The 114138-nt window shown below is 34.3% G+C and carries 111 protein-coding genes, 2 rRNA genes and 1 other annotated feature; of the genes, 87 read left to right on the top strand and 26 right to left on the bottom strand.

Going from position 1 to position 114138, the window contains the following annotated elements; genetic code table 11:
* Positions 1-124: ribosomal RNA gene (locus tag ER639_RS09315) — 23S ribosomal RNA — on the top strand; the annotation flags it as partial.
* 200 nt (positions 125-324) lie between these two features.
* A 5S ribosomal RNA gene (gene rrf / locus ER639_RS09310) occupies positions 325-439 on the top strand.
* A gap of 110 nt (positions 440-549) precedes the next feature.
* On the opposite strand, the gene pdxR is transcribed toward rrf, so the two are convergent.
* Positions 550-1884 (bottom strand): MocR-like pyridoxine biosynthesis transcription factor PdxR, encoded by a 1335-nt coding sequence (pdxR, locus tag ER639_RS09305; RefSeq protein WP_129065519.1) that lies wholly within the window; start codon positions 1882-1884, stop codon positions 550-552.
* Positions 1885-1993: 109 nt separating this feature from the next.
* Here pdxR and pdxS point away from each other — a divergent pair, with 109 nt between their 5' ends.
* Positions 1994-2881 (top strand): pyridoxal 5'-phosphate synthase lyase subunit PdxS, encoded by an 888-nt coding sequence (gene pdxS, locus ER639_RS09300; RefSeq protein ID WP_129065518.1) that lies wholly within the window; start codon positions 1994-1996, stop codon positions 2879-2881.
* Between the two features lies 1 nt (position 2882).
* Entirely contained in the window at positions 2883-3449 is a 567-nt protein-coding gene (gene pdxT, locus ER639_RS09295) for a pyridoxal 5'-phosphate synthase glutaminase subunit PdxT (protein ID WP_129065517.1), read from the top strand.
* A gap of 46 nt (positions 3450-3495) precedes the next feature.
* Here the strand turns inward: pdxT and ER639_RS09290 are convergent, their stop codons facing one another.
* Complete coding sequence (locus ER639_RS09290) at positions 3496-4704, bottom strand: NupC/NupG family nucleoside CNT transporter (RefSeq protein ID WP_129065516.1); 1209 nt, start codon at positions 4702-4704, stop codon at positions 3496-3498.
* Between the two features lie 197 nt (positions 4705-4901).
* Between ER639_RS09290 and ER639_RS09285 the strand changes: the two genes are divergently transcribed.
* The 32 genes from ER639_RS09285 to tuf all read left to right on the top strand — a co-directional run bounded on the left by ER639_RS09285 (position 4902) and on the right by tuf (position 40187).
* Complete coding sequence (locus ER639_RS09285; RefSeq protein ID WP_129065515.1) at positions 4902-5363, top strand: CtsR family transcriptional regulator; 462 nt, start codon at positions 4902-4904, stop codon at positions 5361-5363.
* Positions 5364-5381: 18 nt separating this feature from the next.
* Positions 5382-5765 (top strand): UvrB/UvrC motif-containing protein, encoded by a 384-nt coding sequence (locus ER639_RS09280; RefSeq protein WP_129065514.1) that lies wholly within the window; start codon positions 5382-5384, stop codon positions 5763-5765.
* Positions 5766-6773: a protein arginine kinase gene (locus ER639_RS09275; protein WP_129065513.1), complete on the top strand. Its 1008-nt coding sequence runs from the start codon at positions 5766-5768 to the stop codon at positions 6771-6773.
* A gap of 7 nt (positions 6774-6780) precedes the next feature.
* Positions 6781-9225, top strand: a complete 2445-nt coding sequence (locus ER639_RS09270; RefSeq protein WP_129065523.1) for an ATP-dependent Clp protease ATP-binding subunit — start codon at positions 6781-6783, stop codon at positions 9223-9225.
* A gap of 114 nt (positions 9226-9339) precedes the next feature.
* Positions 9340-10701 carry a DNA repair protein RadA gene (radA, locus tag ER639_RS09265; RefSeq protein ID WP_129065512.1) on the top strand — a complete coding sequence of 454 codons (1362 nt, stop codon included), beginning with the start codon at positions 9340-9342 and terminating at the stop codon, positions 10699-10701.
* Positions 10702-10723: 22 nt separating this feature from the next.
* Complete coding sequence (locus tag ER639_RS09260) at positions 10724-11779, top strand: PIN/TRAM domain-containing protein (RefSeq protein ID WP_129065511.1); 1056 nt, start codon at positions 10724-10726, stop codon at positions 11777-11779.
* Positions 11772-12458: a 2-C-methyl-D-erythritol 4-phosphate cytidylyltransferase gene (gene ispD, locus ER639_RS09255; protein WP_129065510.1), complete on the top strand. Its 687-nt coding sequence runs from the start codon at positions 11772-11774 to the stop codon at positions 12456-12458. The genes ER639_RS09260 and ispD overlap by 8 nt, the downstream gene beginning before the upstream one ends.
* The gene (ispF, locus tag ER639_RS09250; protein ID WP_129065509.1) at positions 12446-12925 is read left to right on the top strand and encodes a 2-C-methyl-D-erythritol 2,4-cyclodiphosphate synthase; all 480 of its coding nucleotides are present in this window, start codon (positions 12446-12448) and stop codon (positions 12923-12925) included. Before ispD ends, ispF begins: the two co-directional genes overlap by 13 nt.
* 53 nt (positions 12926-12978) lie before the next feature.
* Entirely contained in the window at positions 12979-14430 is a 1452-nt protein-coding gene (gene gltX, locus ER639_RS09245) for a glutamate--tRNA ligase (RefSeq protein ID WP_129065508.1), read from the top strand.
* 285 nt (positions 14431-14715) lie between these two features.
* Positions 14716-15357 carry a serine O-acetyltransferase gene (gene cysE / locus ER639_RS09240; protein WP_129065507.1) on the top strand — a complete coding sequence of 214 codons (642 nt, stop codon included), beginning with the start codon at positions 14716-14718 and terminating at the stop codon, positions 15355-15357.
* Positions 15341-16735 carry a cysteine--tRNA ligase gene (gene cysS / locus ER639_RS09235; protein ID WP_129065506.1) on the top strand — a complete coding sequence of 465 codons (1395 nt, stop codon included), beginning with the start codon at positions 15341-15343 and terminating at the stop codon, positions 16733-16735. The genes cysE and cysS overlap by 17 nt, the downstream gene beginning before the upstream one ends.
* Positions 16728-17120 (top strand): Mini-ribonuclease 3, encoded by a 393-nt coding sequence (locus ER639_RS09230; RefSeq protein ID WP_129065505.1) that lies wholly within the window; start codon positions 16728-16730, stop codon positions 17118-17120. The genes cysS and ER639_RS09230 overlap by 8 nt, the downstream gene beginning before the upstream one ends.
* Complete coding sequence (rlmB, locus tag ER639_RS09225; RefSeq protein ID WP_129065504.1) at positions 17121-17858, top strand: 23S rRNA (guanosine(2251)-2'-O)-methyltransferase RlmB; 738 nt, start codon at positions 17121-17123, stop codon at positions 17856-17858. It abuts the gene before it with no gap.
* Positions 17855-18376: an NYN domain-containing protein gene (locus tag ER639_RS09220; protein WP_129065503.1), complete on the top strand. Its 522-nt coding sequence runs from the start codon at positions 17855-17857 to the stop codon at positions 18374-18376. The genes rlmB and ER639_RS09220 overlap by 4 nt, the downstream gene beginning before the upstream one ends.
* A gap of 87 nt (positions 18377-18463) precedes the next feature.
* Positions 18464-19081 (top strand): RNA polymerase sigma factor, encoded by a 618-nt coding sequence (locus ER639_RS09215; protein ID WP_129065502.1) that lies wholly within the window; start codon positions 18464-18466, stop codon positions 19079-19081.
* Between the two features lie 122 nt (positions 19082-19203).
* The gene (gene secE, locus ER639_RS09210; protein WP_129065501.1) at positions 19204-19383 is read left to right on the top strand and encodes a preprotein translocase subunit SecE; all 180 of its coding nucleotides are present in this window, start codon (positions 19204-19206) and stop codon (positions 19381-19383) included.
* A 9-nt stretch (positions 19384-19392) separates the two neighbouring features.
* Complete coding sequence (nusG, locus tag ER639_RS09205) at positions 19393-19938, top strand: transcription termination/antitermination protein NusG (protein WP_129065500.1); 546 nt, start codon at positions 19393-19395, stop codon at positions 19936-19938.
* A gap of 171 nt (positions 19939-20109) precedes the next feature.
* Positions 20110-20532 carry a 50S ribosomal protein L11 gene (gene rplK, locus ER639_RS09200; RefSeq protein WP_129065499.1) on the top strand — a complete coding sequence of 141 codons (423 nt, stop codon included), beginning with the start codon at positions 20110-20112 and terminating at the stop codon, positions 20530-20532.
* A gap of 110 nt (positions 20533-20642) precedes the next feature.
* Positions 20643-21338, top strand: coding sequence for a 50S ribosomal protein L1 (gene rplA, locus ER639_RS09195; protein WP_129065498.1), 696 nt, complete (start codon positions 20643-20645; stop codon positions 21336-21338).
* A 40-nt stretch (positions 21339-21378) separates the two neighbouring features.
* Positions 21379-21503: a sequence feature (ribosomal protein L10 leader region), on the top strand.
* 35 nt (positions 21504-21538) lie between these two features.
* Positions 21539-22057 (top strand): 50S ribosomal protein L10, encoded by a 519-nt coding sequence (gene rplJ, locus ER639_RS09190; protein WP_129065497.1) that lies wholly within the window; start codon positions 21539-21541, stop codon positions 22055-22057.
* 54 nt (positions 22058-22111) lie between these two features.
* Positions 22112-22477 carry a 50S ribosomal protein L7/L12 gene (gene rplL / locus ER639_RS09185; protein WP_483306239.1) on the top strand — a complete coding sequence of 122 codons (366 nt, stop codon included), beginning with the start codon at positions 22112-22114 and terminating at the stop codon, positions 22475-22477.
* Positions 22478-22580: 103 nt separating this feature from the next.
* Positions 22581-23180 carry a class I SAM-dependent methyltransferase gene (locus ER639_RS09180; RefSeq protein WP_129065495.1) on the top strand — a complete coding sequence of 200 codons (600 nt, stop codon included), beginning with the start codon at positions 22581-22583 and terminating at the stop codon, positions 23178-23180.
* A gap of 203 nt (positions 23181-23383) precedes the next feature.
* Complete coding sequence (rpoB, locus tag ER639_RS09175) at positions 23384-26938, top strand: DNA-directed RNA polymerase subunit beta (RefSeq protein ID WP_129065494.1); 3555 nt, start codon at positions 23384-23386, stop codon at positions 26936-26938.
* A gap of 98 nt (positions 26939-27036) precedes the next feature.
* Complete coding sequence (gene rpoC / locus ER639_RS09170) at positions 27037-30654, top strand: DNA-directed RNA polymerase subunit beta' (protein WP_129065493.1); 3618 nt, start codon at positions 27037-27039, stop codon at positions 30652-30654.
* A 243-nt stretch (positions 30655-30897) separates the two neighbouring features.
* On the top strand, positions 30898-32004 hold the full coding sequence (locus tag ER639_RS09165) for a YSIRK-type signal peptide-containing protein (RefSeq protein ID WP_129065492.1): 1107 nt from the start codon (positions 30898-30900) through the stop codon (positions 32002-32004).
* 46 nt (positions 32005-32050) lie between these two features.
* Positions 32051-33604: an ABC transporter substrate-binding protein gene (locus ER639_RS09160; protein WP_129065491.1), complete on the top strand. Its 1554-nt coding sequence runs from the start codon at positions 32051-32053 to the stop codon at positions 33602-33604.
* Positions 33597-35228, top strand: a complete 1632-nt coding sequence (locus ER639_RS09155; protein WP_129065490.1) for an ABC transporter substrate-binding protein — start codon at positions 33597-33599, stop codon at positions 35226-35228. The genes ER639_RS09160 and ER639_RS09155 overlap by 8 nt, the downstream gene beginning before the upstream one ends.
* 99 nt (positions 35229-35327) lie before the next feature.
* Positions 35328-35585 carry a ribosomal L7Ae/L30e/S12e/Gadd45 family protein gene (locus ER639_RS09150; protein ID WP_129065489.1) on the top strand — a complete coding sequence of 86 codons (258 nt, stop codon included), beginning with the start codon at positions 35328-35330 and terminating at the stop codon, positions 35583-35585.
* Between the two features lie 86 nt (positions 35586-35671).
* A complete protein-coding gene (gene rpsL, locus ER639_RS09145; protein ID WP_129065488.1) occupies positions 35672-36091 on the top strand; it encodes a 30S ribosomal protein S12 in 420 nt (139 codons plus the stop codon).
* A 107-nt stretch (positions 36092-36198) separates the two neighbouring features.
* Positions 36199-36669, top strand: coding sequence for a 30S ribosomal protein S7 (rpsG, locus tag ER639_RS09140; RefSeq protein ID WP_129065487.1), 471 nt, complete (start codon positions 36199-36201; stop codon positions 36667-36669).
* Between the two features lie 103 nt (positions 36670-36772).
* A complete protein-coding gene (gene fusA, locus ER639_RS09135; RefSeq protein ID WP_129065486.1) occupies positions 36773-38854 on the top strand; it encodes an elongation factor G in 2082 nt (693 codons plus the stop codon).
* 145 nt (positions 38855-38999) lie between these two features.
* Positions 39000-40187 carry an elongation factor Tu gene (tuf, locus tag ER639_RS09130; RefSeq protein WP_129065485.1) on the top strand — a complete coding sequence of 396 codons (1188 nt, stop codon included), beginning with the start codon at positions 39000-39002 and terminating at the stop codon, positions 40185-40187.
* A gap of 52 nt (positions 40188-40239) precedes the next feature.
* On the opposite strand, the gene ER639_RS09125 is transcribed toward tuf, so the two are convergent.
* The 3 genes from ER639_RS09125 to ER639_RS09115 are packed head-to-tail and all read right to left on the bottom strand — an operon-like array spanning position 40240 to position 43744.
* The gene (locus tag ER639_RS09125; RefSeq protein ID WP_129065484.1) at positions 40240-41406 is read right to left on the bottom strand and encodes a M20 metallopeptidase family protein; all 1167 of its coding nucleotides are present in this window, start codon (positions 41404-41406) and stop codon (positions 40240-40242) included.
* Complete coding sequence (locus ER639_RS09120; RefSeq protein ID WP_129065483.1) at positions 41407-42594, bottom strand: amidohydrolase; 1188 nt, start codon at positions 42592-42594, stop codon at positions 41407-41409.
* Positions 42581-43744 carry an amidohydrolase gene (locus ER639_RS09115; RefSeq protein ID WP_129065482.1) on the bottom strand — a complete coding sequence of 388 codons (1164 nt, stop codon included), beginning with the start codon at positions 43742-43744 and terminating at the stop codon, positions 42581-42583. The genes ER639_RS09120 and ER639_RS09115 overlap by 14 nt, the downstream gene beginning before the upstream one ends.
* 171 nt (positions 43745-43915) lie before the next feature.
* Between ER639_RS09115 and ER639_RS09110 the strand changes: the two genes are divergently transcribed.
* From ER639_RS09110 to ER639_RS09090, 5 genes are all read left to right on the top strand, one after another.
* Positions 43916-45106, top strand: coding sequence for a glycine C-acetyltransferase (locus ER639_RS09110; RefSeq protein ID WP_129065481.1), 1191 nt, complete (start codon positions 43916-43918; stop codon positions 45104-45106).
* A gap of 169 nt (positions 45107-45275) precedes the next feature.
* Positions 45276-46229 (top strand): L-threonine 3-dehydrogenase, encoded by a 954-nt coding sequence (locus tag ER639_RS09105; RefSeq protein WP_129065480.1) that lies wholly within the window; start codon positions 45276-45278, stop codon positions 46227-46229.
* Between the two features lie 189 nt (positions 46230-46418).
* Positions 46419-47483 (top strand): branched-chain amino acid aminotransferase, encoded by a 1065-nt coding sequence (locus tag ER639_RS09100; protein WP_129065479.1) that lies wholly within the window; start codon positions 46419-46421, stop codon positions 47481-47483.
* A 10-nt stretch (positions 47484-47493) separates the two neighbouring features.
* Positions 47494-48525 carry a PTS sugar transporter subunit IIC gene (locus ER639_RS09095; RefSeq protein ID WP_129065478.1) on the top strand — a complete coding sequence of 344 codons (1032 nt, stop codon included), beginning with the start codon at positions 47494-47496 and terminating at the stop codon, positions 48523-48525.
* A gap of 90 nt (positions 48526-48615) precedes the next feature.
* The gene (locus ER639_RS09090) at positions 48616-49317 is read left to right on the top strand and encodes an HAD family hydrolase (protein ID WP_129065477.1); all 702 of its coding nucleotides are present in this window, start codon (positions 48616-48618) and stop codon (positions 49315-49317) included.
* A gap of 27 nt (positions 49318-49344) precedes the next feature.
* On the opposite strand, the gene ER639_RS09085 is transcribed toward ER639_RS09090, so the two are convergent.
* Together ER639_RS09085 and ER639_RS09080 are read right to left on the bottom strand one after the other, a co-directional pair.
* On the bottom strand, positions 49345-50004 hold the full coding sequence (locus ER639_RS09085) for a deoxynucleoside kinase (protein ID WP_129065476.1): 660 nt from the start codon (positions 50002-50004) through the stop codon (positions 49345-49347).
* Position 50005: 1 nt separating this feature from the next.
* A complete protein-coding gene (locus ER639_RS09080) occupies positions 50006-50605 on the bottom strand; it encodes a deoxynucleoside kinase (protein WP_129065475.1) in 600 nt (199 codons plus the stop codon).
* Positions 50606-50675: 70 nt separating this feature from the next.
* Here ER639_RS09080 and tadA point away from each other — a divergent pair, with 70 nt between their 5' ends.
* Both tadA and ER639_RS09070 read left to right on the top strand, forming a co-directional pair.
* The gene (gene tadA / locus ER639_RS09075) at positions 50676-51176 is read left to right on the top strand and encodes a tRNA adenosine(34) deaminase TadA (RefSeq protein WP_129065474.1); all 501 of its coding nucleotides are present in this window, start codon (positions 50676-50678) and stop codon (positions 51174-51176) included.
* A 48-nt stretch (positions 51177-51224) separates the two neighbouring features.
* A complete protein-coding gene (locus ER639_RS09070) occupies positions 51225-52094 on the top strand; it encodes an HAD family hydrolase (RefSeq protein ID WP_129065473.1) in 870 nt (289 codons plus the stop codon).
* Positions 52095-52144: 50 nt separating this feature from the next.
* Here ER639_RS09070 and ER639_RS09065 read toward each other — a convergent pair whose 3' ends face one another.
* The 5 genes from ER639_RS09065 to thiD all read right to left on the bottom strand — a co-directional run bounded on the left by ER639_RS09065 (position 52145) and on the right by thiD (position 55581).
* Positions 52145-52699 (bottom strand): sugar O-acetyltransferase, encoded by a 555-nt coding sequence (locus ER639_RS09065; RefSeq protein WP_129065472.1) that lies wholly within the window; start codon positions 52697-52699, stop codon positions 52145-52147.
* Position 52700: 1 nt separating this feature from the next.
* Positions 52701-53579 (bottom strand): GTP cyclohydrolase FolE2, encoded by an 879-nt coding sequence (gene folE2 / locus ER639_RS09060; protein ID WP_129065471.1) that lies wholly within the window; start codon positions 53577-53579, stop codon positions 52701-52703.
* 18 nt (positions 53580-53597) lie between these two features.
* Positions 53598-54266: a bacillithiol biosynthesis deacetylase BshB2 gene (gene bshB2 / locus ER639_RS09055; protein ID WP_129065470.1), complete on the bottom strand. Its 669-nt coding sequence runs from the start codon at positions 54264-54266 to the stop codon at positions 53598-53600.
* Between the two features lie 8 nt (positions 54267-54274).
* Positions 54275-54631 (bottom strand): YojF family protein, encoded by a 357-nt coding sequence (locus ER639_RS09050; RefSeq protein WP_129065469.1) that lies wholly within the window; start codon positions 54629-54631, stop codon positions 54275-54277.
* 119 nt (positions 54632-54750) lie between these two features.
* A complete protein-coding gene (gene thiD, locus ER639_RS09045; RefSeq protein WP_129065468.1) occupies positions 54751-55581 on the bottom strand; it encodes a bifunctional hydroxymethylpyrimidine kinase/phosphomethylpyrimidine kinase in 831 nt (276 codons plus the stop codon).
* Between the two features lie 165 nt (positions 55582-55746).
* Between thiD and ER639_RS09040 the strand changes: the two genes are divergently transcribed.
* Genes ER639_RS09040 through ER639_RS09030 form a run of 3 tightly spaced genes read left to right on the top strand, consistent with a single transcriptional unit; the run spans position 55747 to position 57074 of the window.
* Entirely contained in the window at positions 55747-56406 is a 660-nt protein-coding gene (locus ER639_RS09040; RefSeq protein WP_129065522.1) for a uracil-DNA glycosylase, read from the top strand.
* Entirely contained in the window at positions 56403-56702 is a 300-nt protein-coding gene (locus ER639_RS09035) for a DUF5327 family protein (protein ID WP_129065467.1), read from the top strand. Before ER639_RS09040 ends, ER639_RS09035 begins: the two co-directional genes overlap by 4 nt.
* A 6-nt stretch (positions 56703-56708) precedes the next feature.
* A complete protein-coding gene (locus tag ER639_RS09030; protein ID WP_129065466.1) occupies positions 56709-57074 on the top strand; it encodes a DUF423 domain-containing protein in 366 nt (121 codons plus the stop codon).
* A gap of 252 nt (positions 57075-57326) precedes the next feature.
* On the opposite strand, the gene ER639_RS09025 is transcribed toward ER639_RS09030, so the two are convergent.
* On the bottom strand, positions 57327-58673 hold the full coding sequence (locus tag ER639_RS09025) for an APC family permease (protein WP_129065465.1): 1347 nt from the start codon (positions 58671-58673) through the stop codon (positions 57327-57329).
* 246 nt (positions 58674-58919) lie between these two features.
* Between ER639_RS09025 and ER639_RS09020 the strand changes: the two genes are divergently transcribed.
* The 4 genes from ER639_RS09020 (at position 58920) to ER639_RS09005 (ending at position 62712) form a co-directional block, all read left to right on the top strand.
* On the top strand, positions 58920-59942 hold the full coding sequence (locus tag ER639_RS09020; protein ID WP_129065464.1) for a ferrated catecholamine ABC transporter substrate-binding lipoprotein SstD: 1023 nt from the start codon (positions 58920-58922) through the stop codon (positions 59940-59942).
* A gap of 74 nt (positions 59943-60016) precedes the next feature.
* A complete protein-coding gene (locus ER639_RS09015; protein WP_129065463.1) occupies positions 60017-60970 on the top strand; it encodes an ABC transporter permease in 954 nt (317 codons plus the stop codon).
* A complete protein-coding gene (locus ER639_RS09010; protein WP_129065462.1) occupies positions 60963-61910 on the top strand; it encodes an iron chelate uptake ABC transporter family permease subunit in 948 nt (315 codons plus the stop codon). Before ER639_RS09015 ends, ER639_RS09010 begins: the two co-directional genes overlap by 8 nt.
* Entirely contained in the window at positions 61903-62712 is an 810-nt protein-coding gene (locus ER639_RS09005; protein ID WP_129065461.1) for an iron ABC transporter ATP-binding protein, read from the top strand. Before ER639_RS09010 ends, ER639_RS09005 begins: the two co-directional genes overlap by 8 nt.
* 212 nt (positions 62713-62924) lie before the next feature.
* Here ER639_RS09005 and hemQ read toward each other — a convergent pair whose 3' ends face one another.
* A complete protein-coding gene (gene hemQ / locus ER639_RS09000; protein WP_129065460.1) occupies positions 62925-63674 on the bottom strand; it encodes a hydrogen peroxide-dependent heme synthase in 750 nt (249 codons plus the stop codon).
* A gap of 141 nt (positions 63675-63815) precedes the next feature.
* On the opposite strand from hemQ, the gene pta reads away from it, so the two are divergent.
* The 20 genes from pta to ER639_RS08900 all read left to right on the top strand — a co-directional run bounded on the left by pta (position 63816) and on the right by ER639_RS08900 (position 81003).
* Positions 63816-64805: a phosphate acetyltransferase gene (gene pta / locus ER639_RS08995; protein WP_129065459.1), complete on the top strand. Its 990-nt coding sequence runs from the start codon at positions 63816-63818 to the stop codon at positions 64803-64805.
* A gap of 1 nt (position 64806) precedes the next feature.
* Positions 64807-65640 carry a lipoate--protein ligase family protein gene (locus tag ER639_RS08990; protein ID WP_129065458.1) on the top strand — a complete coding sequence of 278 codons (834 nt, stop codon included), beginning with the start codon at positions 64807-64809 and terminating at the stop codon, positions 65638-65640.
* The gene (locus ER639_RS08985; protein WP_129065457.1) at positions 65633-65962 is read left to right on the top strand and encodes a YuzB family protein; all 330 of its coding nucleotides are present in this window, start codon (positions 65633-65635) and stop codon (positions 65960-65962) included. The genes ER639_RS08990 and ER639_RS08985 overlap by 8 nt, the downstream gene beginning before the upstream one ends.
* 293 nt (positions 65963-66255) lie before the next feature.
* Positions 66256-67383, top strand: coding sequence for an ATP-grasp domain-containing protein (locus ER639_RS08980; RefSeq protein ID WP_129065456.1), 1128 nt, complete (start codon positions 66256-66258; stop codon positions 67381-67383).
* On the top strand, positions 67380-68489 hold the full coding sequence (locus ER639_RS08975; RefSeq protein ID WP_129065455.1) for a hypothetical protein: 1110 nt from the start codon (positions 67380-67382) through the stop codon (positions 68487-68489). The genes ER639_RS08980 and ER639_RS08975 overlap by 4 nt, the downstream gene beginning before the upstream one ends.
* Positions 68490-68573: 84 nt before the next feature.
* The gene (locus tag ER639_RS08970; RefSeq protein WP_129065454.1) at positions 68574-69086 is read left to right on the top strand and encodes a GNAT family N-acetyltransferase; all 513 of its coding nucleotides are present in this window, start codon (positions 68574-68576) and stop codon (positions 69084-69086) included.
* Positions 69076-69549 (top strand): GNAT family N-acetyltransferase, encoded by a 474-nt coding sequence (locus ER639_RS08965; protein ID WP_129065453.1) that lies wholly within the window; start codon positions 69076-69078, stop codon positions 69547-69549. The genes ER639_RS08970 and ER639_RS08965 overlap by 11 nt, the downstream gene beginning before the upstream one ends.
* 208 nt (positions 69550-69757) lie before the next feature.
* Positions 69758-70804, top strand: a complete 1047-nt coding sequence (gene argF / locus ER639_RS08960) for an ornithine carbamoyltransferase (RefSeq protein ID WP_129065452.1) — start codon at positions 69758-69760, stop codon at positions 70802-70804.
* A 17-nt stretch (positions 70805-70821) separates the two neighbouring features.
* Positions 70822-71034, top strand: a complete 213-nt coding sequence (locus ER639_RS08955; RefSeq protein WP_129065451.1) for a DUF2164 family protein — start codon at positions 70822-70824, stop codon at positions 71032-71034.
* Between the two features lie 155 nt (positions 71035-71189).
* Positions 71190-72485, top strand: coding sequence for an HD domain-containing protein (locus ER639_RS08950; RefSeq protein WP_129065450.1), 1296 nt, complete (start codon positions 71190-71192; stop codon positions 72483-72485).
* A gap of 11 nt (positions 72486-72496) precedes the next feature.
* The gene (locus ER639_RS08945) at positions 72497-72994 is read left to right on the top strand and encodes a YwhD family protein (protein ID WP_129065449.1); all 498 of its coding nucleotides are present in this window, start codon (positions 72497-72499) and stop codon (positions 72992-72994) included.
* Positions 72995-73187: 193 nt separating this feature from the next.
* Positions 73188-73595, top strand: coding sequence for a YwiB family protein (locus ER639_RS08940; RefSeq protein ID WP_129065448.1), 408 nt, complete (start codon positions 73188-73190; stop codon positions 73593-73595).
* Entirely contained in the window at positions 73592-75256 is a 1665-nt protein-coding gene (argS, locus tag ER639_RS08935; protein ID WP_129065447.1) for an arginine--tRNA ligase, read from the top strand. Before ER639_RS08940 ends, argS begins: the two co-directional genes overlap by 4 nt.
* Before the next feature lie 256 nt (positions 75257-75512).
* Complete coding sequence (locus ER639_RS08930) at positions 75513-76355, top strand: heme/hemin ABC transporter substrate-binding protein (RefSeq protein WP_129065446.1); 843 nt, start codon at positions 75513-75515, stop codon at positions 76353-76355.
* Positions 76330-77286, top strand: a complete 957-nt coding sequence (locus ER639_RS08925; protein ID WP_129065445.1) for a FecCD family ABC transporter permease — start codon at positions 76330-76332, stop codon at positions 77284-77286. Before ER639_RS08930 ends, ER639_RS08925 begins: the two co-directional genes overlap by 26 nt.
* Before the next feature lie 68 nt (positions 77287-77354).
* Positions 77355-78074, top strand: coding sequence for a hypothetical protein (locus ER639_RS08920; RefSeq protein WP_129065444.1), 720 nt, complete (start codon positions 77355-77357; stop codon positions 78072-78074).
* Positions 78075-78209: 135 nt separating this feature from the next.
* A complete protein-coding gene (locus tag ER639_RS08915) occupies positions 78210-78887 on the top strand; it encodes a hypothetical protein (protein WP_129065443.1) in 678 nt (225 codons plus the stop codon).
* Between the two features lie 91 nt (positions 78888-78978).
* On the top strand, positions 78979-79713 hold the full coding sequence (locus ER639_RS08910) for a class I SAM-dependent methyltransferase (protein ID WP_129065442.1): 735 nt from the start codon (positions 78979-78981) through the stop codon (positions 79711-79713).
* A 79-nt stretch (positions 79714-79792) separates the two neighbouring features.
* On the top strand, positions 79793-80452 hold the full coding sequence (locus ER639_RS08905; RefSeq protein WP_129065441.1) for a nitroreductase family protein: 660 nt from the start codon (positions 79793-79795) through the stop codon (positions 80450-80452).
* Positions 80452-81003 (top strand): hypothetical protein, encoded by a 552-nt coding sequence (locus tag ER639_RS08900; RefSeq protein WP_129065440.1) that lies wholly within the window; start codon positions 80452-80454, stop codon positions 81001-81003. The genes ER639_RS08905 and ER639_RS08900 overlap by 1 nt, the downstream gene beginning before the upstream one ends.
* 512 nt (positions 81004-81515) lie before the next feature.
* Here the strand turns inward: ER639_RS08900 and nrdG are convergent.
* Positions 81516-82004 carry an anaerobic ribonucleoside-triphosphate reductase activating protein gene (gene nrdG, locus ER639_RS08895; RefSeq protein ID WP_129065439.1) on the bottom strand — a complete coding sequence of 163 codons (489 nt, stop codon included), beginning with the start codon at positions 82002-82004 and terminating at the stop codon, positions 81516-81518.
* Entirely contained in the window at positions 81997-83838 is a 1842-nt protein-coding gene (nrdD, locus tag ER639_RS08890; protein ID WP_205757708.1) for an anaerobic ribonucleoside-triphosphate reductase, read from the bottom strand. Before nrdD ends, nrdG begins: the two co-directional genes overlap by 8 nt.
* 167 nt (positions 83839-84005) lie before the next feature.
* Between nrdD and ER639_RS08885 the strand changes: the two genes are divergently transcribed.
* From ER639_RS08885 to ER639_RS08835, 11 genes are all read left to right on the top strand, one after another.
* Positions 84006-84488 (top strand): hypothetical protein, encoded by a 483-nt coding sequence (locus tag ER639_RS08885; RefSeq protein WP_129065437.1) that lies wholly within the window; start codon positions 84006-84008, stop codon positions 84486-84488.
* A 119-nt stretch (positions 84489-84607) separates the two neighbouring features.
* Positions 84608-85579 carry a Rho termination factor N-terminal domain-containing protein gene (locus ER639_RS08880; protein ID WP_129065436.1) on the top strand — a complete coding sequence of 324 codons (972 nt, stop codon included), beginning with the start codon at positions 84608-84610 and terminating at the stop codon, positions 85577-85579.
* A gap of 69 nt (positions 85580-85648) precedes the next feature.
* A complete protein-coding gene (locus ER639_RS08875; protein WP_129065435.1) occupies positions 85649-85894 on the top strand; it encodes a hypothetical protein in 246 nt (81 codons plus the stop codon).
* Positions 85895-85960: 66 nt separating this feature from the next.
* Positions 85961-86899 carry a nucleoside hydrolase gene (locus ER639_RS08870; RefSeq protein WP_129065434.1) on the top strand — a complete coding sequence of 313 codons (939 nt, stop codon included), beginning with the start codon at positions 85961-85963 and terminating at the stop codon, positions 86897-86899.
* A gap of 438 nt (positions 86900-87337) precedes the next feature.
* On the top strand, positions 87338-88009 hold the full coding sequence (locus ER639_RS08865) for a response regulator transcription factor (RefSeq protein ID WP_129065433.1): 672 nt from the start codon (positions 87338-87340) through the stop codon (positions 88007-88009).
* Positions 88002-89210: a sensor histidine kinase gene (locus tag ER639_RS08860; RefSeq protein ID WP_129065432.1), complete on the top strand. Its 1209-nt coding sequence runs from the start codon at positions 88002-88004 to the stop codon at positions 89208-89210. Before ER639_RS08865 ends, ER639_RS08860 begins: the two co-directional genes overlap by 8 nt.
* 63 nt (positions 89211-89273) lie before the next feature.
* A complete protein-coding gene (locus ER639_RS08855; protein ID WP_129065431.1) occupies positions 89274-89699 on the top strand; it encodes a DUF2231 domain-containing protein in 426 nt (141 codons plus the stop codon).
* A gap of 13 nt (positions 89700-89712) precedes the next feature.
* Entirely contained in the window at positions 89713-90666 is a 954-nt protein-coding gene (locus ER639_RS08850) for a cation diffusion facilitator family transporter (protein WP_129065430.1), read from the top strand.
* Between the two features lie 130 nt (positions 90667-90796).
* Positions 90797-91039, top strand: a complete 243-nt coding sequence (locus ER639_RS08845) for a hypothetical protein (protein ID WP_129065429.1) — start codon at positions 90797-90799, stop codon at positions 91037-91039.
* An 85-nt stretch (positions 91040-91124) separates the two neighbouring features.
* Positions 91125-91607 (top strand): hypothetical protein, encoded by a 483-nt coding sequence (locus ER639_RS08840; protein ID WP_129065428.1) that lies wholly within the window; start codon positions 91125-91127, stop codon positions 91605-91607.
* 154 nt (positions 91608-91761) lie between these two features.
* The gene (locus ER639_RS08835) at positions 91762-92781 is read left to right on the top strand and encodes a TcaA NTF2-like domain-containing protein (RefSeq protein WP_129065427.1); all 1020 of its coding nucleotides are present in this window, start codon (positions 91762-91764) and stop codon (positions 92779-92781) included.
* Between the two features lie 43 nt (positions 92782-92824).
* Here the strand turns inward: ER639_RS08835 and trhA are convergent, their stop codons facing one another.
* Positions 92825-93493 (bottom strand): PAQR family membrane homeostasis protein TrhA, encoded by a 669-nt coding sequence (trhA, locus tag ER639_RS08830; RefSeq protein ID WP_129065426.1) that lies wholly within the window; start codon positions 93491-93493, stop codon positions 92825-92827.
* A 461-nt stretch (positions 93494-93954) separates the two neighbouring features.
* Between trhA and ER639_RS08825 the strand changes: the two genes are divergently transcribed.
* Positions 93955-95187 (top strand): LysM peptidoglycan-binding domain-containing protein, encoded by a 1233-nt coding sequence (locus tag ER639_RS08825; protein WP_129065425.1) that lies wholly within the window; start codon positions 93955-93957, stop codon positions 95185-95187.
* 167 nt (positions 95188-95354) lie between these two features.
* Here ER639_RS08825 and ER639_RS08820 read toward each other — a convergent pair whose 3' ends face one another.
* The 3 genes from ER639_RS08820 to ER639_RS08810 form a co-directional block, all read right to left on the bottom strand.
* Complete coding sequence (locus ER639_RS08820) at positions 95355-96161, bottom strand: thermonuclease family protein (RefSeq protein ID WP_164993415.1); 807 nt, start codon at positions 96159-96161, stop codon at positions 95355-95357.
* Positions 96162-96245: 84 nt separating this feature from the next.
* Positions 96246-96854 carry a thermonuclease family protein gene (locus ER639_RS08815; protein WP_164993414.1) on the bottom strand — a complete coding sequence of 203 codons (609 nt, stop codon included), beginning with the start codon at positions 96852-96854 and terminating at the stop codon, positions 96246-96248.
* Positions 96855-96929: 75 nt separating this feature from the next.
* Entirely contained in the window at positions 96930-97115 is a 186-nt protein-coding gene (locus ER639_RS08810; protein WP_129065422.1) for a hypothetical protein, read from the bottom strand.
* Between the two features lie 174 nt (positions 97116-97289).
* Between ER639_RS08810 and ER639_RS08805 the strand changes: the two genes are divergently transcribed.
* The 3 genes from ER639_RS08805 to gtfB all read left to right on the top strand — a co-directional run bounded on the left by ER639_RS08805 (position 97290) and on the right by gtfB (position 101263).
* Entirely contained in the window at positions 97290-98255 is a 966-nt protein-coding gene (locus ER639_RS08805; protein ID WP_129065421.1) for a YeiH family protein, read from the top strand.
* 202 nt (positions 98256-98457) lie between these two features.
* Entirely contained in the window at positions 98458-99957 is a 1500-nt protein-coding gene (gene gtfA / locus ER639_RS08800) for an accessory Sec system glycosyltransferase GtfA (RefSeq protein ID WP_129065420.1), read from the top strand.
* Positions 99950-101263, top strand: a complete 1314-nt coding sequence (gtfB, locus tag ER639_RS08795) for an accessory Sec system glycosylation chaperone GtfB (protein ID WP_129065419.1) — start codon at positions 99950-99952, stop codon at positions 101261-101263. Before gtfA ends, gtfB begins: the two co-directional genes overlap by 8 nt.
* Before the next feature lie 158 nt (positions 101264-101421).
* Here the strand turns inward: gtfB and asp1 are convergent, their stop codons facing one another.
* From asp1 to ER639_RS08775, 5 genes are all read right to left on the bottom strand, one after another.
* Positions 101422-102906 carry an accessory Sec system glycosyltransferase Asp1 gene (gene asp1, locus ER639_RS08790; RefSeq protein WP_129065418.1) on the bottom strand — a complete coding sequence of 495 codons (1485 nt, stop codon included), beginning with the start codon at positions 102904-102906 and terminating at the stop codon, positions 101422-101424.
* Between the two features lie 74 nt (positions 102907-102980).
* A complete protein-coding gene (locus ER639_RS08785) occupies positions 102981-103322 on the bottom strand; it encodes a hypothetical protein (RefSeq protein ID WP_129065417.1) in 342 nt (113 codons plus the stop codon).
* 17 nt (positions 103323-103339) lie between these two features.
* The gene (locus tag ER639_RS08780) at positions 103340-104176 is read right to left on the bottom strand and encodes a CatB-related O-acetyltransferase (RefSeq protein ID WP_164993413.1); all 837 of its coding nucleotides are present in this window, start codon (positions 104174-104176) and stop codon (positions 103340-103342) included.
* A 165-nt stretch (positions 104177-104341) separates the two neighbouring features.
* Positions 104342-104497 (bottom strand): hypothetical protein, encoded by a 156-nt coding sequence (locus ER639_RS12310; protein ID WP_164993412.1) that lies wholly within the window; start codon positions 104495-104497, stop codon positions 104342-104344.
* Between the two features lie 104 nt (positions 104498-104601).
* The gene (locus tag ER639_RS08775; protein ID WP_129065416.1) at positions 104602-106092 is read right to left on the bottom strand and encodes a glycosyltransferase; all 1491 of its coding nucleotides are present in this window, start codon (positions 106090-106092) and stop codon (positions 104602-104604) included.
* 142 nt (positions 106093-106234) lie between these two features.
* Between ER639_RS08775 and ER639_RS08770 the strand changes: the two genes are divergently transcribed.
* Positions 106235-107713 carry an EVE domain-containing protein gene (locus ER639_RS08770; RefSeq protein ID WP_129065415.1) on the top strand — a complete coding sequence of 493 codons (1479 nt, stop codon included), beginning with the start codon at positions 106235-106237 and terminating at the stop codon, positions 107711-107713.
* A gap of 33 nt (positions 107714-107746) precedes the next feature.
* Here ER639_RS08770 and ER639_RS12530 read toward each other — a convergent pair whose 3' ends face one another.
* On the bottom strand, positions 107747-108577 hold the full coding sequence (locus tag ER639_RS12530; protein WP_305036094.1) for a CatB-related O-acetyltransferase: 831 nt from the start codon (positions 108575-108577) through the stop codon (positions 107747-107749).
* Between the two features lie 943 nt (positions 108578-109520).
* On the opposite strand from ER639_RS12530, the gene ER639_RS08760 reads away from it, so the two are divergent.
* On the top strand, positions 109521-114138 hold a 4618-nt coding region (locus ER639_RS08760; RefSeq protein ID WP_164993411.1), incomplete at its 3' end, for an SdrD B-like domain-containing protein.

Below are 114138 nucleotides of genomic sequence, written 5' to 3'. Positions count from 1 at the left end.
TCAAGATGAGATTTCCCAACTTCGGTTATAAGATCCCTCAAAGATGATGAGGTTAATAGGTTCGAGGTGGAAGTGCAGTAATGTATGGAGCTGACGAATACTAATCGATCGAAGACTTAATCAATTTAAAAGATTTTTTACACGGTAATGTTTGGTTACCTAATTTTCTTACTTATCTAGTTTTGAAAGTATAATATTTAAAAGTGGAAACGAGCGTTATGGCTTGAATCATTTTTGATAAACTGACTGACAGCGCAAGCTGGAATGGAAGTTTAGAAAATGATGAAAGACAGCGAGTTGAAACTGGATATATATTTTCATTTGTCTGGTGACGATGGCAAAGAGGTCACACCTGTTCCCATACCGAACACAGAAGTTAAGCTCTTTAGCGCCGATGGTAGTTGGTCTTACGGCCCGTGAGAGTAGGACGTTGCCGGGCAATATAAAAGAGATCCGAAAGGGTCTCTTTTTTTGTTTATTTATTTGTTTAATTTATTACTGAGTGGGCTGTAAATGTTTATAATAGCCCACTCAGTATTTTATTTTTCACTAAGGTCTTAATTTTGAAATTACTTCATGTATTTGTTCATCTTCAATCCCACCAAATCCAATAATATATTGTTTATTGTATTTTGGATTCTCTCCTTTATAATAATCATTTATCGTATTCATCACTATTGAAGCTGTATTCACTTTTTCATTTGTCTCTAGTACAAAATGCATGCCTGCATCGTTTCCTGTGATTTTGTAGTCATTAAATGTTTTCTGAACTTCTGTTAATACACGTTCTAATTTCTTTTTGTACTCTTTTCTCATACGATTGATATTTCTTTCAAATTCACCATCTTTCATAAATGATGCAATGATATATTGTATATGTCTTGGCACGGTATTATTAGGTTTACTCATTTGTTGATATACTTTTATCAATGATTCAGGGAGTACAAGATACGCACAGCGTATGCTTGGGAATATGGATTTTGAGAAGGTACTCATATATATTACTTTATCGTTACTCATGCCTTGTAAAGCAGATAATGGTCTACCTTTGTATCTAAATTCACTGTCATAATCATCTTCTATAATATAACGTGATGGTGATAATTTTGCCCATTTGATGAGTTCTGTACGTCGTTTAGCACTTAATACGACACCAGTAGGGAATTGATGGCTCGGTGTTACATGAACGATATCTCCATTATCAGGTAAGTTTTGGGCATTAATGCCTTCATGATCAATGTCGATATATTGATATTGTTTATTGTTTTCTAAGAGTACTTTTTGGATTAACGGATATCCCGGGTTTTCTAATATGTAACTGCAATCGCCTAATATTTTTGTGAGTAATGAAAATAATTGTTCAGTTGAACTGCCTATTACAATTTGATGGTTCTCACATTTTACGCCGCGTGAATGATACAAATATCTTCTGATTTCGTTTCTTAATTCAATTTCTCCTTGGACATCTCCTCTTTCAAGTAATTGATGTTGTTCAATTTCGAATGCATCTCTTGCATACTTTCTAAATTTATGGAAAGGAAAAGATTTAATATGGCTATCTTCAATTTTTAGGGATACTTGATTTTGTGATTCTGTTTCTAAATGATGTTCAACTTTGCTTTCAGGTATAATGTTTATCGTTTGAATATCCTCTACAAAGTAACCAACTTTAGGTACAGAATAGATATATCCTTCGTCTTGAAGCTGTTGATATGCAATTTCTATAGTAGTACCACTTAAGTTTAAGTGGGTGCTGAGTTTTCTTTTTGAAGGCAATTTTTCTTGATGTTGTAATTTACCTGTTAATATATCGTGTTTAATGTATTGATAGAGTTGTGTATAGAGATAATCTGATTCGTTAAATTTATATGTGAGCATTTCCATTATTATCTGACCCCTTAAAAATAATAAAAACTGATACTTTTATAATACCAGAATTTATTATACATTGATGTATGTAAATAAAAAATTCAGATTATTTAGAGGTGTATTGATGAGTAAAATTATTGGATCAGATAAAGTAAAACGTGGTATGGCAGAAATGCAAAAAGGCGGCGTTATTATGGACGTTGTTAATGCTGAACAAGCACGTGTTGCAGAAGCTGCTGGTGCTGTTGCAGTTATGGCATTAGAGCGTGTACCAAGTGATATTCGTGCTGCTGGTGGGGTTGCACGTATGGCTGACCCACGTATTGTTGAAGAAGTTATGAATGCTGTTTCAATTCCAGTTATGGCTAAAGGTCGTATCGGTCATATTACTGAAGCTCGTGTATTAGAAGCAATGGGTGTTGACTATATCGATGAGTCAGAAGTATTAACACCAGCAGATGAAGAGTTCCATTTAAAGAAAGATGAATTTACTGTTCCATTCGTATGTGGTTGCCGTGATTTAGGTGAAGCAGCGCGTCGTATTGGTGAAGGTGCTGCAATGTTACGTACTAAAGGTGAACCAGGTACAGGAAATATTGTTGAAGCGGTTCGTCACTTACGTAAAGTGAATGCACAAGTGCGTAAATTATCTGTTATGAGTGATGATGAAATCATGACTGAAGCGAAACTTTTAGGTGCGCCATATGAAGTATTGAAAGAGATTAAAACATTAGGTAAATTACCTGTTGTAAACTTTGCTGCAGGTGGCGTTGCAACACCAGCAGATGCTGCGTTAATGATGGAATTAGGAGCAGACGGTGTATTTGTAGGTTCTGGTATCTTCAAATCAGAAAATCCAGAAAAATTTGCTAAAGCAATCGTTCAAGCAACTACACATTATCAAGATTATAAATTGATTGCTGAATTATCTAAAGAATTAGGTACAGCAATGAAAGGTTTAGATATTAATAAACTTTCTTTAGAAGAAAGAATGCAAGAGCGTGGTTGGTAAGATGAAGATTGGTGTTTTAGCACTTCAAGGAGCGGTTCGCGAACATGCAAGACATATTGAATTATGCGGACATACACCTGTAATTATTAAGCGTATTGAAGAATTAGAGTACATAGATGGCTTAGTGTTACCTGGTGGTGAATCAACAACAATGCGCAGATTGATGGACCTTTATGGTTTTACCGAAGTGTTACGTAAAAGTGACCTACCAATGTATGGTACATGTGCAGGCTTAATTTTACTTGCTGAAAATATCGTCGGTTATGATGAGGGGCATCTTAAGAAAATGAATATTACTGTAGAGCGTAATTCATTTGGCCGACAAGTGGATAGTTTTGAAGCAGATCTAGATGTTTCAGGTATCGAAGACCATGTGAACGCGGTATTCATTCGTGCACCACACATTGTTTCAGTGGCAGATAATGTTGAAGTGTTAAGTAAAGTAGAAGGTAAAATAGTCGCAGTGAAACAAGATAAATATCTTGGCATCTCATTCCACCCTGAGTTAACGGATGATATTAAGATTATGAAATATTTTATTGAAGCAATTGTTCAAGAAAATAAATAATATACAAAAAGGGGTAGAGACATCAAATGATGTCTCTACCTCTTTTTTAGATAAAGAATCCAGCAATTGTTGCTGAAATAAATGAAACTAAAGTTGCACCATATAATAATTTAAGTCCAAAACGTGCAACCACGTCACCTTGTTCATCGCTTAATGATTTAATTGCACCAGCAATGATTCCAATTGATGAGAAGTTTGCAAATGATACTAAGAAAATTGATACGACACCAATTGTATGTTCTGATAATACTTTAGTTGCAGCTATCGTTTTTAAATTCCCCATCGCAACAAATTCGTTAGATACAAGTTTAGTTGCCATTACTGAACCTGCTTTTACTGCTTCATCCCATGGAATACCTACTAAAAATGCTAACGGTGCAAATACATATCCTAATAAATCTTGGAAGTTCATTTTTCCAGGTGTAATACCATCAACCATACCGTTTAACATTGCGATTAATGCAATATAACCAATTAACATTGCGCCAACGATAATCGCTACTTTAAATCCATCTAAAATATATTCCCCAAGCATTTCAAAGAATGATTGCTTTTGTCCTGATTCAATGACAATTTCATCTTCTTCTTCAGTTAATTTATATGGATTAATAATAGAAGCAATAATAAATCCACCAAATAAGTTTAATACAATCGCAGTTACAACATATTTTGGTTCTAATATTGTGAAATAAGAACCGACGATTGAAAATGATACCGTACTCATCGCTGAAGCTGTTAATGTGTATAGACGATGTTTTGGGATATGTGGTAATTGTTTTTTAATAGAAATAAACACTTCTGATTGACCTAAAATTGCTGAAGCGACAGCATTGTAAGATTCTAATTTACCCATACCGTTTACTTTTGATAATGCTAAACCTAAATATTTAATGATGAAAGGTAAAACTTTAATGTACTGTAGAATACCAATTAAAGCTGAAATAAAAGTGATTGGTAATAATACATTTAAGAAGAATGTAAATCCTGCTACACCTTTTGCATCTGTATTCGCAAGACCACCAAATACAAAGTTTACACCCTCTGCAGCATATTTTAATAAATGATCAAATACTTTGGCCATAGCACCTACGACCATAACCCCACCAGTCGTTTTTAATAATAAAAATGCAAATAAAAATTGAATGGCAAACAAGATTCCTATGTACTGCCATCTAATGCCTTTTTTATCTGAACTTACTAGCCATGCGAGCATTATAAAGACGACTAAACCAATAATTCCGATAATAAAATTCATGATATTCTCTCCTTTTATATGTTTTTAAATCTGTAAGCCTTTTCACATTATTTATTTTAATACATATTGTGAAAAAATGATACATTTAATTTTGAAAATATGTTCAATATGTTTGATGAGAGATTCGAACATATTATTTGCACTTCTATATCTCCTTCAATATAATATAGTCAAAGAAGGTCAAAAGAGGTGAAGTTATGCACAATATGTCGGATATTATTGAACAATATTTGAAAGAACTGTTAGAGCAAGCAAGTGGTGATGTGGTTGAAATTAAACGTGCTCATATTGCCGAGAAGTTTGATTGTGTACCTTCTCAGCTGAATTACGTTATTAAGACACGTTTTACGAATGAACACGGCTATCAAATTGAAAGTAAACGAGGCGGTGGAGGTTATATTCGTATCACTAAGATTGAATCAAATGATCAATCTGCATTTATAGAACATTTAAAGGAACTTACAGGACAACAAGTTTCTCAACAAAATGCTGAACGTATTGTAGAAGGATTGTTCCAAAATCAATTAATTACAGAACGTGAAAGAAAGTTAATATTGGTTACATTGCATCGTGATACATTGCGTGTGGATTTACCGTACCGCGACTATATTCGTGCAAACATACTTAAGCAAGTTCTAACGATTATCCAATATGGGTAAAGAATAAAGAGGTGACTTATGAATCAAGAAGAAGAATTCTCAATGCACCAAATTTTAAAGCAATTATTAAATAATGGTGAAATACAAATTACAAACGCACCTGTCAAATGCCCACAATGTGAACTGACGCTTAGAGAAGTGATGCATATTGGTAAGTTTGGTTGTCATCAATGTTATGACACTTTTAAAGAACATGTACCACAAATTGTTTCACGTGTACAAGCTGGAAATGTAACCCACGTTGGGAAACAACCTAAAAAATCACAAGCAAAGATTCTAAAAAAACGTGAAATTGAACGATTAGAACAAGAGTTACAAATACTTGTCGAGCAACAAGCGTTTGAAAAAGCAGTGGTCATAAGAGATCAAATCAAGGCTTTAAAGGAAAGTGAGGCGAATTAAATGTTAGATAAACATCTAGAATCGGTTTTAAGTGACTGGATGCAAACAGAAAATGAAAAACCGGTTATATTAAGTTCAAGAATTCGTCTTGCAAGAAATTTAGAAGGCTTTGTACACCCTTTAATGAGTGATGATCAATCAAGTCTTCAAGTGAGAGAGGCTGTCACTAAAGTGCTAGCGCCTCATTATGAAGGGTTTGTATTAGAAGATTTAAAGGAAACTGAAAAGTATATGCTTGTTGCAAAGCATTTAATGAGTAAAGAATTGTTAAAATCAAATCATGGTGGTTTATTTATAAATGAAGATGAATCTGTAAGTATTATGGTGAATGAGGAAGATCATATCCGAATTCAAGTATTAGGTAAGGATTTATCATTAAATGAACTTTATGAAAAAGCAAGTGAAATTGATGATTTGATAGATGATGCGTTGACGGTTTCGTTTGATGAAAATCTTGGTTACTTGACGACATGTCCAACGAACATTGGAACGGGAATGCGTGCAAGTGTGATGCTACATTTACCTGGATTGTCGATAATGAATCGTATGACGCGAATCGCACAAACGATTAACCGTTTTGGTTACACGATTCGTGGTATTTATGGTGAAGGTACACAAAGTTTAGGACATATCTATCAAGTAAGTAATCAATTGACGCAAGGAAAAACAGAAAAGGTCATTATTGAAGATTTAACGCAAATTGTAGAACAAATCATTGAAGAAGAATTACAAATTAGAAAACGCATGTATAACTATGAACATAGCGAAACGGTTGATCGTATTTATCGAAGTTTAGGGATATTAAAGTATTGTCGAAAAATTTCAGTTGAAGAAGCAAGTTTAAGGCTAAGTGAGTTAAAACTGGGTATTGATATGGGTATTATTGAAGGCATACCATTTCGTTTTAATGAATTGATGGTAGCCATTCAAGCACCGTTTATTATGACTATGCAAGATAAAATGACAATAGATGAAACGAGAGCGCAAATGTTACGCGCTCATATATAGGAGGCATATTATGTTTGGAAGATTAACAGAACGAGCACAACGTGTGTTGGCTCATGCACAAGAAGAAGCTATTCGTTTGAAGCATACAAATATCGGTACAGAACATTTATTACTAGGTTTAGTGAAAGAACCAGAAGGTATCGCTGCAAAAGTATTACAAGCTTTAGATATTACGGAAGAAAAAGTAGTTTATGAAGTAGAACAATTGATTGGTCAAGGTATGGAAATGGGCGGAACAATTCAATATACGCCACGTGCAAAGAAAGTAATTGAACTATCTTTAGATGAAGCGCGTAAATTAAACCATAACTTTGTAGGTACAGAACACATTTTGTTAGGTTTAATTCGTGAAAATGAAGGTGTCGCTGCACGCGTATTAGCAAACTTAGATTTAAATATTACAAAAGCACGTGCACAGGTGGTGAAGCTGTTAGGGACACCTGAAATGGCGAGTAAAAACCCTCAAACTCAAAAAGCACAAGGGACACCAACATTAGATGGATTAGCACGCGATTTAACTGTCATCGCAAAAGATGGCACGTTAGATCCGGTCATCGGTCGAGAAAAGGAAGTCACGCGTATCATTGAAGTGTTAAGCCGTCGTACAAAAAATAATCCGGTACTTATCGGTGAACCTGGTGTAGGTAAAACAGCAATAGTTGAAGGCTTAGCTCAAGCGATTGTGAACAATGAAGTACCAGAAACGTTAAAAGATAAACGTGTGATGAGCTTAGATATGGGAACAGTCGTTGCTGGTACAAAATATCGTGGTGAATTTGAAGAACGTTTGAAAAAAGTAATGGAAGAAATTCATCAAGCAGGGAATATTATTTTATTTATAGATGAATTGCATACATTAATTGGTGCCGGTGGTGCAGAAGGTGCGATTGATGCATCTAATATTTTAAAACCTGCATTAGCACGTGGAGAAATTCAATGTATTGGTGCAACAACTTTAGAAGAATATCGTAAATATATTGAAAAAGATGCGGCATTAGAGCGTCGTTTCCAACCAGTTACAGTTGATGAACCAAATGTTGAAGATGCCATTGAAATCTTAAAAGGCTTACGTGACAGATATGAAGCGCATCATCGTATTAAAATTTCAGACGAGGCATTAGTTGCAGCAGTAAAAATGAGTGATAGATATATTGCTGACCGTTTCTTACCAGATAAAGCAATTGACTTGATTGATGAAGCGGCATCAAAAGTACGTTTACGTAACTATACAACACCACCTAGTTTAAAAGAATTAGAAACAGAAATTGAAAAAGTACGTAACGAAAAAGATGCGGCAGTACATTCTCAAGAATTCGAACAAGCTGCAAGTTTACGTGATAAACAAAAGAAATTAGAACAGCAATTAGAAGAAACACGTAAAGAATGGCAAAAAACACAAGGGCAATCGACAACAAGCGTGACCGCAGATGACATTGCCATTGTTGTGGCCAACTGGACAGGGATTCCAATTAATAAAATTGCTGAAACAGAGTCTCAAAAACTATTAAATTTAGAAAGTATATTACACAATCGTGTTATTGGACAACATGATGCTGTTGAATCGATTTCTAAAGCGGTGAGACGTGCACGTGCAGGATTGAAAGATCCAAAACGTCCAATTGGTAGCTTTATTTTCTTAGGACCTACGGGTGTCGGTAAAACTGAGCTTGCAAGGGCATTGGCTGAAGCGATGTTTGGTGAAGAAGATGCGATGATTCGTGTAGACATGAGTGAATTTATGGAGAAACATAGTGTATCTCGTTTGGTAGGTTCTCCTCCAGGATATGTAGGACATGAAGAGGGCGGACAGTTAACTGAAAAAGTACGTCGCAAACCATATTCAGTCATTTTATTCGACGAAATTGAAAAAGCACATCCAGATGTATTCAATATGTTATTACAAGTTTTAGACGATGGTCGTTTAACGGATTCTAAAGGTAGAACTGTAGACTTTAGAAATACAGTGATTATTATGACAAGTAACGTCGGTGCACAAGAATTAAAAGACAACAAATTTGTTGGATTTGGTGGCAATAGTCAAGCACAAGATTACGAAACAATTCGTAAAACAATGATGGATGAGTTGAAGAAACAATTCCGTCCAGAATTCTTAAACCGTATTGATGATATTATTGTGTTCCACAAGTTAGAAAAAGAACACCTTAAAGAAATTGTAACGTTAATGGTGGAAGGATTATCTAAACGTTTAAAAGAACAAGATATTCATATTGAATTAACTGAAGCGGCAAAAGAAAAAATCGCAGACGAAGGTTATGACCCAGAATATGGTGCAAGACCTTTAACACGTGCAATTCAAAAGCACATCGAAGATAAATTATCAGAAGAATTATTAAAGGGTGAAACATTAGTTGGTCATCAAGTTGAGATTGATTACCAAAATGCTGAATTTATCATTAATAAATCAAAAGAGCGTAATGATACGATAAATTAAATAATATATATGCTACAAAAAGTCTGAGACACTTGTCTCGGACTTTTTATTTAAGTCAAAATTGTGCATGTACATAAAAGAGTATAAAATATATCTATATGAGGAGGGGTTATTGTGGCTAAGGCGAAGAGTACATTTGAATGTATGGCTTGTGGATATCAATCACCTAAATGGATGGGACGTTGTCCGAATTGTGGTGCATGGAACCAGATGGAAGAGGTCATTGAACATAAACAAAAAGGTCCAAAAAATGCGATTGTTTCTAATGAAACGACAACAAAAGTAGAGAAGTTAAAGGATATTACGAAAGAAAGTATTCCTCGTGTACAGACTCATTTGAAAGAATTGGATCGTGTATTAGGTGGCGGTATTGTTCCTGGATCATTAGTGTTAATAGGCGGAGATCCGGGTATAGGTAAGTCTACTTTACTCTTACAAACTTGCGCATTACTCTCTCAGCAGCATAGTGTGTTGTATATTTCAGGAGAGGAATCTGTAAGTCAAACGAAATTAAGAGCGGATCGATTAAGTGAAGATGCAGGTGAGTTGAGTGTCTATGCAGAAACAAACTTACAAGTTATTCATGAAACGGTTAAGAAAATACAACCTAAATTTTTAGTCATCGATTCTATTCAAACGATATTTCATCCAGAAGTAACGAGCGCGCCCGGCAGTGTATCACAAGTGCGTGAATGTACGGGTGAAATCATGCGTATGGCAAAGTCTATGAATATCGCTACATTTATTGTTGGACATGTGACGAAAGAAGGCCAAATAGCAGGTCCAAGACTACTAGAACATATGGTGGATACGGTACTTTATTTTGAAGGAGATACTCATCATAGTTATCGTATTTTACGTGCAGTCAAAAACCGTTTTGGCTCTACAAATGAAATGGGTATCTTTGAGATGCGTAACACAGGTCTTGTAGAAGTGTTGAATCCTTCAGAAATGTTTTTAGAAGAACGAACGAAAAATGTTGCAGGATCAACAATTGTAGCTACGATGGAAGGAACGCGTCCTTTGTTAGTTGAAGTACAAGCATTAGTTACCCCGACATCGTTTCATAATCCGAGACGCATGGCGACTGGGATTGACCATAATCGATTAACGTTACTTATGGCCGTATTAGAGAAAAAGCAAGGTTACTTGTTACAGCAACAAGATGCCTATATAAAAGTTGCTGGTGGTGTAAAATTAATTGAACCAGCCGTGGATTTAAGTGTTATCATTAGTGTTGCATCAAGTTTTAATAATAAGCCTACACGAGGTGATGATTGCTTTATCGGTGAAGTTGGATTGACCGGAGAAGTAAGACGTGTTGCAAGAATTGAGCAACGTGTTTATGAAGCTCAAAAATTAGGTTTCAAACGTGTCATTATCCCTAAAAATAATTTAGGTGGTTGGGAATATCCAGAAGGTATCGAAGTAATCGGTGTGAGTTCTATTCATGAAGCTTTAAAATTAGCATTTTAATAAAGATAAGAAAGGAGCATTTATGCTTAAACGGTTAATCACCTTAGTATTTATTGTATGTGGCGCTTCACTTGGGATATTTTTTATTCCAGAAATTTTTAAAGTATTTAACTTAAATGCCCACCCCCTACTTTTAAATCCATATGTAGATGGATTAATTGGTGTTATTGTCTTTTTTCTATTATTTTATTGGTTAATTGATCGCGTAGTAGGATGGATCATTTTAGGCGAGAAAAAATTATTAAGTAAGAATTTTATGGAATTGATTTTTGCAACATTTGGGATGTTAATTGGATTAATTATCGCGTCACTTATCAGTGTTATCTTTAGTTTAATGGGATTTACATTGTTAAAAAATATCGTCCCAGCAGTGCTTGCTGTCGTATTTGGATATTTAGGGTTCCAAGTTGGTTATAAAAAGAAAGATGAAATCGTGAGTTTCTTGCCAGAGCGTTTTTCAAATCAAAAGAAAAAGGTATCGACGACATACAAATTATTAGATACGTCGGCAATTATTGATGGTAGAATACTATCTGTTGTACAATGCGGCTTTATTGATGGTGCAATACTAGTACCACAAGCCGTTATTGATGAGTTGCAATTGATTGCTGATTCTACTGATGGTTTCAAGCGAGATAAAGGGCAACGTGGTTTAGATATATTGAGTGATTTGCAGAATGCGAGTGAAAGTGTTCAAATTCATCCAGGTATTAAAGGGATGAAGGCAGTCGATCAATTACTTGTTAAAATGGCACTTGAAATGGATGCTAAAGTAATTACGACGGATTATAACTTAAATAAAGTTTGCCAAGTTCAAGGTATCGAAGTCTTAAATGTGAATGATTTATCTGAAGCAATTAAACCGGTCGTTACACAAGGTGATCAATTTGATTTAGTTGTTACAAAGTCAGGTAAAGAAGAAAATCAAGGTGTAGGTTATTTAGAAGATGGCACAATGGTTGTTGTCGATCAAGGTAAACAATACATTAACCAAGAAATCCAAGTAGAAGTTGAATCTGTATTACAAACGTCTTCAGGACGTATTATATTTACAAAGCGAGTGAAAAAACATGTTTGATTGCGTAATTCCAGCAGCTGGCCAAGGTAAACGCATGGAATGTGCGGGTAATAAAATTTTATTAGAAATTAATGAAAAACCAATATTAGAATACACAATTGAAGTGTTTGAAGAAAATAAATTGTGTAGAAATATTTATATTGCTGCACATAAAGATGATATTGAAGAAATTACAGAAATGACAAAAAAATATACAAAAGTAAGACCTATCATTGAAGGTGGTAGTGAGCGTCAATACAGTATTTATAATGCATTGAAGCAGATAAAGCATTGCAATATTGTGATGGTACATGATGCGGCAAGACCATTTATCACACAAGATACAATTAATCGATTATATGAAGCGGCGATGAAAGAACATGCAGCAATCGCTGCTGTAAAGGTGAAAGATACGATTAAAGCAGTTGAAGGTGATATTGTATTAGGTACCATGAAGCGTGAAAGTTTATACGCTGTGCAAACACCACAAGCATTTAAGTACAGTTTATTGATGGAAGCTTATGAATCAGCAATGAATGAAAAATTTTTAGGAACAGATGATGCATCTTTAGTTGAACGTATTAATAAACATGTCCATATTGTGTTAAGTGATTACGATAATATTAAGCTGACAACCCCAGAAGATATGTACTTTGCTGAAGCCATCTTAAAGAAAAGAGGGATTATATGTTTAGGATAGGATATGGATATGACGTGCATCAATTGGTTGAAGGCAGACCTTTAATCATTGGTGGTATCGAACTTGAACATGACAAAGGATTACTAGGACATAGCGATGCGGATGTGTTGTTACATGCGATTACAGATGCAATATTAGGTGCCGTTGCACTTGGAGATATCGGTAAATTCTTTCCTGACGATGACCCTAAATATAAAGGTGCGGATTCAAAAGTATTGTTAAAGGAAAGTTACGATCACGTCATCAAAATGGGATACAAAATCGGAAATATTGATGCGACAATCATTGCTGAAAAACCGAAATTTAGACCGCATATCGATGCAATGCGTGAAGCAATTGCGAATGTTTTAAATATAGAAGTGAACCAAGTTAATGTAAAAGCAACGACGAATGAGAAAATGGGTTATTTAGGTCGTCAAGAAGGTATTTGTGCACAAGCTGTTGTATTGTTAATGAATGAAAAGTAAAGATTTGTGCTATAATTTGAATCATATGAAATTAATTAAATGGAGTGAAAAAAATGAGTAAAGTTAGAGTGCGTTATGCACCGAGTCCAACTGGATTTTTACATATTGGGAATGCCCGTACAGCATTATTTAACTATTTATTTGCTAGACATCATGGTGGAGACTTTATCATTCGTATTGAAGATACAGATACTGCCCGCAATGTTGAAGGTGGAGAAGAAAGTCAATTACGTTTCTTAAAATGGTTAGGTATGGATTGGGATGAATCAATTGATAAAGATGGCGGTTTTGGACCTTATCGTCAATCTGAGCGTCAAGCAATCTATCAACCATTAGTTGATAAGTTATTAGCAGAAGATAAAGCTTATCGTTGTTACATGACTTCTGAAGAATTAGAAGCAGAACGCGAAGCACAACTTGCACGTGGTGAAATGCCACGTTATGGTGGTAAACATGCACATTTAACAAAAGAAGAAGAAGAAGCATTTATCGCTGAAGGACGTCAGCCTTCTATTCGTATTCGTGTTCCTAAAGGAAAAACATATACATTTAACGATATGGTAAAAGGTGAAGTATCATTTGAGTCAGACGGCATCGGTGACTGGGTAATCGTGAAGAAAGACGGTATCCCAACTTACAACTTTGCAGTTGCAATTGATGATCACTTCATGGAAATCACACATGTTATTCGTGGTGATGATCATATTTCAAATACACCAAAACAAATGATGGTCTATGAAGCGTTAGGCTTTGAAGTGCCTACTTTTGGACATATGACATTAATCGTTAACGAAGAGCGTAAAAAATTATCTAAACGTGATGGTTCAATCATTCAATTTATTGAACAATACCATGACTTAGGTTATTTACCAGAAGCATTATTTAACTTTATTGGTTTATTAGGTTGGTCACCAGTTGGAGAAGAAGAAATTTTCTCTAAAGAACAATTTATTGAAATGTTTGATGAGAAACGCTTAAGTAAATCACCAGCATTTTTCGATAAAACAAAATTAGAGTGGATCAACAACCAATACATGAAACAAAAAGATTTAGATGAAGTCTTTGAAATGGCATTACCACATATGAAACAAGCAGGTCTTGTATCTGAAAGTGCCAATGAATCAGAATTAGCTTGGGCGAAACAATTGGTAGCACTTTATAAAGACCAAATGAGCTATGCATCTGAAATTGTAGCGTTAAGTGAATTATTCTTTAAAGACACGTTAGAATTAAATGAAGAAGCAAGTGCTGTCGTTGCTGGCGAGCAAGTACCTGAATTGGTTGAGAACTTTACAAAACAATTAGAAGCGTTAGAATCATTTGATGCGGCTAGTATTAAAGCAGCAATTAAAGCGGTTCAAAAAGAGACGGGTATTAAAGGTAAAAACTTATTTATGCCGATTCGTGTAATGGTTTCAGGACAAACACACGGTCCAGAATTACCAAATACAATCGAGTTATTAGGCAAAGAAAAAGTAATTGAGCGTCTTGCTCAATACAAATAGAATATCAACAGAAAGATATTATTCAGTATTTTTCATTTGATATTTCATAAAAATCTTTTATAATCGTTGTAAGAGACTAAGTAAATAAACATGTTCTTTGTTAGAGAGTATCTGGTTGGTGAAAAGATACAAAGCATGGTTATTGAATGCACCTCTTGAATATTTAAATAAATATTTAAAGTGAGTAAACATTGTTTACTAATCAGAGTGGAACCGTGCTAACGCACCTCTAAGTTTATTAGAGGTGCGTTTTATTTTTTAGATGAAGTATAAGGAGGTAATGATTTGTTCCAGCGTATTAAAGATGATATTGAAATGGTGTTTGAACAGGATCCTGCAGCAAGAAGTAGCGTTGAAGTCTTCTTAACGTATTCTGGTTTACATGCAGTATGGTGGCATATCATTGCACATTGGTTTTTTAAACATAAGATGTATTTTATAGCTAGAAGCATCAGTCAACTATCAAGATTCTTTTCTGGTATTGAAATTCATCCCGGTGCCACGATTGGAAAAAGATTATTTATTGACCATGGTATGGGCATTGTTATCGGGGAAACATGTACGATTGGTGATAATGTGACGATTTATCAAGGGGTTACATTGGGCGGTACTGGTAAAGAACGCGGTAAACGACATCCTGATATTGGTGATAATGTATTGATTGCAGCAGGTGCAAAAGTACTTGGTAACATTCAAATTGGTAATAATGTGAATATTGGTGCAAATTCAGTCGTGTTAAAAGATGTACCTGATTACTCAACGGTAGTTGGGATACCAGGTAAAATCGTTCGACAAAATGGTATTAAAGTCGGTAAAAGTTTTGACCATACACAATTACCGGATCCAATTTATGAAAAGTTAAAAGAACTAGAAAAACATTTAGAACAAACGAAGAATGGAGAGATTCAAGATGATTACGTTATATAATACATTAACAAGAAAAAAAGAAACTTTTAAACCTTTAGAAGAAGGTAAAGTGAAAATGTATGTATGTGGGCCGACAGTTTACAACTACATTCATATTGGTAATGCACGCCCTGCAATTAGCTTTGATGTTGTACGCCGTTATTTTGAATATCGTGGCTATGAAGTCAATTATGTTTCTAACTTTACTGATGTAGATGACAAATTAATCAAAGCAGCAAACGAGTTAGGTTCGACAGTACCAGAAGTAGCTGATCGATTCATTAAAGCTTATTTTGAAGATACAGGGGCATTGAATTGTAAATGTGCAACACATCATCCACGTGTAATGGATCATATGGATGATATCATTCAATTCATTGATAATCTAGTTAAAAAAGATTTTGCATATGAAAGTGGCGGAGATGTTTACTTTAGAACGCGTAAGTTTGATGGCTATGGGAAATTGAGTCATCAATCGATTGATGAGTTAAAAGTTGGTGCGCGTATTGCTCAAGGAGAATTGAAAGATGATGCATTAGATTTTGCTTTATGGAAATCAGCGAAGCCAGGAGAAATCAGTTGGGATTCACCATGGGGTAAAGGTCGTCCAGGTTGGCACATCGAATGTTCTGTGATGGCAAAAGCGCATTTAGGGGACACAATTGATATTCATGCAGGTGGTAGTGACCTTGCATTCCCTCATCACGAAAATGAGATTGCACAATCAGAAGCACATAACGACACAACATTTGCAAACTATTGGATGCATAATGGCTTTATCAATATTGATAATGAAAAGATGAGTAAGTCTTTAGGTAACTTTATTTTAGTTCATGACATTATAAAAGAAGTGAATCCAAATGTCCTTCGTTTCTTCATGATTAGCGTACATTATAGAAACCCAATCAACTACAATATGGAACTTGTAGCAAGCGCTAAAGCGGGATTAGAACGTATTCAAAACGCTTATCAAGCTTTAAAAGAGCGTTTAGAGATTTCTGTAGATGTCGTAGAACATGCTGAAGAATTAGAAAAAATTGAAACAATCTTAAAACAGTTTGAAACAGCAATGGATGATGATTTTAACACTGCAAATGCAGTAACAGCTTGGTATGAATTAGCAAAACAAGCGAATATTTATAATCAAAATCAATCTACAGATAAAAAAGTGTTAGCGCGTTACATTGAAGTTTTTGAAATCTTTAGTGAAGTATTAGGCGTGAAATTAGAAGTTGCTGAAGAAATGCTAGATGAAGAAATTGAAGCATTGATTGAAGAGCGTCAACAAGCACGTAAAAATAAAGACTTTAAACGCGCAGATGAAATCCGTGATTTATTAAAAGAGAAAAATATTATTCTTGAAGATACTGCACAAGGTGTGAGATTCAAACGTGGATAAACCGAGTTTATACAATCCGTTGACGTTAGCATATTTAGGAGATGCGGTTTTAGATTTATATGTGCGTGATTATATTGTTAGGCAGAAGAATAAAAAACCGAATGAATTGCACCGACTATCTACCCAATATGTGAGTGCAAAGAGCCAAGGGCAAACGTATGAAGCACTGCTAGAAATGAATTTTTTTACCGATGAAGAAAAAGATGTTTTAATGCGTGGGCGCAATGCGAAAAGTCATACGAAAGCTAAAAATACCGATGTTGTCACTTATAAGAAGAGTACAGCTTTAGAAGCGGTGATTGGATTTTTACATTTAAGTGGAGAAGAAGCACGCTTACAATCTTTATTAGATACCATCATACAATTATGTGAAAGTAGGGATTAGATGCAAGAAGATATTATTGTTGGCCGTCATGCTGTAAAAAGTGCCATTGAATCAGGACATGAGATTAATAAAGTATTGATTCAAGAAGGCATTAATAAATCACAAATTTCGAGCATTTTAAAATTATGTAAAGAAAATAAAATTGTGACACAAACCGTTCCAAAATCTAAAATTGATTATTTATCAGACGTACCACACCAAGGTATACTTGCTCAAATTGCACCATATGAATATAAGGATTTAGAAGATTTTATTAGTGAAACAGATAATGAGAAGCTTAAAACAGTCATGATACTAGATGGCTTAGAAGATCCGCACAACTTAGGGTCGATTATTCGTACTGCAGATGCAATTGGTATTGATGCCATAATGATTCCTAAACGTCGTTCTGTAAGTCTTAATCAAACTGTTGCTAAAGCATCTACTGGTGCGATTGAACATGTGCCAGTCATTCGTGTAACGAACTTAAATCATGCAATTGATCGCTTAAAAGAAGTCGGCTATTGGATTGCAGGAACAGATGCTAAGCACTCAGTAGACTACCGCAAAATGGATGCGGGGATGAACTTGGGCATTGTGATAGGTTCTGAGGGCGAAGGCATGAGTCGCTTAGTGAAAGATAAATGTGATTTCTTAATTCATTTACCGATGATTGGTCACGTAAATAGTTTAAATGCTTCTGTTGCTGCAAGTTTGTTAATGTATGAAGTTTATCGTAAAAGGAATCCGATCAATTGAAAAAACATTATACAATCATAGACGGGTATAATGTAATTGGGCAAAGTCAAACGCTAAAGACGATTGCACAATCATCTTTAGAAGAGGCTAGAAATGAATTGTTATTAACATTAGCAAGCTTCGAAGCACGAGTAGATGATGAAGTCATTATTGTGTTTGATGCATATGATGTGAAAGATGGTCAAAAAGAAGTCTACTTTCACGGCATTAAAGTCATTTACTCAAGAGAAAAAGAAACAGCAGATGAAGTGATTGAACGATTGGTTTATGATTTGTATGAAAAGCATATAACACAAATTAAAGTAGTGACGAGTGATATGAGCGAACAACATACGATTTTTGGTTCTGGTGCATTAAGAATACCTTCTCGAGAATTTCTGAATGACTTAAGGTATGAAGCGAGTTTGATTGAAAAGGATATAGAAGGATTAGCGAATAATCGACCAAGAACAAGGATAAGTATTGATGAAACGACTAAAGAAAAGCTTGAACGTTTGCGTAGAGGTATTCATGACTAGGAAAATTTATTATCTTATGTAGCACTATTGCAATAAATGGTAATTTCTTTTAAACTTTTGTTAACTAACCAAAAGGGGTGTTAACTTTTGTTTAAAAATCTCATGTTCTTTATATTTGAAACACGTGAAGTTTATGAAGTTACGCAAATCAATAAGTTAGTCAAAAGCGCACAAATGGGGGATGAAGGTGCTTTTGAAGCGATTGTCACTAGACTTAGAAATCGTATAGAAGTACATATTAGAAAGTTATTTACATTTGAACATCATTTTTTGTATCAAGAAAGTTTGATTGTTTTATATGAATGTATTCAACAATACGATAATGATAAGTGCGATCAGTTTGAACCGTATTATTTTTATAGGTTAAAGTTACGATTTAAAGATATCCTTAGACATAGGTATAGAGCCAAGCCGATAGAAAGTTTAGAAAATCTTGATGAAACAGGTAGGAACTTATTAGAACAACTACCCGATGATCGTATAATAAATCCATTATCAGAATGCGAATATTTAGATTTACTTGAACGTATGACGCCTATTAAATTATCATTGTCACATATAGAGTATCGTGTACTACATGCATTGATGAAAAAAATACCTATCGAAGAAATTGCAACGCTTGAACAAACAAATGAAAAAACAATTTATAATACGATAAACCGTTTAAAGCATAAGGTTTATCATTATTTAGAACGTAGTAACTAGATTGACATTTTACCAGTTCACCGTTATATTAAATTAGGATTAGCATGAAATTTTATATACTTTTTTACAATGCTTATAAGCATGGATGGATATAAAGTACTTATATATTTGGAGGGGTTACAATGCAAAAGAAAGAAAACTTCTTCCAAGGTGTCGCGTCGGAAATGAAAAAAACTTCTTGGCCAACAGGTAAAGAAGTTGTAAGAGACACAGGCATTGTTGTTAGTGTCGTATTGTTTTTTATTATTTTCTTTTATGGAATCGACCTTGGAATTTCAGAATTAATTAAGTTAATCAAATAGGAGGACATTATGTCTGAAGAAAGCAAAAAACATTGGTATGCCGTTCACACATATTCTGGTTATGAAAACAAAGTAAAAGATAATTTAGAAAAACGTGTTGAATCGATGAACATGCAAGAACAAATTTTTAGAGTAGTAATTCCTGAACAAGAAGAAACAACTCATAAAGAAGGGAAAACAAAGACATCTTTGAAAAAGACTTTCCCTGGTTATGTACTTGTTGAATTAGTGATGACAGATGAATCTTGGTATGTCGTACGTAACACACCTGGTGTTACTGGATTCGTTGGATCAGCAGGCGCAGGTTCTAAGCCGAATCCATTATTACCAGAAGAAGCGAAGTTTATCCTAAAATCTATGGGTATGAATGAAAAAACAATCGACATTGATGTTGAGGTTGGCGAGCAAGTAAGATTAGTTGCTGGTCCATTCGCAAATCAAGTTGGTGAAATTTCTGAAATGGATATGGATAAATTTAAGTTAACAGTCCTTGTAGATATGTTTGGACGCGAAACAAAAGTAGAAGTAGAATTCGACCAAATCGAAAAGTTATAAATCAACATCTCATATTACCTGAATACCATTTAAATAAAATTGTAAAAATTCACTTGCAATTTTATTGGTATGATGGTAATATTTTAGAGTCGCTTAAATAAGCGTATGTTGAGTGGGAGGGTAAATATCATGCCCTGTGACCACATCACGATATTATAGGAGGTGCACATCGTGGCTAAAAAAGTAATCAAAGTTGTTAAATTACAAATCCCTGCAGGGAAAGCAAACCCAGCGCCACCAGTTGGTCCAGCATTAGGTCAAGCAGGTGTGAACATTATGGGATTCTGTAAAGAATTCAACGCACGTACACAAGAACAAGCAGGTTTAATTATTCCAGTTGAAATTTCTGTATTTGAAGATCGTTCATTTACATTTATCACTAAAACACCACCTGCAGCAGTATTATTAAAGAAAGCAGCTAAAATTGAAAAAGGTTCTGGTGAACCTAACAAAACTAAAGTTGCTACAGTAACTGAAGATCAAGTACGTGAAATCGCTGAATCTAAAATGGAAGATTTAAATGCGGCTAGCGTAGAAGCAGCAATGCGTATTATTGCTGGTACTGCTCGTAGTATGGGTGTAGAAATTAAATAATTAATTTCAAATCTAGTTTTAAAGCAGACGTGTAAACGTCTGCTCTTGCATTGTTTATCAATGCCCGTGGGAGGACATTCCGCTAAAACCACTATAAGGAGGAAATTGAAATGGCTAAAAAAGGTAAAAAGTATCAAGAAGCCGCTAAAAAGTTTGATCGCGCATCTTTCTATTCAATCGAAGAAGCAATCAAATTAGCTAAAGAAACAAGTACTGTAAACTTTGACGCATCTGTTGAAGTTGCATTCCGTTTAGGAATCGATACACGTAAAAATGACCAACAAATCCGTGGAGCTGTAGTATTACCAAACGGAACTGGTAAAACACAACGTGTATTAGTTTTCGCTAAAGGTGAAAAATTAAAAGAAGCTGAAGCTGCTGGAGCAGACTATGCTGGTGATTCAGAATACATCAACAAAATCAACCAAGGTTGGTTCGACTTTGATGTTATCGTAGCTACACCTGACATGATGGGTGAAGTTGGTAAATTAGGTCGTGTATTAGGACCTAAAGGTTTAATGCCAAACCCTAAAACAGGTACTGTAACTATGGATGTTACTAAAGCTGTTAACGAAATCAAAGCTGGTAAAGTTGAGTACCGTGCTGAAAAATCAGGTATCGTACACGCTGCAATCGGTAAAGTTTCATTTGATGAAGCTAAATTAGTTGAGAACTTCAACGCGCTTAAAGATGTATTAGCTAAAGCAAAACCAGCTTCAGCAAAAGGTACATACTTCAAATCAGTTAACGTTTCAACTACAATGGGTCCTGGTATCAAAATCGACCCATCTGAAGTAAGAAACTAATAAACAATTGACAAGATTCAAATTTCACGTTATAGTGTAATTTGTATTTTATAAATAACCTAAGACAGTAGGGGCTTCGGCTTAATATCCTACCGAGGTGAAATTTGACTTGAAACTGTTCAAGCACTTTTTACCATGGGTGAAAAGTGCTTTTTTATTACATATAAAAAAGCACTCAAAATCTTAATGGAGGTGTCAAAATGAGTACAAAAGCTATCGAAATCAAACAACAAAAAGCTGATGTGATCACTGAACAATTAAAAAATTCAGTATCTACAATCATCGTTGACTACCGTGGTTTAACAGTTGCGCAAGTAACTGAACTACGTAAACAACTTCGTGAAGCTGGTATCGAATTCCGTGTTTACAAAAACACATTAGTACGTCGTTCTGCAGTTGCTGCTGGAATCGAAGGTATTGAAGAATTCTTAACTGGTCCAAACGCAATCGCGTTCTCTAACGAAGAAGTAGTTGCTCCAGCTAAAATCATTGCTGACTTTGCTAAAGCAAACGAAGCATTAGAAATCAAAGCTGGTATCATCGAAGGTAAAGTAACTTCTGCTGAAGAAGTTAAAGCAATCGCGTCTTTACCATCAAAAGAAGGACTTATCTCAATGGTTCTTTCAGTATTACAAGCTCCAATCAGAAACTTCGCTTATGCAGTTAAAGCTGTTGGAGAACAAAAAGAAGACGGTACTGAAGCTGTCGAAGAAGCATAATCTCGCAAGTATTGCGTAAAAAATTAAAACTTAAAAAAATGGAGGATTATAATCATGTCAAACGAAAAAATTATCGAAATGATTAAAGAAATGTCAGTTTTAGAATTAAACGATTTAGTTAAAGCAATCGAAGAAGAATTTGGTGTAACTGCTGCTGCTCCTGTAGCTGTAGCTGGTGCTGCTGGTGGCGCTGACGCTGCTGCAGAAAAAACTGAATTCGATGTAGAATTAGTATCTGCTGGAGCTTCAAAAATTAAAGTTGTTAAAGCTGTTAAAGAAGCTGCTGGTTTAGGATTAAAAGAAGCTAAAGAATTAGTTGATAACGCTCCTAAAGTAATCAAATCAGGTATCTCTAAAGATGAAGCTGAAGCATTAAAAGAAAAATTAGAAGAAGCTGGAGCTTCTGTTGAAGTTAAATAATTTCATTTAACTTTTAAATTTTAAAACCCGTTATTTATAACGGGTTTTTCTTTTTACTTTATACAATTTTTTTGTATAAAATAAAGTAAAAGTGAGGTGTAAAATGGGTCATTATTATTCTAAAAATCCAGATGTAGAAAGTAATGAATCGATCATTGAGTATCATTTAGCACCAATGTCTTTAATACTCTCTACGGATAACGGTGTATTTAGTAAAGGTGATATTGATTTTGGTTCTAAAGTACTTGTTAAAGCGTTTTTAGATGATCAACACGAAGTAAAATCGTTGTTAGACGTTGGTTGTGGATACGGCACAATTGGATTGATGATAAAAAAACATTTGCCGACAATAAATTTACATATGGTAGATGTTAATGAACGTGCAATGGCGCTTGCAAAAAAGAATGCAATACAAAACGGCATTTCAGACGTAAAAGTATATGAAAGTGACACGTTAGAGCAAGTCACTGAAAGTTTTGATGCGATTGTAACAAATCCACCCATTCGTGCAGGGAAAGAAGTTGTGCATCGCATTTTAGAAAATAGCATCCATCATTTAAATGTTGGTGGTGCGATTTATGTAGTGATTCAAAAGAAACAAGGCATGCCAAGCGCGAAGAAGAAGCTTGAAGCAGTATTTGGTAATGTAGAAGTGATTGCAAAAGATAAAGGGTATTTTATTTTAAAAAGTATAAAAGGTTGACCTTCATCGCGGGGTCTGTTATAGTAATAGAATGTAAAAATTTAAATTCAATAAGTGTGTACTTTTCTACTAATTATAGAGTTAAAGATAAGTCAAATTAATAGTGAAAATGGAGTGATTGTCTTCCGTTTTCATTTTTTGTCTTAACTGTAGCACTACAAAAAGTATTTTGTGCGCACCACATTTTTTGAGGGGTGAATCTGTTGGCAGGTCAACTTATCCAATACGGAAGACACCGTAAACGTAGAAGTTATGCGAGAATTTCCGAGATTTTAGAATTACCTAACTTAATTGAGATTCAAACGAAATCTTATGACTGGTTCTTAAAAGAAGGTTTAATCGAAATGTTTAGAGACATTTCACCGATTGAAGACTTTACTGGGAACTTATCATTAGAATTTGTAGATTACAGATTAGGTGAACCAAAGTACGATTTAGACGAAGCGAAAAACCGTGATGCAACTTATGCTGCACCTTTACGTGTTAAAGTGCGCTTAGTGATTAAAGAAACAGGTGAAGTTAAAGAGCAAGAAGTATTTATGGGTGATTTCCCAATCATGACGGATACTGGTACGTTTGTCATCAATGGTGCGGAACGTGTTATCGTATCTCAGCTTGTTCGTTCACCGTCAGTTTACTTTAACGACAAAGTCGATAAAAATGGTAAAGTGAGCTTCGGTACGACTGTTATCCCTAACCGTGGTGCTTGGCTAGAATACGAAACAGATGCAAAAGATGTACCGTTTGTAAGAATTGACCGTACACGTAAATTACCAATCACAGTATTATTACGTGCATTAGGTTTCTCTACAGACCAAGAAATCATCGATTTATTAGGTGATAATGAATATTTACGTAATGCGCTAGATAAAGATAATACTGATTCAGTTGAAACAGCATTACTTGAAATCTATGAACGTTTACGTCCAGGCGAACCACCAACGGTTGAGAACGCAAGAAGCTTATTATATTCACGTTTCTTCGATCCAAAACGCTATGATTTAGCAAGTGTTGGTCGTTATAAAATGAACAAAAAGTTACATTTAAAACACCGTTTATTCAATCAAGTATTGGCTGAACCAATTGTAAATGTTGAAACAGGTGAAATCGTAGCTGAAGAAGGTACATTATTAGATCGTAGAAATTTAGATGCGATCATGGATGTATTAGAAAATAATGCAAACCAAAAAGTATACCATTTAGAAAATGGTTTATTAGACGAGCCGATTGAAATCCAATCAATCAAAGTGTACGTGCCTGGCGATGAAGAAAAACGTACTACAACAATCATCGGTAACGCATTCCCTGATGAAGAAGTGAAATGTATTACACCAGCTGATATTGTAGCTTCATTAAGTTATTTCTTTAACTTATTACACGGTGTTGGTGATACAGATGATATCGACCATTTAGGTAACCGTCGCTTACGTTCTGTAGGTGAATTATTACAAAATCAATTCCGTATCGGTTTAAGCCGTATGGAACGTGTTGTTCGTGAGCGTATGAGTATTCAAGATACTGAAGCGATTACACCGCAACAATTAATTAATATTCGTCCTGTTATTGCGTCTATTAAAGAATTCTTTGGTAGTTCACAATTATCACAATTCATGGACCAAGCGAACCCATTAGCAGAGTTAACGCATAAACGTCGTTTATCTGCATTAGGACCTGGTGGTTTAACAAGAGAACGTGCTGGTATGGAAGTACGTGACGTTCACTACTCACACTATGGCCGTATGTGTCCAATTGAAACACCTGAGGGACCAAACATCGGATTAATCAACTCTTTATCAAGTTATGCGCGCGTCAATGAATTTGGTTTCATTGAAACACCATACCGTAAAGTAAACATCGAAACGAATCAAGTAACAGATCAAATCGATTACTTAACAGCTGATGAAGAAGATGCATACGTTGTAGCCCAAGCCAATGCACGTTTAGATGAAAATGGTAAGTTCTTAGATGATGAAGTTGTATGTCGTTTCCGTGGAGACAACACTACAATGGCACGTGAACGTATGGATTACATGGATGTATCACCTAAGCAAGTTGTATCTGCAGCCACTGCATGTATTCCTTTCTTAGAAAACGATGACTCGAACCGTGCATTAATGGGTGCGAACATGCAACGTCAAGCAGTACCTTTAATGAATCCAGAAGCACCATTCGTTGGTACTGGTATGGAACATGTAGCAGCACGTGACTCAGGTGCGGCTGTTGTTGCGAAATATAAAGGACGTGTTGAACATGTTGAAGCACGTCAAATTAAAGTACGCCGTATCGTTGAAGAAGGCGGAAAAGAAATTGAAACAGAATTAGATGTATATAAATTAGCGAAGTTTGCTCGTTCAAACTCAGGTACATGTTACAACCAACGTCCTATTATTGCTGTGGGCGATATCGTAACGAAAGGTGAAATCTTAGCAGATGGTCCTTCTATGGAACTTGGTGAGATGGCACTTGGCCGTAACGTTGTTGTTGGTTTCATGACTTGGGACGGTTATAACTACGAGGATGCTGTTATCATGAGCGAACGTCTTGTTAAAGATGATGTTTATACTTCTATCCATATTGAAGAATATGAATCAGAAGCACGTGATACAAAATTAGGGCCTGAAGAAATCACACGTGATATTCCGAATGTTTCTGATAATGCACTTAAAAACTTAGACGAACGTGGTATTATCTACGTTGGTGCTGAAGTTAAAGATGGCGACATCTTAGTTGGTAAAGTAACACCTAAAGGGGTTACTGAATTAACAGCTGAAGAACGTTTATTACACGCAATCTTTGGTGAGAAAGCACGTGAAGTACGTGATACTTCATTACGTGTGCCTCACGGTGCTGGTGGTATTGTTTTAGATGTTAAAGTGTTTAACCGTGAAGATGGCGATGAGTTATCTCCAGGTGTTAACCAATTAGTTCGTGTTTATATCGTTCAAAAACGTAAAATCCATGTAGGGGATAAAATGTGTGGTCGTCACGGTAATAAAGGGGTTATCTCTCGTATTTTACCAGAAGAAGATATGCCGTTCTTGCCAGATGGACGTCCAATTGATATCATGTTAAACCCACTTGGGGTACCTTCACGTATGAATATCGGACAAGTTTTAGAGTTACACTTAGGTATGGCTGCTAAAAACTTAGGATTACACGTTGCATCTCCAGTATTTGATGGTGCGAACGATGAAGACGTTTGGTCAACAATTGAAGAAGCTGGTATGGCACGTGACGGTAAAACTGTACTTTATGATGGACGTACTGGTGAACCGTTTGATAACCGTGTATCAGTAGGTGTTATGTACATGCTTAAATTAGCCCACATGGTTGATGATAAGTTACACGCACGTTCTACTGGACCATACTCATTAGTTACGCAACAACCACTTGGTGGTAAAGCGCAATTCGGTGGACAACGTTTTGGTGAGATGGAGGTATGGGCACTTGAAGCTTATGGTGCTGCTTATACACTTCAAGAAATCTTAACGTATAAATCAGATGATACTGTTGGTCGTGTGAAAACTTACGAAGCTATCGTAAAAGGTGAAAACATTCCACGTCCAGGTGTTCCTGAATCATTCCGCGTATTGATGAAAGAATTACAAAGTTTAGGTTTAGATGTTAAAGTGATGGATAATAAAGATCAAGAAATTGAAATGCGTGATTTAGAAGATGACGATTTCATCGATCATAAACCACAATTAACACCAGAACCAGCAGTTCAAGCACAAACACAAGCTGAGATCACTGAATAATCAAGTCTCAACTAAATATTGTATTGGGCTAGAGCCCAATACAATGCTTTATATTCGTTTTTAAATAAAATTTTTAATAAATTTGAGGAGGTAGGGCTTTGATTGATGTAAATAACTTTCATTACATGAAGATAGGTCTCGCTTCACCTGAAAAAATTCGTTCTTGGAGTTATGGTGAAGTTAAAAAGCCAGAAACAATTAACTACCGTACATTAAAACCTGAAAGAGATGGTTTATTCTGTGAGAAAATTTTCGGACCTACTAAGGACTGGGAATGTAGCTGTGGTAAATATAAACGTGTACGTTACAAAGGTATGGTCTGTGATCGTTGTGGCGTTGAAGTAACAAAATCTAAAGTGCGTCGTGAGCGCATGGGTCATATTGAATTAGCAGCACCTGTATCACATATTTGGTACTTTAAAGGTATTCCAAGTAGAATGGGTCTTTTATTAGATATGTCTCCACGTTCATTAGAAGAAGTAATTTACTTTGCTTCTTATGCTGTTATTGACCCAGGTCCAACTGGTTTAGAGAAAAAATCTTTATTATCAGAACGTGAATACCGTGAGTATTACGATAAATTCCCTGGTCAATTTACTGCAAAAATGGGTGCTGAAGCCATTAAGGATTTATTAACATCTATCGATTTAGATGCTGAATTAAGAATGTTACGTGAAGAATTAGAATCTGCAACAGGACAACGTTTAACAAGAGCGATTAAACGTTTAGAAGTTGTTGAATCATTCCGTAACTCTGGAAATGATCCATCTTGGATGATTTTAGATGTATTACCAATCATCCCACCTGAAATTCGCCCAATGGTTCAATTAGATGGTGGACGTTTTGCAACGAGTGATTTAAACGATTTATATCGTCGTGTAATCAACCGTAACAACCGTTTAAAACGTTTATTAGATTTAGGTGCTCCTGGCATCATCGTTCAAAACGAAAAACGTATGTTACAAGAAGCTGTTGATGCTTTAATCGATAATGGTCGTCGTGGCCGTCCAGTTACTGGACCAGGTAACCGTCCATTAAAATCTTTATCACATATGTTAAAAGGGAAACAAGGTCGTTTCCGTCAAAACTTACTTGGTAAGCGTGTTGACTATTCTGGTCGTTCGGTTATCGTTGTAGGTCCAAACTTAAAAATGTATCAATGTGGTCTTCCAAAAGAAATGGCACTTGAATTATTCAAACCATTTGTAATGAAAGAACTTGTTGAACGTGAAATTGCTACAAACATCAAGAACGCTAAAGGTAAAATTGAGCGTATGGAAGCTGAAGTTTGGGATGTTTTAGAAGATGTTATTCGTGAACACCCAGTACTTTTAAACCGTGCACCAACGCTTCACCGTTTAGGTATCCAAGCATTCGAACCGACATTAGTTGAAGGTCGTGCAATTCGTTTACATCCACTTGTAACAACTGCATACAATGCCGATTTCGATGGTGACCAAATGGCCGTTCACGTACCGTTATCAAAAGAAGCACAAGCTGAAGCACGTATGTTAATGTTAGCTGCTCAAAATATCTTAAACCCTAAAGATGGTAAACCAGTTGTTACGCCATCTCAGGACATGGTATTAGGTAACTACTACTTAACATTAGAGCGATTAGGTACAATTGGTGAAGGTAGAATCTTTAAAGATGCAAATGAAGTGATGATGGCTTATGTCAATGGTTACGTTCATTTACATTCACGTATTGCTGTAAATGCTGGATCATTTAATAATCCGACATTTACAGAAAAACAAAACAAACAATTATTAGTAACTTCTGTAGGTAAAGTAATCTTTAATGAAATTATGCCGGAATCATTCCCATTCATTAATGAACCAACTTTATCTAACTTAGAAACAGTTACACCTGATAAATACTTCATTGATGCAAGAGATTTAACTGAAGAAGGTTTATTGAAATATTTAGAAGAACAACCTCTTGTTAAACCTTTCAATAAAAAGTTCTTAGGACAAATCATTGCTGAAGTATTTAATCGATTCCATATTACTGACACTTCAATGATGTTAGACAGAATGAAAGACTTAGGATTTAAGTATTCATCACGTGCTGGTATCACTGTAGGTGTATCTGATATCGTGGTATTACCAGATAAACAAGAAATTATTCAAGCAGCTGAACAAAAAGTAGATAAAGTTACAAAACAATTCACACGTGGTTTAATTACTGAAAGTGAACGTTATGCGGCAGTTATCGAAATTTGGACAAAAGCTAAAGATGAAATTCAATCAAAATTAATGAACTCATTAGATAACTTGAATCCAATCTTCATGATGAGTGACTCTGGTGCCCGTGGTAACGCATCTAACTTTACGCAACTTGCTGGTATGCGTGGTCTGATGGCCAACCCAGCTGGTCGTATCATTGAGTTACCTATCAAATCTTCATTCCGTGAAGGTTTAACGGTATTAGAATACTTCATCTCAACACACGGTGCGCGTAAAGGTCTTGCCGATACAGCACTTAAAACTGCCGATTCAGGTTACTTAACACGTCGTTTAGTAGACGTTGCGCAAGATGTTATCGTTCGTGAAGCAGATTGTGGAACTGACCGTGGTTTACTTGTATCAGCAATTAAAGAAGGTTCAGAATTAATTGAGCCATTCATTGAACGTTTAGAAGGACGTTACTCACGTGAAACAGTGAGACATCCTGAAACGAAAGAAATCATTGTTAAGTCAAATGAATTAATCACACCAGAAATCGCGAAACAAATCGTTGATGCTGGTATTGAAGAAATGTATATCCGTTCTGCATTTACATGTAACACGCGTCACGGTGTATGTGAAAAATGTTATGGTAAAAACCTTGCAACAGGTGAAAAAGTTGAGGTTGGTGAAGCAGTTGGTACAATCGCTGCTCAATCTATCGGTGAACCTGGTACACAGTTAACAATGCGTACTTTCCATACAGGTGGGGTAGCCGGTGCCGATATCACTCAAGGTTTACCGCGTATTCAAGAGTTATTCGAAGCGCGTAATCCAAAAGGTCAAGCGGTTATTTCTGAAATCAATGGTGAAATCATCGAAATTAACGTTGTTAAAGATCGTATGCAAGAAATCAAAGTTAAAGGTGAGAACGAAGTACGTACATACTTAGCACCTGGTACTGCGAGATTAAAAGTAGAAATCGGTCAAAAAATTGCCCGTGGTGAAGTAATGACTGAAGGTTCTATTGAGCCTAAAGAATTATTAGCAATCGCTGGTTTAAATGCGACTCAAAGCTACTTATTAAAAGAAGTACAAAAAGTTTACCGTATGCAAGGGGTAGAAATCTCGGACAAACACGTTGAGGTAATGGTACGTCAAATGTTACGTAAAGTACGTATTATCGAAGCTGGAGATACAAATCTATTACCTGGTGCATTAGTAGATATTCATACATTTACAGATGCAAACAAAGCGGTATTCAAAAACAGAAAACGCCCTGCAACTGCGAAACCAGTTTTACTTGGTATTACAAAAGCTTCATTAGAAACAGAAAGTTTCTTATCAGCAGCGTCATTCCAAGAAACAACTCGTGTATTAACAGATGCAGCAATTAAAGGTAAACGTGATGACTTATTAGGATTAAAAGAAAATGTTATCATTGGTAAGTTAATCCCAGCTGGTACAGGAATGCGTCGTTATCGTGATGTAGGTTACGAAAAAGATGCACCAGATTTTGAACCAGAAGAAGCATTCGTAACTGAATAATCGTATATAATCTTTTAAAAGAAGTGTGATTAGTAATCACACTTCTTTTTTATTCATGCTGTGCAAGATACCAACAAAAAGATGTGTCGAAATATAGAGTGAGATTTAAATTTTTTATAAGTTAATTGATTTATTTACATAAATACATGATTTTTTTTGTTAAAATGTAGTAAAATATTCATTATTGAGAATTAAACTATAATGAGATAAGTATGCCCTATTTATTTCAAGGGAGACATTAAAATGAAAAAACGAAATGATTACATGCAGCAATTTAGTATTAGAAAATTAGCAGCTAGTACAACATCTGTTGTTATTGGTGCTTCTTTATTGTTATCACACTCAGCATTTGCAGCACCGACACCTGGAAGCACAACAGCACCAATTGATACTGTTAATGCGCCAGGAAATAGTCAAGTTAGTGATATTTTTGGACATAGTGGTATTGATATCGATAGCAACGGCACAATCGATACTCAAACTCCTGGAGTTGTTGTAGTATTAACTAATTTAGATACGAATAGCCAATATACTCAGATAACGGATGGATCAGGATATTTTTCTTTTCCAAGAATGAAAGCTGGAAATTATGAAATCGTGTTTAGTCACTATGATGCAAAGGATCCAACGTTAACAAAAAGTGTGACATTTTCAACATTTGGTTATCGTACTACACATGTAAGTTTAATATTGCCTCCACCAGTTCAAGAACCAGTGACGACAGAACCGTCAACACAAGAACCAGTAACAACAGAACCGTCGACACAAGAACCAGTAACAACAGAACCGTCGACGCAAGAACCAGTAACAACAGAACCGTCGACGCAAGAACCAGTAACGACAGAACCATCGACGCAAGAACCAGTAACAACAGAACCGTCGACGCAAGAACCAGTAACAACAGAACCGTCGACACAAGAACCAGTAACTGCAGTATCACCAACGAAACAACCAGGTAATCTTGTAGTTACGAAAACCAACCCAGTAGTTAATCCTCAATCAAAAGAATTGGTGAGTCCATTAATATTACCGAATATTAAAATGGAAGCTGTAAAAACTACGATTAATCGAATTTCGAAAATCATTGTTGAAGTTGAAAAAGAAAACATAAACAAATCACATCACGATGTAAAGGAAATAGATAAAAAAAAGCATACAAAAACTAAAACACCAAAAGAAGATAGTAATACTGTTAATGTAGTTACAAATAATCATAAGAATTCACCACAGAAGGACAAGCGTATGAAGCAAGAATTCCTAAATAATAAAGCGACTTCAGAGTCACTACCAAGTGCTGATTTACATGGTATGCCGACTTTTATTACAGGTTTTGGTGGATCTATTTTGTAACGAATTTCATGTCTAAATAGAGAAGGAGGGGTTTGCAATTTATAATGTGGATGAACGTCTATTCAAATTAGATTTATATTTAAAAGAACATACATTCAATCGTGATGAAATTGCAGACCTATTCTCAGTGACAACAAGGCAGCTGACGCGACTGCTTAATAAATGGCAAGATGAAGGGATTTTAACATACAACAGCGGTGTTGGACGTGGTAATGCTTCTGAAATTATCTTTAATGTAGATATTGAGCAAGAGTTTATTACATATTTGATTCGTAATATTAATAATTATACGATGGAATCACTGCAAGCCATTATTGATTATCCGATGCATGACGATACTAGGAAAGCAATCAAAGTTTGTATTGAAGAAAGTTTATACGGAAAAAAAGAAAGTGATTTATCAGACTATCATATTGATTATATTTATCGTATACCTCAACGTATTCATCCACTAGAAAGTATGGATATTTCTTTAAGTACCATCTTATTAAATGTTGGAGATAGATTATATTATAATTACAATAATGAAATTCATAATCTTTTAGTTTTATATGATGAGTGGGTTGGCAATGAATTGTTTATACATTTGAGGAGGAATATTAGATTCTCAAATGGAGATATTTTGTTTGCAGCAGATGTGGTCGATTGTTTGAAAAGTATGATCGAAAAGAAACGATTATTTTCGGATTTAAATAGTGTTTTAGGTATTGAAGTTCTAGATCATTATAAATTTAAAATTACTTTTCAAAAACGTATGGATATTGTAAAAATAATTTTATCTCAAGAGTTTTCTACGATTTATAAAGTGCGTGACGGGCAGACTTATTTTACTGGAGCATACGAGATAGAATCACAAGATGAAGACAATATAAAATTAAAAATTAATCCTTACTATCATGGTCCTACACCTGATATCACAGGGATTTTATTGATTAATGATAATGATAAATATAGAGCGTATTTTAATCATAACGCATTGAAAGAAAAAGAAACGTTTCAATCTTATATCTTTAATTTTTTATTATTCAATCCTAATTCGAAAATCACATTAGCAAACCGTAAAGAAGCTGAACGCATTGTGAGAGAATTCCAAAAGGATGAAGAAATTAAATTTGAACCGTTTATTGAATCATTAAAAATCATGAAGTTAAAAGGTTCGAAAGGTTCAACTGAGAAGATGATTGATCTATTTAGACGTATGTCTAAATCATTTGAAGTCGTCGAAATGACTTTAGATGATTATATTCAAAATGATATTATCACTTTTGACGTAGACGCAATTTTTATGAATGAATGCGTACCGTCAGATTATGTGTTCTATGACTTGCTGATTAATGGTAAATATTCAGAATGGTATCGACATTTGCCGGAAAGTCAAAATTTTATGTATATTTATAACTATAAACACAAGCCTTATTGGACATATATTGAGAGAATATATAAACAATTTGTTCAAGAAAACTGTTTTATGATTGAGCTTGACCGCTATCATAAAGTATTTGAATTGCCAAGTCATTTTGAAAACATCACAACCAATATGTATGGAGTGATTAATTATAGATCGATTATCATGAAAAATGAGGTACCTTTAAATGATTGATAAAAGACTATTAGATATTAAACGCTATATAACGGATATAGAAACAGAATATACATTAAAAGGACTATCAGAGTATTTAAACATCTCTGAAAGACAACTAGTAAGATTATTTAGTGCTTGGCAAGAAGAGGATTTAATTGAATATATTCCTGGACGTGGTAGAGGGAATAAGATTGAGATTATTTTTAAACAAGATGTAGAAGCAATTATTCTTAATGAAGTACTTGCTGTATTAGAAACAGCAAAGTTTAAAGAAATTCAAGCTTATGTGAATTATTCTTGGAACGATAATTCAGCACACGTGATTCAGAGGAAGATTAATCAAGTTTTAAATCAAACGAATGAAATTGAAAGATCTAAGTTTATTGAATATGTGCCACAATTACCTACTGAAATACATCCTGCATTTTTAAATGATACGATTGGTGCACAAATATCTTATCAAGTATTTGACGCGTTGTATCGAACGACAAATAAGGGTGAAGTAAAAAGAAATTTATTGAGTTTTGATGAATGGATTGAGAATACTTTACATTTACATTTGAAAAAAGATATAAAGTTTTCGAATGGAAGCAATTTAACTGCTAAAGATGTTAAACATTCATTAGAACAACTGATTGAAGATAGTTTATATCGACCGATTTTTTCGGTGATTGAAGCAATTGAGGTCATCAATAATCATTATCTATTATTAAAGTTTAATAAACGACCTAAGTATTTTGAATATACACTTTCGAGTAGATATAGCAGCATATACAAAAAACTACCAAGTGGTGAATTGGTAGGGACAGGTCCTTATTATATAGAACGTTTTGAACCTGATGAAATGGTACTGAAACATAATGTGTACTATAGAGGGAATTTAGCGGATATTGAAACGATTTATATTCACACGAAAAAAGAAATATCTGAAATGCGTTCAGGTGGTATCAAAGGAAATGAAGAAAGTACAATCAAGAAAGTGCCGATTGGCAATGAATTTCTTTTGTTTAATCCACACAAAACATTAACTGTTACACAACGTGGTTTTATTACAGATATTTTTTGTCATTTACTTGGACAATATATACATCCTGAAGACAATGTTAATCATTTCTATATTCCATGTGATGGGCAATTGCCAGATAAAGCAACCGCAGTAAAATTTAACAGACCAATTACAGTACTTGCAAATGAAAAGACAGAGGCGTTTTATAAAATATTAAAACAATTATTTGCTACTTATGAAGTTGAATTAAATATCATTGTTATGAGCCATATTGATTATTTAAACACGCATTTACTGAACACGGATGTGGATTTCATTTGGATGTATGAAAACTATAATCAAATACAACCATTCAAAACTTATGATTTACTTACGCAATGCAAATTTCAAGAATGGTATAGCACAATCAATCCAGGTAGAAGTATTATGGAAGATGAAGCATATATGAGACATGATGCACCTGCTACAGTTGCCAACCAGTATATTAGATATTTAGAGTTGAAGAAATTATTTGTACCATTAGCTTTGAATCAGCGTGAAGTAGAGATACCACAGTCTATTAAAAATATAAAAACACATTCATATGGCACGTTAGATTATAAACATATCGTAATCGATTATTCGCCCACAGCTTAAGAAATAAATAATCCTCCAAAGCTTAAAAACTTTGTTGACACAAATTCTAAACGATGTTAGAATTATAAAGGTTGATGAAGAAACGCTTTGGAGGATTATATGTCTAATGAAAAAGTGATGTATTCGAATCAATTTGTTGTAGGATATAAAGAGTCTTTAAAAGCTCTTAAGCGTGATCAAGTGTTATCTCTTGTGATTGCACGTGATACGGATATCCATCTTCTAGCGAATGTGCTAGTTTTAGCACAACAGTTAAATGTACCTATTGAATTCAGTGCTTCTAAGAAAGCATTGGGTAAGCAATATGGCATCCAAGTGAATGCAACAGTTGTTGCTCATTTGAAACCCGCTTTGTAAGGCGGTTATCTTACAAATTTTTATTTACTCAAAAAATGAACCACCTGGATGTGTGGAATTAAAGAAAAGAGAGGAGGAAACTCAAAATGCCAACTATTAACCAATTAGTTAAGAAGCCTCGTACTTCAAAAATTAAAAAATCAACTGCACCTGCGTTAAACAAAGGTTATAACAGTCACAAGAAAAAAGCTACTGATGTTGCATCTCCACAAAAACGTGGTGTTTGTACTCGTGTAGGTACTATGACTCCTAAAAAACCTAACTCAGCGTTACGTAAATATGCACGTGTGCGTTTATCAAATAATATTGAAGTTAATGCTTACATTCCTGGTATCGGACACAACTTACAAGAACACAGTGTTGTACTTATTCGTGGTGGACGTGTAAAAGACTTACCAGGGGTACGTTACCATATCGTACGTGGTGCATTAGATACTTCAGGTGTTGATGGCCGTATGCAAGGTCGTTCTTTATACGGTGCTAAACGCCCTAAAGCAAAAAAATAATTAATGACTGACATTAATTGAGGAGAAATATTTCATTTATGTAAATGTATGTTTCTCGCTAGACATGAAATTATAAAAAAAATATACTAAGGAAGGAGGATATTATAATGCCTCGTAAAGGACCTGTTGCAAAAAGAGACGTATTACCGGATCCAATTCATAATTCAAAATTAGTTACTAAATTAATCAACAAAATTATGATCGATGGTAAACGTGGTACTGCTCAAAAAATCTTATACGCTGCATTCGATTTAGTTCAAGAACGTTCTGGTCGTGATGCAATGGAAGTATTTGAAGAAGCAATCAATAACATTATGCCTGTATTAGAAGTTAAAGCTCGTCGTGTTGGGGGTTCTAACTACCAAGTACCTGTAGAAGTACGCGCTGAGCGTCGTACAACTTTAGGATTACGTTGGTTAGTGAACTACGCACGTCTTCGTGGTGAAAAAACTATGGAAGAGCGTTTAGCTAATGAAATCTTAGATGCTGCTAACAACACTGGTGGTGCTGTTAAGAAACGCGAAGATACTCATAAAATGGCTGAAGCAAACAAAGCATTTGCTCATTACCGTTGGTAAGACGAAATATAACCCTTTGGTGTTGTACGGGATAACTGTATAATACTTTAGGGCTATGTTTCTATTTAAAATAAAACCTATCCTGGAAGGAGAAAGAATACCCATGGCAAGAGAATTCTCTTTGAAGAACACGCGTAATATCGGTATCATGGCTCACATCGATGCTGGTAAAACGACGACTACTGAACGTATTCTTTATTATACTGGTCGTATCCATAAAATTGGTGAAACACACGAAGGTGCTTCACAAATGGACTGGATGGAACAAGAACAAGAACGTGGTATCACAATCACTTCAGCTGCTACAACAGCTCAGTGGAATGGTCACCGCATTAACATCATCGATACACCTGGACACGTAGACTTCACTGTTGAGGTTGAACGTTCATTACGTGTACTTGATGGTGCTGTTACAGTACTTGATGCACAATCAGGTGTTGAACCTCAAACTGAAACAGTTTGGCGTCAAGCTACAACTTACGGAGTACCTCGTATCGTATTCATTAACAAAATGGATAAAACTGGTGCGGACTTCAATTACTCTGTAGGTACTTTACACGATAGATTACAAGCAAATGCACACCCAATTCAAATGCCTATCGGTGCTGAAGATCAATTCAACGCAATCGTAGATTTAGTTGAAATGAAATTACACACTTATACAAATGAATTAGGTACTGACATTGAAGTAACTGACGTACCTGAAGAATACTTAGCAGATGCTGAAGCTGCGCGTGAAGCGTTAATCGAAGCAGTTGCTGATGTAAACGAAGACTTAATGGATAAGTACTTAGGTGGAGAAGAGATTTCAGTTGAAGAATTGAAAGCTGCAATCCGTCAAGCTACTTGTGATGTTGAATTCTTCCCAGTATTAGCTGGTACAGCATTCAAAAACAAAGGTGTTCAATTAATGCTTGATGCAGCAATCGAATACTTACCATCACCATTAGATGTTAAACCAATCGTAGGTCACGAAGTTGACGATAAAGATGCTGAAATCATCGCTAAACCAGATGATGCAGAGCCATTTGCAGCTTTAGCATTCAAAGTTATGACTGACCCATTCGTAGGTAAATTAACATTCTTCCGTGTGTATTCTGGTACTTTACAATCAGGTTCATACGTACAAAACGCTACTAAAGGTAAACGTGAACGTGTAGGACGTATCTTACAAATGCACGCTAACTCACGTGAAGAGATCTCTGAAGTATACGCTGGAGATATCGCTGCTGCAGTAGGTTTAAAAGATACAACAACTGGTGACACTTTATGTGATGAAAAGACTCAAGTAATCTTAGAATCTATGGAGTTCCCAGAACCAGTTATTCACTTATCTGTTGAGCCTAAATCTAAGGCTGACCAAGATAAAATGACTAACGCTTTAGTTAAATTACAAGAAGAAGATCCAACTTTCCACGCACATACAGATCCTGAAACAGGACAAGTTATCATCGGTGGTATGGGTGAGTTACACTTAGACATCCTTGTTGACCGTATGAAACGTGAATTTAAAGTTGAATGTACAGTTGGTGCGCCAATGGTATCTTACCGTGAAACGTTCAAAACAGCTGCTGCAGTTCAAGGTAAATTCTCACGTCAATCAGGTGGTCGTGGTCAATACGGTGATGTTCACATTGAATTCACTCCAAACGAAGTCGGTGCTGGTTTCGAATTCGAAAACGCTATCGTCGGTGGGGTAGTTCCTCGTGAATACATCCCTTCAGTTGAAGCTGGATTAAAAGATGCAATGGAAAACGGTGTATTAGCTGGATATCCATTAATCGATGTAAAAGCTAAATTATTTGATGGTTCATACCATGATGTCGATTCATCTGAGATGGCCTTCAAAGTTGCTGCTTCATTAGCATTAAAAGAAGCTGCTAAAAAATGTAACCCTGTTATCTTAGAACCTATGATGAAGGTTGAAATCGTTATGCCTGAAGAATACATGGGAGATATCATGGGTGACGTTACTAGCCGTCGTGGACGTGTTGAAGGTATGGAAGCTCGCGGTAACGCACAAGTTGTTCGCGCATTCGTACCATTAGCTGAAATGTTCGGTTATGCAACAAACTTACGTTCTAACACGCAAGGTCGCGGTACATACTCAATGGTATTTGATCACTATGAAGAAGTACCAAAATCAATTGCTGAAGACATCATCAAGAAAAACAAAGGTGAATAATTAATATTTAAACGGTGCACAGTTTAACTAATTGATTTTTTTACCCAAATGCTTTATAAAAGAACTATAGGTTTTCCTCATGAGGGTGAGAATCCCTCATGAGTAATATAAAATAAATTCCATAATTTTAAGGAGAGATTTCGAAATGGCTAAAGAAAAATTTGATCGCTCGAAAACACATGCCAATATTGGTACTATCGGTCACGTTGACCACGGTAAAACAACTTTAACAGCTGCAATTGCAACTGTATTAGCAAAAAAATTAGGTGGGGAAGCTCGTTCATACGACCAAATCGATAACGCACCTGAAGAAAAAGAACGTGGTATCACAATCAATACTTCACACATCGAGTATGAAACTGAATCTCGTCACTACGCACACGTAGACTGCCCAGGACACGCTGACTATGTTAAAAACATGATCACTGGTGCTGCGCAAATGGACGGTGGTATCTTAGTAGTATCTGCTGCTGACGGTCCAATGCCTCAAACTCGTGAGCACATCCTTTTATCACGTAACGTAGGTGTACCTGCATTAGTAGTATTCTTAAACAAAGTTGACATGGTTGACGACGAAGAATTATTAGAATTAGTTGAAATGGAAGTTCGTGACTTATTATCTGAATATGACTTCCCAGGTGACGATGTACCTGTAATCGCTGGATCTGCTTTAAAAGCATTAGAAGGCGTTGAAGAATATGAAGAAAAAATCATGGAATTAATGAACGCAGTTGACGAGTACATCCCAACTCCAGAACGTGACTCTGAAAAACCATTCATGATGCCAGTTGAGGACGTATTCTCAATTACTGGTCGTGGTACAGTTGCTACTGGACGTGTTGAGCGTGGACAAGTTAAAGTTGGTGAAGAAGTTGAAATCATTGGTTTAACTGAAGAGCCATCTAAAACAACTGTAACAGGTGTTGAAATGTTCCGTAAATTATTAGATTACGCTGAAGCTGGTGACAACATCGGTGCATTATTACGTGGGGTTTCACGTGACGATGTTCAACGTGGTCAAGTATTAGCTAAACCAGGTTCAATCACACCACACACAAAATTCAAAGCTGAAGTTTACGTTTTATCTAAAGAAGAAGGTGGACGTCATACTCCATTCTTCTCAAACTACCGCCCACAATTCTATTTCCGTACTACAGACGTTACTGGTGTAGTTAACTTACCAGAAGGTACTGAAATGGTAATGCCTGGCGATAACGTTGAAATGAACGTAGAATTAATCTCACCAATCGCGATCGAAGACGGTACTCGTTTCTCAATCCGTGAAGGTGGACGTACAGTAGGTTCAGGTGTTGTATCTGTAATCGAAAAATAATTCACTTTTGTGAATCATAAAAAATCCGAAGAGGACGCTCTTCGGATTTTTTTTATAAAGTTTTAATGTTTTCAATAAGGGTTACAAACATTTTTACACCATTGACGAGTCCTGCTTCGTCCAAATTAAATTTAGGATGATGATGAGGATAATGGCATTGTTTTTCTTCATTTCTAACACCTGTGTAAAAATAACAACCTGGTCTTTCTTGTAAGAAATAACTAAAATCTTCACCGCCAAGTGAAGGGGCAAACATTTCTACTTGATCTTTGTTCACTACAGTTTCAGCGAGTTGTATGAGCCAATCTGTTTCATTCTTTGTATTAATCAGCACTGGATAACCGTCTATGTAATTCATATCAATAGACACTTCAAAACTTGTTTCAACACCTTTATTTATAGTTTCTAGTCTTTCTTTAATACGCTTCTTTACACTAGGGTCATAGGTACGTACTGTACCAGATAAGTAGGCAGTATCTGCAATGACATTAAATGCGTTACCTGATTTAAATTCACCAATTGTGACAACACCAGTATCTATTGGATCGACACTTCTTGAAATGATGGTTTGATATTGTGAGATCAATTGACTGGCAGCAATGATGGCATCTTTTGTTGTATGTGGTTCAGCCCCATGACCACCTTGACCTTGTATATGGATTTTTAGTGTGTCTGAATTGGCATATGCCGCCCCATGACAAAAAGCGATTTTACCTGTTTCTAATAAACTTGAGGTATGTGTACCGAAGACGTAATCAACACCTTCTAATATACCAGCATCAATCATTGCTTTTGCACCACCAGGTAGTTGTTCTTCAGCATGTTGGTGGCAGAGTATAATTGTACCGTGTATATCTGCTTCATGCGCTTTTAATATCTTTGCTGTGATTAATAACATAGCAGTATGGCCGTCGTGACCACATGCATGCATGACGCCGTCAACTGTTGACTTATATGCGACATCTTTCTCATCTTGAATTGGTAGCGCATCAAAGTCGGCTCTTAAAAGTACAGTTGGACCAGGTTTTTTGCCATATATTTTTCCTATAACACCATTACCACCTACATCTCTCGTTACTTCAATACCTAATTTTTCTAAATAGTCGGCTATAAATGCTTTTGTATTAGTTTCTTGGAAAGACAATTCTGGATGTTTGTGCAAATGTCTTCTAATTTGGATAAGTTCCTCTGTATATTGGTCAACTTCTTGTGCGTACATTTATACATCCTCCTCTAAATAATCAAAAGTAGCTTGTAAAAATACTTTGACTGCATTCATCATTCCTTTTTCATCAATATCAAATTTAGGATGGTGATGTGGAAAATCTGCTTTGAAATGCTCGTTTCTAGTTCCTGTATAGAAGAATGAACCTGGTACTCGTTGTAAATAATATGAGAAATCTTCTCCACCAAGGGAAGCTTCTAATTCAACAAGTTCATCAATACTTTCAATTTTTTTAGCAGCATTAACAATTAAATCGGTTTCTTTATCTGTGTTTACAACAGGTGGATATCCTTTTAAATACTTCAATTCATAAGTAATGCCAGTCGTTGTAACTAATCCTTCAAGCGTGCGTTTAAGCTCTTCGTAAATGTTGTTTTGTGTTTCTGCATCAAATGTTCTAATCGTACCAGCAATACGCGCAGTATCTGGTATAACATTGTTTGTATCACCAGCATCTAACTGTGTTATCGATAATACAGCAGGTGAAGTGGGTTTCGTTTTACGTGAAACGATGTATTGTAGATCATTGCATAGTTTAATCGTTGCAGCGACGGGATCGATAGTCGTATCAGGATGGGCTGCATGTCCACCTTTTCCTTGTATCGTAATCCAGAAATCATCTGGAATCCCTGTAGCAGTCCCATATTTATATCCTACTTTTCCTACAGGAATACTGCTAGAAACATGCTGTCCAATAATGATATCAACGCCTTGTAAGCAGTTGTCTGCAATCATTTGTATCGCGCCACCAGGATCAACTTCCTCAGCATGTTGATGAATGAATATGATGTTACCTTTTAAATGGTCTCTATATTCAGCTAGAATTCGGGCAGTGATTAATAATACTGCTGTGTGTGCATCATGTCCACATGCATGCATGACACCGTCTACAGTTGACTTATAAGGTACTTCTTTTTCATCTTGTATCGGTAGTGCGTCAAAATCAGCACGAATAGCTATAGTAGGAAGTTGAGGATCTTTAATCAAACGACCCACAACGCCTCTACCACCAACACCAGTAGTTACATCAATCCCTAAATCTTCAAGGTAATGTGCAATAAATTGTGGTGTCTTTTCTTCTTGGAATGATAACTCTGGATACATATGTAGATGTCTTCTGATTTCTACGAGCTCATCAAAATATTTTTCACTTTCTTCGATAATTGCTTCAATTTGTGTCATTGATGAATACACCTTCTTCCATAAGAATGCTTAAAAACATTTTTAAACCGTTGACCATTGATGTTTCATTAATGTCGAACATTGGATGATGGTGCGGTGGATAATCACTTGAACCAGCTGCTGTTAAAAAGAAGGCACCAGGTTTATCAAGAATATAATAAGAGAAATCTTCACCAATCATTAAAGGCTTAGAATCTTCGTATTTTAGGCCAGCCCGTTTTGCTGCGCGTTTGATTACTTCATATTCTTGTTCATGGTTAACAACTGCAGGAAAGCCAAGTGTATAGTCTAAATCATAGGTAATCCCTTTAGAAATCGCGAATCCTTTGAGTTCTTGTTCGATGCGTTCTTTGATTAAATATTTAACTTCAGATGTATATGTTCTTACAGTGCCTGAGCATTTTGCGTGATCTGCAATAACGTTAAAGGCATCTCCAGCTTCTACTCTTCCAATCGTCACAACAGCTTGATCAACAGGATTCACATTTCTAGATACAATCGTTTGTAATTGGTTAATTAATTCAGCCATGATAACGATAGCATCTTTTGTGAGATGCGGTTTAGCACCATGTCCTCCTGCGCCATAGATGGTGATATCAAACATATCTGGACTTGCAAGTAACGGACCATTTATCGACTTTACAACGCCTACATCATAGGTTGCCCAATAATGGTTGCCATATACCTTATCAACATTTTCAATGGCACCATCTTGTACCATAAAATTTGCTCCACCAGGCGCAATTTCTTCAGCAAATTGGAATAAGAAAGTCACAGTACCTTTGACTTGTTCAATGTGATGTGCAAGATGTTTCGCAGTGACGAGTAGTGTTGCTGTATGCGCGTCATGTCCACATGCGTGCATAACGCCATCAACTGTAGATTTATAAGGTACATCTTTTTCATCTTGAATAGGTAATGCATCAAAGTCAGCACGAAGCGCGATGTTTTGACCATTGCCATTTGATAAAGTAGCGACGATACCTTTTTCACCAACATGCTCTCTAATATTAATGTGTGGTAGCGCTTTTAGATAATTTAAAATAAACTGATACGTCTTCGTTTCTTGGAACGATAATTCAGGATGCATATGTAAATGACGTCTAATATGTGTTAGTTCTTCTTGATAAGCATGTATTGAGTCAAACATGAATCGCCACCTCTTTCCTTTTATGTAAAGTATAAGACTAGTTTACCAAAAGTGTGTGAATATTTAAATAAATCGAAATTTAAGTAAAACGAATTTAATAATAGAAGTAAGCGTTTTATTTGTGTTATGATGAAGTTGAAATTACTCAATCACTTTAAAGGAGTGCTATACATGTCTAAAGTATTACAACAATTTTTAACGGAGAATTTAGATCATTTAAAAAACAACGGTTTATACAACGAAATTAACGTTGTTGAAGGTGCAAATGGTCCAATCATCAAAGTTAAAGGAAAAGACTTAATTAACTTATCTTCAAATAACTATTTAGGATTAGCAACGAATGAACGTATGAAAAAGGTTGCAAAAGAAGCAGTTGATACACATGGTGTAGGTGCTGGTGCTGTACGTACAATCAACGGTACATTAGATTTACACGTGAAATTAGAAGAAAAGTTAGCAGAATTCAAAGGAACAGAAGCAGCGATTGCTTATCAATCAGGATTTAACTGTAATATGGCAGCAATCAGTGCTGTAATGAATAAAGAAGATGCAATTTTATCAGATGAATTAAACCATGCATCAATTATTGATGGTTGCCGTTTATCAAAAGCAAAAATCATTCGTGTAAAACACTCAGATATGGATGATTTACGTGCTAAAGCTAAAGAAGCGGTTGAATCAGGTTTATACAAAAAAGTAATGTACATTACTGATGGCGTATTCTCAATGGATGGTGACGTTGCGAAGTTACCTGAAATCGTTGAAATCGCTGAAGAATTCGGTTTAATTACTTATGTTGATGATGCACATGGTAGTGGTGTAATGGGTAAAGGTGCAGGTACAGTTAAGCACTTTGGTTTACAAGATAAAATTGACTTCCAAATCGGTACTTTATCTAAAGCAATCGGTGTAGTAGGTGGTTACGTTGCTGGTACTCAAGACTTAATCGACTGGTTAAAAGTTGCATCTCGTCCATTCTTATTCTCAACTTCATTAGCACCAGCTGATACACGTGCAATAACTGAAGCAATTGATATCTTAATGGAATCAACAGAATTACATGATAAAGTTTGGGAAAATGGTAACTACTTAAAAGATGGCTTGAAAAAATTAGGCTTCGATATCGGTCATTCTGAAACACCAATCACACCATGTATTATTGGTGACGAAAAAACAACACAAGAATTCTCTAAACGTTTAATGGAAGAAGGCGTTTATGCAAAATCTATCGTCTTCCCAACAGTACCACGTGGTACAGGACGTGTTCGTAACATGCCAACAGCTGCGCATACTAAAGAGATGTTAGATGATGCATTAGCAATTTACGAACGTGTTGGTAAAGAATTAGGTATTATTAAATAATTTTATATCGATATACATCAAAAGAGGTATAAACAGTAGAAAACTAATATTGTTTATATCTCTTTTGTTCATTTAGGGTATACAAGTAAGCGCTTTTTTAGTATTATATATATGAAAACAATAATAATGTACATTTCAAAAAGACAGTTGTATACAAGGAGAATGACTTATGAAAAGAATAATGATTACAGGGGCATTAGGACAAATTGGTACAGAGTTAACTTTAAAGTTACGTGAAATCTATGGTGTTGAAAATGTTTTAGCAACAGATTTACGCCGTCCAGAAGAAGGCAATCCAGTATTAGATGGACCATTTGAAACTTTAGATGTTATGGACCATGACAAAATGTTAGCGATCGCAGACAGTTTCAAACCAGACACGATGATGCACATGGCAGCATTATTATCAGCGACTGCAGAAAAGAACCCAGTATTTGCTTGGAACTTAAACATGGGTGGATTATTAAACGCATTAGAAGTAGCACGTAAATTAGAAATGCAATTCTTTACACCATCTTCAATTGGTGCATTTGGACCAAATACACCAAAAGACAATACACCACAAACAACAATTCAACGTCCAACAACAATGTATGGTGTAAATAAAGTAGCTGGTGAATTATTATGTGATTATTACCACCATCACTTTGGATTAGATACACGTGGCGTACGTTTCCCAGGATTAATTTCACACGTTAAAGAACCTGGTGGCGGTACTACAGATTATGCTGTTGAAATTTACTTCAAAGCAGTACGTGAAGGTAAATATGCTTCATACATCGACAAAGGAACATTCATGGATATGATGTTTATGGATGATGCGATTAATGCAATCATTGAATTGATGGAAGCACCAGCTGATAAATTAGTAGACCGTAACGCATTTAACGTTACAGCGATGAGTATTGATCCTGAGATGGTAGCTGCTAGCATCAGAAAATTCATTCCTGAATTTGAATTAACATATGAAGTAGATCCAGTACGTCAAGGTATTGCTGAAAGCTGGCCAAACTCAATCGATGCGACTGAAGCGAAAAAACAATGGGGCTTCAATCCTAAATTCGATTTAGACAAAATGACAGAAGAAATGTTAACAGCAATTCGTGCAAAAGAACAAAAATAAGACTAATGGCATAGTCATATAAATTTAGAGGCTGGAACATAAGTGTTCTAGCCTTTTTTGTGATGAATGTTTGATTTTGCAAATGAAAACGTTTTAATTTTGTATATATTTAGAAAATTCGGATATATTATTGAAATACATATTTTGTACTGCTATACTTGTCTACATTAAACATATGGAGGCGGTTATATGACGAATCTACTAGAAGTTCAAACACGTGAAGTATTACAAGAGAAACCAAGTGGTGTGCTTGGTTTTGGTCGATATTTTACAGACTATATGTATTCAGCAGATTATACAGAAGATAAAGGATGGCATAATGAAAAAATTGTACCTTATGAGCCAATCAGCATGTCACCAGCATCGCAAAGCATTCATTATGGTCAATCTGTGTTTGAAGGATTAAAAGCATATAAAACATCAAAAGGTATTCAACTGTTCCGTCCAGAAGAGAACTTTAAGCGTATGAATCAATCGTTATCTCGTTTAGAAATGCCAAACATCGATGTTGAGGCGAGTGTTGATGCATTAAAACAGCTTGTCGCATTAGAAGCGGATTGGGTACCATCAGAACCAGGACAAGCGCTTTATATTCGACCTGTCATTTTTGCTAATGAACCCTTTTTAGGTGTAAGACCTGCAAATCAGTATAAATTTTTAATCATCTTATCACCAGTAGGTGCTTACTATGGTGATGGGCAATTGCAGCCGACGAAGATTTATGTTGAAGATGAATATGTACGTGCAGTTCGTGGTGGTGTAGGCTTTGCGAAAGTAGCAGGGAACTATGCAGCAAGTTTACTTGCACAATCAAAAGCAGGTAAATTAGGTTATGACCAAGTATTGTGGTTAGACGGTGTTGAACAAAAATATGTAGAAGAAGTCGGCAGTATGAATATCTTCTTTGTTTATGGTAATAAGTTAGTCACACCCGCTTTAAATGGCAGTATTTTACCCGGCATAACGCGTAAATCTATTTTAGAACTCGCACAATCATTAGGTTATGAAGTCGAAGAGAAGCGTATTTCCATTGAAGAAGTTTTTGGAGATGTTAAAGCAGGACGTATTACAGAAATTTTTGGTTCAGGGACGGCAGTAGTAATTTCCCCTGTAGGTGAAATTAAGTACAAAGATCAAATTGCAACAGTTCCAGAACAAGTAGGATCTGTGACACGTGAATTATATGATACATATACATCAATACAAAATGGCACACGTGACGATGTTTTTGGTTGGATAGAAAAAGTGGAATAGGGGTGGTTCAATGCAAGATGCTGTAAACAAATCCTACTTTATGGATAGGATGGAAAAAGGGGCAGCTGGTTTATCAGCTGCAATCTTAGTTTCTTTAGGAATCGGATTATTGTTTAAATCTTTAGGTGGATTATTACATATTGATTTGTTGGTGAACATTGGATCAATTTCTACATTCTTAATGACACCTGCGATAGGTGCAGCGATTGCCATTATGCTTGGTGCTAATAATTTAACGATTATTAGTGCGATGGTAAGTGGTGTTATTGGAGGTAATGCGATTGTACCGTTTAAAGAAACGTTCACGATTACAACAGGTGAGCCAATTGGCGCTATTATTGCAGCGATTATCGCTACATATATCGGTAAACGTGTGACAGGAAAGACCTTTTTAGATTTAATGGCTGTTCCTATTTCAAGTATGCTTATTGGCAGTGTGGCTGGGTACTATTTATCGAAAGTCATAGCACCAACATTGATTACAATATCTAAAACGATTACCACTATAGTAGGCAATCAGCCACTATTTGCTTCAATCGTAATAGCAGTTGTCTTTGCTATATTGGTCATGACACCAGCATCAAGTGCAGCATTAGCGATAGCGTTACAGCTCGATTCAAGCGCAGCAGCAGCTGCTTTAGTTGGTATTTCTGCACAATTTGTTGGCTATACTTTTGTCAGTATACGAGAGAATGATTTGGGTGGATTTTTAGCTCAACTCATTTGCACACCTAAAGTTCAATTCCCTAACATCGTTAAGAATCCTAAAATTATGATTGCACCATTAATTGCAGCAGCAGTGTCTGGACCAGTTGCAGTACTCATATTAAATTTAGAAATTCCTTATCAGATAGCAGGACTAGGTTTATGTGCATTGATTGCACCGATTCAAATATTAAATGCCCAAGGAATAGGAGTCCTTCTACAGTTTTTGATTGCTGGTGTCGTGACACCTTTAATCGTGACGTTAATCATTCATTATTTCGTAATGAAACCAAAGTCATGGGTGAAGCCAGGAGATATGCATCTAGAAGTAAATTAATGAATGTTTAGCATCAATGTTATTTGTATTTTCGTTCTATTTTTCGGGTATAATCAACAGTAAGAACTGAAATTTAGGGAGGATATTCAATTGAAACTCATCGTTTTTGATAAAGATGGTACGCTTATGGAACTCGGTAGCCCTATTGTAAAACTGGCAGATGATTTGATTAATGAATTTTCTTCTAGGACCAACGTACACGTCCCAAAATCAGAAATAAAAGATGCGTTTGGGATAATAGACGACAAAATTGACCGTGTATTATCATCTGATAAAGCGAAGCAAATCGTTTCTAAGTTGAGAGTATTGCCTAATGGCGAACAATTATCTCAGTGGACATTAGACAAAATGGCACATTTATCAACTGATAATGAAAAAGATGATATTGAAATTATCGATGGTATTCCAGAGACATTAGCAACATTAAAAGAACAAGGATATCAACTTGCAATTGTCTCTGCTGATGATAATGAGTCAATGGATTTATTTGTAGATAAATATAATATTAGAAAATATTTTGATCTTATTGTTACTAGCGATTCATCACCTTATCAAAAACCACAAAAAGCTTTGATGGATACCATTTTATCGCACTTTGACGTTTCTAAAGAGGAGACGATGATGGTCGGTGATACTGAAATGGATGTGTTGCTTGGCCGAAATGGTGAAGTGGCACATGTTGTAGGAGTCCTTAGTGGATCAGGTGACCGACAAGATTTAGGAAACGCAGATACAATATTAGCGAATGTAAATGAATTACTAAAATATATTGATGAACATATAGATAAGTAAAAAAGCAAAGTCGGTTGACTTTGCTTTTTATCCTCTTTGATTTATTTTTCGGTGTGTTTCGATGACTTTTGCAATTTTTTCAATGATTGGGTCTAATGAATCGATGTCATCATATACATCATATTCATTAATGTTAATGCGAATGACAGGACATGCATTAAATTCATCAATCCATTTTTCATATCTTGCAAATAATGCACGCCAGTAGTTTTCGTCAGTTTCGATTTCCATTTGACGGCCACGTTCTGCGATTCTGTTGATTACTGATTCGTAGTCACATTCAAGATAGATTAAACAGTCTGGTTTTGGGAAATATGGTGTCATGACCATTGCTTCGTATAATTCATAATATGTTTTAAAGTCTTCAGCGGTCATTGTGCCGCCTTCTTCATGCATTTTTGCAAAGATGTCTACGTCTTCATAGATTGAGCGATCTTGAATAAAGCCGCCACCATATTCAAACATACGTTTTTGTTCTTTGAAGCGTTCTGCTAAGAAATAGATTTGTAAGTGAAAGCTCCAACGATCGAAATCATTGTAAAACTTTTCTAAGTAAGGATTGTTATCTACTTTTTCAAAGCTTGTTTTAAAGTTTAATTTTTCAGCTAATGCTTTTGTAAGTGATGATTTGCCGACACCGACTGTGCCTGCAATAGTGATGATTGCATCGTTAGGTATTTGGTACATGTTATTCTCCTATGAGTTGATTGATTTGTTGTAATATATTTTGATAATCTACTTCGGATTTTACAAAGTCAATGTTTGAAGTGTCGATGAGTAATGTTTTATGTGAGTCTTTCATTGACGCATAAACGTGTTCATAATCACTTGTAAGCTTTGTTAAATAATCATCTTCAATGATTTGTTCGAAGTCTCTATTTCTAAGTTTAATGCGAGATTTCAATGTGCTTAAATCTGCTGTTAAAAATATTGTGACATCAGGCATACGAATGTCTTCTGTTAAGATGTCATAAATACGCTCAAATTTATTAAATTCTTTAGGTTTTAACGTATTTCTAGCGAAGACTTTATTTTTTAAAATATGGTAATCACTGATGACTGCTTGGTTATTGGTTAATTCACTAAGTTCTTTGTAACGATGGCATAAAAAAAACATTTCCGTTTGGAAACTCCATTTTTCAATATCTGCATAGAAGTCTGAGAGAAATGGATTCTCTTCGACAATTTCATACATTGGAGTCACATTGTATGTTTCTGATAAACGTTTTGTGAGTGAACTTTTACCGACACCAATCGGACCTTCGATTGCGATATATAATGGCGCCATAAAATTCTCCTTAATGTTAAAATAAAATGTATATGTTATTGTATCACAAAACTGATTAGGTGGAAGATAAATGAATCATGAAAAATATATGAACATCGCAATTGAAGAAGCGAATAAAGCTTTAGCTTTAGATGAAGTGCCTATTGGTGCAATTGTTGTTCACCAAGGTGAAGTGATTGGACGCGGTCACAACTTAAGAGAGATTGGACAAAATCCTACACACCATGCCGAAATGGTTGCCATTCAGCAAGCAAGTGAGCATTTAGGGTCTTGGCGATTAGAAGATTGTACGTTGTATGTTACGTTAGAGCCTTGTGTCATGTGCAGTGGTGCGATTGTCATGAGTAGAATACCTGTCGTTGTCTATGGTGCACATGATCCTAAAGGGGGATGCAGTGGCAGTTTAATGAACTTATTACATGAAGAAAGATTTAATCATCAAGCAACAGTCATCAGCGGTATTTGTCATGATGAATGTAGTCAACTTCTTAAAGATTTCTTTAAGGATTTACGTGCAAAAAAGAAAGCACAAAAACAAAGACAATCTGAAGTGGAATCTTTCGAAAAATAAAGGATTGTTTGTTAAACTAAAACCGATAAAGAATGAGGAGCTGAAAAAATGGTACGATTAATCGCAACAGATATGGATGGAACATTATTAAATAGTAGTCACGAAATTTCTAAAGAAAATATTGAGGCCATCAAAGCAGCACAGGCAAAAGGAATTACTGTAGCCATTGCAACAGGACGCGCATTTTATGAAGCAAGAACACCTGTTGCACCAACAGGACTTAAAGTGCCATACATTTGTTTAAATGGTGCAGAAGTAAGGGATGAATCATTTAATATCATTCATACTTCTAAGTTAAACCACGCACAAATTAAAGATATTACAACGATTTTGGATAAATACAATTTGTATTATCAAGTGTACACAAACGCACGTATTTATACTGAAGATAAACAAATGGATCTAGACATTTATATTGATATTGCGAATAAAATGGGACATACACCGGACGTTGAGAAGATTAGAGCGTCTATTAACAAGCGAATTGAACAAGGCTCATTGAAAGAAGTACAGTCATATAATGAAGTTTATGAACGTGACGGAGAACTTGTCTTAAAATTCTTAGCTTTCTCAAGTGATTTAGAAAAATTAGATCAAGCCAAAGCAGAATTAAAGGCATTTAAGCATTTAGCAGTATCGGCTTCTTCTAGAGGTAATATTGAAATCACACACAATGATGCACAAAAAGGCATTGCATTACAAGCATTGGCCGAAAGCTTAAAAATCGATATGAATGAAGTTGCAGCATTTGGTGATAATTTAAATGATGTATCAATGCTTGAACGTGTAGGGTACTCTTTTGGTATGGAGAATGGCGTAGATGAAGTCAAACAAATTGCGAAGTATCGAGCGGGTTCAAACGAAGAAAGTGGTGTTGGCAGAGGCATTATGCAGTTGTTAAATGGAGAGATTAATTAAAAGAAGTGACGTAACTTTTGATAGATAAAAATAAAAGACAATCGATTTTATTAATCGATTGTCTTTATTATTTTTGCTGGGTTTCCGCCAACAACTGTATTGTTAGGAACATCTTTTATGACAACTGCACCACTTGCAATCACAGCATTATCACCGATGGATACGCCTGGGTTAATAATGGCACCGCCACCAATCCAAACGTTATGTCCAATCGTAATTGGCTTTGCATATTCCACACCGCTGTTACGTGCGACAGGATCAATCGGGTGTGTAGCTGTATAAAGGTGAACACCTGGTGCGATCATACAGTTGTCACCAATGGTTACTGGTGCAACGTCTAGAATCGTCAAATCATGATTTGAGTAAAAGTTTTCACCTACGTGAATATTATATCCATAATCAACTCTTAGGTTCGCTTCAACATGAATCGCGTCTCCAGTTGAACCAAAGATGGATTTAATCATTTGATCACGTTTGGTGCTTTCATCTTCTCCAGTATCATTATATTCACGTGTCTTTAACTTTGCTTGAATGCGATCATTAGCAAGTTCAGGGTCTTGTGGATCATACATTAAGCCAGCAATCATTTTTTCTTTTTCAGTCATATTATAAGTTATAACGAAGTCGAGCAAATGCATCATGTTGGTGAATAGATTCTTCGTTGCGACACTCAATTTCGAATCCTTTAACAAAGTCTAATTCTACTAAATCTGCAGCTATTAAACGTAATAAATCTTCAACAAAACGTGGATTTTCATAAGCGCGTTCAGTCACCGATTTCTCATCTGTACGTTTTAAAATAGGGTATAACATTGAGCTTGCATTGACTTCCATCGCTTCTAAAATACGTTCTTTAAAGTTTTCAGGAAGCTCACTTTCATTATCAAATACAGCTTTCACCGTTACAATACCACGTTGATTATGTGCTGAGTATTCACTGATTTCTTTAGAACATGGACAAAGTGTTGTCACCATCGCTGTTAAAGTCAGTGATTTATGTTTCACTTTCTCACCTTCAACTGATAATGAAAATGTTGCATCAGCATGACCAATGGCACGTAAGTTGGTTACTGGACTGAAGCGGTCAAAGAACCACTTCGCTTGTGCATCTACAGAAGCATCTTTTTGGTACATCACTGTTTGTAATGTCACTAAAACATCTTTTAATGTGTTGAAATCAAGTGCTAAACCATTATCATAATGTGCTTCAACTGATTCTAGAATACGGCTCATATTGATGCCTTTTTCATCTTTAGCTAAGTGTGTTGATAAACTAAATGTACCAGCAGTTTGATAGCCGTCTAAACGAACTGGGTAAGTTAAATTTTTGATACCGACATGATCGATTTCAAAAAGAAAATCTTTCTTTGAGCTTTGAAGGTCTGTCATTTTTTCTTTTTCAGTAGGTTTAGTCCCTTTAATTGGGTCTACTGAACCGAAATGTTTCCAACGACCTTCACGTGTATTTAAGTTATAGTTTTCCATTGCTTTCTCCTAATGATATTAATCTATTGTGTAAGTATAAAAACACTCTTGTTTAAGCCACATGTCTTTTGCTGCTTCTGCTTCTTGTGTATTTTGAGCAAGACTAGCAAGCATTGGACCTGTTTGTGAAGCATGTGCATTTAATACTGCAAGTTTACGTTCTTCATAACCTGTAATATCATGCACGATATCAGGCTGACCAAGATCGTCTAAAGTATTGTTACTGAATGCTACTAAATTCAATTTAGGACGATTATCTTTATCCATTTTACGAACCGCTTCAATAACAGCAGCTGCTGTCGCTTCGTGGTCAGGGTGTACCGCATAATTTGGGTAAAATGAGATGATTAAACTAGGGTTTAATTCCTCAATTAACTTTGTAACCATTTCAGCCAAATCTTCTAATTTTTCAAATTCTAACGTTTTATCACGATAACCCATTTTACGTAAATCTGTGATACCCATTGCTTTAGCAGCGGCATCGAGTTCAGCTTCACGAATCTTTGGTAGTGATTCACGTGTCGCAAAAGGTGGATTACCTAAATTGCGACCCATTTGGCCTAAAGTTAAGCATGCATAAGTCACAGGAGTACCTGCATCAATATGCTTCATAATCGTACCTGAAACACCAAATGCTTCATCATCTGGGTGAGGGAAAATAACGAGTACTTGAGATTCTTTAATCATGATATCACCTATAAATCAAATGGCTTTTCACTAATTTCTAGTGCAGCTGCCAATTGTCCTTGATAATTTAATCCAGCCATTAAGAAACGGCCTTGGTCGTCAATTTCAAAGTGTGTTAATCCTTGAACATAAATCCAACCGTTGTCTAATTTTAAACCGACACGGTAAGGTTCATTATTGCCACCCGTGATAATCCCTTGCTTATATGATACTAAAATATTTCTTAAAAAAGTACCTGCGTTAAATACTTTTTCATCAAAATGGCTAGCATAAGCACCATTTGTCGTTTCAACATGCAGGTAAACTTGTTTATTTTGAAATGTATTGAGTAAGTTTTGAACTTGCTCGACATTAATGATTTCCATGATGTTGCCTCCTCATTGTATACTTATCTATTTTACTAGATTTAGGAGCAAATTTATACCTTTTAAGCTCAAAACCGTGCACAACAAAAAAGCACCCCGAGTGGGATGCCTTTAAATAATTAAACTTCTTTAGTTTGAACGTCGATTTTTTCAACATGGTTGTAAGCACCGTGATTTACAGGACCTACAAAGTCGTTCATTTTCCAACCATTTTTAATTGCTGAAGCGACAAAACCTTTTGCAGCAATAACAGCTTCGCGAGGTGATTTGCCTAACGCTAAGTTCGCTGTAGTAGCGGCAGCAAATGTACAACCAGCACCGTGGTTATAAGAAGATTGGAATTTATCAGTTGTTAATAATGTGTAAGTTTCACCATCAAAGTATAAATCTAAAGCTTCATCAGATTCAAAAGCTTTACCACCTTTAATCACAACATGTTTCGCACCACGTTCGTGAATAATTTTAGCAGCTTCCTTCATTTGTTCAATTGTCGTTAATTTACCTAAGCCAGATAATTGACCCGCTTCGAATAAGTTCGGTGTAACAACAGTAGCTATAGGTAATAATCGTTTAATCATCGCTTCAGTATTTCCTGGGTTAAGTACTTCATCTTCACCTTTACATACCATAACAGGATCTACTACGAAGAATTGTGCATCAGAATCTTCGAAAGCTTTCGCAGCACGTTCGATGATTTCTTCAGAACCAAGCATACCTGTTTTGATTGCATCAGGACCAATTGATAAAGCAGTCTTGATTTGTTTATCTAATAAATCTAATGGTAAAGGTGTAACATCATGACCCCAAGTTTCAGGATCCATCGCAACAACTGCAGTTAATGCAACCATACCGTAAGTATTGTATTCTTGGAAAGTCTTTAAATCTGCTTGCATACCAGCTCCGGCAGAAGTATCAGAACCAGCAATTGTTAAAATCTTTTTAAGTGACATTGTTGTATCTCCCATCTATATAATCTGATATTATTTTATCACGTTTATGAGTAAATAGGGAACGATAGAATTGAGCTACGAATGTGATTAATGAGTGGGTGGCTAGTATTCAAGCACATAGCACCGAAAAAGGGATTATGATACAATCAACAATGAGGTGTTATGATGGAATGGGAAACGATATTTAAAGAAATACATGCACAACATGATTTTTCTAATTTAAAGTCAAAGTTAGAAATAGATTACGAAACGAAAACCATTTTTCCTAAACGAGAGGATATTTATAATGCATTTAAATTTACGCCTTTTGATAATGTGAAAGTCGTGATTGTTGGTCAAGATCCTTATCATGGTGTGAATCAAGCGCATGGTTTAGCGTTTAGCGTGAAAGATGGCAACAAAACACCACCGAGTTTACGCAATATGTATCAAGAATTAGAGAGTGATTTAAAGATTAAACGTACGACACCTGAATTAACAGGTTGGGCTAAAGAAGGTGTATTGTTATTGAACAATGTACTGACTGTTGAAGAAAAGAAAGCAAATGCACATAAAAATTATGGATGGCAAGTATTCACTTCTGAAGTGATTCGTGCAATTTCGGAATATAAAACGCATGTCGTATTTATATTATGGGGTTCACATGCACAAAAATTATTGCCTTTAATTGATCAAACTAAGCATCATGTCATCTTAAATGTGCATCCAAGTCCATTAAGTGCATATAGAGGATTTTTCGGTTCGAAACCTTATAGTGAGACGAATGCTTATTTAATGAAGCACAACATTTCACCAATCAACTGGGCAAGGGAGGATATTTCATGAAAACACAATTGATTGCTCAAATCGAACGCGAGCTTGAAATGATTATGGACACAAATGATGAACTCGCAATCAATAAGCATCTGTATACGATTGAAACGTTAGCTAGGCTTGCTCAAGAATCACAATCTGTATCTGTTGTGCATCAATCAACACCTAAGCCTAAAGTTGAGCCAGCAGTTACAGAACAAGAACTTAAAATGATGGGTGCTAAAGTACCGGATACAAATACAAATAGCAAAAATCTTGCGGTTACCGATGATGGTTTTGGTAATGGTGAGTCATTATTTGATTTTTAGGAGGAAATTATGAAAACATTTTTAATCATTGGTGCAATTAATGCGATGATGGCCGTAGCACTAGGTGCTTTCGGAGCACACGGTTTAGAAGGTAAGTTAAGTGACAAGTATATGAGTATTTGGGAGAAAGCAACAACGTATCAAATGTATCATGCACTAGGTTTATTAATTATTGGTGTGTTATCAGGCACAACAAAATTAGACCTAAACGTAGCAGGTTGGTTAATGACATTTGGTATTGTTTTCTTTAGTGGTTCGTTATACATTTTAGCGGTGACACAAATTAAAATTTTAGGTGCGATTACACCAATTGGTGGCGTCCTCTTTATTGCAAGTTGGGTGATGTTAGTGATTGCAGCTTATAGAATGTAGATAAAAATCATATTAAAAAAGCGTCAGAACAAATCTATTTTGATTTGCTCTGACGCTTTTTATTATTTCTTAGCAGCACTACGTTTTTGTAATTCTTTTTTCACGATTGGAATTAAAATCGGGCTTAATTTAATTAATAATTGAATGATACCTTTTAATAAACGTTTCATTGTTTTCCCACCTTTATTGTTTTAATTATTATATCCGAAAATAAAAAAAGTAAACACAAGTCAGCTTGTGTTTACTGAAAGTTTAATGATGTTTCTTTAAGAAGAAATAGAATGGGATACCTACGATTACGACAAGTACACCTAACATTGAGCCAACAAAATCACTCATTAATGTACTTACAATAATGAATAATCCTCCTAATAATGCAACGATTGGCACGATAGGGTATAAAGGTACTGAGTATGAACGCTCTTGACCTTTAAGGCGTTTTCTTAAAATAAATAATCCAACAAATGCGAACATGTAGAAGATATAGATAACAAAGATACATACTTCTGATAAGTAGTCTGCATTAATAATATCAGGAATTAAAATTGTTAAAATTAATAAAATAAAACTAATCACATAAACTGTAATTAAAGCACCAATAGGTGTTTTGAATTTCGGTGAAATATAACTTACAAGTTTAGGGAAAGGTAATAAATTATCATCTGCCATCGCAAATGGTACACGAGGAAATGTCATAATTTTACCGTTTAAACATCCAAAGATTGAAATGATAACCCCAATGTTAACGAACTTAGAACCTAAATCTCCGAATAAGATTTTAGCTGCTTCAGCTGAAGATGTGTTACCCATACCAACCAATTTATCAGCAGGGATTACGTGGAACACAGCGATGTTAATACATACATATGCAAATGTAACAACAGATAAACCAACAAGCATTGCTAATGGTAAGTTACGTTTTGCATTTTTCATTTCTCCAGTTAAATTTGTTAATAAAATCCAACCGTCATAAGCAAAAAGTGTCGCTAAAACCGCACGACCAAAGTTGATTTCTTCTTTGTTTTGAATTAATGAAGTGACGTCTTGGCCGAAAATACCAGCTTTACCCCACATTAAACCGAAAATAATGATTGCAAATACAGGGATTAATTTACAGATGGTTGTGAATGTTTGCATCGCACCACCTAATTTTGTACCCATGATGTTTAATAGGACAAGGAATGTGAATGCAGCAATACCAATCCAAATACCAACATGTTGATCTAATCCAAAAAAGTTAACTACTAAAATACCAAAGAATAAAGACAATGATGCAATGATTGCAGGACCATAAATAACAGTTTGAACCCAACCTGTTAAGAACCCAGCAAAAGAACCGTAAATATCACGCATATATGCATATAATCCACCGGTCTTTGGAATTTGAGCTCCAACTTCTGCAATTGTTAATCCTGCAGCTAAAGTTAAAATACCTCCGACTACCCAAGCCCAAATGGCCATATTTGATGTACCTGCATGATTAAGTACAACAGATGGCTTAACGAATACACCAGAACCAATGATGGTACCGATAACAACCGTTATAGCTGTCCAAAATCCAATCGTTTTTTGTAAACTTTGCTCACCATGGTTATTCATATGAATACCCCCCTTTAAATACTTTAGTACATTATACAATGAAAATTTCAATTGTAATATACTCTTTTTTCTGAAATTTAAAATTATTTTAAATCAGGAATAAAAAAATTATGTTTTTTTACAAATACAGGTTGATTTATTTTTTAAGTTTGTTAAGATAGTCGTTGAGAACAATTCTCATTGATAATGATTATCATTTTTGCTTGGCCAGCAAACATACAACTAAACTGAATGGAGCTATTGTAAATGAAAAAAGTATCTTATTTACTCGTCGCATTATTAATGGTGTTAGCACTTGCAGCATGTGGCAATAAAGCGAGTGAGAAAAAGTCTGATCAATCTGGTAAAAATACAATTAAAATTGAATCTAATTATAAAGTGTTAGGTGAGAAAAAAGATGGTTCTGATGCTAAGAAAGTAAGTGAAACAGTTGAAGTACCTGTAAACCCTAAAAAAGTAGTAACTTATGACTATGCTGCATTAACAACTTTAATGGATATGGAAGCGGACAAAAATATTGTGGGTATGCCTAAAGGTGAGAATGATATGAGTCTTCCTAAGTTTTTAGAAAAATATAAAGATAAAAAGTATGAGAATTTAGGTACATTAAAAGAACCTAATTTTGAAAAGTTAGCCGAAGTAAATCCTGAGTTGATTTTAATTTCTGGACGTACAGCGAATCAAAAAGTGATTTCAGAAATGAAAAAGGCTGCACCAGACGCAACGATTTTATATGTTGGAACAGACGATAAAGATTATATCGGTTCAATTAAGAAAAACACAGAGAATCTAGGGAAAGTCTTTGATAAAGAAGATAAAGCAAAAGCATTAAATGATGCACTAGATAAAAAAATCAAAGAAGTGAAGCAAATGGCAGATAAATCTAAAGATAAAGGCTTATTTATCTTAGCAAATGAAGGTGAGTTATCTGTATTTGGTAAAGGTGGCAGATTTGGCTTTATTCATGACGTATTAGGTGTTAAAGAAGCAGATACAAATATTAAAGCTGAAGGCCATGGACAAGTGATTAACTTTGAATATTTAAATAAAAAGAACCCAGACATTATCTTCGCAATGGACCGTGGGGTAGCTGTTGGTGGTAAATCATCAAGTAAAAAAGCTTTATCAAATGATGTCATTAAAAATGTAAGCGCGATTAAAGCGAATAAAATTATCGATTTAGATCCATACTTATGGTATTTCTCAAGCGGTGGCGCATCTACAACAGTGAAACAAATTGAAGAAGTAGAAAAAGCATATCAAAAATAACAAGCACATAATTTTTATTCGGGGTGAGGCATCATAATGCCTCCTCCTTTTGTGCATTCTAAAGGGAGTATTTTATGAAACTATTGACCATGACGCTCGTTTTAATAGTGTTATCAATCATTTCTATATTTACAGGTGTCGTTGACTTATCCATTCATCAACTACATCGTTTAGATGAGAACCAATTGAACGTATTATTAAATTCAAGATTACCAAGAACTTTATCGATAATTTTAGCAGGTAGTGCCTTAAGCGTTGCAGGCTTATTAATGCAACAGTTAACACGAAATAAATTTGTATCACCAACGACAGCTGGGACGATGGATTTTGCTAAATTAGGTATTTTAATTACCATGATATTTTTCACAGATGCACCGCTTCTATTAAAGCTATTGATGAGTATTATTACAGCGATTATTGGTACTTTTAGTTTTATGTGGATTGTAAGACGCATTAAATATAAAGATGCTATTTTTATTCCTTTAGTTGGATTAATGTTAGGGAATATCGTTTCATCTATTGCGACTTTTATGGCATTAAGATTTAACGCAGTTCAAAGTATTTCTAATTTCTTTGTCGGTGATTTTTCGATGATTACAAAAGGGCGATATGAAGTATTGGTGATTATCGTGCCGATGCTGATACTCGTATATATATTTGCACATCACTTTACGATTGTTGGCATGGGCGAACACTTTAGTAAAAATCTTGGTATATCTTATGAGAAAATGATGAATTTAGGAGTAATTATCGCTGCGATTGTTTCAGCAACTGTTGTCGTGACGGTCGGTGTTTTACCGTTTCTTGGTTTGATTATTCCAAACATTGTTTCTCTATACTTTGGAGATCATCTCGAAAAAGCAGTCCCTTATACTGCAGTCCTTGGTGCGATTATGGTGATGGTTGCTGATATTTTTAGTCGTATTATTATTTTCCCGTATGAAATTCCAATTGGGCTCACATTAGGTATTTTTGGCAGTATTGTGTTTATGATTTTACTCCTAAAGAGGAGGAAAGCATATGCTTAAAAGACGTGTCTTAATCTTATTAGCAGCTACGCTATTATTAATTGCTGCATTTATTTTAATCAATTTAAACTTTAATATTTTAGGATATATGCTACCGTCAAGAATTAAAAAAGTCATGGCAATTATTCTTGTTGGATGTGCAATCGGCGTATCGTCATTACTATTTCAAACCATTACTGAAAACCACTTGTTAACACCATCTGTGATAGGGCTAGATGCGGTGTACCTTTTCTTACAGACAATTATTATATTTGTGTTTGGCAAATTAGGAGAAGTTTACTTTAATGTATACACGAATTTCTTTTTATCAGTCTTATTAATGATGATCTTTACAGTAATGCTATTTAGAATCGTATTTAAAGGTAATCAATCCGTATATTTTGTCTTATTGTTCGGATTAGTAATGGGTACTTGTTTCCAAAGTTTATCTAGTTTTATGCATATGGTGATGAATCCTGATGACTTTTTAATGTTACAAGATAAACTATTTGCAAGCTTTAATACGGTTAATGATCAACTCATGATGATTAGTGGTGTCATTATAGTTTGTTTATTGATTTATATCTATACACAAAGTCATAAACTGGATGTATTGAGTCTAGGACAGACACATGCTATTAATTTAGGGATACACGTCAATCAATTCACGCAACGACTACTACTCATTATTTCAATATTAGTCAGTGTTTCAACAGCACTCGTCGGCCCCATCACATTTTTAGGTATTATCGTGTGTAATATTGCGTATCAATTTACAAAGACTTATAAACACAAATATCTTGTAATATCAACATGTTTGATTTCAATTATGACTTTATTAATTGGACAGATGATGAACCAATATATATTTGATGGAAATACTGAAATCACTATTATGATTAACTTTGCAGGTGGATTGTACTTTATTTATTTACTGTTTAGGGAGGGCGCACATGATTAAAGTAAACAATGTATCTAAAATAATAGGTAAAAAATCGATATTAAATGACGTATCAGTGGATATTCATAAAGGTAAAATTACAGCGATTATCGGTCCAAACGGCGCAGGCAAAAGTACGTTGTTATCAGCGATTACACGCTTAATGGATTATGATAACGGTGAGATTACATTAGATGATAAAAATATTCATAAAATACCAAGTGAGGACATTGCCAAACAACTAGCCGTATTAAAACAATCCAACCATACAAACTTAAAAATAACGGTGCGTGATTTAGTAAGTTTCGGCAGATTTCCTTATTCAAAAGGAAGATTGACAAAAGAAGATAACCGCATTATTGATGAAGCTATTGAATACCTTGCACTTGAAGAATATGAAGATCGATTTATAGATAGTCTGTCAGGTGGACAAAAACAACGTGCGTATATTGCGATGACATTAGCTCAAGATACAGATTATATATTTCTTGATGAGCCTTTAAATAACTTAGATATGAAACATTCTGTACAGATGATGCAGTTATTAAGAAGATTAGTACGTGAGAAAAACAAATCAATCATTATTGTTATTCATGATATCAACTTTGCGAGCTGTTATGCAGATGAAATCATTGCTTTAAAAGATGGAGAAGTGATTTTATCAGGACATAAAGATGAAGTGATTCATAAAGATAACTTAAAACGCGTTTATGATATGGATATTAATATTGAATGTATATTTGGTCAGCAAATATGCGTATACTTTGACAATGAACATATGGACGTTGATACATTTATAGAAGAAGTCAGCCATGTAAGTTAAAGACAGGGACAAAAGCGTTCAGCAACAAGTAAAAAGCAAGCCTGAACCAAAATCGCTTTTTGATTTTGAGTGAAGGTGAGGTTCTTTACCGAAGTTGCTGCTTTTGTACCGTTGATTAAGACAGGGACAAAAGCGTTCAGCAACAAGTAAAAAGCGATGATGCCACATTTTTGTCATCATCGCTTTTTATTTCAGTCTATAATAAACGAAAATTATACTTCAAATAATTCTGGTAAATCTTCATTTGTTAAGATATGTCCAACATAGAATGCACCAAATTCGCCGTATCTTGCTGAAACTTCATCAAAACGCATTTCATATACTAACTTTTTGAATTGTAATACATCATCTGAGAATAATGTAACGCCCCATTCAAAATCATCAAAACCAACTGAACCTGTGATGAATTGTTTAACGATACCTGCATAGCCACGTCCAATCATACCGTGTGAACGCATTAAACCTTTACGGTGATCCATATCTAACATGTACCAGTTATCATCACCTTGACGACGTTTATCCATTGGATAGAAACATACGTATTCAGAACGTGGTAATTCTGGATATAATCTTGCTTTAATATGTGGATTTTCGTATGGATCTTCATCTGAACCTTGTGCTAAGTAGTTACTTAACTCAATCACAGATACATAAGAATAAGTAGGAATTAAGAAATCACGAATTGCTAATTTATTAAATTGTGTTTCTAATTTGTTTAAATCTTTCATTTCAGGACGTAGTAACCATAACATTAAATCTGCTTTTTGGCCTGTAATGTTGTAAAAAGCATAAGAGCCTTCTTTTTTAGTATGGTTGTCTTCTAAAGAGTTGATAAATGCTTGTAATTCTTCGACCATTTTAATGCGGTCTTCTTTTTCTACAACTTTTAAGCTTGTAAAATCAATCGCATAAAATAAATGTAAACTGTACCAACCATCTAATGTTTTTGCTGCTTCGTTCATGAAAACATCTCCTTAACTTTATTAATCATTAATATCATACCATATACACATATAATTCATACAAATTACAATATTAGATGCGTGAAAATTATTGAAAATAGGTCTATAATATAACATGCAAATACATTTTAGGAGGCAATTATGGCTAAATTATTAGACGTATTAAATGAAAAATTAACAGGTAAAAACGTAAGAATCGTATTACCAGAAGGTACTGACGAGCGTGTTTTACAAGCAGCAGTAGAACTTCATAAAGGTGATAAAGTAGAACCTGTTGTTTTAGGAAATGCTGAAGAAGTGAAAGCTTTAGCAGACAAATTAGGTGTTTCAATTGAAGGTATTGAAATCATCGATCCTAAAACAAGTGAATTACGCGATGAATTAATTGCATCTTTCGTTGAACGTCGTAAAGGTAAAGCAACTGAAGAACAAGCTCAAACATTATTAAACGATCCAAACTACTTCGGTACAATGTTAGTATATACAAATAAAGCGGCAGGTCTTGTATCAGGTGCGGCGCATTCTACAGCTGACACAGTACGTCCTGCATTACAAATTATCAAAACTAAACCAGGTGTAACAAGAACTTCTGGTGTGTTCTTTATGATTCGTGATGAAGAACAATATGTAATGGGTGATTGCGCAATCAACCCAACTTTAGATGCTCAAGCATTAGCTGAAATTGCAATCGAATCTGCAAAAACAGCAAAAACATTTGGTATGGACCCTAAAGTAGCATTATTATCATTCTCTACAAAAGGTTCTGCAAAAACACCTGAAACTGAAAAAGTAACAGAAGCGACTAAATTAGCACAAGAAAAATTAGCACAAGAAACTGAATTAGCTGGTACAGTCATTGACGGTGAATTCCAATTTGATGCAGCTTTCGTTCCATCAGTAGCAAGCAAAAAAGCACCTGAATCACCAATTCAAGGTGATGCAAACGTATTTGTATTCCCAAGTTTAGAAGCGGGTAATATTGGATACAAAATTGCTCAACGTTTAGGTGGATTTGATGCTGTAGGACCAATCTTACAAGGATTAAATGCACCAGTGAATGATTTATCACGTGGATGTTCAACTGAAGACGTAGTATCTTTATCAATCATCACTGCGGCGCAATCATTATAAGATGAACAACAACATATTTAAATCTCAATTTCAATATGTTGATCATACAGGAGGACTGCAGCCAATGCAGTCCTTTGCTTTTGATGATATGTTCTGTGAATTAACTGGTAAAGAAGCATTACCTAATATCATCAGAACATGGATTCATGATCACGTGATTATCTTAGGCATTCATGATTCTCGCTTGCCATATTTAGATGAAGGTATTCAATTTCTTAATGACCAAGGTTATGGTGCTATTGTTAGAAATTCAGGTGGATTAGGTGTTGTATTAGATAGAGGCGTACTTAATATTTCATTGATCTTTAAAGGAGATATAACATTTTCTATTGATCAAGGTTATGAGTATATGCTTGAACTGATTCGCGAAATGTTTAAAGATTACGAAGTTCAAATTGAAGCGAAAGAAATTAAACATTCATATTGTCCTGGCAGTTATGACTTGAGTATTGATAATCAGAAGTTTGCTGGCATTTCACAACGCAGAGTAAAAGGTGGCGTAGCAGTTCAAATTTATTTATGTGTAGAAGGATCAGGTTCAGAACGCGCAGCTTTAATGAAAAAGTTTTATGAAGTTGCAAAACAACAGGAAATAACGAAGTTTGATTATCCTAATATTGATCCAACATGTATGGCAAGCTTATCAGAATTGCTGGGAGAAACGTTAACAGTACAAGATGTCATGTTCAAATTGTTATTTGCATTAAAAGATTTAGGAGCAACTTTATCAAATAATGAGATGACAGATAGTGACTGGACGTTGTATAATAATTACTTCGAACGCATGGTTGAACGTAATCAAAAAATTTATAAAGGTGGTGATACGAATGCGTAATAAGTTTCAAGTGTGCGATGATTGTCAAGGTGTGTGTTTAAGAACATTAATGCCTAAATTAGAAAAGTTAGATCCTGATGCGGAAGTAGAAATTGCATGTCAATCTTACTGTGGCCCTGGTCGTAAGAAAACTTTCGCATTTGTAAATAACCGCCCAATCGCCGCATTAACAGAAGATGAATTATTAGAAAAAGTAAAAAAACATCTAGAGAAAAAACGCGATCCAGAAGAAGAAGCACGATTAGCAAAACGTAACGAAGAACGTAAACGTCGTTTAGAAGAACAAAACGCAAAAATACGTGCAAAACGCATGAAAGCATAATACGCTAACAATAAGGCTGGTACAAAAGCGTTCAGCAACGAGTAAAAACCGAGCATGAACCAAAATCGCTTTTTGATTTTGAGTGAATGAGAGGTTGTTTACCGAAGTTGCTGCTTTTGAACCGCTGACAATAAGGCTGGTACAAAAGCGTAAGACATTCATTGTCTTACGCTTTTTTTATTAAAAAAATATCATAGCTTAACAATCTATACATTTATTTATTGTAAATTTACATTACGTTAATAACGTTTTGATACGATTAAAGCAATAAATAATATTAAGGGTGTGAGCGTATGGAACGTGTCCTAGTGACGGGTGCAAGAGCCCCGATTTCTTATGAAGTTGTCCAACAGCAAGTGGCTTTAGGTAGAGTTGTTGTGTTAAGTGATTCAACAAAGAAAGTGAGTATTAAGAAATCTAAGTTTATTGAAAAGTTCATTTTAACAACGTCACCTAGGTTCTCAACCCAAGAATATATAAATGATATCAATCGTATTATTAAAGAAGAACGCATTGATTTTATCCTACCTTTGAATGAAGAAGCATTTTATTTATCTCAATATCGACACCAAATTCATGCCCCGATTTGGGTTGAAGATATGACAAAGATGGTATCTGTGCATAACAAGTACAACTTTACGAAGTTGGTTGAATCTCTTGGTTTTAAAGTGCCTGATACTGAATACGTACAATCGCATCAAGAATTAACGAGATTTATGAATGATTTCCCGGGTGATGAGTATATCATTAAACAGCCTTATGGTCGTTTTAGTCAGTCTGTTCGTAAATTAACGCTTATGGAAATTGAGAATGATCATAACATCGAATTTCCTTTTATGATTCAAACATTAATTAAAGGGGTAGAATGGTGTAGTTATTCAATGGCTTATAAAGGTGAAGCGTTATCTACTTCACTTTATTTATCAAATACGCATGACAGTTATAATTGTTCAACGCATTTTCACTCTCAACAAAACCCTGAATTAAAGGCCATTATAGAATCTTTAATTCAACAGTTAGATTGGTCATATCAAATCGCATTTGATGTGATTAAGTGTGATACAACAGGGGATTATTACTTTATTGAATGTAATCCACGTGCAACGAATGGTGCATTGTTTATGCAACCGGAAGTGTGGTTGTTGAAGCCATGCGAACCTAAATATGAAGCACGTCAATTGATTTTTGTATCTTTATATAACTTAATTATGAGACCGAAAAAACATAACTTTGAGAAATTAAAGTATGGTAAAGATGTATTTTGGCATCCGAGTGAAAAGGTAATTTTCTTTGAACAGTTGATTAGTGGTGCGAAATGGTGGATTTCAGCGAAACAAGCGAAAGTAAAAGTGAATTCAATCACGACACATGATATTGAATGGAATATCGATGGACAAGAAAGATTTGAGGGATCGTATTGAAGATTTACAATTCATTTGAAGAAATTGATTTTACAGCATTAAATCATACACATCCGGCATATTTAAAATGCATGATGGAAGGTATTGAGAAATATATTACAAATGTTCATGCGGAAGTAAAAGTCTTATCTTTGAATGGACAATTGATTCCATTTAGTATTTATAATGGGCACGAAGATAGCTGGATACATTCATTTAAAGCACAGTACATTGACGAAATGGTTGAAGAAGTAGATAGAATGAAGATACATTCAATACAAAAAGCATTGGCTTTTCAAATTTTAAATTTTGGAAAGCTTATTTTTCGTGCAACTGGTGAACGTACTATTACAGTCTTTCCTAGTTTTATGTCAACAACACAATATGAAGCTTCACAATTTATACAAATTGAACAAATTAAAGCTGCTTTAATTTCTATGTATCCAAAGCATGCCATTGTGTTTCGTACAATGAATGAGAAGTTTGATGCACCGCATATAGAGGAATTGAAATCATTAGCATTTCAACCACTGATTTCTAGAGCGGTGTATTGTTATGATCCAAATGAGAAACACTCTAAAAATGAAAGAAAAGACATGAAAAAGGATTTAAAACGCTATAAAAAAAGTGAATACACAGTAGATCATCAAATTGCACCAAATGAATTTGATCGACTTTTGTCGCTTTATGAACAAGTTTATTTACAAAAATACTCTCAACATAATCCGCATTATACAAAGGCGTTCTTTGAATACATGTATCAACATTTAAATTTATCTTGGATAATTATTAGAGATAAAGAAGGCAATATGGTTGCCTTTATGGCTATTGATATAAAAGACAACGTGCTGTTTCCAGCATATTTTGGACTAGATACCGCCTTAAATGATTTGTATTTTATTACAAGTGGTTTTTTGTACGAACTAGCTAATCAAAACAAACATGAAATTAATAATTCCGCTGGTGCTAAGGATTATAAATTGGCACGTGGTTCAAGACCATATTATGAATATCATTATTTATACACAAGGCATTTACCCTGTATATCAAGATGGAGTTATGCGCTACTTTTTAAATGTTTTACACCGATAGGAAAAAGGATATTAAAAGCATCTCAATTTCAATGAATTGACAATTATTTTGTATCAATTTATTACAATTCATACGTCCATACGGTATAATATACATTATTGTATATAGGTGGTGGATGTATGTCGCTTTCAATCAGACGTGCGCAATTAGATGATTTGCCCAAAATAGTAGCTATTTATAATGAAACAATTGAAAGTAGAATGGTGACGGCTGATACAGCACCTGTTACAGTTGAAGAGAGATTACCATGGTTTGAAGCCCATCAAGATCATCGCCCGTTAATGGTGATGGAGGAGAATGATGTTATTGTTGGGTGGTACTCATTCAGCTCATTTTATGGTAGACCAGCCTATGATGGCACAGTTGAAGTAAGTATTTATATTACAACGGATGCTAGAGGTAAAGGGTACGGTCAGTTTGCAATTGATCAAATGAAAAAAGATGCGAGTACATTAAATATATCGACACTTTTAGCATTTATATTTTCACATAACGTACCGTCGATTCAATTATTTAAGAAGAATAACTTTAAAGTGTATGGTGAATTACCTGACGTTGCTACGATGGATCATCAGTTATATTCACTCACAATATTAGGATATAAAGTAGAGGATAATGAGCATGTTTATTAGGAAAGCAAGTGAACAAGATTTACCTAAAATTAAAGAAGTAGTTAACGCAGCTTGGTATGACACATATTTAAAATTTATGTACGCATCGACGGTTACTCAATTTTTGGAGACGTTGTATAATGATGAACGTTTATTAAAACGATTAAATGACTCAAGATTTCTTGTTGCAGAAGAAGATGATAAGATTGTGGGCTTCATTAATATTATCAATGGTAAAGAATTGTACTTAGCAGCAAGTTATGTCGATCCAATGTATCAACGTCGCTCAATTGGTAGTGCGCTACTTGAAGCGGCTTTAACTCAATTTGAAGAATATGAAGAAGCGTTTGTTGAAGTGTCTTTAGAGAATAAAGATGCTGTACGTTTCTACGAAAACCGAGGATTTGAGTTATTGCGCTCATATGATCGTGACTTATATGGTGAAGTAGTAAAAACAGGATTATTTAAAAAGCGATTAAAATAAAGTGACTCATATTATTGGGGAATGTCAATAAACGAATAAGTAGCACATAAGGGTACTGCTTATACAGTTTATATGGCATTCCCATTTTATTTTTTCTCAGTAAAATCTCATATTTTTGATATAGGTAATATAATTTTTATTAATATATATAATATATATTGCATTTTTATTCACTTTTATTTATGATGTTTTAAAGGAGTTGGATAAAATGAATAGAGATGAGACGATTATAAAAAATTTTAAACAAAAAAGTTTTCTGAAGATTATGGATTTTAGTAAAGAGGAGTTAACGCAATTAATCGACCTTTCAATAATGATGAAAAAAGCAAAGAAAGAAAATATACCGCACAAACTGCTAAAAGATAAAAATATTGCGCTAATCTTTGAAAAACCTTCTACACGCACCAGGGCAGCTTTTAGTGTTGCAGGTCGTGATTTAGGTGCAAATATAGATTACTTTGGTAAAGAAGAATTACATATTGGTGAAAAAGAGTCTATAGAAGATACTGCTATTGTTCTCGGGAGAATGTATGATGCAATTGAATTCAGAGGACATCGTCATCAAGACGTAGAAGCTTTATCTGCAAGTGCAAAAGTCCCTGTATGGAACGGTTTAACAGATGAATGGCATCCAACACAAATGATTGCAGATTTTATGACAATCACAGAAGTGTTTGGATCATTAGAAGATAAAACACTTTCTTATATCGGAGATGGGAGAAATAACATTGCACGTGATTTATTAATAACAGGATCAATTTTGGGTGTGAATGTTAACATCATAAGTCCTGAAAAACTTTTTCCAGATGATGATATCATTCAAATGGCGCAACAATATGCAACTTTATCTGGTAGCAAGATTAATATCAGTTCAGATATTGATAAAACCATCGTCAATTCAGACGTTATTTATACGGATGTGTGGTTTTCAATGGGTGAGTCTAAAGATTTAATAGATGAACGTATTCAGTTATTAAAACCATTTCAAGTGAATCAGCAGCTATTAGAGAAAACAAAAAATCCGAATACCATTGTGTTACATTGTCTTCCTGCATTTCATGATACAAATACCAATATCGGATTAAGTATCCATAACAAATATGATTTAGAAGCAATGGAAATTACAGATCAAGTCTTCCAAACGAATAAAGAGATGATATTCAACCAAGCCGAAAATCGTCTACATTCTATAAAAGCAATTATGGCAGTCACTTTAGGTGATATGGATACCTTTTATGAGCAAATGGCGATTTAAAGAAAGGGCGTATGAAAATGAAAATAGAATTAGCATTGAAACTTAAAAAATTTTTAATGGATACATATGAAATAGAAATAGGTGAAATTGCGAGTAAGAACATCATTGATTACTTATATCCTTCATTTGAGGATGCCATATGTGATGATATGAAAGACAGTATTTATAATAATTGTATCAATGATATCATTCATGTCATTCTTAAAGAAAAAGTAGAAAATGTTCAATAAAATTATCATGTGAATGGTGAAAATGTCTCAATATAGGAGCGTGACAACTTCAATATTGAGACTTTTCTTATGAAATCGGCGTGAATAAGTGGATTGCATTCATATTTATAAAAGATGTGTTATATTGGAATTATTACAGAAAAGGTGAGGATACGATGGATTATCAATTTCAAAAAATGCCTGAAGAAAAAGTGTTCAAAGACCCTGTCCATAAATACATTCATGTAAGAGACCAATTGATTTGGGATTTAATTAAAACGAAAGAATTTCAGAGACTTCGTCGTATTAAGCAATTAGGCACATTGTATTTAAGTTTTTCATCAGCTGAGCATTCAAGATTTACACATTCCCTCGGTGTATATGAGATTGTTAGACGTATGATTGAACAGTTCCAAGGTCGAGAAGCATGGAGTGATGACTATCGCCCTCTTGCATTATGTGCGGCGTTATTGCACGATTTAGGTCATGGCCCTTTCTCACATTGTTTTGAAAAGATATTTAATACAGATCATGAGGCATACACACAAGGTATTATTATAGGAGATACAGAAGTGAATCAAGTATTACGTCGAGTTCATGATGGCTTTCCTAAAGAAGTTGCTGATGTGATTAATAAAACACATGAAAATAAATTAATTGTGTCTATGATTTCTTCTCAAATCGATGCAGACCGTATGGATTATTTACAAAGAGATGCCTATTTTACAGGTGTAAGTTACGGTAGTTTTGATATGGAACGTATTTTACGATTAATGCGTCCAACAAAAGACGAAGTAGTGATTAAAGAAAGTGGTATGCATGCAGTTGAAGACTACTTAATGAGCCGTTATCAAATGTACTGGCAAGTATATTTCCATCCAGTGAGTCGTGGTGGAGAAGTACTGTTAAATAAGTGTTTTAAACGTGTAAAGGTGTTGCAAGAACAAGGATATACATTTAATAAAGTACCAGATAAACTGTTGCCTTTTTTTGAATCCAGTGATGTATCAGTATTAGATTATTTGAAACTCGATGAGACGGTCCTATTTTATTATTTACAAGAGTGGATGGATGAATCGGACGAGATTCTAAGTGATTTGGCACGTCGATTTGTCAATCGCGATTTATTTAAGTATATTCCGTTTGACGGTGCGAGTATTACCATTGATGAACTGACAGAATTATTTATACAAGCAGGTATTGATACAGAATATTATTTGATATGCGATTCATTTAGTGATTTACCATATGACTATAATCGCCCAGGCTCATTGTCTAATCGTAAGCCAATCCATTTGTTAACACGCAATCAAAAGATAAAAGAAATCAGCTCACAATCGGTTATTATCAATTCAATAACGGGTGTGCAAAGAAAAGATTATAAATTGTATTATCCAAAAGAAATGATACTGAATATTAAAGACCCTGAGATAAAAGGGGCAATTATTAATTTATTAAATGAATTAGAATAAAGAGGTGTAGTATGGCAGATTTTCAATTTAACATTATAAAAAACGATCCGTTAGATGGTCATAAAGGAACTAATATTGGTGCAATCAGTTTAGACAATGTGGCACCTGTTTTTATAGATATACAAGAACAACATGCTTTTATTGATGTAGGTGCAATGCACGCAAGAAGTGAAGTTGAAAAGCGTGTAAAATGGGTGACGGATAAGTCGGAAACTGAAGGCGAAGGCCAAAAGGAATATTGGCTTGTGTGGGTAACGACTGAACGTGGTGAAAAAGGACCATATTATGCAGGGGTAACAGCATGTTATATGGCAGTTAATAAAGAGAAAAAACGTGGTTATAAAATCATGGCCGAACATGTGAATATGATGGATAAATCAATGAAGCATCATATTATTTTAGATCACATCGGTGAAGATAATAAGAAAGTGTTAAAGGATTTTCTGATGACACACAATGCAGAAATGTGGGCGCTGTCTAGTGATGCGTTAAAAGAAACTTTGCAATAAATATTAATATTTATAATTTGTGGCAAAATTATGTCATTTGTGAACTTATCGTTTTACGGTTGTAATTTTTGTTTAAGAGAAGTAATATTATGAGTAGCTATAAAAATAGCTAGGACACTAAAGAGAGCAGGTATTTTTATACCTGCTTTCTTTAATTTTATGCACTAACGGCGTATAATGGAGGTAGCTTCTAGTGATTGATATACAAGTAAAACAAACCGTTACAACAGATGAAAAAACAGAAGTGTTTGAATTCAACACTACAGGCGAATGTATGAAGAAAAGACATACATACATCATTTATGAAGAAGTATTAGAAGACATAAAAACTCAAGTTCGCGTTAAAGTTGAGGATGGACAAATACGCATTCATCGTAAAGGTGCATTGTCGCTAGATTTTTTATTTGTACCTTACGAAACAACACAAAATATGTATCATATGGCCAACCAAAAAACGGTGATGGACATTACAACGAATCAACTCCACATCGAACAAAATGAACAAGGTGGACATATCTATATTCAGTATCACATCAACAATAATGGTGCCAATTTAGGCAGTTATTCATATGAAATAACATACAAGGAGAGAATGGAATGAACATCGTATTAAAACAAAAATCTTTATTGATTGAAGAAATCAAACAGGCAATTTTAAAGGCATCGTTAATTGAAGAAAGCGCAATGCCTGAAATTAAAATTGAAAATCCTAAAGACACGAAAAATGGTGACTACGCAAGTAATATTGCAATGGTATTAACGAAACTTGCACGCAAGAACCCACGTGAAATTGCACAAGCAATCGTGGATAATTTAGATGTTGCAAAAGCAAACGTTTCTAAAATTGATATTGCTGGCCCAGGATTTATCAATTTTTATATGGATAACAGTTACTTAACAAGCATTATTACTGAAGCCATTGAAAAAGGTGATGCGTTTGGTCAATCAGATGCAGGTCAAGGCGAGAAAGTAATGGTTGAGTATGTTTCAGCAAACCCAACAGGTTCATTACACATTGGGCATGCGCGTAACGCTGCAGTAGGTGATGCGTTATGTAACGTGTTAAAAAGTGCAGGATATGACGTATCTCGTGAATACTATATTAACGATGCAGGTAAGCAAATTGAGAATTTAGCATATTCTATTGAAGCGCGTTATAAACAAGCATTAGGTATGGAAGCAACTTTACCTGAAGATGGTTATCACGGTAAAGACATCATTGAAATAGGTGAAGATTTAGCGAAGAAAGAACCAGACTTATTAGACTTAGCAGACGATGTACGCCTTAAAAAGTTCCGTGAGCTTGGATTAGAATACGAAATGAGAAAGTTAAAAGCAGACTTAGCGGAATTCAATGTACATTTTGATAACTGGTTCTCAGAAACATCTTTATATGAAAAAGGTGAAATTCAACTTGCATTAGATAAAATGCGTGAAAATGGTTATTTATATGAACAAGATGGAGCGACTTGGTTAAAAACAACATCATTTGGTGACGATAAAGACCGTGTATTAATTAAAAATGATGGCACTTATACATATTTCTTACCAGATATCGCATACCACTACGATAAAATCGAACGTGGTTTCCAAACGTTAATTAACTTATTTGGTGCAGATCACCATGGTTATATCCCACGTTTAAAAGCATCGTTAGAAACATTTGGTGTAGATTCTAATCGTTTAGAAATACAAATCATGCAAATGGTACGTTTATTACAAGATGGTCAAGAAGTAAAAATGAGTAAACGTACAGGAAATGCGATTACATTACGTGATATTATGGACGAAGTTGGTGTAGATGCAGCACGTTATTTCTTATCAATGCGTAGCCCTGACTCACACTTTGACTTTGATATGGAACTTGCGAAGAGCCAATCAAGTGATAACCCAGTATATTATGCACAATATGCGCATGCACGTATTTGTTCAATGTTACGCCAAGCAGATGAACAAGGCATTAAAGTGGATGAAACAGTAGACTTCAAAACAATCACAAATGAAAAAGCATTTGAATTATTAAAACGTGTCGCAGACTTTGAAACAACAATCGTACAAGCAGCAGAAGCACGTGCACCACACCGAATCACAAATTATATTCAAGACTTAGCAGCACACTTCCATAAATTCTATAATGCTGAAAAAGTATTAACAGAAGATATCGAGAAAAGCCGTGCACATATTGCATTAGTAGATGCTGTAAGAATTACATTAAAAAATGCATTAACATTAGTAGGCGTAAGTGCACCAGAGAAAATGTAGTTTTGATATTGATTTTTAGCGGGTGGCTAGTATTTTGATAATACTAGCTACTCGCTTTTATATTGGATGAAATTTTGCTCCGAGTGGCTAGTAAATACCAAATACTAGCCAGTCACGTATAAAAATAACGGCAAAAGCATCAACACAACTATGTTGATATTTGTAATATTTACAACATGATTACAAATAGAATCAGTATGTTTCCGTTTTAAGACAATTAGTATATGATAAACATATAAATAACAGGAGGTCATGTATGAAACGAATTATTACGTTACTTGTGATGGTTTTTTTATTAGCAGCATGTAATCAACAATCATCAGAACCAAAAGAACGAATTATTTCATTGATGCCAAGTAATACAGAAATTTTATATGCATTAGGTATGGATAAACAAATTGTGGGTGTATCTTCTGTTGATGATTATCCAGAAGATGTGAAGAAAATAAAGAAATTCGATGCTATGAATTTAAATTATGAAGCGATTTTAAAAGCGAAGCCAACAATGGTATTTACGCATGAAACTATGGCGATTGCTCAAGAAAAAACGATGAAAAAGCTTGCTAAAAAAGGAATCAAAGTCATTGTTGTTTCTGATACAAAATCAATCGATACGATTGGTAAAAGTATCAACCAAATCGCCAAAGCGGTTCATAAAGAAGATGCGGGTAAAGATTTAACGAAAAAAATTAATCAAGATGTAAAAAGTGTAGTTGATAAATATAAGGAAAAAACAAAAGATAAGTCAGTATTTATTGAAGTTTCAAGTAATCCTTCGATTTACACAGGAGGTAGTGATACACTCTTTGATTCAATGTTAACAAAGTTATCAGCCAAAAATACTTTCCATGATATTAAAGGGTGGCAAAGTGTGAATCAAGAAGCCATTATTAAGAAAAATCCAGATGTATTGATTACAACTAGTGGTATTTCTACAAAAGCATATCAAAAAGAAATCAGCAAACGTCCTGGGTTTGAATCGATTAAAGCGGTTCAAGATAATCACGTTGTTGCTGTAAATGATGATTACATTTCAAGACCAGGACCAAGAATCGCTAAAGGATTAGAACAAGTTGCAAAAGCCATCGCAGAAAAATAAATTAGTTATTTTATTATTTGTCATACTGATCAGCTGTTTTCTACATGTATTTTATAGCGAAGGTGAATTCCTTCATTTGTCATCACCACTTGATCAAGCAATATTTTTTGAAATTAGATTGCCAAGAGTCATCATGTGTTTACTTTCAGGCGTAATATTAAGTTTTACAGGGTTACTGTTTCAAACGATATTAAATAATATGCTGGCAGACAGTTATTCATTAGGATTAGCAAGTGGTGCAAGTTTAGGTGCTGGTTTAGGCGTTGTTTTAGGCGTGTCTTATATTGCGATTGCTTTATTAAGTATTTCTATGAGTATCTTATCACTTGTATTGATATTGCTATTAGCGAGTATATTTAGAAATCGTCAAGTGGCGTTAATATTATTCGGCATGTTTTTAAATATGTTTTTTGCGAGTGTATTATATGTACTCCTTTTACTGAATCCAAATAAACAGCAACAAATGTTGAATTATTTATTTGGTAGCTTGAGTAGTGTTGATTTAATGGACGTCATTTTGGTAGGGTGTGTTACACTCATCGGTATCATCATTATTGGATACCATTATCACTCCTTATCATTAATGCGTTTAGGAGAACTGACTTCAAAGAGTTTAGGTATGTCTTACACGAAACTGATGTACTTATTATTGTTAGTGGCGAGTATTATGACTGCCGTATTGATTAGTGTCACAGGTATTATTGGCTTTGTTGGGCTCGTAATACCTGCAATGATGAAACATGTTAAAGGTCGTTTTTATGATCAAACAATACTGACAGTGTTATTCGGTATGCTAGTACTGGTATTAGGTGATTTTATTGGAAAGAATATTGTTTATCCTATAGAAATTCCAGTGAGTATTATGATGAGTATCATCGGTTGCCCGATGTTATTTTATTTATTAATTAGAGAATTGAAATATACACGATAAATGTCAGACGTTGTTTGGCATTTATTTTTTTGTTTTAGGGTATAATAAATAAAAACTGGAGGTAAGTGATGATGACTTATTTAGATAAAGACGAAACACTTGAAAGTGGTATTTATGAAAAAGTAACAGTAAATGCAAATAGTGATACGAATGGCAGTATTGAATTAAATGAAATCATGATTGAACCATCAGGTATTTTTACGGTAAACGGTAAGTTAAATGCACCATTCGTTGAAGTTAAAGGACAACTTCATATAACGGATACTTTAGAAACACAAACATTAAATGTCGCTAAAGACGCTTCGCTTAAAGTAGAAAAACAAACAGTAGGTAACACGTTACATAATAAAGGAAAAGCCAGTTTTGAAACAGATGTCTTTATTCCAGAAATCACAAATGACGCTGAGTTATATATTGACGGATTAACGGATACAAAATCATTTAAGTCGACAGGTTTAATTGAAGTGCATCAAATGTTGACTGCTGAAAAAATCAATATTACTTTAGGTAGCGCAAGTTATATTAAAGCAATGAAAGCACAAAAAATTGATGTTAAAGCAGATCGTGAATTGTTGGTTTTCAAAGATGATGATCACAAACTGACTTCAAAAGAGATTATCGGTAATGACATTACATTAGAAAATACAGTGTGTGATGTTGTACGTGGTAAAAATGTAAAAATATTAAATAATTGCATGATTAAAACGATTGAATATAGTGAATCTTATTCATTTGATGGAGATTCAAATTCTGAAGTCTATGAATTTATTAAAGTAAGTACAGAATAAAAAATAAAGAACATCTTATAGGATGTTCTTTATTTTTGTATATACTGGTAAATAATGCTACTCCATTTACTTCTTTTATTAAATGTTGTAAAATAAAGGCAATATTTATAAAACGACAAAATTAGGAGTAAAACGATGAGAAAATGGATGCTGTCTGTCGTGTGTATTGGTTTATTGAGTGGATGTAGTGATGCTTCAGAAGTAAAAGAGAAAACTTACAAGACGTCATACAAAGGCTTACATGAATTACACTTAGATGGTAAAACGTTAGGATTAATTTCTAAAAATAAAGCGCAAACTAAAGCAACCATCCAAACTACAAAACAGCAAATATTAACATCAGCACCACCTGCTATGGCATATTTAGATGTTGCTTCTGATTATTCGAATCATATGAATGAGGTTTTTACTTCTATTTCTAAAGAAGATGATCCATCAAAATTAGAAGAAAAATATCATAAAGTGATTAAAGAAATTGCAACGTATGAAGCGAAGAAAGAGACGACAAAAGTCCCTGAAAAACAAAAAGCAATCAATGAAAATATTAATAAAGCGAATGAAAAATATATTGATTCGATAAGTAAGATTAATGCAGGGGTTGAAAAAAATAATGAAACACTGAAAGAAGCAGGTTTTAAAGAAGCGGCAGAAGGTCATGTTTATTTTCAAAAAGCGGCCATTTATATGAGTAAAATGCAGCCAGAAATATCGATTAAACCTATAGTAATTGATGAACCATCAACGCCAGTGATTAAAGAAGTATACACATCAGAAACGTCTGTTGAATCCAAAGTACCAACATCGAACTATTAAATTTCAAACATTCTTGCATTCATAGTAGTAGATATGATATATAATGATTAAAGATGAAAAATGGTAACTTTTAATCATAAGGGAGAATGTAATGGACAGTAATATATTTGATGACACCTCATTTTTTGAGAAATATAGTGAAATGGAACGTTCGAAACATGGTTTAGAGGCTGCTGGAGAATGGTCGTCATTTAAAGAAATGATGCCAAGTTTAAAGGGCGCTCATGTATTAGACTTAGGTTGTGGCTACGGTTGGCATTTAGAATATGCAGCGACTGAAGGTGCAGAACGTATCGTTGGGGTGGATATTTCAGAAAAAATGTTAAAACGTGCTGCCGAGCAACCACATGCAGATCAATTTACATTGATTCATAGTCCAATAGAAGATGTCGAGTTTGAATCACACGAATTTGATGTGGTCATGAGTTCATTGGCACTACATTATTTGCCATCATTCAAAGATGTGGTTGAAATTGTAAGAGATTGTTTAACGATAAATGGTACATTTATATTTAGTGTGGAACATCCAGTTTATACAGCTGAAGGATCACAAGATTGGTATTATGACGCATCAGGTCAAAAGGCATTTTGGCCAGTAGATGATTATTATAGTGAAGGTGAACGTGAGACTGATTTCTTAGGTGAAAAAGTACGTAAATATCATCGTACATTGTCTCATTATATACAAGTATTACTAGACAATGAATTTTCAATTAAAGGAATTGATGAGCCAATTCCAACTCAAGAAATGTTAGATCAACATCCAGAAATGAAAGATGAATTAAGAAGACCAATGATGTTGATCATTTCAGCAAGAAGAAAATAAATACTTTGAAATCAATTGATTTCAATTATGAATTAAACATGTTAAACTCCTACTATAATTAATAGTTAGGAGTTTTTTTATGTCTTTAGAAATGTCATTTAAAGAAGTATTAGCAAAACGTAAATCCGTAAAGGAATTCGATCCAACAGTAAAAATTAGTCATGAAGAAATGGAAGAAATGATTCAATACGCAACAACAGCACCTTCTTCATGTAATATGCAACCTTGGCGATTTGTAATCATTGATACTGATGAAACAAAAGAGAAAATCAAAGATTTAGTACAGTTCAATACTCGTCAATTAAACACAAGTTCTGCGTTTATTTTCGTATTAGGTGATGTTGATCATTTTAAAACGTTAGATCCAATCTATCAAAAATCAGTCGATTTAGGCTACATGCCACAAGAAGTGAAAGATCAAACGGTAGGTTTCTTATCACAAGGGTTAAATTTAAAAGAAAGAGAATATTTCCTTTATAACGCTATGATGGATGCAAATCTTGCTGCAATGCAATTTATGTTAGTAGCAACAAGTTATGGCTATGATACAAATCCAATTGGTGGCTTTGAAAGACAAGAAGTAATGGAAGTATTAGATATTGATACAGAACGTTATTTCCCGGTAATGATGATTGCTATTGGTAAAGGTGTGAAACCACCATACAATAGCTCAAGACATGAAGTATCTGAAGTGATCAGTTATAACAAAGGTAATAACGGGCAAGTAGGTACAATTTAATGAGAGATAAGAAGCATTGGAAACAAATAGGTATCTTCGTTGTCATAGCAGTGGTATTTGCAATCATATTAAGTACAGTAATGTATTTCAAAAATGAAAAAATAGATACAATGTCGGATAGTGATGTGAATTACTTACAAAGCGGTTTATATGCAACTGTAAAAGATGCAAAAAATGACTTAGAAAAATACGTTATAGGTAGAACCGTTGCAGATACGGATATCACTACGAGTGACATTGGGCAGAATCACTCTAATAAATCAAAAGACATTCATACATTTATGATTACGAAAAAAGGTAAAAATATTCAATATTTAACGATTGCACATGTTTATAAAGGTGAAAGTGATAAAGGGTATCGTATCACTCTTGAAAAGCCAGATTTAAAATTAGTTCGTGATGATATGAAAGCAATCCAATGGTCTGATAAAGTAAATCAAGTTTCATTTGACTACCACATCGCTAAAGATTTAAAAAATCATAGCAATCAATCAGACAGTTCACAGTTATGGCAAGATGAAAAATGGTATGTAACTGTGAACGTTAAATAAATAAATGGATCTGCAGCTCAAGTGAGCCGAACAGATGAGCCGCAAACGAATCTGCAGCTCAAGTGAGCTGAACAGATGAGCCGCAAACGAATCTGCAGCTCAAGTGAGCTGAACAGATGAGCCGCAAACGGATCTGCAGCTCAAGTGAAGCGAACAGATGAGCCGCAAACGGATCTGCAGCTCAAGTGAGCCGGACAGATGAGCCGCAAACGAATCTGCAGCTCAAGTGAGCCGGACAGATGAGCCGCAAACGAATCTGCAGCTCAAGTGAGCTGAACAGATGAGCCGCAAACGAATCTGCAGCTCAAGTGAGCTGAACAGATGAGCCGCAAACGAATCTGCAGCTCAAGTGAGACGAACAGATGAGCTGCAAACGAATCTGCAGCTCAAGTGAGACGGACAGATGAGCTGCAAACGAATCTGCAGCTCAAGTGAGACGGACAGATGAGCCGCAAACCTAAATTTACATAAAAAAATCATGGCCACCTGCATAATAGGTAGCCATGATTTTTTTATGGTTTCAAATAATGAATTCTCTGATTGAGTGATCCTCGAAATGGTAAATCTAATTTTTTTAAATGAGCAACAAAAGGGCCGTCAACGAGTACATCAATGTCATTGAGTAACGGTTTAAGTTGCGCATCATTTTGTATGTACTCTAACATATAACCACTCCACAGCCAAATGGTCTTTGTATTTTTGAATTTATTCCTAAATGCTTTAATGAGTGGTTTTGTAATTGCTAAATTTTGTAACGGTTCACCACCAAGTATAGAAAGGCCCGATATATAGGGTTTATCGAGTAATGACATGATTTCGTCTTCTAATGATTGATCATAAAGACGCCCTTTTTGAAAATCCCAAATACTCGCATTAAAGCAATCCGGACAGTGAAATCTGCAACCAGAAACATAAACTGAAATTCTTACGCCCTCGCCATCAGTCACGACGTCTTTCATCACTTTTGCAACATGTTGATGACCTTCATAACAATTACTCATCGCAAGCATCCATATGTTTAATACGATGTTTAATTTCTTCGTGACGTCCTTTGACCATTGGGCGTTTCAATGGGTTTCCTAAATAACCACAAGTTCTTTTCACGACGTCTGTTGTTTCTGGGTTGCTATTACCACAATTAGGACATTTAAATCCATGAGCTGTAGGGGTGAAGTCACCTTCAAATCCACATTCAAGGCATTGATCGATCGGTGTATTTGTACCAAGATAACCGACTTTATCATAAGCATAATCCCAAACGGCTTCTAGTGCACTTGGATTATGTTTCAAACTTGGATATTCACAGTAATGAATGAAACCACCTGTTGAATATTTCACATATTGACTTTCGAAGTCAATTTTATCAAACGGTGAAATCTTTTTTCTAATATCGTAATGATACGAATTGGTGTAATAGCCTTTATCCGTGATATCTTGAATCATGCCAAACTTTTCAGTATCTAATCTACAGAAGCGATCTGTTAGTGATTCTGATGGTGTTGCATAAATACTGAATTGTATTTGATGTTCATCTGATAGCTGTTTCGCGTAATCATGCATGTACTTTAAGATGTTTGTTGTAAATGAAATGGCCTCTTCATCTTCTTCCCAATCGATACCAAATAACGCTCTGCCAACTTCATATATACCAATGTACCCAATACTGATGGTGGCACGTTTGTTTTTAAATAATGAATCAACTTTTGCGCCTGGTGCGAGTCGATGTGTGAAAGCACCATACTGATAGAGTATTGGTGCATTTTCAGGGATAACATCATTCAAACGTTGAATGCGATATAAACATGCATCTCTAACAATATCCAAACGCTCTTTTAATAAAGTCATAAATGTTTCGCTGTTTTTCGTTTCGAGTGCGATTCTTGGTAAATTTAATGTGACAACACCTAAGTTACATCGTCCGTTATTAATATTTATCCCATTTTCTTGATATTGGTTTAAGAAACTTCTACAACCCATTGGGACTTTAAAGTCTCCGATTAACTTTGTTAAACCCTCATAATTAAGTACATCAGGATACATACGTCGGATGGCACATTTTAAAGCTTGTTGCTTCACGTCGTAGTTAGGGTCTTCTGGTGTTAAGTTGACTCCTCTTTTTAAACTGAATACGAGCTTTGGAAAAATAGCAGTCGTTTGATCTTTACCGAGCCCTCTGTAACGGATATTGAGCATCGCTTTTTGAATCATTACACTGTATTCATCTGTGCCAAGTCCGAATCCGAATGTCACAAATGGTGTTTGTCCATTAGAAGTATATAAAGTATTAATTTCATATTCTAATGATTGCATTGCATCATAAACATCTTTTTCAGTGAGTTGTTGAACGTATCGTTCCGTTTGGTCTCCTAACTGAAAAGTTTGAGCTGTTTGCAAATGTTTTTCAGCATTCTTCCTTGCATAAACGCTTAATACTTCATCGATGCGATCGACTGAACATCCACCATATTGACTGCTTGCTACGTTTGCAATGATTTGTGCAATTTGAGCTGCAGCTGTTTGAATGGATTTCGGTGATTCAACGACAGCATTACCAATTTTAAAGCCATTTTTTAGCATATGTTCGATATCAATTAAACAACAATTTGTCATAGGCATATAAGGGTGATAATCTAGGTCATGAAAATGAATATCTCCATTATTATGAGCATCTCGTACATGATGAGGCAGCATATTTAAACCGATATATTTCGCAACAGTCCCTGCTGTTAAATCTCTTCTCGTATTAAAGACATTCGCATCTTTATTTGCATTTTCATGAATGATACTTTCATCTTGATTGGTTAAACGTTGTATTTCATCTTCTAATGATTTCATAGTAATTCCTCCAAAACACAATATATTGTATGTATTTATCATTTTAATACTATATGTTGTGTTATTGTGGGATTTCACAGACTTGAAAAAGAATTGTCAAAATTGACACTGGTCAAAAATTTGATTAAAGTAGTAAATTGTGAGTAAAAAACAGAGAGGAACGCAAGATGAAGCTAACGAGTAATAAAAAGAAAATGTATTTAAGTGTGATTCATTCGATTCTTTTGGAACAAAGTATGATGCCCATCACATTTGAGCTTTTACAAAATGATGCAAGTATTACACAAGTGATGGTCAAAGAGACCACACACTTCGTCTATGCAAAATATGCTTCAAAGCCGAGTAGTCGACGTGTACATCAAAAGCGTTGGAGCTTTAAGTTTCATTACGATGAAATATTAAAAATAGAAAAATATTATCAATTGAATTCAAATTTTCATATATTCTTTCATTTAAGTGATGAAGACTATCAAAGTGAGATATGTGCATTGACTTATGATGAATTTAAACGATGTATTGGAGATGACACGATAAATAAAGATCGACGCATTGCATTTATTTCTAAACCGCGTCATCGTACACGTGTTTATGGAACAAAAATTGCAGACACAGATGCATTCATTGTAACCAATTCGTTATTTAATGCTTAATGATTTGTTTGTAAATAAATAAAATAAATCGTATTGTTTGAGATATATATGGGTGTTATAATTGATAAGATTTTACATAATAATGATTATAAATTAGCGTATGCTTCGGAGGGAATAGAATGACAACAAGTCAGCATCAGCTACATTTAGTAGACCATTTAAAAACATTAACAGTGAATGACTTAAAACATATTTGTCGTACACACAAAATTAAAAATTTTTCATCTAAGAAAAAAGATGAACTTGTTGAAATGATTAATACATTTGTATTTGAATCTGATGTATTGAAAGAAAAAATGCAGTCGGATTCAATCTATCAACCATTTCAACAAGAAGATAAAGTTACGATGGATACACCAGATGTGTCTACTTTCTTGTTTGAAAGTAATGGAGAAGTCGTGATACCAACAGATTTGAAGACACATCTGTTTAGTAATGTAAATCCTGCAAGTGAACAAATGGATTTAACATTATTTTATCGTGCGGTATTAAACTATTATGGTTATGTTTCATATGAAGCAATTCAAAAGTTAGCGCAAATGGATGGTATGACTAAATCAGTTGAAGCGATTCAGCGTGATTTATTAACGTTATTTAGTGATATGCATGATTATATGGATGACAATGGTGCAAGACATCCACACTTTGATCATTTCAAATTAGATTTAGAGCGTGCTAAAAAGACACCTATCGTGATGCCAGAAAATATGACGACATTGATGGATTATCAAACAATGACGATGATTCCACAATCAGCACAAGTAGAACGTTTCAAAAAGTTTATTGAAACCAATTTATTAACAGGTCAATCTGTGATTGTTGATGAGCTTATTCGTGAAATGCGTTTGTCAGAAGATAGTGCACGTGTTGAAAATTACGTGAGACGCTTAATTAAAGTGAGACGACTTAAAAAATTACCACTTGCTAAATACATGCAAGTCATTACACCTGTACATGAAGAAATTCCAGTATGGTCTTTGGCAGGAGGCTTTAAAGAGAAAAAAGAGGTTGTTAAACGAGCAATTAATTCACGAGTAGTGAAAAAGTCAAAAAAACGTAAAAAAAGCACGAATATTAGTCGTATAAAATAAGCCTTATTTTATACATGCCATGAAAAAAATGGTATAGTGTGTGTATCAATTTTTTTAGGAAGTGACACATTGAGATACAACAATACGATATGGGGTAGAATTTATACTTATTTAAATTTTGTGATTATCGGATTAATCATTATGAGATTCTTTACACCCATGAACTTTAGTGGAATACTTGTATATGCCATGGCAGCACTCTTAATCATTGGACTTTTAGATAGTAATGAACAAAATACATGGCGTCAAAATATGATTAGACATGCATTTGATTTATTTTTATTATTATGGTTTGCTGCATTATATTACGGTTAAGGATTGCCTTAGCCGTTTTTTTGTTTTAAAGTAAGAAGGTAAATTTAAATGAAAGTGGGTCTTATTGTGAAACAGAATGTCTATTTTAACCATGACGGTGGCGTAGATGATTTAATCTCATTATTCTTATTACTTCAAATGGATAATGTAAAATTAACAGGTGTATCAGTAATCGATGCAGATTGTTATATTGAGCCAGCTACATATGCATCTAGAAAAATTATTGATCGATTTGGTGATGGGAAATTGGAAACGGCGATGAGTCCGTTACGTGGAAAAAATCCATTTCCAAAAGATTGGCGCATGCATGCGTTCTTTATGGATGCACTACCAATTTTAAATGAAAAAGGATCGATTGATGCACCATTATCAAAATTAGCTGCACATGAACATTTAATCGAAAAAGTAATGAATGAAAAAGAGAAAACGACATTACTCTTTACAGGACCTTTAACTGACTTAGCCAAAGCATTAGAAGTAGAACCAAAAATCGTTGATAAAATTGACAAGTTAGTATGGATGGGTGGTACATACCGTGAAGAAGGTAATGTACATGAACCTGAACATGACGGTACTGCAGAATGGAACGCATTCTGGGATCCAGAAGCGGTTGGTGTTGTTTTTGATGCAGATATCAAAATCGATATGGTCGCATTAGAGAGTACAATTCAAGTCCCATTAACAGGCGACATCCGTCAAATGTGGGCAAACGAACGTCAATATGAAGGCGTGGACTTCTTAGGTGTAAGCTATGCAGTAGTGCCACCTTTGAAACACTTTGTAACGAACTCTACATATTATTTATGGGATGTGTTAACAACCGCTTCATTAGGTAAACCAGAATTGGTGAAATCTAAAGTTGTTGAATCAGGCGTTTACACACACGGACCAAGTCAAGGACGTACATATGAAATGGAAAATGGCCGTCCAGTGAACGTGGTTTATGACGTGGACCATGATGCATTCTTTGAATACATTACTGATTTAGCGAAGAAAGTAAAATAGTAAGTCGATTCGGATGAGACATTGATGTCTCGTCCTTTTTTATTTGTGGTAAGTGGTGAGTATCGGGTGGATACTAGCCACTGGGTACGAAAAACAGGAGGAAAAAGGAGTGAATGGCGAGTGTTTTGAGAATAAATGGAAAACTTAGCGCGAACGAATGGTGTTTCGCGCCGCAATTACAATAAACTGGAAAGCTTCGCGCGAACGAATCGTGTTTCGCGCCGCAATTACAATAAATTGGAAAACTTAGCGCGAACTCATCAACCTTCGCGCCAAAACTTCAATAAAATGGAAATGAACCTATATCAACTCAATCCAACTGCTCCACAAAATAAAATACTAGCCACTGAACACATTAAATACATAGTCACTTTCTTTTATTTATGACACAAAATAATACATACTTTATAATGAACATAATGATAAAGAGGTGAGCGCATGCAAATTTTATTAGTTGAAGATGATTTAAAGCTTGGGAAATTAACGAAATTAATGATAGAAAGTAAACAGCATATTGTGACTTGGGTGACGGATGGTAGAGATGCGCTTGATTATATTGAAACGAGTCGTTATGACATTGTCTTAATGGATTGGATGTTGCCTTCAATGGAAGGGATTGAAGTCGTTAAGGCCATTCGCAATCAAAAAATTGATGTTCCAATCATTATGATGACAGCAAAAGGGACTTTAGATGATAAAGTGACAGGCTTTCAAACGGGGGCAGATGATTACATTGTAAAGCCATTTGATTTTGAAGAATTAGAAGTACGTATGCTCGCTTTAACGAGAAGATTTTCAGGTCGTGTTTCTGAGAAACTATTCGTCGGACCTATTGAGATTGACTTAGCAGATCAAATGACGCATGTGAATGGTAACCATGTGTTACTCACCAAAAAAGAATATTTATTATTAACACTTTTAATGCACCATGCACATCATATTGTGACGCGTGATTTAATTTTCGATAAAGTATGGTCGATTGATGATGAAGTAACTGATAATGCGATTGAGGCATTAATCAGAAGGTTAAGAAAAAAATTAGGGGACTCCATTGCGCCATATCAAATTAAAGTTATACGTAATATGGGGTACAGTTTAACAGATGAATAAGAAACTACAGTCCCTATACTTATACTTCTCCATCTTGATTCTTGTGTTATTTATCGCATTCTCTGTTCTGATTTATGTGTCTACTGCATCTAGTATTCAATACCAAGAACAATTGAAATCAGATGCATTGATTGATAAAGAAAAAGGTGAGCATACAGTTGTTCAAAAGGGTAAAACAAAGATTATTTCACATGATAAAACAAATCGTAATGATTTGCCGCAACTATACTTTATTGTTCAAAATGATCGCATCATTAAACAGTCTGAATACGGTAGAGCAACTGTCAATGCATTATTTAAAATCATCGAAACAGAAAAAGAATATCACCACGATTATATTAGTTATGATAATAAGCATTACTACATCTCAAGTGAAACCATCGATGATAAAGACAATATTGCAATATATACGATATTAGACAGCACAGAATCATATCATGCCTTATCTAATTTAAAGAACATGTTAATTGGAATGACCAGCTTGTTCGTACTTTTAATCTTACTTTTATCATACGTAATGAGTAAAAGGGCGATTAAACCGTACGAAGAAAGTCATAAATTACAAAAGCAATTCATTCAAGATGCATCTCACGAATTAAAAACACCACTTGCCGTATTAAAGACGGGTACAGGTGTCCTCAAAACGTATGAATATAACAATATGTCTGACATCGGTAAAGAGGTCATTAAAGATTTGGACGATGAAATAAATCAGATGAATCAACTGGTTCAAGACTTGCTTAATTTATCGCGTATTGAAGATAAACCACTCGTTACGTTAGACATAGCTGAAGTTTTTCAAGCGATACAAGACAGATTTAATCCGATGTTAAAAAGACCAATTGAGGTAGAAAATATTCATGCAAACGTTAAAGGTGATCAGTCAACGTTAGTACAAGCTTTTTCTATCCTTGTTGAAAATGCAATTAAATATAATGATATTGAACATCTTAAAATTAACATTAAGATAAAAAATACAAAGTCCAATGTCGAAGTTTTCTTTTCTGATAACGGGGTAGGGATGAAAGAAGAAGATATTGAGCATATGTTTGAGCGCTTTTACCGCAGTGCCAATACACGTCATATTCAAGGTAGTGGTATCGGACTTTCGATATTTAAAGAAATTATGGATCATCATCACGCAACGATAGATGTAGATGGTAAAGACGGTTTAAAAATAAAGATGATATTCCCAAAATAAATGTCAGTTTCGTATAAGGTTCATTGTGTATATTAAGCCTATCAAATAAAAGGAGTGATACACATGCCGTTACATCCACTTATCGTGCATTTTCCAATCGCATTATTATTAGTTGCAGCAGTCATTGAATTATTATCATTAAAATTTAAAAATTTAAGCTTAACAGGAACAATTTTATTAGTAACAGGTTTCGCTTCAGGCGTTCTTGCTTTTATGACAGGAGATTCTGGAGAGCGCTTTGCAGAAATGAATTTTGGTGATGTTGAAGGTATGATTCATCATCACGAAGATATGGCAAGACTTGCATTAATCATCTTTGGTGTTGCAATGTTAATTAAATTATTTACACATTTCTCTAAAAAGTTTATTAAACCATTATTAATCGTAGTTGTAGTATTATCGATTTTAGGAAGCGGTGTTTTAGCTTACGCCGGACACTTAGGCGGACAAATCGTTTATGAAAACTCAAAAGTAACAAATACAAGATAAAGGACGGATTACGATGAAACAATCAAACCAAACAAATTATTTCCATCACGTTGACCATTTAAAAAATCAAACCACATCTAAAAATACATTATGGGCTTCGTTATTTATTACATTATTCTTTACAATCGTTGAGATTGTTGGGGGGATCTTATCGAACTCTCTAGCATTATTATCAGACTCAATGCATATGTTAAGTGACGTATTAGCACTTGGCTTATCAATGTTAGCAATTTATTTTGCTAGTAAAAAACCGACATCTAAATACACATTTGGTTTCTTACGTTTAGAAATTATCGCAGCATTTTTAAATGGTTTAGCACTTGTAATCATCGCATTAGGTATCTGTTATGAAGGTATTCTACGTATGATTCACCCACAAGAAGTTGATGTGAAATTAATGTTAATCATTTCAACAATTGGATTGATTGTAAACATCATTTTAACAATTATTTTAGCACGTTCTTTAAAAGGTGAAGACAATATCAATGTTCAATCCGCATTATGGCATTTCTTTGGAGATTTATTAAATTCAGTAGGTGTCATCGTTGCAGTTGTTGTTATTTACTTTACTGGATGGACTTTAATTGACCCGATTTTAAGTATTTTAATTTCATTAATCATCTTCCGTGGTGGATATAAAATTATTCGCAATGCATGGTTAATCCTAATGGAACGTGTTCCAGAAGATTATGATACAGATGCCATCATTAATGATATGAAACAGTTTGAAGGCGTTATTGACGTACATGAGTTTCATTTATGGGCAATTACGACAGATCATTATTCTTTAACAGCACACGTTGTTGTTGATAATATTGATGGCATTAAAAACTATGAACTAATCAATAAAATTAGTGCCATGTTAAGTGAAAAATATGAACTTGATCATAGTACGTTACAAGTTGAGCATTTAAAAGCAAATCACTTAGATGAACCGTACTTTGACGAAGTAAAAGAGCAACTTTAAATTGTCAGATAAATTACAAAGCATTAACAATTAATTACAAATTATTGAAACCCCTATACAATTGATTAAAACAGGTTATGATAAACAGTAATAACCAAAGTGTTAATCAATATCGTATAGGGGTGATTTTATGGATGACATTCTTCATTCAAAAGCAGCATTAAGATTTTCAGTGACAATGATTATTATCATGCTAACAACATTAATTTGTATCACTGCCTTAAGTATTAAGAATACGATTACATTAAATCAAGAAATAGGGAAAGCCGAAGCAAGAGACCAATCATATGAACTCTTTATTAAGAACAGCTTAACTAAAAGTTATGATTTTAAAATCGTTAAATCAAGTAAAGGCACAAACGTATATAAATAATGAATCATTTTAGAAGCGGTCGATAGATTTGCTTCTTTTTTTGTGGCATCAAATAGACTACAATAAAGTGAATTGGAGGGATATGATGTTTAATATATTTAAACGCAAAAACAAAAAGACAAATGAAACTTTCGCAATGATTGGACTAGATGATACAGTAAAAGACGTTCAGGTTGATACATATATTGAACAAATCGTGAAGTTATACGACTTGATAAAAGATGTAGATGACAAAACAGCACACCAAACGATTAAAGGTATGCGAAATACGGTTTATTGGATGGTAGGACATGTGATTGTACATAATGAATTATTACTTGTTCCAGAAGAAAAAAGACAACCCGAAATTAAAAATATCGAACATTACTTTAAATCAGGAACGAGTCCAAAAGACTTTGATTCAGACATTCCTACATTTGATTCGTTGAAGGAATTGATTAAGGAAAAAGAAAGAAAGTTAATCAATGCAGCATGTAAAGAAAATCCAGTAAAACAAATTGAATTTGCCATTAACCATATGACATTACACTATGGACAATTGAAAACAATGCTACAAATACTATCATAATTAACACATATACCAAATTCACAACGAATTATTAATCTTATATATTCATATTTTATTTATGAAGAAGAGCGTGTTGTTAAAATGGCCTTTCATTTATCTATAGAACAAAAAGTAGTAGAATATATGTAGAAGTTAAATAAAATAGAGGTGACTTATGCGAAAATTAATTTGGATAATTGCAGTAGCAGTATTATGTTTTGGATGTAGTCATAAAAGTGAACAATCACAAGTAGAAGAAGGAAAACAAACATTAAAAACAGACCAAAAACAAAGTATCAACTACAAGAAACTGACACAACAAACATTAGACCGATATTTATCAAAAATGGCTGAAAGTTATAATAACGAAGATTATGATATGGTTAAATCTTATATACAGCCTAAATCTGAAGCGGATAAATACATTTTAAAAAAAATCAAAACAGATGAATTTAAAAATTATGAGATTAAAAGCTATAAAGTAAGTAATATTAAAGTTAATAAATCTATTACACATGCTGATGTTACAAGAATAATGAAGTCTAATAAGACGAATAATCAATATAAAAAAGTAGTAACGCAGTTTGATTTAAAGTATGATAAAAAAACAAAGACAATGCGTATTTATGACTTTAATGATCAATCTGTAAGTGATGTAAAAGTACCAGAAAAAGTTAAAACAGATGAATCAAAAGATAAGGTAACGACTGAAGATAAAACAACAGAACAAAAGCAACAAGCAAAAGGTGATGCATCAACATGTATTACTTCTAGATTTAAATCTAGTTGTGAAGGGGTATCTGATGCAGCATTAAAAGCAGCTTATGACCAAATGGTTGCTAATAAGGTGTTACCATATGCACCGTATGAGGGCTGTGCGCAATGTACGATTCAACATGCATTTGATATAAAAGATGGTAAATTACCGCAAGCAACACCAAATGCAGGGCCAAAAGTATCAAGCATGCAAGACGCAGTACAAATGGTAACAGATCAATATCGTGATGATGTGCAAAGATATTACCCAGAAAAAGATATCACCATAATAGGCACTGAACCTATTAACGGTAGTGATATACAAGAAGATGTAGGTGGTAAATATTATAAAGTACGTGCCATCGATACAAACGGGACACATGAATTATTGAATTCATTTAAAGTTTATATCCAAACAGGCGAAGTCGTAATGGAATAAAGGTGCACTGTAAAAGGCTAGGATTGTGAAATCCTAGCCTTTTTTAATTGATAAAATAAAGCAAGCCAATGAAGTGGCACAATGCCCCTAATAAAATAAAGAAGTGCCAAATCATATGGAAATAATGACGGTTTTTTTGAGCATAAAACCATGAACCTATTGTATACATAATGCCACCTGCTAAAATCCAACATAGAAAAGTAATGGACGCAGTATGAATCATTGCAGGGAATAAGATGATGCCAAGCCAACCCATAATTAAATAAATAGTCAGACTGGCTTTTGGATGCACATTTTTTGCAAGTGATTTATACAAAATACCGGATATCGCAATGAGCCATTCAATAATCATTACAAAGGTACCAAGTTTACCTCCGACCATAAGTAAAGCGACAGGTGTATATGTTCCAGCAATTGCTACATAAATCATACTATGATCAATTATGCGCATAATGTATTTATGTTGAGACTTTGGAGGCATTAAATGATAAATACAACTTGAAAATAACATTAGGAAGATACTGATTAAGAAAACACTGATACTAAACGTTTCCATCGCACCGCCCGAAAGATATGTTTTGACTGCGAAGTAGGGCAATGTGAAAACAATCAATAGTGCTGGGACACCATGTGAAATCGAATTCCCGAGCTCTTCTCCAAATTTTAATGCTTTAATATCTCTAAAGTTATATGTAGTATCTTTAGCTTTCAAATAACCACCTCGACTGTCGAATTTATGTGTGCTTTCTTTATATCTTATCACCTAATGCATCAGAAAACGAATTTTACAAATATATATTACAAAAATGTTACAAAAATATATAATATTCAGAAAATAGTAGAGGACAATTTATTTAGAATTTCAAAACCCTTGATACAAATAGGGTTAAAACATTTATCAATAACAATTTAAATTGAATTTTGTAAATAAACGTTAAAGAAATGCATAATTATTATTAATTGTATAAAATTGTAAAATTTAAAATACGAACAGTACGACTTAAGTTGTATCAATAAAAAGATAAGAAAATGTCGAAAAGTGTTCGCTATTAAAAATTCACTTGTCATAATACATACAATTTGAAATGAAAACGAATTGTAACAAAAAACTGATGTATTTTGTGTAATAATAAGGTGTATATATAATGAGAAAAGTAATGGAGGACTAAGCATTTGAAGAAAAAATTATTATTTGCAGCAACAGGTGCGACAGCTGCAGCTTGTGCATTAGGTCACCACGCAGAGGCAAAGGAATATAAAGTTCAAGCTGGAGATTCTTTATGGTTAATCGCGAACAAACACGGTATTACGATTGAAGAATTGAAGTCGTTAAATAACTTAACTTCTAATTTGATTTTTCCAAATCAATATTTAAAGGTTTCTAAATCATCGTCTAAAGTAGCCAATGGAAATACACCGAGATATAAAACAACATCAACTGCTACTGGTACGCATACTGTAAAACCAGGAGAAAGTCTATCTTTAATCGCCTATAAATACAATACAACGTATCAAAAGATTATGGCATTAAATAATTTAGATTCATTCCTTATTCATCCAGGGCAAAGATTAAAGGTGACAGGAAATGTAGTGGTTAAAAAAACTGCTAAGCGAAAGCCAGTCGTAAACAAAAAACCATCTGCACAATCAACAACAGGTGTTCATGTTGTTGAAGCGGGAGAAAGTGTATCTTTAATTGCCCAAAACTATAACATTTCTGTATCAAAGTTAATGCAATTAAATGGATTAACTTCTTACTTAATCTTCCCAGGCCAAAAATTGAAGATATCTGGAAATGTACGTACTACAAGTACAGTTAGTACTACAAATACTATAAATACGTCATCACCTTCAGGTAGCACATATATTGTTAAACCTGGTGACTACTTATATAAAGTAGCACAAATGTACAATGTAACAATTGAAGACATTAAAAATTGGAATAACTTATCTTCAAACGTACTATACGTTAACCAAAAATTAATTGTTAAAGGTAATGCAGTTCAACAAAAAGTAGTAACTTCATCACCGGTTGTTGCACCAGCAGCACTAACAAGTTACTCACCAGTATTTAACCATTCAAATCTATATGATTATGGTCAATGTACATGGTATGTATTTAATAAACGTGCCGCAATGGGTAAAGGTATTTCAACATATTGGTGGCATGCATTTAACTGGGCGAACGGTGCTCGTAAAGACGGGTATACAGTAAATCGTATTCCTGAAGTAGGAGCAATCGCACAAACAACTCAAGGTGCATACGGTCACGTAGCATTCGTTGAACGTGTTAATGCGGATGGTACAATTTTAGTATCTGAAACAAACTACTTAACGCCAGCAGGTGTTGTAGGATACAGAACATTAACAAAAGCTCAAATGGCAGCTTACGAATTTATTCATTAATAATGATGAGCGCAACGCTTTGGCGTTGCGCTTATTTTATTATTTAGAAATGAATTGTTATGGCTGAGTCTTGGGTGACTGGCTAGTATTCCTCAAATACTATCTACTCAAAAATAGAAATCTGAAAGCATCAAAAAAACAGCATCCAAAAGGATACTGCCGTTTGATTAATTATTTAACATCCATGATTGGAATTGTACGTTTGATGCTTCGCAGCCTAAGCGGTCACGGTCGCGGTCATGCTTCTTTAAATATGAAACGTGATTATCAGTAATACCATAAGGATAGTACTTTTTAACTTCTGTACAATTTCTCAAATACTTTGGTGCGCCTGATTTATATTTAGATGTTGGATAACCAGGTCTAGACTTTTGCACAGGTTTTGTTGTTTTCTTAGTTTTATTACTTTTTACTGGTGCTACAACTTTTGTAGGTGTGACACTTGCTGTTGATGATTTTGTTGTAAATCCTTCTACAAGTGGATTAACGTATCCTGGGATAGACCAAATTTTTAGCTTTTTACTTTTGGCATATTTTTGTGATGCTTCTAATTTGTCTAAGTAATAAACTTGAGAATAAATGTAGCCTACACGTGCATATCCCGCTTTAACCATTGCATCGTTGACTAACTTCCCGTTTGCAAATAAATAAACTAAATGTCTGCCGTATTTATCGTATTTGTCTTGATTGTCATAAGCAATTTGTAATTTGCTATATTTGATTGTTGATTCTAAATATTTTTGTGCTTCTTTTGCATAAGGTTGCACAGGCTTTCTAGGATCTTTAGATTCTGGTGTATCTATTAATAAAAGACGTAATGTGATGACTTTTGATCCTTTTTTAACTTTGACAGTATCTCCATCAACCGTTGAAACATATGTGACTGTTTCTTTCTTTGAAATTGCATCTGCATGTTGTGTAGGTAGAAGAATAAGTAATAAAGATGCAATCAATAATAACTTTAGAAATTTCATATTGTACCCCTCCTGTATATAAATCAAATACATTATACACAATAAAATCAAGTAGAGTAACAAAAATTTTCCAAAATACTAAAATTATTTAAATAAATCTTTCAACGCTTTTATAACACCATCAATAATGTCATCTAAGATGTTATGAAGTAGCTTTCGGAGAAATTCTGAAAAACTGCCTTCTGAATTTCGGTCTGCTTCGGAATCATTAAATCCTTCACCATCTTCATTGACATAGCCTTTTATACTCCATATTTTCAATCCTTTAGCACGGGCAATGCTTTGTGCATTTTCAAGTGTTCGTAAGTGGTCTTTTTGTTGATACACGTAACCTACACGAGCATACCCTTTTTCCACCAATGTCTTATTAACCATTTCGTTTCCACAATACAAATACACTAAGTCACGACCATACTTATCTGTTTTACCTTTTGTATCGTATTGAATGGATAAGTCACAAGTTTTTACAAGGGATTCAGTAAATTTACTGGCCTCGATGGCATATGGTTGGACGGGGGTATTCGGTTTTTTAGATTCCGGTGTGTCTACTAATAATAAACGCACTGTTACGTTGCGATGATTCTTTTTGACAACAACGGTATCACCATCGACAGAATGTACGTATTGTACTGGGATATGAGGTTGTTGATTTAATAATGATGTCCCTAATAAGAGTGATAATATAAAATTCAAAATCAAAACTCCGTTCTTTTAAACTGAACTTCTATTATAGCTTAAATGGCAAAATAAAAAAGCCACCGAAGTGACTTAAATGTACATCTTTATTAAATTATAAAACATGCGTATAACAAAGATTAACGTCATAATCCCCATCACACTAAGCAAAGCATGACGTTGTTTCTTCTCAGGTTCTCCTGTACCATGTTCCAACTCATGTAACAACTGTGCTTCTATTTCTTTATTACGTTCTTCTAAAGATTTGTTTTCATCCATAATGGTCACCATTTCTATAAAATAATAGTTACATTCTATCATATTGTGAAATGAAATTAAATCACGAACAATTTAATGAACAAAAATTGATATGGCCCCAATGATTTTCGAAAGCCTATATGCTAGAATGTACAAAAGTACAAAGAAGAATTCCTACTCATAAGGAGTGGTACCATGGATAAATTCAAGGGCATTTTATTATGCTTTATGATTGCATTAGTAAGTACAGGGTTAGGATTATGGATGCCGGTAATCGGTAGTGTGATGTTTAGTATATTAATCGGAATCGTATTAGGCAACTTGAACTTACATAAAAGCTTCCAGCCAGGCATTAAATATAGCAGTAAGAAATTGCTACAGTACGCGATTATCTTAATGGGATTTACCCTTAGTATTCGTACTGTAGGTAGTATTGGTGTTTCAAGTTTACCACTCACTTTATCAACCATTACGATAGCACTTATTTTTAGTTATTTTGTTGGAAGATATATGCGTATTGCTTCACGCATTTCAACTTTAATAGGGGTTGGTACAGCAATTTGTGGTGGTTCTGCTATTGCAGCGACCAGTCCAATTATTAAAGCAAAAGATGAGGAAATCGCGTTTAGTATTTCAACAATATTTTTATTTAATATTGTTGCTGTGTTTTTGTTTCCTTTTTTAGGGCATTTGTTTAATATGTCTCAAGTCGGATTTGGGTACTTTGCGGGTTCAGCAATCAATGATACGAGTAGTGTGGTGGCAGCAGGGTATACTTATGGTACAGAAGCAGGTGATACAGCAACAATTGTAAAGTTGGTTCGTGCCTTAATGATTGTACCAATATGTTTCATCATTGCATGGATAACATCTAAACAAGACAGAAATATGAAGTTATCTAAAGTGTTTCCTTGGTTTATTCTATATTTCTTGTTAGCGAGTCTATTTGTAAGTATTGTACCAATACCGAAATCATGGATGATGGTTATTAAAACATTATCTACATTCTTAATTAGTATGGCGCTTGCCGGTATTGGATTAAGTGTTAATATTAATACATTCAAGAAAATCGGCATAAAACCTGTAATATTAGGAGCATTAACGTGGTTTATTGTCGCTGTCTCTAGTATGATCATTTTGCATGTTATACATATATGGTAGGTGAAATTATGCTTAAAAAAATATCATTTGCAGTTTTATTAGGATTGATCGCAACTTTATTTAAGAAAAATGAAGCGGAATAACGATGGAATGAGCCGCAAACGAAACTGTGGCTCTTCTTTGTGTCATTTAATAGTTTGGATTGTGATTCAATGTACACTCGCCTATAATAAACTTAATAGTGAAAAATAGAGGTGTATCCATGACGATTTATAATATTAACCTTGGTATTGGGTGGGCAAGTAGCGGTGTAGAATATGCTCAAAGTTATAGGGCAGAGTTGCTAAGAAATCTTAATACAGAAATCAAATTTATTTTTTTAGACTTCATTAATTCAGAGAATATTCAAACTTATACAGAAAACATTGGTTTTAAAGATGAAGAAATCATTTGGATTTATCAATATTTTACTGACGTTAAGATTCATCCATCGACATATACTTTAGAAGAAGTTTATAAAAATTATAATATAAGCCAACCAAAAACTGTGACTACAGAGAAAGTAGTACAAGTATTTTTAGAGGGTAATCATACTTATTTAAAATGTTATTTAAAAAATAAAAATGAAAATATTGTTGACCGTGTAGACGTGATTGTACAAAATAAGTTGATTCGTAAAGATTTTTATACATATACTAAGATTTGCTCTGAATATTATGCGCCTAATGAAGGGGCTAAACTGTATATGAGACAGTTTTTTAATGAAGATGGCACTATTGCTTATCGTGAGCATATTAATAAAGAAGAAAGTATGTTTGAATTTGACAGTCAAAAGTTATACTCAAAACAAGAATTCGTTGCATACTTTATGCAGTGCTTGAATCTCACAAATAAGGATATTGTTATTTTAGATAGAGGAAAAGGTGTCGCACAATCTGTGATTCAAAATAAAGGCGAAAGTAAGCTTGGCGTGGTTGTTCATGCTGAACATTTCAGTGAGAATAATACTTCAGATCAAGTGATTTTATGGAATAATTTTTATGAATATCAATTTATGAACCATCAAGAAGTGGATTTTTATATCACAGCAACAGACCGACAAAATGAGCGTTTAAAAACACACTTTAAGAAGTATTTAAATGTACAACCAAAAATTTATACAATTCCAGTTGGTAGCTTAAAGCATTTACAAAATTCACAAAAAAGAAAACCATTCTCGATGATAACTGCATCGAGGTTAGCAAAAGAGAAACATTTAGATTGGCTTGTATTAGCAACAGTAAGAGCAAAACAAAGTTTGCCAGATTTATCATTAGATATTTATGGGGAAGGCTCACAACGCCAAATGTTAACTGATTTAATAAGAGCGCATAAAGCTGAGAGTTACATTCAATTAAAAGGACATGTACATTTAGAATCTATTTATCCGAATTATGAAGTGTTTCTATCAGGTTCAACAAGTGAAGGCTTTGGATTAACTTTAATGGAAGCAATCGGTTCAGGATTGGGCATGATTGGTCTAAATGTTGAGTATGGTAATCCTACGTTTATTCAGCATGATGTCAACGGGAAGCTTATTGATTATCATAGAGATCAAGACAATACAGAAACTGTTGTTAGAAAATTGGCGGATGCAGTTATAGATTTATTTACAAATCATAAAGATTATCATGATGTCTCATACAAAATTGCTGAAGATTTCTTATCAGACAAAACAGTACAAAAATGGGCAACATTAGTGAGAGAGGTGTGTCATGATTAATTTATTTTATCAATTAGATAAACCATCTTTAGAAATTTATCGAAGTTTGAAAAATGTTGGTATAGAATCTAAGACTGTTGTTATTGAGGATAGTGGTTTCTTACCAAGCGATATTACTAGTCCATATCAATTTTTCGCAAAATATCATGCAACTAAGCAAGACAGACCCAAATTTTTTAATGAAATAAAAATACCTAAACATTGGGAAATACATGGTTCTAATCAATTTGCAAATGTATTTAATTTAGGTGAAATTAAAGCTAATATAAAATACCATTCACATCCACAACCAAGATCTGTACATCGAGTAGAATGGCTAGACAAAAATCAAAAAGTGCGCTTTGTGGATGTTTACAATCAATATGGATATCGATTTATGCAAGAAGTGAGAAATGCAGATAGTCAAATCGTATTTAAATCATATTTTAACCAGCAAAATGAAGAAATCATATACGAAAATATTGTAACCAACCAATTGATATTAAGATGGAATGGTAAAGAATACATTTTTGATTCGAAAACAAAGTTTGTTCAATTTTATCTAAGAGAAAGCGGTTTAGACACAAATGTTCTTAATATCAACTCACTAGGTGTGCCATTTTTTGTTTCTCTTGGGTTGGATAATGGTCATACAAACATTATTTGGCAAGAGCAAATTAAAGAACAAATTCCAGGAAATATGCAGCATGCTTTAACAAAGACATTAAATCGCTCATATAAAGTTTTAGTGCCTGACCAAATGGAATATAATCATGTTAAAGTGATGTCTGAACAAAATGAAAATGTCATTCCATTTGGCTATCACTATCAATTTAAACGTCAAAACCAAGGTAGTAGAGATGTGTTAATTGCTACAAATTCAGATGATTTATTACACTTTGAGCAAATTGTAAAAGATTGTCCTGAATATACGTTCCATGTTGCAGCTATGACAGAAATGTCAAACACATTAATACAATATGATCGATTTGAAAATGTAATACTCTATCCAATTGCTTCAAAATATACTTTTAATAAATTATTTGAAACTTGTGACTATTATTTAGATATAAATAGCGGTAATGAATTACACGGTGCAGTGAGACGCGCTTTTGATATGAACATGCTTATTTTGAGTTTTAAAGGGCGTGCTCATAATAAGACGCTAACGTTACCAGAATTAACTAAAGATGATGCAAGCATAGAAGATTTCATCAAAACATTGAATCAACATTTAGATCAATCCGTACTTAATCGTAGTTTGGCATTACAGATTAAACATGCGAATCATATTAGTAAAGAAGCATTCATTCAGGCACTTCAATAAAAAACAAGTGTGTGACAATAGTTTTTGTCATTTAGTGATTAATAATTTATACGGTGCAACAGAAGTTGACACTACGTCAAAAACCGAACAAAACGATGAATCAAAAATTCATACGTTTTGTTCGGTTTTCTTTATGGTAGAACCCTCATGATTTTTTTCTAAAATTTTTTCATAAATTCACGCCATAGCTCAATATTTTTATCTTCACTGTACTTTTCAATAGATTGATAACAAGCAGATGTATAAGTTTGTTGTAGTTCATGAGATGAAAGATAAGTTTTTATCTTTTCGTATAAAGCATTTTCATCATTTAGAGGAACTAAATTGCCATTAATCCCATCTTGAATCATTTCATTTGGACCGTATTTAATATCATAGCTAAATACAGGTGTATTGTTTTGAAAGGACTCTAATATAGCTAGCCCAAAGCCTTCAAATTGACTTGTAAATAATGAAAGCACACTATCTTTGTACATATCTTCAATATTATTTTCAAAGCCTCTAAGATGTATATAATCTTCAGCATTTAATTCCTCAATAAGTTGTTGAAGAGATTCATGAGCGCTTCCTGGGCCACCAAAACCGTAAATGTCAAATTGAATTTCGTTAAACTCTTGTTTTAAGCGATGTATAACACGTATTTGGTGGTCAAGTTGTTTATTGTATACATATCTACCGACAGAAGTGATTCGATAGGGTTGCTTTTTTTGGATGTGTTTAGGAGCTTTATCAAAATAACCTACTGGTATCGCAAATACATCTCCGTCATACTGACTGACCTGTAATAAATCAGCTTTTTGAGCTTCTGTAGAACAGATCAATGCGTGATACATATTTAGGTGTTCGCGTGTATATTGATATGGCCATTTAAATGTATCGAAATCCTCATTATTCAATAAATGTATAGAGTGGAAGAATAAAACTTTTTTAATAGAAGGATGTGTATGATAAAATGCTTCTGATAGCTCGTAGGGTCTGTCTACAATAAAGGTATCTCCAGCCCTATGAATCGATTCAATAAAGAAAGTGATCATTTCGGTTTCTTTATTGAATCGATGTGTTTGGTTCATTAAATCCTTCACATAAATAACATAGGGAATGTCGCTGTCGATAGTATAATGTTTTTCGATAACTTTGATACCTGAAGGCGTATAAAACTCTTCTAATGTATACTTTTCTCCTTCTGCGTAATAATGGGTTGCACTCAAAAATCCTCGATAATCATACATTTCGTGTTTAATAAGTTTTCCGTTTTGAAAGTAATATATAAAATTAATATGCGTTCTTTCAATTGTAAAAAATCTAGCATACATGATCAGTTGATGATTTTGATCTTTTACTCTAATGTCTAATTGATGAGGTACGACCTCTATGATATAACCACATTCGTGTTCCCAATAATGCATAAGATTTGTTTGTGTTTGAAGATGTTCACTACTACAACGTTGAAAATAATCATACATATTAATTGTGTCTTTTTCTAAGCCTTTTTTTAGTAAATTTTCATAAGCTAAATGGCTATATTGAACAGTTAGTATTTTTGCGGGTATACGATGCTTTTGGAAAAGTTTTAATCGATTGATGTAAGCTCGATCAATTCCTGCGATGCTATAAGATACACCAACGCCAGCGAAATAATACATTGTGATACCTACCTTTTAAGAATTTTTATCTATAAAATGATGCCATTTTTGAATCATATGTGTTTCGTCATAATCTACAATTGATGTCCTACAGTTTTGATAATATTTAGTTGTAATGATTCATCAATTAAAAATTGACGTACAGTTTCATATAAAGCGTCTTCATTATTTCTCGATAACCAATCTGTAGATACTTCATTTTTGTAACCAATAGCATTTTGAAAATAATCATACATATACAAAGTGTCTTCAGCAACATGATAAATTTCAGCGTGATGATTAAAAAAGGGTAAGAAATCAGTGAATAATAGTTTGGCAGGGATGTTGTATTTTTTGAATAAATAAAGACGATTGAATATTGCACGTTCAATGCCTGTAATGCCTAAAGGTATATTAATGCCTACAAAATAATGCATTTTGTATCTCCTTATAATTAATTTTTTTCAACAGATTGAAAATCATTGAGTGTTGTGACTTCTGGTTTGAATGGTTGAATCCCGTGTTCATGAATCATTGTTTCGAGTTTATTAATGAATGTATCGATATCGTCATTTCCACTAACACCTTTAAAGTCACCATAAGCATATTGCCACCATTGTAATTTTAATAATCGTTCGATTGTTTTTTCATCATAACGATATTTTTTTACTTGTGCGGGTACTCCTGCAACGATAGCATAGGGTGGCACATCTTTAGTGACAATTGAACCAGCAGCAATAATAGCGCCATCCCCAACAGTAATTCCTGTATTTGCAAAAGTGACATCTTGACCAATCCAAACATCATTTCCAATAACGACCGGATTTAAAGTTGGTGCAAAAGGTGTTGTGTTAAATTGCATTTGATGATCTTTTGCATATTCGCTAAATGCGCTGTCGTGTTGATTGTATGTAATCATTGCAGTCGTAAAACGGTCCAAGGGATGATTTCCATGCATGCGTTTAACATTTGAAGCGATTGATGAATAGCGGCCGACAACAGTATTAACAGGTAATTCACTTAAAGTAGATGAAAAAGAACCCATTGTATAAAAAAATCTACCATTTAAAAACATCGTGTATGGTTCTATTTGTGCATGGCTAGAAACTTGAATGATTGTTGCTTCTCGTAGTCTTGCACGTACATTATTTTGATTAGGTAACGTGTAGATGCGTCTTTGGTTTAAGAAATGATGAAATTGTTCATTAAATGAAAATCTAATATTTGCATGAGATGGATGAATTATTAAATTATCTTGTGAGAAAGTAATTCCTTTATATTGTGTCGTCATAAGCGCTCCTTTTTATAATGCCTTTTATTAATTATAATAAAAGTATTAGTGAAATTATATATAGTTGTAAAAAACTAATAAAAATTAAAAATATTATTTGCTACATAAAAAATGAGGATAAGATATAGTTGATATGTCTTATCCTCATTTCTGTATTAAATTATTTTATTTCACTTGTGCTTTTCGACCTAAATCTGCTGGTGAAGGTGGTTCTTTCATTTTAGGAACTGCCTTATTTGTACTAACAAGCTTTTCAGACACTTTGCCCGCTTTAGCTTTCCCTTTATCCATTGTATGGACTTTTGAATTTGTTAAATTCATCCCATATACGCTTTGTTACGTGGTGATGTCTTAGCATTGGCGATGACTTTATCAATATTGACAATCGCATCATCATTAGAAACTAATGAGAAAAGGGGCATATATTAATATATGTCATATTGTGTAAAATTTAGCCACTTTTGAGCGATGGCATCTTCATTAAATTTTTGGATAGATTGGTAACACTGTTGATAATATTTTGTTTGTAATGCTTCATCTGATAAAAATGCTTTCACAGTATGATACAGTGCATCTTCATCATTACGAGCGACAAGGTTACCGTTAACACCATCAATAATCATTTCACTTGGACCGTATTTGATGTCATAAGCGATAACGGGTGTATGATGTATTAAAGATTCTAAAATACTAAGCGCAAATCCTTCAGAATTACTCGTAAAAATAGAAAGACTTGCTTGATTGTATATGGGTGTTAAATCATCTACAAAATGATGGATAAAGACGTGCTTTTGCAATTGCATTTCACTAATCATTTGACGGAATTTTTCTTGGAAACTACCATAACCATATAAATGCAATTCAATATCCGGGAAGTCTTTAACGAGTTTTTGGATTAATCTAAACTGATGTTCATGTTGCTTGCCATTCTCGTACCTGGCAATAGAAATCAGTTGATTTGCTTTTTTATTATTGTGATTTTCAAGTGGTTGATGTGCATGAGATACAAAGCCAACTGGAATGGCAAATACTTTTGTTTTGTAATCAATGATGCGTTCAACATCCGCTTTTTGTTGTTCAGTAGAAACAATAATGGCATTAAATCGATTTGCAGAAGGGATTAACGTTTGGTATTGAAATTGAATTTCTGTCGAATCATACATATTGTTATAAGGGACTGCATGCATCACAACTGCTGCGGGTATTTTTTGATCAACAAGGTTAAACACAGGTACCATTTCAAAAGGGCGGTCGATTATAAACAAGTCACCCTCTTTGTAAAACTGTTCCATACAGTAAGCGAGGAAGGCATCATTCGATACAAAAATACGTTCGTCATTGGGTGTTTCGTGCACGATGACATGCTTTATCGATTGATTAGTAACGTCGAAATAGCGTTCAACTTTCACTTGACCGTCGATAGAATAAATATGCTGAACTTGAGCGCGTTGTTCATTATCGTAATAAGTGGTGCTACTTTTAAATCCTCGATAATCATAAGTGTCTTCTTTAATTTTCTTTAAGTTTGTATCGTAATAACTTAAGAAATCAATTTGATTTAATTCACTATCTGTAAAACGGACATAAGCAACTAACTTTGTATTATAGTACAACATATAATCATTTGATGTATTTACTTGAACAGGAATGTAGCCGCGAACATCTTTGAAATAGGCAAGCCAATCTTGCTTCGGTCCTTGATAAGAAGAGTGAACTTCATGAAAATGATCATATAAATAAAGCACGTCTTCCGTAACACCAAATTTTTTTGTGTTTCTATATAAAAGAGGATAGTAGTTAAAATAAAGAATTTTTGCAGGTTGATCTATGGAATTGAATAATTTAATTCGATTAAACATGGCACGATCGACACCTGTTATAGCGTGAGGTAAGTCAATTCCAACAAAATAAAACATGTAAGAACTCCTTTAAATTTTTTTAATTTTATTATAACTTAAAACATATGTAAGAATGAATTTGTTTGTAAAATACAATAGTTATTCTAAACAATTATCGATATAATAGACATTATTGAATAAATATGGAGGCAACCATAAAATGAATTATTTCTGGCTAAACTGTGGCTACAATAGATTTAACCATTTTAAAGATTTAATGTATCAAGTATCTGTTTTTGACTCGACAGTACACTTTAATCCAAACGAAGGTTATCAAGCATTTAAACGTGCCAATGTAGGCGATAAAGTCATTTTCTATATGGTACAAAATAAAGTCGGTTTATTTGGTGCGGGTTCAGTTTCTAAGATTGAAACACCAAAACGAGGACAAATTAAAATTCACTTTACTTACGAAGAAAAATTAATGCCTTATACAAAAGAATATTTAAATCGTGACGAAGATTTAAAAGATATGTTGTTTAATATGAAAGAACAGCTATTAAATCCAATCTCTCAAGAACAATATGAACAAATCGTTAGAATCGGTAAGAACGAAGAAAAAATTAACCGTCACTTTATGATGCGTGAAGATATTGCGTTTAAGCCAGGCGAGGATTATACAATATTTATACGTAATATTAATGGAGGCAACCGTAAAGGTATTGAGCATTATCACCAAATGCAAGAAGGAGATAAAGTTGTTATTTATAAAACAAACCCTGAACGCGGTATTTATGGTATTGGCAGTATTAAACGCGGTGTACATAAAGAAGGTATTATTCCAGGGCGAACAGATACTGAAGCAATTACACTTACTTATATAGAAGATGTTGATGCAAGAACAATTTATGAGTTGGACCGTGAGCCAATGTTACGTGCACAATACTTCTTAAATGAAGAGTGGAATGAGTCAGTTACTGAAATCACGAAAATACAATATCATGCGATGCTTCATCCAACAGAAGAGCAAGTTAAGCCAACATCAAGCATACAACAAACGATAGAAGCGGCAAGATTCAAAGCGAAAAAGCAAATCTTACCTAAAAAAGAAACACATGTGAGTAGTGTAACAGTGCCCAAACAAACAAACACAGAAACGCAAAGCACGCCACAACCATCAAATACATCAACTCAAGAAATACCTACACGAATGAATACAATATCACCTTGGAAATTGATATATGTATTCAGTTTACCTGAACATTTTAATGGTGTAGAAACAGCAATCAAATATTTACAGTTAAAACGAAGCAATACAAATATTTATACCGCTGACCAAAACTTTGTTACAGCAAACTTATATGGACAATATGTAAAAGAAGATGAGCACATCATATTACATAACGGTATCATTACAGAAGCACTGTCACATATGATACCAAAAGATATCATTATTGAAGATTTTGAACATATCACAGCTGGACAATTGAAACCATTAATACATGCAGCTAGTGGTGAATGTGTTAGCTTACCAATATTACATGAACAAAACCGTGCAACAATGGGCATGCAAGATGCAACATATACGTTAGATCGCTCATTTAAACTTGTTGCGATTACACATTTATCAGTAGAAGACTTTAAGAAACGTTATCCAACATACATGCATCCATATATGAAATTTTATGCATATAAATAAAAAATCGCTTAGACAACTGTCTAAGCGATTTTTTTAACGATTAGCTACCAAATCATCATAAGTAAATGTTTTTGGTTTGTATGGTTTAATGATGCCTTCAGCTGCCATATGTTTGATTTTATTAATAAATACTTCGATAGAATCATCTCCACGCACACCTTTAAATTGACCATAATCATATTGCCACCATTTAATGTTAAGTAATTCTTGAATGATGTGGTAATCAAATCGATAGCGAATAACCTTAGCTGGATTACCACCTACAATTGCATAAGGCGGCACATCTTTTGTAACTACAGAACCTGCAGCGATAACAGCACCATCATGCACACGAATTCCCTTAGAAGAAAACAAGACATTTTGACCAATCCATACATCATTACCAATAATAATAGGAGCTTCTTCATTTTCATCGACAACACTACGCTCAAATAATGAATTTGCTTCTTGTTCATAGAAATGATTGACGTTACCTAAAGCTGAATATGAAATAGGAGAAGTTGTGAAACGATTGATAGGATGACTAAATCCCATACGTTTAAATCCAGGTGCAATTGAGCAGTAGCGACCAACTATTGTATTTAAAGGAAGTAATTCACGTGTATAACTAAAAGCACCCATCGTGAAGAAGAAATTAGTACCACCATATACTGTATTTGGCTCAATTATCGCATTGTTTGCAACATAAATCACATCATTGTTTTCTGCTAATATTTGTGGACCGTCAGCAATTTTAGTGTAAATATGATTGTCATTTAGAAATTGAATCAGTTTAGGTGTCGTATAAAGTGATTGATACGCGTGATCATGTTGATATGTTAAACCATCTGTTGAATAATGAATGCCTTTTACTGTTGAAGTCAAAAATAGTAGCTCCTTTGTTATGTTGATGATTAAAACATCAAACAATGAAATTAAAATGATTAATCATATTATACAACAACCTACAATATATGAAAGTATTGCATGCGTTAAAAGAGGACATCGATTTCATATTGCTCACAAATTTAATGGAAAAAGAAATATTTTAGTATCAGTATCTTATTACATAAGAGGACATATTTTTAAAGGATGTCTATAAATAACTTGTGCAAAATAATAAATTTATAAGTTAACAAAGTTAACAAATTCACTTAAATGTCGTTTGCAATAGATCTAGATATTAAAAAATCGAATTATTAATTATAATAAGCAAAAAATAACATACCCAAAAGATGACATGAACAAATGTTCATGTCATCTTTTGGGTATGTTTATATTGCAGGCAATGATTTTTTATATAAATAAATAAAAAATATTAAAAGAGAAATAAATTTAATTTATTGATTTGATAGATTGTTCAAAAAGATGGAATGTTAATCGAGTATTGATGTCTGAAATTATTAAATATCTTTTTTAAAAAAGCGTTTTTTAAAGCAGTTTTTAAATAAAAATTAAAAGTTCACAATTTAGACACATTTATAGAAATATAAAAATGTAATAAAATGTATTTATCTATTTGTTATATTGAAATAATATTATAAAATGCAAAAACATTAAAAAAGCATGAAAGTGTCTGTTAAATCAATCATAAATAATTTATTAATGATGAACAAATGTAAAAATAGTTATATTTATGTCTTAAAAAATTGATTCAATAAAATTAAAAAATGAGTTGCGATTTAAAAATAGTTAACATTTTTAAATAAATGAATTTTTAGTTTGTTATTTTTTACTTTCATTATTTTATTGTGCTGTATATAATAAATCTTAATTTAATAAATGTATAAGAATGAAATCTTATAAAACAAAATTTTTGGAGGTATATATGAATAAAAAACAAAATAGATTGGACTTTTTGCCTAATAGATTGAATAAGTATTCGATTAGAAAGTTTACAGTGGGCACTTCATCAATTCTTATCGGAGCATTAATGTTCTTAGGGAATCCATCAGATGCAAAAGCCGCTGAAAATACGGATCAAACATCTACGGAATCATCTGTAGTAAATGGTGATTCAACAACCACCCCGACATCAGAAGCAACTACAACTGAATCTGTAACTTCTACAGAAGAAGTAAATAATACAGACACTACAGCATCAACTTCAAAAGCAACTACGACAGAAACACCGCAGACAACAGAAGAAGCTCCTACAACGACAGAAACACCGCAGACAACAGAAGAAGCTCCTACAACAACAGAAACACCGAAAACAACTGAAGCGCCATCAACAGAAGAGACTCCGAAAACAACTGAAACACCAACAATAGAAGAAGCATCAAAAACAACAGAAGCACCAAAAACGATAGAAACACCATCAACAGAAGAAGTACCATCAACAACAGTAGAAACACCATTGACAGAAACAACAACTATGGATTTAAATCAAGCGGTTAATGATATTAATACAGCACAATCAATAGATGATAAAAAAACTAAAGCTGTTGATTACGTTGCAACATCTACTGGTATTACAATCGATGAAGCACAAAAATTAGTGAGTGATCTTAATCTAGACTATATAAATATGACAGAAGAAGCGCTTTTGAACGCGTTAATCAATGCGATAGCTGATAAAAGTAATGCACTTGCAGTAGAAGCTACACCTGTGTCTACAATGACGAATCGTTCGATGATGGAGAATAATACATTATCGCTTTCAGATAATTTGAATGGATTAACACTAAAAACATTAGCGGCGACAGGTAACAATGTAAATAATCTTGTTAATGTGACAAATATTGCAGTTGATAAAAATACGATTAAACCAAACAACTCAGATTTCTTCCATATCAGTGCAGATTATGCGGTGACTGGTCCAATTAAAGCTGGAGATTACTTCACAGTACAAATGGATGATAATGTAAGTATGGACGGGGATATTAACTATGATCGTGTTAATTATGAGATGCATAATATTAATTTATTATCTCCTACAGGAATGGTAATTGCTGAAGGCACTTATAATACAGAAACAAAACAACTTCAATATGTATTCACAGATTGGGTAGACGGGAAGACTGATATTTATGGATCAATGAATCTTGTTCAATTTACAGATAGACAGAATTCGCCAACATCAGGTACATACAACTTAAACTATAACTTTGCTGGTGAAACGTACAATACTACAATGAGTATGGATTACTTTGCACCAAAGGATTTAGGATCGGAAGTATATCCAGCGAACATGTCATCATTAATTACAGAAGTCGATCAAAATAGTAATGTACATGACTATCAACAAACAATCTATGTCAACTCAGCGGATATTAATTTATCGAGTGGGGTACTTGAATTACAACCATACGCAACCACACCAGATTCAAGTAGTGCGAGAATAGGTTTTGATATTACTAATATTCATATTTATAAAGTTGATAGCCCATCTGATTTATCAGATAGTTACTATTTTGATACAACAGGAAAAGTTGATTATGCGCAGAATTTTTATAATGGCGGCAGTATATACGAAAATAGTAGAGGAAATTTAGAAATTAACTTTGGAGCAATGGACTCGCCTTACGTAGTTATTGTAGATTCGCCATATGATAGTGCTGCAAATGCTGAGTCGATTGAAGTTAAATCGATATTCTATGCAACAGACTATTATAATAAATCTAGCAGTGTATCATGGGTAAACACTTTAGTATTAGAAAGCAGTAGTGGGACAGGAACGGGAAGTGTACCGGTATATAATTTAGGAGATCTTGTTTGGAATGATGCAGATAAAGATGGTATTCAAGATTATGAAGAATTACCAATTGAAAATGTAACGGTTACGTTAAAAGATAAAAATGGTACTGTACTTCAGACAACACAAACAGATCGATATGGTAACTATATCTTTAGAGATTTAGTAGACGGAGACTATGTAGTAGAATTTACGACACCGACTGGATTTACACCAACAGTGACCAATACTACCGTTGATAGCGAAGACTCAGATGGAACAGTAGTTAATGTAACTATTCAAGGTGCAGACAACATGACAATTGATTCTGGATTCTACATACCTACGTATAAATTAGGAGATTATGTATGGTTTGATGAAAATAAAGATGGTAAACAAGATTCATCAGAAGCTGGATTTGAAGGTATCACTGTTAACTTATTAGATAAAAACGGTAATCCTGTATTAGATGCAACGGGACAGCCAAAGACAACGATAACAGATGCAACAGGTCATTATGTATTTACTGATTTAATTAATGGTGATTACATTGTAGAATTTACAAATGTACCTTCGATATTAGTAGGATCACCATCAAATACAACTGCGGATGAAAATGATTCAGATGGAGAATTAGTATCGCCAGGAACATATAGAGCACCAGCGACAATTAATAATGCTGATAACATGACGATTGACCTAGGTTTATATTCGGATTCAGTAACGGATTCAGTAACAGACTCAGTAACGGATTCAGTAACAGACTCAGTAACGGATTCAGTAACAGACTCAGTAACGGATTCAGTAACAGACTCAGTAACGGATTCAGTAACAGACTCAGTAACGGATTCAGTAACAGACTCAGTAACGGATTCAGTAACAGACTCAGTAACGGATTCAGTAACAGACTCAGTAACGGATTCAGTAACAGACTCAGTAACGGATTCAGTAACGGATTCAGTAACAGACTCAGTAACGGATTCAGTAACAGACTCAGTAACGGATTCAGTAACAGACTCAGTAACGGATTCAGTAACAGACTCAGTGACAGATTCAGTGACAGATTCAGTAACGGATTCAGTAACGGATTCAGTGACAGACTCAGTGACAGATTCAGTAACGGATTCAGTAACGGATTCAGTAACAGATTCAGTAACGGATTCAGTAACGGATTCAGTAACGGATTCAGTAACGGATTCAGTAACGGATTCAGTAACAGATTCAGTAACGGATTCAGTGACAGACTCAGTAACGGATTCAGTGACAGATTCAGTAACGGATTCAGTAACGGATTCAGTAACGGATTCAGTGACAGACTCAGTGACAGATTCAGTAACGGATTCAGTAACGGATTCGGTAACAGATTCAGTAACAGACTCAGTGACAGATTCAGTAACGGATTCAGTAACGGATTCGGTAACAGATTCAGTGACAGACTCAGTGACAGACTCAGTAACAGACTCAGTAACAGATTCAGTGACGGATTCAGTAACGGATTCGGTAACAGATTCAGTAACAGACTCAGTATCAAATTCAAACTCAACTTCAGATTCTATGTCTGATTTATATGATATAGGTGACCATGTATGGTTCGATCAAGATAAAGATGGCATCCAAGATGCGGGAGAACCAGGCATTCCAGGTGTAACAGTAACATTAACAAAACCTGACGGTTCAACAGTAACGACAACGACAGATGCGAATGGTAACTATGTATTTACAGACTTACCAAACGGAGACTACACAGTGACATTCGGTACTCCAGAAGGATACAATGGACCAACAATTTCTAATGTAGGAAACGATGGATTAGATTCAGATGGCCAAGTTGTGAAAGTAACCATCAACAACGCTGATGATATGACAATCGACTCAGGATTCATCAAAGTATCAGTAGGAGATACAGTTTGGGAAGATACAGATGGAGACGGTCAACAAGATACAGATGAGCCAGGTATTCCAGGTGTAACAGTAACAATTACATATCCAGATGGCACAACAGAAACAACAACAACGGACGAAAACGGAAACTATGAGTTCCCGAACGTACCAAATGGTGAAGTAACAATTGAATTTGAAACACCAGAAGGTTACACACCAACAACACCAAATACAGGTGATGATACAAGTGACTCAGATGGCACGAAAGTAACAATCACTGTAGATGGTAAAGATGATCCAACAATCGATTCAGGATTCGTAAAAGAAACACCAGCGACACCTGTATACGATTTAGGAGATAAAGTATGGTTTGATGCAGATAAAGATGGCATCCAAGATGCGGGAGAACCAGGTATTCCAGGTGTAACAGTAACATTAACAAAACCTGACGGTTCAACAATCACAACAATAACAGATGTGAATGGTAACTATGTATTTACAGACTTACCAAACGGTGACTACACATTAACATTTGAAACACCAGCAGGTTACAACGGTCCAACAATCTCTAACGTAGGTAATGACGGATTAGATTCAGATGGTCAAGTTGTGAAAGTAACAATCAACAACGCAGATGATATGACAATCGACTCAGGCTTCATCAAAGTATCAGTAGGAGATACAGTTTGGGAAGATATAGATGGAGACGGTCAACAAGATACAGATGAGCCAGGTATTCCAGGCGTAACAGTAACAATTACGTATCCAGATGGCACAACAGAAACAACAACAACGGACGAAAACGGAAACTATGAGTTCCCGAACGTACCAAATGGTGAAGTAACAATTGAATTTGAAACACCAGAAGGTTACACACCAACAACACCAA

It is taken from the genome of Macrococcus sp. DPC7161 (assembly GCF_004117835.1).
Classification (GTDB): domain Bacteria; phylum Bacillota; class Bacilli; order Staphylococcales; family Staphylococcaceae; genus SDSC01.
This window is presented reverse-complemented; position numbering and strand designations above follow the sequence as displayed.

Coding starts and splice junctions, on each gene's coding strand:
- pdxR (WP_129065519.1), bottom strand. CDS start 1,884: ATGGAAATGCTCACATATAAATTTAACGAATCAGATTATCTCTATACA.
- pdxS (WP_129065518.1), top strand. CDS start 1,994: ATGAGTAAAATTATTGGATCAGATAAAGTAAAACGTGGTATGGCAGAA.
- pdxT (WP_129065517.1), top strand. CDS start 2,883: ATGAAGATTGGTGTTTTAGCACTTCAAGGAGCGGTTCGCGAACATGCA.
- ER639_RS09290 (WP_129065516.1), bottom strand. CDS start 4,704: ATGAATTTTATTATCGGAATTATTGGTTTAGTCGTCTTTATAATGCTC.
- ER639_RS09285 (WP_129065515.1), top strand. CDS start 4,902: ATGCACAATATGTCGGATATTATTGAACAATATTTGAAAGAACTGTTA.
- ER639_RS09280 (WP_129065514.1), top strand. CDS start 5,382: ATGAATCAAGAAGAAGAATTCTCAATGCACCAAATTTTAAAGCAATTA.
- ER639_RS09275 (WP_129065513.1), top strand. CDS start 5,766: ATGTTAGATAAACATCTAGAATCGGTTTTAAGTGACTGGATGCAAACA.
- ER639_RS09260 (WP_129065511.1), top strand. CDS start 10,724: ATGCTTAAACGGTTAATCACCTTAGTATTTATTGTATGTGGCGCTTCA.
- ispD (WP_129065510.1), top strand. CDS start 11,772: ATGTTTGATTGCGTAATTCCAGCAGCTGGCCAAGGTAAACGCATGGAA.
- ispF (WP_129065509.1), top strand. CDS start 12,446: ATGTTTAGGATAGGATATGGATATGACGTGCATCAATTGGTTGAAGGC.
- gltX (WP_129065508.1), top strand. CDS start 12,979: ATGAGTAAAGTTAGAGTGCGTTATGCACCGAGTCCAACTGGATTTTTA.
- cysS (WP_129065506.1), top strand. CDS start 15,341: ATGATTACGTTATATAATACATTAACAAGAAAAAAAGAAACTTTTAAA.
- rlmB (WP_129065504.1), top strand. CDS start 17,121: ATGCAAGAAGATATTATTGTTGGCCGTCATGCTGTAAAAAGTGCCATT.
- secE (WP_129065501.1), top strand. CDS start 19,204: ATGCAAAAGAAAGAAAACTTCTTCCAAGGTGTCGCGTCGGAAATGAAA.
- nusG (WP_129065500.1), top strand. CDS start 19,393: ATGTCTGAAGAAAGCAAAAAACATTGGTATGCCGTTCACACATATTCT.
- rplA (WP_129065498.1), top strand. CDS start 20,643: ATGGCTAAAAAAGGTAAAAAGTATCAAGAAGCCGCTAAAAAGTTTGAT.
- rplJ (WP_129065497.1), top strand. CDS start 21,539: ATGAGTACAAAAGCTATCGAAATCAAACAACAAAAAGCTGATGTGATC.
- rplL (WP_483306239.1), top strand. CDS start 22,112: ATGTCAAACGAAAAAATTATCGAAATGATTAAAGAAATGTCAGTTTTA.
- ER639_RS09180 (WP_129065495.1), top strand. CDS start 22,581: ATGGGTCATTATTATTCTAAAAATCCAGATGTAGAAAGTAATGAATCG.
- ER639_RS09165 (WP_129065492.1), top strand. CDS start 30,898: ATGAAAAAACGAAATGATTACATGCAGCAATTTAGTATTAGAAAATTA.
- ER639_RS09155 (WP_129065490.1), top strand. CDS start 33,597: ATGATTGATAAAAGACTATTAGATATTAAACGCTATATAACGGATATA.
- ER639_RS09150 (WP_129065489.1), top strand. CDS start 35,328: ATGTCTAATGAAAAAGTGATGTATTCGAATCAATTTGTTGTAGGATAT.
- rpsL (WP_129065488.1), top strand. CDS start 35,672: ATGCCAACTATTAACCAATTAGTTAAGAAGCCTCGTACTTCAAAAATT.
- rpsG (WP_129065487.1), top strand. CDS start 36,199: ATGCCTCGTAAAGGACCTGTTGCAAAAAGAGACGTATTACCGGATCCA.
- fusA (WP_129065486.1), top strand. CDS start 36,773: ATGGCAAGAGAATTCTCTTTGAAGAACACGCGTAATATCGGTATCATG.
- tuf (WP_129065485.1), top strand. CDS start 39,000: ATGGCTAAAGAAAAATTTGATCGCTCGAAAACACATGCCAATATTGGT.
- ER639_RS09125 (WP_129065484.1), bottom strand. CDS start 41,406: ATGTACGCACAAGAAGTTGACCAATATACAGAGGAACTTATCCAAATT.
- ER639_RS09120 (WP_129065483.1), bottom strand. CDS start 42,594: ATGACACAAATTGAAGCAATTATCGAAGAAAGTGAAAAATATTTTGAT.
- ER639_RS09115 (WP_129065482.1), bottom strand. CDS start 43,744: ATGTTTGACTCAATACATGCTTATCAAGAAGAACTAACACATATTAGA.
- ER639_RS09110 (WP_129065481.1), top strand. CDS start 43,916: ATGTCTAAAGTATTACAACAATTTTTAACGGAGAATTTAGATCATTTA.
- ER639_RS09105 (WP_129065480.1), top strand. CDS start 45,276: ATGAAAAGAATAATGATTACAGGGGCATTAGGACAAATTGGTACAGAG.
- ER639_RS09100 (WP_129065479.1), top strand. CDS start 46,419: ATGACGAATCTACTAGAAGTTCAAACACGTGAAGTATTACAAGAGAAA.
- ER639_RS09095 (WP_129065478.1), top strand. CDS start 47,494: ATGCAAGATGCTGTAAACAAATCCTACTTTATGGATAGGATGGAAAAA.
- ER639_RS09085 (WP_129065476.1), bottom strand. CDS start 50,004: ATGTACCAAATACCTAACGATGCAATCATCACTATTGCAGGCACAGTC.
- ER639_RS09080 (WP_129065475.1), bottom strand. CDS start 50,605: ATGGCGCCATTATATATCGCAATCGAAGGTCCGATTGGTGTCGGTAAA.
- tadA (WP_129065474.1), top strand. CDS start 50,676: ATGAATCATGAAAAATATATGAACATCGCAATTGAAGAAGCGAATAAA.
- ER639_RS09070 (WP_129065473.1), top strand. CDS start 51,225: ATGGTACGATTAATCGCAACAGATATGGATGGAACATTATTAAATAGT.
- ER639_RS09065 (WP_129065472.1), bottom strand. CDS start 52,699: ATGACTGAAAAAGAAAAAATGATTGCTGGCTTAATGTATGATCCACAA.
- folE2 (WP_129065471.1), bottom strand. CDS start 53,579: ATGGAAAACTATAACTTAAATACACGTGAAGGTCGTTGGAAACATTTC.
- bshB2 (WP_129065470.1), bottom strand. CDS start 54,266: ATGATTAAAGAATCTCAAGTACTCGTTATTTTCCCTCACCCAGATGAT.
- ER639_RS09050 (WP_129065469.1), bottom strand. CDS start 54,631: ATGGAAATCATTAATGTCGAGCAAGTTCAAAACTTACTCAATACATTT.
- thiD (WP_129065468.1), bottom strand. CDS start 55,581: ATGTCACTTAAAAAGATTTTAACAATTGCTGGTTCTGATACTTCTGCC.
- ER639_RS09040 (WP_129065522.1), top strand. CDS start 55,747: ATGGAATGGGAAACGATATTTAAAGAAATACATGCACAACATGATTTT.
- ER639_RS09035 (WP_129065467.1), top strand. CDS start 56,403: ATGAAAACACAATTGATTGCTCAAATCGAACGCGAGCTTGAAATGATT.
- ER639_RS09025 (WP_129065465.1), bottom strand. CDS start 58,673: ATGAATAACCATGGTGAGCAAAGTTTACAAAAAACGATTGGATTTTGG.
- ER639_RS09020 (WP_129065464.1), top strand. CDS start 58,920: ATGAAAAAAGTATCTTATTTACTCGTCGCATTATTAATGGTGTTAGCA.
- ER639_RS09015 (WP_129065463.1), top strand. CDS start 60,017: ATGAAACTATTGACCATGACGCTCGTTTTAATAGTGTTATCAATCATT.
- ER639_RS09010 (WP_129065462.1), top strand. CDS start 60,963: ATGCTTAAAAGACGTGTCTTAATCTTATTAGCAGCTACGCTATTATTA.
- ER639_RS09005 (WP_129065461.1), top strand. CDS start 61,903: ATGATTAAAGTAAACAATGTATCTAAAATAATAGGTAAAAAATCGATA.
- hemQ (WP_129065460.1), bottom strand. CDS start 63,674: ATGAACGAAGCAGCAAAAACATTAGATGGTTGGTACAGTTTACATTTA.
- pta (WP_129065459.1), top strand. CDS start 63,816: ATGGCTAAATTATTAGACGTATTAAATGAAAAATTAACAGGTAAAAAC.
- ER639_RS08990 (WP_129065458.1), top strand. CDS start 64,807: ATGAACAACAACATATTTAAATCTCAATTTCAATATGTTGATCATACA.
- ER639_RS08985 (WP_129065457.1), top strand. CDS start 65,633: ATGCGTAATAAGTTTCAAGTGTGCGATGATTGTCAAGGTGTGTGTTTA.
- ER639_RS08980 (WP_129065456.1), top strand. CDS start 66,256: ATGGAACGTGTCCTAGTGACGGGTGCAAGAGCCCCGATTTCTTATGAA.
- ER639_RS08970 (WP_129065454.1), top strand. CDS start 68,574: ATGTCGCTTTCAATCAGACGTGCGCAATTAGATGATTTGCCCAAAATA.
- ER639_RS08965 (WP_129065453.1), top strand. CDS start 69,076: ATGTTTATTAGGAAAGCAAGTGAACAAGATTTACCTAAAATTAAAGAA.
- argF (WP_129065452.1), top strand. CDS start 69,758: ATGAATAGAGATGAGACGATTATAAAAAATTTTAAACAAAAAAGTTTT.
- ER639_RS08955 (WP_129065451.1), top strand. CDS start 70,822: ATGAAAATAGAATTAGCATTGAAACTTAAAAAATTTTTAATGGATACA.
- ER639_RS08950 (WP_129065450.1), top strand. CDS start 71,190: ATGGATTATCAATTTCAAAAAATGCCTGAAGAAAAAGTGTTCAAAGAC.
- ER639_RS08945 (WP_129065449.1), top strand. CDS start 72,497: ATGGCAGATTTTCAATTTAACATTATAAAAAACGATCCGTTAGATGGT.
- argS (WP_129065447.1), top strand. CDS start 73,592: ATGAACATCGTATTAAAACAAAAATCTTTATTGATTGAAGAAATCAAA.
- ER639_RS08930 (WP_129065446.1), top strand. CDS start 75,513: ATGAAACGAATTATTACGTTACTTGTGATGGTTTTTTTATTAGCAGCA.
- ER639_RS08920 (WP_129065444.1), top strand. CDS start 77,355: ATGATGACTTATTTAGATAAAGACGAAACACTTGAAAGTGGTATTTAT.
- ER639_RS08915 (WP_129065443.1), top strand. CDS start 78,210: ATGAGAAAATGGATGCTGTCTGTCGTGTGTATTGGTTTATTGAGTGGA.
- ER639_RS08910 (WP_129065442.1), top strand. CDS start 78,979: ATGGACAGTAATATATTTGATGACACCTCATTTTTTGAGAAATATAGT.
- ER639_RS08905 (WP_129065441.1), top strand. CDS start 79,793: ATGTCTTTAGAAATGTCATTTAAAGAAGTATTAGCAAAACGTAAATCC.
- ER639_RS08900 (WP_129065440.1), top strand. CDS start 80,452: ATGAGAGATAAGAAGCATTGGAAACAAATAGGTATCTTCGTTGTCATA.
- nrdG (WP_129065439.1), bottom strand. CDS start 82,004: ATGAGTAATTGTTATGAAGGTCATCAACATGTTGCAAAAGTGATGAAA.
- nrdD (WP_205757708.1), bottom strand. CDS start 83,838: ATGAAATCATTAGAAGATGAAATACAACGTTTAACCAATCAAGATGAA.
- ER639_RS08885 (WP_129065437.1), top strand. CDS start 84,006: ATGAAGCTAACGAGTAATAAAAAGAAAATGTATTTAAGTGTGATTCAT.
- ER639_RS08880 (WP_129065436.1), top strand. CDS start 84,608: ATGACAACAAGTCAGCATCAGCTACATTTAGTAGACCATTTAAAAACA.
- ER639_RS08865 (WP_129065433.1), top strand. CDS start 87,338: ATGCAAATTTTATTAGTTGAAGATGATTTAAAGCTTGGGAAATTAACG.
- ER639_RS08860 (WP_129065432.1), top strand. CDS start 88,002: ATGAATAAGAAACTACAGTCCCTATACTTATACTTCTCCATCTTGATT.
- ER639_RS08855 (WP_129065431.1), top strand. CDS start 89,274: ATGCCGTTACATCCACTTATCGTGCATTTTCCAATCGCATTATTATTA.
- ER639_RS08850 (WP_129065430.1), top strand. CDS start 89,713: ATGAAACAATCAAACCAAACAAATTATTTCCATCACGTTGACCATTTA.
- ER639_RS08845 (WP_129065429.1), top strand. CDS start 90,797: ATGGATGACATTCTTCATTCAAAAGCAGCATTAAGATTTTCAGTGACA.
- ER639_RS08840 (WP_129065428.1), top strand. CDS start 91,125: ATGTTTAATATATTTAAACGCAAAAACAAAAAGACAAATGAAACTTTC.
- ER639_RS08835 (WP_129065427.1), top strand. CDS start 91,762: ATGCGAAAATTAATTTGGATAATTGCAGTAGCAGTATTATGTTTTGGA.
- ER639_RS08820 (WP_164993415.1), bottom strand. CDS start 96,161: ATGAAATTTCTAAAGTTATTATTGATTGCATCTTTATTACTTATTCTT.
- ER639_RS08810 (WP_129065422.1), bottom strand. CDS start 97,115: ATGGATGAAAACAAATCTTTAGAAGAACGTAATAAAGAAATAGAAGCA.
- ER639_RS08805 (WP_129065421.1), top strand. CDS start 97,290: ATGGATAAATTCAAGGGCATTTTATTATGCTTTATGATTGCATTAGTA.
- gtfA (WP_129065420.1), top strand. CDS start 98,458: ATGACGATTTATAATATTAACCTTGGTATTGGGTGGGCAAGTAGCGGT.
- gtfB (WP_129065419.1), top strand. CDS start 99,950: ATGATTAATTTATTTTATCAATTAGATAAACCATCTTTAGAAATTTAT.
- asp1 (WP_129065418.1), bottom strand. CDS start 102,906: ATGTATTATTTCGCTGGCGTTGGTGTATCTTATAGCATCGCAGGAATT.
- ER639_RS08785 (WP_129065417.1), bottom strand. CDS start 103,322: ATGCATTATTTTGTAGGCATTAATATACCTTTAGGCATTACAGGCATT.
- ER639_RS08780 (WP_164993413.1), bottom strand. CDS start 104,176: ATGACGACACAATATAAAGGAATTACTTTCTCACAAGATAATTTAATA.
- ER639_RS12310 (WP_164993412.1), bottom strand. CDS start 104,497: ATGAATTTAACAAATTCAAAAGTCCATACAATGGATAAAGGGAAAGCT.
- ER639_RS08775 (WP_129065416.1), bottom strand. CDS start 106,092: ATGTTTTATTTTGTTGGAATTGACTTACCTCACGCTATAACAGGTGTC.
- ER639_RS08770 (WP_129065415.1), top strand. CDS start 106,235: ATGAATTATTTCTGGCTAAACTGTGGCTACAATAGATTTAACCATTTT.